Annotated in this window: 86 protein-coding genes, 2 tRNA genes and 1 pseudogene (1 of these 89 only partly in view); 41 read left to right on the plus strand and 48 right to left on the minus strand. The window is 63.2% G+C overall.

The genetic code is table 11. The annotated features are described in order from the left end of the window. A protein-coding gene (locus KBY73_RS08045; protein ID WP_254936560.1) for a hypothetical protein crosses the window boundary here: on the plus strand, positions 1-364 show its final stretch. Its footprint begins 476 nt before the window's first position; the window shows 364 of its 840 coding nt (coding positions 477-840); its start codon lies beyond the left edge, outside the window; the stop codon is at positions 362-364. Here the strand turns inward: KBY73_RS08045 and KBY73_RS08050 are convergent. Continuing rightward, a complete protein-coding gene (locus tag KBY73_RS08050) occupies positions 294-617 on the minus strand; it encodes a hypothetical protein (RefSeq protein WP_254936561.1) in 324 nt (107 codons plus the stop codon). The genes KBY73_RS08045 and KBY73_RS08050 overlap by 71 nt on opposite strands. Before the next feature lie 193 nt (positions 618-810). Here KBY73_RS08050 and xth point away from each other — a divergent pair, with 193 nt between their 5' ends. After that, positions 811-1,629: an exodeoxyribonuclease III gene (gene xth / locus KBY73_RS08055; protein ID WP_254936562.1), complete on the plus strand. Its 819-nt coding sequence runs from the start codon at positions 811-813 to the stop codon at positions 1,627-1,629. Positions 1,630-1,635: 6 nt separating this feature from the next. Here xth and KBY73_RS08060 read toward each other — a convergent pair whose 3' ends face one another. Beyond that, positions 1,636-3,117, minus strand: coding sequence for an FAD-linked oxidase C-terminal domain-containing protein (locus tag KBY73_RS08060; protein ID WP_254936563.1), 1,482 nt, complete (start codon positions 3,115-3,117; stop codon positions 1,636-1,638). Positions 3,118-3,294: 177 nt separating this feature from the next. Here KBY73_RS08060 and hemL point away from each other — a divergent pair, with 177 nt between their 5' ends. Genes hemL through KBY73_RS08090 form a run of 6 tightly spaced genes read left to right on the plus strand, consistent with a single transcriptional unit; the run spans position 3,295 to position 9,098 of the window. Then, on the plus strand, positions 3,295-4,533 hold the full coding sequence (gene hemL, locus KBY73_RS08065) for a glutamate-1-semialdehyde 2,1-aminomutase (protein WP_254936663.1): 1,239 nt from the start codon (positions 3,295-3,297) through the stop codon (positions 4,531-4,533). An 11-nt stretch (positions 4,534-4,544) separates the two neighbouring features. After that, entirely contained in the window at positions 4,545-5,756 is a 1,212-nt protein-coding gene (locus tag KBY73_RS08070) for an ABC transporter substrate-binding protein (RefSeq protein ID WP_254936564.1), read from the plus strand. 9 nt (positions 5,757-5,765) lie between these two features. Then, entirely contained in the window at positions 5,766-6,698 is a 933-nt protein-coding gene (locus KBY73_RS08075; RefSeq protein WP_254936565.1) for a branched-chain amino acid ABC transporter permease, read from the plus strand. 5 nt (positions 6,699-6,703) lie between these two features. After that, positions 6,704-7,612, plus strand: a complete 909-nt coding sequence (locus KBY73_RS08080; RefSeq protein WP_254936664.1) for a branched-chain amino acid ABC transporter permease — start codon at positions 6,704-6,706, stop codon at positions 7,610-7,612. Further along, positions 7,609-8,373, plus strand: a complete 765-nt coding sequence (locus KBY73_RS08085; protein ID WP_254936566.1) for an ABC transporter ATP-binding protein — start codon at positions 7,609-7,611, stop codon at positions 8,371-8,373. Before KBY73_RS08080 ends, KBY73_RS08085 begins: the two co-directional genes overlap by 4 nt. Next, on the plus strand, positions 8,370-9,098 hold the full coding sequence (locus KBY73_RS08090) for an ABC transporter ATP-binding protein (RefSeq protein WP_254936567.1): 729 nt from the start codon (positions 8,370-8,372) through the stop codon (positions 9,096-9,098). The genes KBY73_RS08085 and KBY73_RS08090 overlap by 4 nt, the downstream gene beginning before the upstream one ends. A 26-nt stretch (positions 9,099-9,124) precedes the next feature. Here the strand turns inward: KBY73_RS08090 and KBY73_RS08095 are convergent, their stop codons facing one another. Continuing rightward, on the minus strand, positions 9,125-9,379 hold the full coding sequence (locus KBY73_RS08095; RefSeq protein ID WP_254936568.1) for a Nif11-like leader peptide family natural product precursor: 255 nt from the start codon (positions 9,377-9,379) through the stop codon (positions 9,125-9,127). Between the two features lie 81 nt (positions 9,380-9,460). Between KBY73_RS08095 and KBY73_RS08100 the strand changes: the two genes are divergently transcribed. After that, complete coding sequence (locus KBY73_RS08100) at positions 9,461-10,831, plus strand: NAD(P)/FAD-dependent oxidoreductase (protein ID WP_254936569.1); 1,371 nt, start codon at positions 9,461-9,463, stop codon at positions 10,829-10,831. Here KBY73_RS08100 and KBY73_RS08105 read toward each other — a convergent pair. The 3 genes from KBY73_RS08105 to KBY73_RS08115 are packed head-to-tail and all read right to left on the minus strand — an operon-like array spanning position 10,764 to position 13,139. Continuing rightward, entirely contained in the window at positions 10,764-11,570 is an 807-nt protein-coding gene (locus tag KBY73_RS08105) for a potassium channel family protein (RefSeq protein WP_254936570.1), read from the minus strand. The two genes, KBY73_RS08100 and KBY73_RS08105, sit on opposite strands and share 68 nt — an antisense overlap. Beyond that, positions 11,567-12,280: a hypothetical protein gene (locus KBY73_RS08110; RefSeq protein WP_254936571.1), complete on the minus strand. Its 714-nt coding sequence runs from the start codon at positions 12,278-12,280 to the stop codon at positions 11,567-11,569. The genes KBY73_RS08105 and KBY73_RS08110 overlap by 4 nt, the downstream gene beginning before the upstream one ends. Before the next feature lie 25 nt (positions 12,281-12,305). After that, positions 12,306-13,139 carry an SDR family NAD(P)-dependent oxidoreductase gene (locus KBY73_RS08115; RefSeq protein ID WP_254936572.1) on the minus strand — a complete coding sequence of 278 codons (834 nt, stop codon included), beginning with the start codon at positions 13,137-13,139 and terminating at the stop codon, positions 12,306-12,308. A gap of 153 nt (positions 13,140-13,292) precedes the next feature. Between KBY73_RS08115 and KBY73_RS08120 the strand changes: the two genes are divergently transcribed. Genes KBY73_RS08120 through KBY73_RS08150 form a run of 7 tightly spaced genes read left to right on the plus strand, consistent with a single transcriptional unit; the run spans position 13,293 to position 17,327 of the window. Further along, positions 13,293-13,694 carry a Rid family detoxifying hydrolase gene (locus tag KBY73_RS08120; RefSeq protein ID WP_254936573.1) on the plus strand — a complete coding sequence of 134 codons (402 nt, stop codon included), beginning with the start codon at positions 13,293-13,295 and terminating at the stop codon, positions 13,692-13,694. Positions 13,695-13,718: 24 nt separating this feature from the next. Next, positions 13,719-14,174 (plus strand): cupin domain-containing protein, encoded by a 456-nt coding sequence (locus KBY73_RS08125; RefSeq protein WP_254936574.1) that lies wholly within the window; start codon positions 13,719-13,721, stop codon positions 14,172-14,174. Further along, a complete protein-coding gene (locus KBY73_RS08130) occupies positions 14,171-15,088 on the plus strand; it encodes an SMP-30/gluconolactonase/LRE family protein (protein WP_254936575.1) in 918 nt (305 codons plus the stop codon). Before KBY73_RS08125 ends, KBY73_RS08130 begins: the two co-directional genes overlap by 4 nt. Before the next feature lie 14 nt (positions 15,089-15,102). Continuing rightward, entirely contained in the window at positions 15,103-15,360 is a 258-nt protein-coding gene (locus tag KBY73_RS08135) for a Nif11-like leader peptide family RiPP precursor (RefSeq protein ID WP_254936576.1), read from the plus strand. Next, entirely contained in the window at positions 15,360-15,779 is a 420-nt protein-coding gene (locus KBY73_RS08140; protein WP_254936577.1) for a heme-binding protein, read from the plus strand. Before KBY73_RS08135 ends, KBY73_RS08140 begins: the two co-directional genes overlap by 1 nt. Positions 15,780-15,801: 22 nt before the next feature. Beyond that, positions 15,802-16,785 carry a VOC family protein gene (locus KBY73_RS08145; protein ID WP_254936578.1) on the plus strand — a complete coding sequence of 328 codons (984 nt, stop codon included), beginning with the start codon at positions 15,802-15,804 and terminating at the stop codon, positions 16,783-16,785. 44 nt (positions 16,786-16,829) lie between these two features. Next, the gene (locus KBY73_RS08150) at positions 16,830-17,327 is read left to right on the plus strand and encodes a DoxX family protein (RefSeq protein WP_254936579.1); all 498 of its coding nucleotides are present in this window, start codon (positions 16,830-16,832) and stop codon (positions 17,325-17,327) included. An 8-nt stretch (positions 17,328-17,335) separates the two neighbouring features. Here the strand turns inward: KBY73_RS08150 and KBY73_RS08155 are convergent, their stop codons facing one another. The 8 genes from KBY73_RS08155 to KBY73_RS08190 all read right to left on the minus strand — a co-directional run bounded on the left by KBY73_RS08155 (position 17,336) and on the right by KBY73_RS08190 (position 27,555). Then, positions 17,336-18,919, minus strand: a complete 1,584-nt coding sequence (locus KBY73_RS08155) for a GMC family oxidoreductase (RefSeq protein WP_254936665.1) — start codon at positions 18,917-18,919, stop codon at positions 17,336-17,338. Positions 18,920-19,024: 105 nt separating this feature from the next. Further along, positions 19,025-21,712 carry an MGH1-like glycoside hydrolase domain-containing protein gene (locus KBY73_RS08160; protein ID WP_254936580.1) on the minus strand — a complete coding sequence of 896 codons (2,688 nt, stop codon included), beginning with the start codon at positions 21,710-21,712 and terminating at the stop codon, positions 19,025-19,027. Beyond that, positions 21,709-23,226: a GMC oxidoreductase gene (locus KBY73_RS08165; protein ID WP_254936581.1), complete on the minus strand. Its 1,518-nt coding sequence runs from the start codon at positions 23,224-23,226 to the stop codon at positions 21,709-21,711. Before KBY73_RS08165 ends, KBY73_RS08160 begins: the two co-directional genes overlap by 4 nt. A gap of 10 nt (positions 23,227-23,236) precedes the next feature. After that, positions 23,237-23,815 (minus strand): heme-copper oxidase subunit III, encoded by a 579-nt coding sequence (locus KBY73_RS08170; RefSeq protein WP_254936582.1) that lies wholly within the window; start codon positions 23,813-23,815, stop codon positions 23,237-23,239. Further along, positions 23,812-25,488, minus strand: coding sequence for a cbb3-type cytochrome c oxidase subunit I (locus KBY73_RS08175; RefSeq protein ID WP_254936583.1), 1,677 nt, complete (start codon positions 25,486-25,488; stop codon positions 23,812-23,814). Before KBY73_RS08175 ends, KBY73_RS08170 begins: the two co-directional genes overlap by 4 nt. Positions 25,489-25,493: 5 nt before the next feature. Next, positions 25,494-26,441, minus strand: coding sequence for a cytochrome c oxidase subunit II (locus KBY73_RS08180; RefSeq protein ID WP_254936584.1), 948 nt, complete (start codon positions 26,439-26,441; stop codon positions 25,494-25,496). Continuing rightward, entirely contained in the window at positions 26,438-27,058 is a 621-nt protein-coding gene (locus KBY73_RS08185; protein WP_254936585.1) for a DUF2231 domain-containing protein, read from the minus strand. The genes KBY73_RS08180 and KBY73_RS08185 overlap by 4 nt, the downstream gene beginning before the upstream one ends. Next, entirely contained in the window at positions 27,058-27,555 is a 498-nt protein-coding gene (locus KBY73_RS08190) for a DUF2231 domain-containing protein (RefSeq protein WP_254936666.1), read from the minus strand. Before KBY73_RS08190 ends, KBY73_RS08185 begins: the two co-directional genes overlap by 1 nt. A gap of 155 nt (positions 27,556-27,710) precedes the next feature. Here KBY73_RS08190 and KBY73_RS08195 point away from each other — a divergent pair, with 155 nt between their 5' ends. Then, entirely contained in the window at positions 27,711-28,229 is a 519-nt protein-coding gene (locus KBY73_RS08195) for an HdeD family acid-resistance protein (RefSeq protein ID WP_254936586.1), read from the plus strand. On the opposite strand, the gene ggt is transcribed toward KBY73_RS08195, so the two are convergent. From ggt to KBY73_RS08210, 3 genes are read right to left on the minus strand one after another with little or no spacing between them, the layout of a single operon-like run. Further along, positions 28,198-29,985: a gamma-glutamyltransferase gene (gene ggt / locus KBY73_RS08200; RefSeq protein ID WP_315858413.1), complete on the minus strand. Its 1,788-nt coding sequence runs from the start codon at positions 29,983-29,985 to the stop codon at positions 28,198-28,200. The two genes, KBY73_RS08195 and ggt, sit on opposite strands and share 32 nt — an antisense overlap. Positions 29,986-30,014: 29 nt before the next feature. Continuing rightward, positions 30,015-33,836 carry a hydantoinase B/oxoprolinase family protein gene (locus KBY73_RS08205; protein ID WP_254936588.1) on the minus strand — a complete coding sequence of 1,274 codons (3,822 nt, stop codon included), beginning with the start codon at positions 33,834-33,836 and terminating at the stop codon, positions 30,015-30,017. After that, entirely contained in the window at positions 33,820-34,311 is a 492-nt protein-coding gene (locus KBY73_RS08210; RefSeq protein WP_254936589.1) for a YajQ family cyclic di-GMP-binding protein, read from the minus strand. The genes KBY73_RS08205 and KBY73_RS08210 overlap by 17 nt, the downstream gene beginning before the upstream one ends. 85 nt (positions 34,312-34,396) lie before the next feature. Here KBY73_RS08210 and KBY73_RS08215 point away from each other — a divergent pair, with 85 nt between their 5' ends. Next, on the plus strand, positions 34,397-34,816 hold the full coding sequence (locus KBY73_RS08215; RefSeq protein WP_254936590.1) for an MAPEG family protein: 420 nt from the start codon (positions 34,397-34,399) through the stop codon (positions 34,814-34,816). A 10-nt stretch (positions 34,817-34,826) separates the two neighbouring features. Here KBY73_RS08215 and KBY73_RS08220 read toward each other — a convergent pair whose 3' ends face one another. The 3 genes from KBY73_RS08220 to ebsA are packed head-to-tail and all read right to left on the minus strand — an operon-like array spanning position 34,827 to position 36,887. After that, positions 34,827-35,339, minus strand: a complete 513-nt coding sequence (locus tag KBY73_RS08220; protein WP_254931240.1) for a DNA-protecting protein DprA — start codon at positions 35,337-35,339, stop codon at positions 34,827-34,829. A 36-nt stretch (positions 35,340-35,375) separates the two neighbouring features. Then, complete coding sequence (locus tag KBY73_RS08225) at positions 35,376-36,473, minus strand: phosphotransacetylase family protein (RefSeq protein WP_254936591.1); 1,098 nt, start codon at positions 36,471-36,473, stop codon at positions 35,376-35,378. A gap of 36 nt (positions 36,474-36,509) precedes the next feature. Continuing rightward, positions 36,510-36,887, minus strand: a complete 378-nt coding sequence (ebsA, locus tag KBY73_RS08230; protein WP_254936592.1) for a type IV pilus biogenesis protein EbsA — start codon at positions 36,885-36,887, stop codon at positions 36,510-36,512. 78 nt (positions 36,888-36,965) lie between these two features. On the opposite strand from ebsA, the gene KBY73_RS08235 reads away from it, so the two are divergent. Then, the gene (locus KBY73_RS08235; RefSeq protein ID WP_254936593.1) at positions 36,966-37,706 is read left to right on the plus strand and encodes an NAD-dependent epimerase/dehydratase family protein; all 741 of its coding nucleotides are present in this window, start codon (positions 36,966-36,968) and stop codon (positions 37,704-37,706) included. On the opposite strand, the gene map is transcribed toward KBY73_RS08235, so the two are convergent. Next, positions 37,703-38,560, minus strand: a complete 858-nt coding sequence (map, locus tag KBY73_RS08240; RefSeq protein WP_254936594.1) for a type I methionyl aminopeptidase — start codon at positions 38,558-38,560, stop codon at positions 37,703-37,705. The genes KBY73_RS08235 and map overlap by 4 nt on opposite strands. 149 nt (positions 38,561-38,709) lie before the next feature. Here map and rplS point away from each other — a divergent pair, with 149 nt between their 5' ends. The 4 genes from rplS (at position 38,710) to gltX (ending at position 41,321) form a co-directional block, all read left to right on the plus strand. Beyond that, entirely contained in the window at positions 38,710-39,192 is a 483-nt protein-coding gene (gene rplS, locus KBY73_RS08245; protein ID WP_254936595.1) for a 50S ribosomal protein L19, read from the plus strand. A 92-nt stretch (positions 39,193-39,284) separates the two neighbouring features. Then, positions 39,285-39,357 (plus strand) — tRNA-Trp (locus tag KBY73_RS08250). Positions 39,358-39,709: 352 nt separating this feature from the next. Continuing rightward, positions 39,710-39,783 (plus strand) — tRNA-Asp (locus KBY73_RS08255). An 83-nt stretch (positions 39,784-39,866) separates the two neighbouring features. Next, on the plus strand, positions 39,867-41,321 hold the full coding sequence (gene gltX, locus KBY73_RS08260; protein ID WP_254936596.1) for a glutamate--tRNA ligase: 1,455 nt from the start codon (positions 39,867-39,869) through the stop codon (positions 41,319-41,321). On the opposite strand, the gene KBY73_RS08265 is transcribed toward gltX, so the two are convergent. The 3 genes from KBY73_RS08265 to KBY73_RS08275 are packed head-to-tail and all read right to left on the minus strand — an operon-like array spanning position 41,253 to position 43,323. Then, positions 41,253-42,503, minus strand: a complete 1,251-nt coding sequence (locus KBY73_RS08265; RefSeq protein WP_254936597.1) for a cation:proton antiporter — start codon at positions 42,501-42,503, stop codon at positions 41,253-41,255. The genes gltX and KBY73_RS08265 overlap by 69 nt on opposite strands. Further along, a complete protein-coding gene (locus tag KBY73_RS08270; protein ID WP_254936598.1) occupies positions 42,500-42,742 on the minus strand; it encodes a hypothetical protein in 243 nt (80 codons plus the stop codon). The genes KBY73_RS08265 and KBY73_RS08270 overlap by 4 nt, the downstream gene beginning before the upstream one ends. Continuing rightward, positions 42,700-43,323, minus strand: coding sequence for a DUF1643 domain-containing protein (locus KBY73_RS08275; protein WP_254936599.1), 624 nt, complete (start codon positions 43,321-43,323; stop codon positions 42,700-42,702). Before KBY73_RS08275 ends, KBY73_RS08270 begins: the two co-directional genes overlap by 43 nt. On the opposite strand from KBY73_RS08275, the gene KBY73_RS08280 reads away from it, so the two are divergent. From KBY73_RS08280 to polA, 3 genes are read left to right on the plus strand one after another with little or no spacing between them, the layout of a single operon-like run. Then, positions 43,317-43,655, plus strand: coding sequence for a nucleotidyltransferase domain-containing protein (locus KBY73_RS08280; protein WP_254936600.1), 339 nt, complete (start codon positions 43,317-43,319; stop codon positions 43,653-43,655). The two genes, KBY73_RS08275 and KBY73_RS08280, sit on opposite strands and share 7 nt — an antisense overlap. Then, the gene (locus KBY73_RS08285) at positions 43,652-44,044 is read left to right on the plus strand and encodes a HEPN domain-containing protein (RefSeq protein ID WP_254936601.1); all 393 of its coding nucleotides are present in this window, start codon (positions 43,652-43,654) and stop codon (positions 44,042-44,044) included. The genes KBY73_RS08280 and KBY73_RS08285 overlap by 4 nt, the downstream gene beginning before the upstream one ends. A 50-nt stretch (positions 44,045-44,094) precedes the next feature. After that, complete coding sequence (gene polA, locus KBY73_RS08290; protein ID WP_254936602.1) at positions 44,095-47,103, plus strand: DNA polymerase I; 3,009 nt, start codon at positions 44,095-44,097, stop codon at positions 47,101-47,103. Positions 47,104-47,123: 20 nt separating this feature from the next. Here the strand turns inward: polA and KBY73_RS08295 are convergent, their stop codons facing one another. The 3 genes from KBY73_RS08295 to KBY73_RS08305 form a co-directional block, all read right to left on the minus strand. After that, the gene (locus KBY73_RS08295; RefSeq protein WP_254936603.1) at positions 47,124-48,053 is read right to left on the minus strand and encodes a sulfotransferase; all 930 of its coding nucleotides are present in this window, start codon (positions 48,051-48,053) and stop codon (positions 47,124-47,126) included. Further along, positions 48,031-50,925 (minus strand): glycosyltransferase, encoded by a 2,895-nt coding sequence (locus KBY73_RS08300; RefSeq protein ID WP_254936604.1) that lies wholly within the window; start codon positions 50,923-50,925, stop codon positions 48,031-48,033. Before KBY73_RS08300 ends, KBY73_RS08295 begins: the two co-directional genes overlap by 23 nt. Before the next feature lie 92 nt (positions 50,926-51,017). Continuing rightward, entirely contained in the window at positions 51,018-51,854 is an 837-nt protein-coding gene (locus KBY73_RS08305) for a class I SAM-dependent methyltransferase (protein ID WP_254936605.1), read from the minus strand. 161 nt (positions 51,855-52,015) lie between these two features. Here KBY73_RS08305 and KBY73_RS08310 point away from each other — a divergent pair, with 161 nt between their 5' ends. Further along, the gene (locus tag KBY73_RS08310) at positions 52,016-53,056 is read left to right on the plus strand and encodes a hypothetical protein (protein WP_254936606.1); all 1,041 of its coding nucleotides are present in this window, start codon (positions 52,016-52,018) and stop codon (positions 53,054-53,056) included. Between the two features lie 85 nt (positions 53,057-53,141). On the opposite strand, the gene KBY73_RS08315 is transcribed toward KBY73_RS08310, so the two are convergent. Next, positions 53,142-54,257, minus strand: coding sequence for a hypothetical protein (locus tag KBY73_RS08315; RefSeq protein ID WP_254936607.1), 1,116 nt, complete (start codon positions 54,255-54,257; stop codon positions 53,142-53,144). Positions 54,258-54,332: 75 nt separating this feature from the next. Beyond that, positions 54,333-54,749, minus strand: a complete 417-nt coding sequence (locus KBY73_RS08320; RefSeq protein ID WP_254936608.1) for a hypothetical protein — start codon at positions 54,747-54,749, stop codon at positions 54,333-54,335. A gap of 193 nt (positions 54,750-54,942) precedes the next feature. Between KBY73_RS08320 and KBY73_RS08325 the strand changes: the two genes are divergently transcribed. Together KBY73_RS08325 and KBY73_RS08330 are read left to right on the plus strand one after the other, a co-directional pair. Further along, entirely contained in the window at positions 54,943-56,271 is a 1,329-nt protein-coding gene (locus KBY73_RS08325) for a glycosyltransferase family 9 protein (protein ID WP_254936609.1), read from the plus strand. Positions 56,272-56,291: 20 nt separating this feature from the next. Further along, the gene (locus KBY73_RS08330; protein WP_254936610.1) at positions 56,292-57,386 is read left to right on the plus strand and encodes a hypothetical protein; all 1,095 of its coding nucleotides are present in this window, start codon (positions 56,292-56,294) and stop codon (positions 57,384-57,386) included. 42 nt (positions 57,387-57,428) lie between these two features. Here the strand turns inward: KBY73_RS08330 and KBY73_RS08335 are convergent, their stop codons facing one another. From KBY73_RS08335 to KBY73_RS08355, 5 genes are read right to left on the minus strand one after another with little or no spacing between them, the layout of a single operon-like run. After that, positions 57,429-57,695: a hypothetical protein gene (locus KBY73_RS08335; protein ID WP_254936611.1), complete on the minus strand. Its 267-nt coding sequence runs from the start codon at positions 57,693-57,695 to the stop codon at positions 57,429-57,431. Further along, positions 57,695-59,254 carry an HlyD family efflux transporter periplasmic adaptor subunit gene (locus KBY73_RS08340; protein WP_254936612.1) on the minus strand — a complete coding sequence of 520 codons (1,560 nt, stop codon included), beginning with the start codon at positions 59,252-59,254 and terminating at the stop codon, positions 57,695-57,697. The genes KBY73_RS08335 and KBY73_RS08340 overlap by 1 nt, the downstream gene beginning before the upstream one ends. 2 nt (positions 59,255-59,256) lie before the next feature. Then, positions 59,257-62,352 (minus strand): peptidase domain-containing ABC transporter, encoded by a 3,096-nt coding sequence (locus KBY73_RS08345; RefSeq protein ID WP_254936613.1) that lies wholly within the window; start codon positions 62,350-62,352, stop codon positions 59,257-59,259. Between the two features lie 29 nt (positions 62,353-62,381). Beyond that, on the minus strand, positions 62,382-63,179 hold the full coding sequence (locus tag KBY73_RS15055) for a peptidylprolyl isomerase (protein ID WP_254936614.1): 798 nt from the start codon (positions 63,177-63,179) through the stop codon (positions 62,382-62,384). Continuing rightward, a complete protein-coding gene (locus KBY73_RS08355) occupies positions 63,176-66,013 on the minus strand; it encodes a glycosyltransferase (RefSeq protein ID WP_254936615.1) in 2,838 nt (945 codons plus the stop codon). The genes KBY73_RS15055 and KBY73_RS08355 overlap by 4 nt, the downstream gene beginning before the upstream one ends. Positions 66,014-66,113: 100 nt before the next feature. Between KBY73_RS08355 and KBY73_RS08360 the strand changes: the two genes are divergently transcribed. Further along, positions 66,114-68,102 (plus strand): hypothetical protein, encoded by a 1,989-nt coding sequence (locus KBY73_RS08360; RefSeq protein WP_254936616.1) that lies wholly within the window; start codon positions 66,114-66,116, stop codon positions 68,100-68,102. A 69-nt stretch (positions 68,103-68,171) separates the two neighbouring features. Continuing rightward, positions 68,172-69,620 (plus strand): cysteine--tRNA ligase, encoded by a 1,449-nt coding sequence (gene cysS, locus KBY73_RS08365; RefSeq protein WP_254936617.1) that lies wholly within the window; start codon positions 68,172-68,174, stop codon positions 69,618-69,620. Positions 69,621-69,648: 28 nt separating this feature from the next. Here the strand turns inward: cysS and KBY73_RS08370 are convergent, their stop codons facing one another. Beyond that, positions 69,649-69,873 (minus strand): hypothetical protein, encoded by a 225-nt coding sequence (locus KBY73_RS08370; RefSeq protein WP_106633117.1) that lies wholly within the window; start codon positions 69,871-69,873, stop codon positions 69,649-69,651. Between the two features lie 19 nt (positions 69,874-69,892). Continuing rightward, positions 69,893-70,573, minus strand: a complete 681-nt coding sequence (locus tag KBY73_RS08375) for an RluA family pseudouridine synthase (RefSeq protein ID WP_254936618.1) — start codon at positions 70,571-70,573, stop codon at positions 69,893-69,895. Positions 70,574-70,617: 44 nt separating this feature from the next. Between KBY73_RS08375 and KBY73_RS08380 the strand changes: the two genes are divergently transcribed. From KBY73_RS08380 to KBY73_RS08390, 3 genes are read left to right on the plus strand one after another with little or no spacing between them, the layout of a single operon-like run. Continuing rightward, entirely contained in the window at positions 70,618-71,868 is a 1,251-nt protein-coding gene (locus KBY73_RS08380; RefSeq protein WP_254936619.1) for a 1-deoxy-D-xylulose-5-phosphate reductoisomerase, read from the plus strand. Further along, a complete protein-coding gene (locus tag KBY73_RS08385) occupies positions 71,865-72,212 on the plus strand; it encodes a ferredoxin (protein WP_254936620.1) in 348 nt (115 codons plus the stop codon). Before KBY73_RS08380 ends, KBY73_RS08385 begins: the two co-directional genes overlap by 4 nt. 56 nt (positions 72,213-72,268) lie before the next feature. Continuing rightward, on the plus strand, positions 72,269-73,387 hold the full coding sequence (locus KBY73_RS08390) for a glycosyltransferase 61 family protein (protein ID WP_254936621.1): 1,119 nt from the start codon (positions 72,269-72,271) through the stop codon (positions 73,385-73,387). Here KBY73_RS08390 and KBY73_RS08395 read toward each other — a convergent pair. The 5 genes from KBY73_RS08395 to KBY73_RS08415 all read right to left on the minus strand — a co-directional run bounded on the left by KBY73_RS08395 (position 73,367) and on the right by KBY73_RS08415 (position 77,558). Next, positions 73,367-74,239 (minus strand): YheT family hydrolase, encoded by an 873-nt coding sequence (locus KBY73_RS08395; protein WP_254936622.1) that lies wholly within the window; start codon positions 74,237-74,239, stop codon positions 73,367-73,369. The genes KBY73_RS08390 and KBY73_RS08395 overlap by 21 nt on opposite strands. 161 nt (positions 74,240-74,400) lie before the next feature. Beyond that, entirely contained in the window at positions 74,401-75,828 is a 1,428-nt protein-coding gene (locus KBY73_RS08400; protein WP_254936623.1) for an NAD(P)(+) transhydrogenase (Re/Si-specific) subunit beta, read from the minus strand. Further along, the gene (locus KBY73_RS08405) at positions 75,828-76,133 is read right to left on the minus strand and encodes an NAD(P) transhydrogenase subunit alpha (RefSeq protein WP_106633123.1); all 306 of its coding nucleotides are present in this window, start codon (positions 76,131-76,133) and stop codon (positions 75,828-75,830) included. Before KBY73_RS08405 ends, KBY73_RS08400 begins: the two co-directional genes overlap by 1 nt. Then, positions 76,133-77,266 (minus strand): NAD(P) transhydrogenase subunit alpha, encoded by a 1,134-nt coding sequence (locus KBY73_RS08410; RefSeq protein WP_254936624.1) that lies wholly within the window; start codon positions 77,264-77,266, stop codon positions 76,133-76,135. The genes KBY73_RS08405 and KBY73_RS08410 overlap by 1 nt, the downstream gene beginning before the upstream one ends. Before the next feature lie 103 nt (positions 77,267-77,369). Then, on the minus strand, positions 77,370-77,558 hold the full coding sequence (locus tag KBY73_RS08415; RefSeq protein WP_254936625.1) for a hypothetical protein: 189 nt from the start codon (positions 77,556-77,558) through the stop codon (positions 77,370-77,372). A gap of 127 nt (positions 77,559-77,685) precedes the next feature. On the opposite strand from KBY73_RS08415, the gene KBY73_RS08420 reads away from it, so the two are divergent. From KBY73_RS08420 to trxB, 3 genes are all read left to right on the plus strand, one after another. Next, positions 77,686-79,143, plus strand: coding sequence for a DEAD/DEAH box helicase (locus KBY73_RS08420; protein WP_254936626.1), 1,458 nt, complete (start codon positions 77,686-77,688; stop codon positions 79,141-79,143). A 124-nt stretch (positions 79,144-79,267) separates the two neighbouring features. Then, the gene (locus KBY73_RS08425) at positions 79,268-79,492 is read left to right on the plus strand and encodes a hypothetical protein (protein ID WP_254936627.1); all 225 of its coding nucleotides are present in this window, start codon (positions 79,268-79,270) and stop codon (positions 79,490-79,492) included. A gap of 143 nt (positions 79,493-79,635) precedes the next feature. Continuing rightward, complete coding sequence (gene trxB, locus KBY73_RS08430; protein WP_254936628.1) at positions 79,636-81,015, plus strand: thioredoxin-disulfide reductase; 1,380 nt, start codon at positions 79,636-79,638, stop codon at positions 81,013-81,015. Between the two features lie 39 nt (positions 81,016-81,054). On the opposite strand, the gene infA is transcribed toward trxB, so the two are convergent. Next, the gene (gene infA / locus KBY73_RS08435) at positions 81,055-81,321 is read right to left on the minus strand and encodes a translation initiation factor IF-1 (protein ID WP_094560946.1); all 267 of its coding nucleotides are present in this window, start codon (positions 81,319-81,321) and stop codon (positions 81,055-81,057) included. Between the two features lie 197 nt (positions 81,322-81,518). On the opposite strand from infA, the gene KBY73_RS08440 reads away from it, so the two are divergent. Beyond that, positions 81,519-82,202, plus strand: coding sequence for a pseudouridine synthase (locus KBY73_RS08440; RefSeq protein WP_254936667.1), 684 nt, complete (start codon positions 81,519-81,521; stop codon positions 82,200-82,202). A gap of 6 nt (positions 82,203-82,208) precedes the next feature. Here KBY73_RS08440 and KBY73_RS08445 read toward each other — a convergent pair whose 3' ends face one another. The 4 genes from KBY73_RS08445 to KBY73_RS08460 form a co-directional block, all read right to left on the minus strand. Continuing rightward, complete coding sequence (locus KBY73_RS08445) at positions 82,209-82,424, minus strand: hypothetical protein (protein WP_254936629.1); 216 nt, start codon at positions 82,422-82,424, stop codon at positions 82,209-82,211. A gap of 66 nt (positions 82,425-82,490) precedes the next feature. Further along, entirely contained in the window at positions 82,491-83,453 is a 963-nt protein-coding gene (locus KBY73_RS08450; protein WP_254936630.1) for an NAD(P)H-binding protein, read from the minus strand. Between the two features lie 82 nt (positions 83,454-83,535). After that, positions 83,536-83,637, minus strand: coding sequence for a cytochrome b6-f complex subunit PetM (gene petM / locus KBY73_RS08455; protein WP_106633132.1), 102 nt, complete (start codon positions 83,635-83,637; stop codon positions 83,536-83,538). A 23-nt stretch (positions 83,638-83,660) separates the two neighbouring features. After that, positions 83,661-84,767 (minus strand): N2,N2-dimethylguanosine tRNA methyltransferase, encoded by a 1,107-nt coding sequence (locus KBY73_RS08460; RefSeq protein WP_254936631.1) that lies wholly within the window; start codon positions 84,765-84,767, stop codon positions 83,661-83,663. A gap of 58 nt (positions 84,768-84,825) precedes the next feature. On the opposite strand from KBY73_RS08460, the gene KBY73_RS08465 reads away from it, so the two are divergent. Together KBY73_RS08465 and ilvN are read left to right on the plus strand one after the other, a co-directional pair. Next, entirely contained in the window at positions 84,826-85,800 is a 975-nt protein-coding gene (locus KBY73_RS08465) for an alpha/beta fold hydrolase (protein WP_254936632.1), read from the plus strand. 36 nt (positions 85,801-85,836) lie between these two features. After that, the gene (ilvN, locus tag KBY73_RS08470) at positions 85,837-86,367 is read left to right on the plus strand and encodes an acetolactate synthase small subunit (RefSeq protein WP_254936633.1); all 531 of its coding nucleotides are present in this window, start codon (positions 85,837-85,839) and stop codon (positions 86,365-86,367) included. Here ilvN and KBY73_RS08475 read toward each other — a convergent pair. Both KBY73_RS08475 and KBY73_RS08480 read right to left on the minus strand, forming a co-directional pair. Further along, positions 86,364-87,077, minus strand: a complete 714-nt coding sequence (locus KBY73_RS08475; RefSeq protein WP_254936634.1) for a peptidylprolyl isomerase — start codon at positions 87,075-87,077, stop codon at positions 86,364-86,366. The two genes, ilvN and KBY73_RS08475, sit on opposite strands and share 4 nt — an antisense overlap. Positions 87,078-87,121: 44 nt before the next feature. Continuing rightward, a complete protein-coding gene (locus KBY73_RS08480; RefSeq protein WP_254936635.1) occupies positions 87,122-87,673 on the minus strand; it encodes a photosystem I assembly protein Ycf4 in 552 nt (183 codons plus the stop codon). 229 nt (positions 87,674-87,902) lie between these two features. Here KBY73_RS08480 and KBY73_RS08485 point away from each other — a divergent pair. Then, a pseudogene (locus KBY73_RS08485) lies at positions 87,903-88,062 on the plus strand (photosystem II D2 protein (photosystem q(a) protein)); the annotation flags it as partial.

An 88,062-nucleotide genomic window follows, 5' to 3' on the forward strand; every position in this document is an offset into this window, starting at 1 on the left:
GCTGCAAAGGGCTAGCAAACCCCAGCTGAAGCCGGAGGCCCTGCCGATCGGCCTGCTGCTTGCCAACCTGCTGCAGAAGCGAAATCAGCCGGGCCAGGCCGAGTCCCTGCTGCTCAAATTGGCCGCAGAATTCCCCACCGACCAACGCCCCCTGCTGGCACGGGCGATGCTGCAGCAGGAGCGCGGCGACATCAAAGGAGCCCAGGAGTCGCTGGCTCTAGCCCGCGCCCGTAAACCTGGCCCAAGCGACCCGCGCCTGGATCAGGTGGCCGCCGCCTGGGGTTTGGCGCCGCTCAGGGACCCTTCACCGTTGCCGCCGGGGAAGCCGACGCCGGCGCTGCAGGCGGAGAGTGGAAATCCCTGAGGGCCGCGTCCACCGCATCGCCAGGGGGAGTGGCGTCGTCCATGGAAGTGGCTTTGCGCAGCTTGTTCATCAAGTCGATCGGATTGGCGGAATCGAGCACCGTTCCACCTCGATTGGTTCCGGTGCCGTAATCGAGCTCCCGCTCCTGCTGGGGGCTGCTGATCGTTTGGCCGTAGCCCTTCTCCTGGGCCCGGGCCACTCCAACTCCAGCTACCGGAGCAACTCCAACTACAGAAGCAACCCCAGCGGCCAAAGCAAGCGTTGCGCCGAGGCATCTCAGGGAATTGCATCCAAGGGGATTCGATCCCAGTGCCTTGGCAGAGCATGGGCGCGGAAGTGGCGAACTATCAGCGGCCATTGGTTATGAACTCGGATGCTCTCCAAGTCCCATCCTAGGTGCGTTCCCCAGGGTGGGTTTCGGCCGCCTCCCTGCTGACCCCCTACCTATGAAAGTCGCCACCTGGAACGTCAACTCGGTGCGCACCCGCCTCGAGCAGGTGCTCGCCTGGCTGCAACAGGAACGCCCAGAGGTGCTGTGCCTGCAGGAAACCAAGGTGACCGATGAACTGTTTCCGCGTGAAGCCTTTGAGGCCTTGGGCTATGAGGTGGCCATCAGCGGCCAGAAGGCCTACAACGGCGTCGCCATCCTCAGCCTGCTGCCCCTCGAGGACGTGCAGATCGGCTTTGAGGCCCTACTACCCTCCGAGCAAGAAGCCGCCGATCTCAGCGAGCAGAAACGGGTGATCAGCGCCCTGATCGACGGCATCCGGGTGCTGAATCTCTACGTACCCAACGGCAGCTCGCTCAAGAGCGAAAAGTACGCCTACAAACTTGCGTGGTTGGCCTGCCTGCGGCGCTACCTGGAGGAGCAAGAGCGCCAGGGAGATCCCCTCTGCATGGTGGGCGACTTCAACATCGGCCCCGAGGCCCGCGACATCCACGATCCGGAACGACTCAGCGGCGGCATCATGGCCAGCGCAGCGGAGCGCTCAGGCCTGCAGCAGCTCCTGGGCGAGCGGCTCACAGACGTGTTTCGGGTGTTCGAGCCAGAGGCCGGGCACTGGAGCTGGTGGGACTACCGCACCGACGCCTGGGACCGGGACCGGGGCTGGCGTATCGACCACATCTACCTCTGCGAACAACTGCTCGCCTGCGCCACCAGCTGCGTGATCCACAAGGCCACCCGCGGCAATGAGCAGCCCAGCGACCACGCCCCGGTGGTGGTGAATCTGGTGTGGCCGCCTGAAGCCGACGACTGGAACTAAGCCCGGTTAAAACACCACCGCGTCATCGGGCAGCGCCTGGCCCTGGGACTGCAGCACCGCCACCCTGCGGGCAGATTCGCCGCAACTACTTGGGGTGGGGAAGATCTTGCCGGGATTAGCAAGATTCAGCGGATCGAAGGCCCGGCGCACCAGCTGCATCGTGGCCAGGTCCTCGGGGCTGTACATCCAGTCGAGGTAGCAGCGCTTATCGCTACCCACGCCGTGCTCGCCACTGATGCTGCCCCCCTCATCCACACACAGCCGCAAAATATCTGCGCCCAGGGCCTTCACCCGCTCCTCGATGCCGGGCTCCTGGGCCGAATAAAGGATCAGGGGGTGCAGATTGCCGTCGCCGGCATGAAAAACATTGGCCACCGGCAAGCCGTAGCTGGCGCTGAGCTGCTCAATCGCCGCAAGCACCCGCGGCAGGGCACTGCGGGGCACTACGCCGTCCTGGAGGTAGTAGCTGGGAAAGCGGCGACCCAAGGCTGATACGGCCGATTTGCGCCCTTTCCAGAGCAGGGCGCGCTCCTGAGCGTCGGTGGCCTGGCGCACGGTGCGGGCACCCGCCTGGGAGCAGAGCTGGGTGGCGAGCTGCACCGCCGCGGCGACCTCCCCCTCCTGACCATCCAGCTCGATCAACAGCAGCGCCGCCGCATCGCGGGGGTATTCATCAACGCCGAAGTAGTCGTTCACCGCCTCGATCGTGAGGCGATCCATCATTTCCATGCCAGCAGGCAGCAAGCCGGCCGCAGTCACCTGACGCACCGCCTCGCCGGCCGCTTCCATGCTGGTGAAGTCAGCCAGCAGCACGGCCACGCTCTGGGGCGCCCGTAGCAGCCTCAGGGTGATCGCCGTAGCGATACCCAAAGTGCCCTCACTGCCTATAAATGCGCCCCGCAGATCGAGTTCGGGAGTTTCGTCGAGCTCGCTGCCAAGGCGGGTAACGCTGCCATCTGGCAGCACCACCTCCAGGCCCAGCACGTGGTTGCTGGTCACGCCGTACTTGAGGCAGTGCACGCCACCGGAATTTTCGGCCACGTTGCCGCCGATGCTGCAGGCCACCTGGCTGGAAGGGTCTGGGGCGTAATAAAAGCCGTCGCCGGCCACCGCCCGCGTCACCCAGCTGTTGATCACACCGGGCTGCACCGTGATGCGCTGGTTTTCCAGATCTATGGCCAGCACCTGGCGCATGCGGCTGGTGGCGATCACCAGGGACTCGATCTCGGCTAAGGCGCCGCCGGAGAGGCCCGTGCCACTACCCCGGGCCACAAACGGCACCCCCTGCTGGTGGCAGAGCTTTACCGCGGCAGCCACCTGGGCCGTCGTCTCAGGCAGCACCACCAGGGGCGGCTGGTGCCGGCTCAGGGTGAGGCCATCGCAGTCGTAGGCCAGCAGCTCCTGGCGCGCCGACACCACGGCGCGGGGTGGCAGGAACTGACGTAACTGCCGCTCTATCTCTGGCCAATTGATGCCCAGATGACCCATCGCAAGAGACCCAATTTACCGAGCAAGCACTACGGGCAGGTTTTGGGTCAGGATGGTTAACGGTTTTGTCCCTCTGCGGGTTCCGCTTTGACCTCGGCTGCCACCTCCGCTCCGGCCTCGGGTTCTGCCCTCAACACCAGCCGCTCCCAGGAGCTCTTCAATGCTGCCCAGAGCTTGATGCCAGGGGGCGTCAGCTCACCGGTGCGGGCGTTTAAGTCGGTCGGTGGCCAGCCGATCGTCTTCGATCGGGTCAAGGGCTCCTACGCCTGGGACGTAGATGGCAACCGTTACATCGACTACATCGGCAGCTGGGGGCCGGCCATCTGCGGCCATGCCCACCCCGAGGTGATCGCAGCCCTGCACGAGGCCCTCGACAAGGGCACCAGCTTCGGCGCCCCCTGCGCCCTGGAGAACACCCTCGCCGAGATGGTGATCGCCGCGGTGCCATCCGTGGAGATGGTGCGCTTCGTCAACAGCGGAACCGAGGCCTGCATGTCGGTGCTGCGCCTGATGCGCGCCTTCACCGGCCGCGAAAAGATCATCAAGTTCGAGGGCTGCTATCACGGCCACGCCGACATGTTTTTGGTGAAGGCCGGCTCCGGGGTGGCCACCCTGGGGCTGCCCGATTCTCCGGGCGTGCCCCGCAGCACCGCCGCCAGCACCCTCACCGCCCCCTACAACGACCTGGAAGCCGTCAAGCAGCTCTTCGCCGAGAACCCAGGTGAAATTGCCGGCGTGATTCTTGAGCCTGTGGTTGGCAATGCGGGCTTCATCACCCCCGAGCCAGGCTTCCTCGAGGGCATCCGCGAGCTCACCAAGGAGAACGGCGCCCTGCTCGTATTCGACGAGGTGATGACCGGCTTCCGCATCAGCTACGGCGGCGCCCAGGCCAAATTCGGCGTCACCCCCGACCTCACCACCATGGGCAAGGTGATTGGTGGCGGCCTGCCCGTGGGGGCCTACGGCGGCCGAACCGACATCATGGCGATGGTGGCTCCAGCCGGTCCCATGTATCAAGCCGGTACCCTCAGCGGCAATCCCCTGGCGATGACTGCCGGCATCAAGACCCTGCAGCTGCTCCAGCAGCCCGGCACCTACGAGCGGCTAGAGGTGATCACCAAGCGGTTGGTCGCCGGCATCCTTGATGCTGCCGGCAGCGCCGGTCTACCAATCTGCGGCGGCTCGATCAGCGCCATGTTTGGCTTCTTCCTCTGCGATGGCCCGGTGCGCAACTTCGAGGATGCCAAGGCGGCTGACACGGTTCGCTTCGGCAAACTGCATCGCGCCATGCTTGAGCGCGGCGTTTATCTGGCCCCAAGCGCCTTCGAGGCGGGCTTCACCTCCCTGGCCCACTCAGACGCGGACATCGACGCCACTATCGCCGCCTTCCGCGAGTGCTTCGCAGCGGTGGCCTGAGCCCAGCCCCCATGAAGCGTCGTCTTGCCTCCAGCCTGGCCGCCCTGATCTCTGCTGCAGCGGCACTCAGCGCCTGCCAGGGCTCAGACGATCAAGGTCCGGTGAATCTCAGCAAGGGCGTTCCCGTTGGGGCCGTTTTGGCCCTCACCGGCAATGCCAACGTTTACGGCCAGGACCAAAAAATCGGCATCGAGCTCGCCCTGGCAGCCCTCAATGGCGCCGGCGGAGTTAATGGCAAACCGCTCGCCCTGAGCATCGAAGACGGGGGCAGCGCCGAGCCCAGTGCCAACGCTGCCTTCACCTTGCAGATCAACCGGGGCATGCTTGCCCTGATCGGCCCCACCCTCTCCCAGCAAGCCTTTTCGGCAGATCCAATCGCCCAGCGTCGGGGCGTGCCCGTGGTGGCTCCATCTAATACCGCCACCGGCATTCCGGAGATCGGTCATTTCATTAGCCGGGTATCAGCCCAGAGCTCGGTGATCGCGCCGCTCTCGATTGCCAAGGCCCTGCAACTCAACCCCAGCATCCGCCGGGCAGCGGTGTTTTACGCCCAAGACGACGCGTACAGCACCGCCGAGACGGTGATCTTCCAGCAGGCCCTCACAGCCAAAGGTCTCAAGCCAGTCACGGTGCAACGCACCCAGCTCAACGACCAGGACTTCCAGAGCCAGATCACCGCCGCTCTCAATCAGAAGCCAGATCTGGTGGTGCTGTCACTGCAGGCCATGGATGGCGGCAACCTGATCCGCCAGTTGCGAGAGCTCGGCTACCGCGGCGCGATCGTGGTGGGCAATGGCATGAACACGCCAAACATCTACCCGATCTGCCAGAAGTATTGCGACGGCATCTTGATCGCCCAGGCCTACAGCCCGGAGCTGGCCACGCCCGCCAACCAGCGTTTTACTGCCGCCTTCGCTGCAGCCCAGGCCCGCAATCCCAAGGTCAGCCCGATCCCACCCCAGCTCACCGCCCAGGCCTACACCGCCATGCAGGTGATCGGCGAAGCGCTCGCTCGCCTCGATCGCAGCCAACCGCTCAAGAGCCTCAGCGTCAGCCAGGCGCGCCGGGCCTTGATGGATGAAATCCTCGGCGGCACCTACCAAACACCCCTTGGTGAAATCCGCTTCACCCCCGAGGGCGAGGTGATCCAGAAAAACTTCTTCGTCGCCCAGGTGCGCATGAATGCTGGGGGCAAAAGCGGTCGCTTTAGCCTGCTGCCCTAGGGGAGCGGCATGGAAGGCCTGCTGCAACTGCTGTTCAACGGGCTCTCGGTAGGAGCTGTTTACGCCCTGTTTGCCCTTGGCTACACCTTGGTGTTTTCAGTGCTGGGGGTGATCAACTTCGCCCACGGGGCGATCTTCACCCTGGGTGCTTACTTCACCTATCTGCTGATTGGTGGCGCGGTGGGTGCCAATGGTTTGTTGGCCGGCCTGCAGCTCCCCTTTGCCCTGCCCTTCTGGCTGGCCCTACCAGTGGCGGGCATGGCCGCCGCCGCCGTGGCCTTGGTGGTGGAGCGCATCGCCTTTAGCCCCCTGCGCGATCGAGGCTCCGATCCCCTGCTGGCCCTGATCACCAGCCTGGGGGCCGGGGTGATTTTGGTGAACCTGATCCAGCTGCTGGTGGGAGCCGAGAGCTATTCGATTCCGGTGGGCACCCTTGGCTCCCTGCCGGCGGCGCTGAGCATCGCCGGTGCCAAGGTGCGCACCGTGCAGGTGATCCTGCTGGCCATCGCCGGCCTGCTGCTGGCAGCCCTTTCGATCTGGATAGACGGCAGCCGCAGCGGCAAGGCGCTGCAGGCCGTTTCCGAAGACCCGGTGACCGCCCAGCTGCTTGGCATCAACAGCGGCCGCATGATCCAGATCGCCTTCGGCATCAGCGGCTTCCTGGCCGGTGTGGCCGGCGGCCTGGTGGGGTTGAGCGTCAGCATCGCCGGGCCTTACTTCGGCATTGGCTACGGGCTCAAGGGGCTGGGGGTGCTGGTGCTAGGCGGGCTCGGCAGCGTGCCTGGCGCCGTGCTGGGCGGCTTGATCATCGGCCTGGCCGAGGCCTGCGTGCCGGCCGAGCTATCGGGCTACAAAGATGCGGTCTCCTTTGGCTTCCTGTTCCTGGTGCTGTTGATCAGGCCCCAGGGTCTGCTGGGCCGCCCCCAGCCCAACAAGGTGTGATCAGCATGGATGCCGGCCTGCTCGAGCAAATGCTGCTGGGGGCCCTGCTGGGCCTATCGGTGTACCTGCCCCTGCGCTGCGGCCAGCTCTCCCTGGCCACCCCGGGCTTCTTCGCCATTGGCGGCACTGTGGCAGCCCTGCTCTCTACCCGGGTGCCCGCCCTAGCCGGCAGCGGCAGCACCTACCCGATCACTTCAGTTTTGCTGGAGATGGCGCTAGCAGCCCTGCTCACCGGCGTGCTGGCCCTGGGCCTGGGCCGGGTGGTGCTGCAGCTGCGGGGCATCTACTTAGCCATCGCCACGATCGCCCTGGTCGAGATCCTGCGGGTTGTCACCCTCAACCTGGAGTTCACCGGCGGAGCCCTGGGCATCTTCGGCATCCCCCAGCCCTTTGATAGCGCCGCTGGCTACGCCGCCTTCACCCTGGCGCTGCTGGCGCTGATCTGCTGGCTATGCGACCGGCTCGAAAAGACCAGGCCTGGCCGGGCCATGGCCGCCATCCGCGACGACGAACTGGCCGCCGCCAGCCAGGGCATCAACACCGCCGACAGCAAGCTGCTTGCCTTTGTGCTGAGCGCCCTGGTTGCGGGGATCACCGGCGTTGTGGCAGCCCACTTCCTCAACTCCTGGAACGCCAAACTGGGCAACTTCGACGCCAGCATCACCACCCTGGCGTTCGTGGTGTTCGGCGGCTCGCGCACCTGGCTGGGGCCGGTGTTTGGTGGCCTGCTGCTCACCGCCCTACCAGAACTGCTGCGTCCGGTCGGCGACCTGCGCTTGATTGTCTTTGGCGCTGTGATTCTGGTCGGTCCCCTGTTCTTTCCCCAAGGAGTGATCACCCCTGAGCTGTTTAAGACACTCAAGCGAATAATGCGGCGCCCACCCACCCCAGCAGCGCAGGGGGAAAGGCCATGAGCCTGCTTCAGGTTGAGAATGTGGGGGTGCGCTTCGGTGGCCTGCAGGCCTTGCAGGGTGTCGATTTAGAGGTGCAGCAGGGCGAGATTTTTGGCCTACTGGGCCCCAATGGTGCCGGCAAGACCACCCTGTTCAACGTGATCTCTGGCCTCACCCCCGCCAGCAGCGGCAGCGTGAGCTGGCGGGGGGCAAGCCTTGCTGGCCTCAGCAACCACCGCATTGCCCGTCTCGGCATCGCGCGCACCTTCCAAAATCTGCGCTTGTTCAGCAGCATGAGCTGCCTGGAAAATGTGCTCGTGGGCCTGCATCAGCACGGCCGTCAGCCGCCCCTAGCGGCCCTGCTGCAAACCCAGTCCTTTCGCCGCCGCGAAGCCCAGCTGCATCAACAGGCTCTAAAGCTGCTTGCCTTATTCCAGCTCGAAGCTGCTGCCCACCAAAACGCGGCCAGCCTTTCCTACGGAGACCGGCGCCGCCTGGAGATGGCCCGGGCCCTGGCCAGCCGTCCCCAGCTGCTACTGCTCGATGAGCCGGCCGCTGGCATGAACCCCGCAGAAAAAGATGAGCTGCGGGAGCTGATCCGGCGCATCCGGGACCAGTTCAAGCTGACGGTGCTGATCATTGAGCACCATGTGCCCTTGATGTTGGGCCTGTGCGACCGGCTGGCAGTGCTCAACTTCGGCCAACGCATCGCCCTGGGCAGCCCCGAGCAGGTGCGGCGCGATCCGGCCGTGATCGAGGCCTATCTGGGCGGTGGCGCATGAACGGCCCCCAAGCGCCCCTGCTGGAGCTTCGCAACCTGGTGGTGCGCTACGGCAGCATCACGGCCCTGCATGGCATCAATTTGACGGTGCAAGCCGGCGAGCTGGTGACCCTGCTGGGAGCCAATGGCGCCGGTAAAAGCACCACCCTGCGGGCTATCTCCGGCCTGATTCACCCCGCCGGCGGCGAGATCCTCTGGCATGGCGGCTTGATCAATCGCCTGCGCACCGAGCGCACCGTGAAGCTGGAGATCAGCCACTGCCCGGAAGGTCGCCGGGTGCTCAGCCGCCAGTCGGTAGCCGACAACCTGGCCCTAGGCGCCTGGTTGCGCCGGGACAAAGCCGCAATCGCCAGAGATCTGGAGCGCTGCTACGCCCTATTTCCCCGCCTGGCCGAGCGCCGCAATCAGCTGGCCGGCTCCCTTTCCGGCGGCGAGCAGCAGATGCTGGCCATCAGCCGCTCCCTGATGGCCAGGCCCACCCTGTTGATGCTGGATGAGCCGAGTCTGGGATTAGCGCCCCGGCTCGTAGCCGAGGTGATGGCCGCCCTGGCCCAGCTGCACCGAGATGGGCTCACCATTTTGCTCGTAGAGCAAAACGCCCAGGCAGCCCTGACCATTGCCGATCGGGGCCTGGTTTTGGAGGCGGGCAGCATCAGCGCCGGCGGCAGCGCCGAACAACTCCTGGCCGACGACAGCCTCCAGGCTTCCTATCTAGGGGCGAACTGAGCAGGGGCGAACTCAGCAGCTGCAGCTCAGTCGTTCTCGGTAGCTCCAAAGCAATGCATTAGGGCATCGCCCCAGCTGTTGATTGCCGCTAGCTCGTGGTCCTTGGCGCTGCCCAAGGCCTTGGCGTGCTCACGCAGCAGCACTGTCTTATCGATGGCATGTCCATGCTCCGCCGCCATGGCCACGATGTCGTCTACCCCGGCAGCGGCATGCAGCTTGTCGCGGAGGGCGGCATCACCAGCAACGCGGGCCACAAAGGCCTGGATAGACGCAACAGACATGACCGACTCAGCAACCAGAGCCACTACTAGCAGGCCAAACCATGGCGGGCTCGATACGTTGAGGCGAGTGTTAAGGCAGCAATGGCCCGCGAACGCTTCTTCCTTGAGCTAGATCCACCAGATAGCAGTCTCAAAAGCCTGCCCCACGTGGTGGTGGTTGGCGGGGGCTTCGCCGGACTCAAGGCCTGCCATGCCCTGATTGGCAAGCCGGTGCGCGTCACCCTGATCGATAAACGCAACTTCAGCCTGTTCCAACCCCTGCTTTATCAGGTAGCGACAGGGCTGGTTGCGGAGGGCGATGTGGCCTCACCGCTGCGTCAGCTGGTGGGGCAGGCCCCCAATGTGCAGGTGCTGCTGGGTGAAGTGGGGGAAATTGACACCGCGGCTCGGCAGATCGTGTTTAACGAGCGCCGCTACGGCTATGACCACCTAATCCTGGCGGCGGGCTCCGGCAGCAGTTACTTCGGCCACGACGAATGGCGCGAAGCGGCGCCACCGATGAAGATTCTCGAGCACGCCGATGAGATCCGCCGGCGCGTGCTGCTGGCCCTGGAAGAAGCAGAACAGACCCCCGATCCGGCGCGGCGGGCCTTTCTGCAGTCAGCGGTGGTGGTGGGGGGCGGCCCCTCGGGCTGCGAACTCTCCGGCTCCCTGATGGAGCTGATGGCCCATGCCCTCGGCCGCGACTTCAAACAACTCGATCCAAAGCAATGCAAGGTGACCCTGGTCGATCCTGGCGATCGAGTGCTGCGAGCCATGGACCCCAGCCTCTCGGCCGCCGCCGGCAGCTATCTGCAGTCCGCAGGGGTAGAGCTACTGCTAGGTGGACGGGTTCAGACAATTGAAGCGGAGAAAGTGGTTGTTAACACCAGCGAAGGTACCCGCACCCTGGAAGCCGCCACCATCTGCTGGACCGCCGGCGTGAAGGCCTCCCATCTGGGCCAGGTGCTGGCCGATGCCAGCGGTTGCAGCGTCGACCGGGGCGGACGGGTGGTGGTGGAGCCCGACTTCTCGATTCCAGGCCATCCAGAGATCCGCGTCATCGGCGACCTCTGCTCCTACAGCCACACCAGCGATGGCAAACCCCTGGCGGGCATGGCCGGGCCCGCAGTGCAAATGGGCGGCTGGGTGGCGGCCGACATAGTGGCCAAAATTGAAGGCCGCGCCCACAAAGCCTTCCAGTTCACCGATTTCGGCACCATGGCGGTGCTTGGTCCGCTGCACGCCGTCGCCGACCTGCGCGGCCTCAAGGTAAGCGGCCTGCCGGGCTGGATCCTCTGGGGCCTTGCCCACTTGATGTTCATGCCCGCCATTGAAAATCGGCTGACTCTGCTCATCAAGTGGTTGTGGGCGATTGCCACTCGCCAGCGGGCCTCGATGCTGATCACCGGTCGCCCAAATCAGCACCTGAATGTGGAGGTGGGCCTGGAGAAGCCGCTGAGCGCTCCTTGACCTGCTGCTCTGCCTGCAGGGTGTAACGACTGATCAGCAAGCCCATCACGATGGCTAGATACAGCGGCCCAGAGATGCTCAAGGCCACACTGGCCATCTGGGAAGGTGGCAGGGCGGGGATTATGTCGCCGTAGCCCACGGTGGTGAGACTGACGAAGGCGAAGTAGTGGATACGGGTGAAATCAAGGTCCCAGATCCGCAGTGCCACTGAATCAGTTCCCATGCCAGCCAGCAGCAGTTCCCGTCCTCCATCGGCCTGGTTGATGAAGCTGCCGGGAGCCAGGGTCTCCAGGGCTCCGAACAGCAAACCACCGCTGATTCCCAGTAGTAGATACCCAGCCACCGCTCCGCCGAGCACGGCCATGCGGATCTGGGTTTCCTGAGCCAGGCAGATCAGGAGTCGCTTCAGGCTCCAAAAAATAAAGGCCGTTGTGGCCAGGAGAACGGCAAACCCCATAAAGGCGAAATCGCGGGGACTGCTCATCCAGAGCAGCTGGAACAGCAGGGTCAGCACGCCAAGCCTGCGGTAGACGCTGTCAAACCAGCGGCTTCGGCTCTGATGGGCACCAATTGGCCCGCCAAGCTCAACCGACAGCAGAACCATCAAAGCGACCGTACCGAGGGCCCCGATCCGATGAATCGGGAACGGCACCGCCATGGAGGCGACCACACCAGTAGCAACCAAAAAGAGGTGCCGGTAGAAGCGGTGTCGATAAAAAAGCAGATGTCGATTGATCATGTGCGCCAGCGAAAACGGCCAAGAATCAAGGCGATCAGAATGGCCACATAGAGCTGGCCCACCACGGTGATCACCGTGGTCACCACCTGGCCGCCCACATGGCTGGTTTGGAGCACCGTGGTGCCGATGGTGGTGAGCATGGTGAAGGAGGCGGCCATCAGCGCAGGCGCCACCGACACATTGGGCAGCGCCGCCGTGGATCCCACTGCCGGCAGGGCCGTCAGGTCGAAGGCGGAGGGATCAAGCACCCAGAGGGCGGTGAGCAGCAACCCACCTGCCATACCAACCAGCAGGTAGCCAGAAGCGGCACCCATCACCACCGAGACGGTGACAAAGGGCTCCCGGGTGAGGGTCTTCACCTTGCGGAGCACAGCAAGCGACAGAAAGACCAGCCAGACGATCACATGGGGAATGGTGAGCGCCCGCCCCACCGCTGGCCAGAGGCTGAGTGCCAGGTGCCAGATCAATTCAAGAGCGATCGCCAACCCGCCCAGGCCATAAATCAGCGGGCGAGTTTTGCGGAGGGGCGAATAGCGGCTGACGAACAACATCAACACCAACGCCAGCAGGATCAGCAGAACCGCCAACAGCCAGATCTGGGTCTGGGCCACCGGCAGCAGCAACAGCAGGGCCACTTCAGTGGCCAATGTCAGCCAATAACCGCGGTGGCGCCCGCGCAGACGAATGATCTCCTCCGAGGTGATGCGCATGGCAGCACTCGCAGCCCCGAAGTGCCTAGAGCCCGGGGCTGCTCTGCATGATGCCGCCGTCAGCAAAAATAGTTGTGGCCGTGATGTAGCTAGCGGCATCGCTGGCCAGGAAGCCCACCACCCTGGCAATCTCCTCGGGTTGGGCCATGCGGCCCAGGGGAATGGCGGCGTTGAGCTTGGCCAGCAACTCCGGGTTGTTCATGGTGGAGTCGTTGATCGGTGTAGCCACGGCGCCTGGGCCCACATTCACCATCGTGATGCCATGGGAGGCCAGCTCCAGTCCAGCGGTGCGGGTGAGCATGCGCACCCCTCCCTTGGCGCAGCAGTAGGGAGTGTTCTCAGGCATCGGCCAGTCCTCATGCACCGAGGAGATGTTGATGATCCGGCCACCGCCACCCTGGGCGATCATCTGTTTAGCGGCATACTGACAGGCAAAGAATACACCCCGCAAATTTACATCTAACACCTTGTCAAAATCATCGGGGGTGGTGTTGAGGATTGAGGTGCGAGTCTCAACACCTGCATTGTTCACCATCACATCGAGGCGACCATATTTGTCCACAGCAGCCTGCACCAGACGCTGCAGATCATCGAGATTCGACACATCGGCATGAACACCGTAGCTGCTGCCGCCATAGCTACCAATCTCCCGCTCCAGCTCTTCGGTAGCCTCAGGGTGAGAGCGATAGTCGATCACCACCTTGGCTCCAAGTTCAGCCAAGTTTTCAACAATCGCCTTACCGATACCACTGTTACCACCAGTAACAATTGCCACCTTGCCCTGCAGAAAGCTGGACAGGGCTTTTCCGGCGAGGGGATTGGTGCTGGGCGCTGAAACGGATGGGGAACTTGTGGTCATGGGGACGGGAAGAAAGCCAACTGGGAGCAGGGTAAGCAGATGGGGCCAATCTCGCTGCGATCTGCAACACCCCGTGCCCACTGGTATTGGCTGGGCTGGGGGATGACAAGGGCGCCAACATCATTAGGTTGAGGAAAATTTCAACCATTGGCCATGCCCCAGCTGGTGAGACGGGCGATTCACAGCGATCGATTCCCCACCCCCGTGGCCTCCTACAGCCAGGGCTTCCAGGCTGGGAACATGTTGTTCATCACCGGTCAGCTGCCGGTGGATCCGACCACTAGCGAGAAGGTCGGAGATGGCGACATCACCCTGGAGGCCAGGCAGGTGATGGAAAACATGATGGCAGTGTTGGAGGAGGCGGGGTTCAGCGCCAAAGATGTGGTGAGCGCCGTGGTCTATCTCACCGACATCAACAGCCTCGATACCGTCGATGCCGTGTGGCAGGAATACTTCACTGATCCCCAGTCCTACCCGTCGCGCGCGGTGGTGGAAGTCTCCGCCTTGGTGCTTGGCATCCAGCTGGAGATCTCCGCTATCGCGATTAAAGATTGAGCCACCACCGTGGGAGCAAAAGCCATGACTGACACCAATAGCCCCGCCGTCCTCCCTTATTGGCACCTCTGGACCGACGACGGGGGAGTTAGCCGCCAGACGCTCTGCAGCATGGCCCCCTGGACCCTGGGAGTGTTGGGTCCAAACGACTCCCCCCAGTGGAATCTGGACCTATTCAAGGATGGAAATTCCTTCCTTACCCAACTGCCGGTGGGTTGGACAGCGGACTGGCACGAAAACCACATTCCCAAATGGATCTACGTGCTGCGCGGCAGCTGGTCGGTGGAGAGCATGGATGGCCAGAAACAGATCTTCGGCCCTGGTGAGTTTTCCTTTGGCGGCGATCAGCAGTGCCTAGCAACTGCTTCAGGAGCCAAGGGCCATCTCTCTGCCCAGGTAGGAGCAGAGCCCTGCCTGCAGCTGATCATCCAGCGCAACGACGAACTCTGGCGCGGCGTGCGGCCGGGGTTCTTCTCGTGAACCAGCCCTCCGAGTGCACGGTCAGCTTCGACCGTCGCTTTGACGAGCTGGTGTTGTTCAATGCCGAGCTGGAATTACTGGCCGAGGGATTCCGCTGGGTGGAAGGTCCGGTGTGGTTTGGCGACCACAACTGCCTGCTGTTCAACGACATCCCCAACAACCGCACGATGCGCTGGAGTCCCGAGCACGGGGTGAGCGTGTTCCGTGAACCCTCCGATTACGGCAACGGCCAAACCCGTGATCGCCAGGGCCGCCTGATCACCTGCCACCACGCCAGTCGCTGCCTCACCCGCCTCGAGCCCGATGGCACGGTCACCACCCTGGCCACCGAGGCCCATGGCAAGCGTCTCAACGCCCCCAACGACGTTGTGGTGAAGAGCGACGGTTCGATCTGGTTCAGCGATCCCCTCTACGGGCTACTAAACGACTACGAGGGCGGCCGGCAGCAGTCTGAGCAACCCGTGGCGCTCTACCGCCTCGACCCAAAAACCGGGGCGGTGGAGACAATGGCCAGCGACTTCGACGGTCCCAACGGCCTGGCCTTCTCGCCGGATGAGCGCAAGCTTTACGTGGCTGAATCGGGCGCCCCTGGTGTAGCGGACCCCCGCCAATACATCCGGGTGTTCGACGTGGCTGCCGACGGCCACAGCCTCTCAGGTGGGGAGATCTTCCACAAGGTCACTCCAGGCTGGGCCGACGGCTTCCGGGTCGACGAGCAGGGCAACCTCTGGTGCGGTGCCGCCGATGGCGTGCACTGCGTCGCCGCCGATGGCACCCTACTGGGCAAGGTGTTGGTGCCCCAGCGAGTTTCCAACCTCTGCTTCGGCGATCGGCACCACAGCCGCCTATTTCTCTGTGCCTCCAAGGCGATCTACGCCCTGTTCACCAACACCCGCGGCGCCCAGGCGCCCTGATTGCCGTCTCCACCATGGCCCGCGACCAACTCGAAGCCTTTCTGAAAACCGTCAAGGGGGATCCAGGCCTGCTCGATCGCTTCAGCTCTTGCCCCAACCTCAACGCCATCGCTGAGCTGGGGGCGACCATGGGCTACGGCTTCAGCGGCGTGGAGCTGGTCCAGCACCAGGCCGAAGCCACCCTGAAACTCTCGGACGCCGACCTGGAGGCCGCCGCTGCCGGCGTTGAACTCCAAGGACACCTTTGGCTAGCGAAAATCATCTGGAGCTGATGCGCCACCAACCCCACCTAGAGCTTGCCGACTGCCGCTCGATTGCGGCGGCCAGCCACCTAGCGGCCGACCAGCACCAGGCGCGCGTGTCGATCGCCGTCGTCGACGCTGGCGGCCACCTGCTGTTGCTCGAGCGCCGCGATGGATCCAGCCCAGCCAGCGCCGAGGCTGCCATCGCCAAGGCCCGCATGGCGGCCCTCAACGGCAAGCCCACCGCGGCCCTGGAGGCCAGCATCAACGGAGAGCGGCCGGCGCTGCTGCAACTGGCAGGGCTATTCGGACAACCAGCGGCCGCCATGGCCGGTGGCCTGCCGCTGCTGCAGGAGGACAGCTGCCTGGGGGCGATCGGCGTGTCTGGCATGACACCCGAGATCGACAGCAGCATCGCCGCAGCTGGTGTCAAGGGCCTGGGCTCCTAACGATCGACAGCTCCTGCGCCCCATGGCTCACCAAGCTCCCCAAATCAGCAGCATCGGCTTCACCACAGCCAACGCTGAAACGACTGCCGATTTCTTCGTAACCACTCTGGGCTTCAGGCGGGGCGAAAGCCTGCTGGTGGAAGCCGGCCCCTACGCCCAATTGGTGGGCCTGCCCGGCTCCCGGCTGAAGCTGGTGCGACTGCACCTAGGCGACGAAACCCTGGAGCTCACCGAGGTGCTGAGCCTGGGCGAGGGCCTGCGGCCTGGGCGTCCGATCCCGGCCGATTCCCGCAGCTGCGACCTCTGGTTTCAACACATCTGCATCGTGGTGAACGATCTGAACGCCGCCAGCGCTCCGGCGCGCCAGGCGATTGCTAACGGCTCCCTTGTGGGGGTGTCCACCGCCCCCCAGACCCTGCCGGCATGGAACAGCGCCGCCGCCGGCATCCAGGCCTTTAAGTTCCGCGATCCGGAGGGCCACAACCTGGAGCTGCTGCAGTTTCCCCCCGATAAGGGAGAGGCCCGCTGGCATGCAGCCGCGCCGGCCAGTGCCCCCTTCCTGGGGATCGACCACAGCGCCATCTCCGTGGCCGATACCACGCCCAGCTGCCGCTTTTACGACGGGCTGCTGGGGTTGAAGCTGGGGGGCGATGGGGTCAACAGCGGTCCTACCCAGGATGGGCTCGATGGCCTCCAAGACACCCGGGTGCGCATCACCGGCCACCGCTGCCCTACAGGCGCCGGCGTGGAATGCCTCAACTACCAGCCCCCCAACAGCGGCAGAGCAAGGCCCGCGGATCAGGGGGCCCAGGATCTGGCCCACTGGCAAATCCGGCTGCGGGTTGCCGATCTGGATCGCATCGCCACAGCCGCGCAGACCTACGGCGGCCAACCGCTCCATGGCGGCGTGATCGAGCTGGGTGTCCAGGCGCCTCTAGTGGGCAGTGAGCGGGCGCTGCAACTGGCCGACCCCGATGGCTACCAACTGCAACTGGTGCAGGATTAAACAGATCCGGGTACCTTGAGCGCACCAAATACAGCCCAGACCAGATGGACATCACCGTGGTGGAGCTGCTCGTGCCGGCGGCACCCTCCACCCTGGCCCAGGCATCCCTCCTGGTGATGCGGGTGTTCCTGGGGATCTGCTTCATCCGCCACGGCTGGCCCAAGCTGCGCAATCTCAAAACCTGGGCCACGGCGATGCAAACGCCCGAATGGCTCTGCTTTCTGTCGGCCTTCTCGATGTGGGGCGCCGGTATCGCTCTGATCCCGGGGCTGCTCACCCCCCTGGCGGCCCTGGCGATCCTGGTGTCGATGGCCTACGCGGTGGTTGTGGAGCTGAAGGCGGGCTTTCCCTTCATCGGCCCCGATCCCTACCAGATTCCGCCCGGTGATTACGCCGGCCCGATGGGCGTGGGGGACCCCCCCAGCTGGGAGAAGGCCGCCATGTATGTGGTGATGTGTGCGGTGCTGGCCAGCTGCGGAGGCGGCCTGTTCTCCCTCGACAACCTGCTGATCGCCGATCTACTCAAAACGCTGCTCAGTTGAGCCTGGGTTCACTTACCCAGACGCTCGCGCAGATGATCGCCAACCCGCAGGGCATTGGCGATTGCCGTAAGGGAAGGATTCACCGCGCCGATAGTCGGCATGAAGCTGGTATCGACTACGTAAAGGTTGTCGAGGTCGTGGGCCTTGCAGTTGAGGTCGAGCACCGAGGTGGCCGGATCGTCGCCGAAGCGACAGGTGCCGGCCTGGTGCGCCACGGCGGCAATACCCATCGCGTTCTTGACATAAATCTGGCGCTCCACCAAATGCTTCTTGAGATAGAGCTGGTCCAGCATCCCGGTGAGCCGGCCGTAGAGCCGCTGGGCGGCGGTTGGGTTGTTGGGCGTGTAGTCCAGATGAATCTGGCCCTCGCCATCGATGGTCACCCGGTTGTTGGGGTCGGGCAGATCTTCTGAAGAGATCCAGAAATCAATCGCGTGCTCAGCGATTTTGTCCATAGACCAACCGGGCATCAAGAAGGTTTCGAGCGGCGCATAGCCCTTCATGATCGTGCCGTTGGTCTTACCCGTCATCTGGATGTTGCCCATCGGATAATCAAAATCGGCATCCCCCAGATACCAATCGTTGATCGAAAGCGTCTTCTGGAACACGGTGGTGTTGGGCTCGTGGGCCAGGGCCACCATCGCCTTGCTGTTGTGGAACATGTAGTTGCGGCCCACCTGATCGGAGCTGTTGGCCAGCCCACGCGGGTGCTTGTCATTGGCAGACATCAACAGCAACCTGGCGCTGTTTGCAGCCCCACAGCTCACCACCACCACATCACCGCGCACGGTCATGGGCTCACCATCGCGCTCCAACTTCACCGCTTGCACAGTCCGCCCGGAAGCATCCGTAAGCAACTGCAGAACGTGGGCTCTAGTCAGCAGTGACACATTCGGAGCAGCCAGGGCCGGCCGCATGCCGAGCACGTCCGCATCGGATTTGGCATGCACCAGACAAGGAAAGCCATCGCAGCAATTGCACCTGCGGCAACGGCTAAAGGCCATGTTGGCCTCATCCAGCATCACCCCGGTAGGGGCATGGAAGGGATGCAATCCGGCCAATCGCAAATCATCTACTAGCTTCTGAATTCGCGGCTCATGGGCCACCGGTGGATGGGGATAGGGGCCACTGCAAGGCGGCTCGGTAGGGTCTTCCCCTCGCTGACCGTGCACATGAAATAGCTCTTCTGCCCTCTGGTAGTAGGGCTCGAAATCGCTGTAGCGCAGGGGCCAGGCTGGCGAGATGCCATCAAAGTGCTGCAGCTGCTCAAAATCCTGCTGGCGCAGGCGAAAGTGAGCTGCTCCATACATCTTCGTTGCCCCACCAACGAAGTAGTGGCTACCAGGCTGAAAAGGTTTGCCGTGCTTGTCGTGCCAGATGTCTTTGGAGATGTAACGCCCCTTCTGGAACACTTCCGCGGCATCCCAGTTCTGGGGTTCCTGAGGCAGCCAGTCGCCTCTCTCCAGCACCAGAATGTTCAAGCCACTGGAACCCAGGTGACGCGCCAGGGTGCCACCACCGGCGCCACTACCGATAATCACCACATCGAAGTGAGCCCCATCTGCCACATTTAGCTGGGCAGCAGCGGGCATGGGCGAAATTGCCAGGGAAGGACCAGGAAGCTCGGTGCGATTAGAAGGATGGGCCATGGCTGAATAGAGTGAGCAGTCGAGAAAAGAAGCAGGCAGTCCCTTGCGTTAACCAGAGGGATAACGATTCAGTTGGTTGATCATTTTGGCAACCATGGCACTCCAGCCGGTCTGGTGCGATGCGCCAACACCTCGGCCATTATCGCCATGAAAATATTCGTTGAACAGGAGCAAATCGCGCCAGTGGGGGTCGCTCTGGAAAAGCTCTACATCACCATTGAAGGCACGGCGTCCAGATCCATCCCGCCTAAAGATCCCAACTAGCCGCTTCTCAAGCTGCAGGGACACCTCCCAGAGATTTAACCAGTTGCCCGAGCGGGAGGGAAACTCGACCTTGAAGCTATCGCCGTAGTAATGGGCAAACTTCTGCAGCGACTCAATTAGCAAGAAATTAATCGGCATCCACACCGGGCCCCGCCAGTTGGAGTTACCCCCGAACATCGCCACCGGGCTATCGGCGGGGCTGTAGGCCAGGGTCTGACTGTCAGCACCCTCAGTGAAGGTATAAGGATGATCGCCATAGACCTTAGAGAGAGAACGAATGCCATAAGGCGAGAGAAACTCCTCTTCGTCGAACAGCCGCTCACAGATCCGACGCAACCGATCTTCAGGCACCAGAGTATACAGAATACGATCATTATGCCACTGGCCAAGGTGATGCTCTAGCCAGGTAGATGTGGTGCGCTCGTGCACAAACCAAGCCATACTATTGAGCACATCAAGCACTGGGAGGCGCTCGACTGTTTCACGATCAAAACTGGCCACCGCTAGCAGGGGAACTAGGCCAGAAAGGGATCGAGTGCGCAGGAAATCGGTAGTGCCATCAGGCCGCTTGATCACGTCGTAATAGAAGCCGTCGTCATCGTCCCAATTAAGGAATCCCCGATCTGATGGTGCATTCAAGGTGAGGGCAAGCTGGGTAAAATCATAAACAAAGCGCTCACAGGTATCGGCATACTCTGGCTCCTCACAGCTCAGTTCCACTGAAATGTTCAGCAGGTTGAGGCTCAGCGATGCCATCCAGGCCGTGCCATCACACTGCTCGATGCGGCTGCCATCTTCGAGAGGAAAGCGGCGATCAAATACCGCAATATTGTCTAGACCAAGGAAACCACCCTCAAACACATTGTCGCCGGAGCGATCGTTGCGGTTAGCCCACCAGCCGTATTCGAGTAGAAGTTTGCGCAGGGCAGACCTTAGGAAAGGCTGATCTGCCTTGCCGCTGTATTTGTGATCGATCTGATAGATGCGCATGGCAGCCCAGGCACCGATCGGCGGATTGGGATCAGATAGAGCCCATTCGTAGGCAGGGGTCTGGGCACTAGGGGCAGTGAAGTGGGGGCTGCGCAGCAACATGGCCTGCTGCTTGGCCATCTCCGGATCCACGATGGCAAACGCAACCGCATGGAACATCAAGTCCCACTGGCAAAAATAGGGGTACTCCCAGGCATCCGGCATCGAGATGATGTTGTGGGCGTGCAGCCGCTGCCACTGGGCCGTCTCGGTATGCCAGCGGTTTGCTGGTGGTGCTGGCTGGGTAGGGTCCCCCTCAAGCCAGCGCAACACACTCCAGCCGTAATACTTCTTGCACCAAAGCAAACCGGCCAAAGCCGAGGTGTGGATCAGGCGATCCTCCCCATTGATCCCGGGCAGGACAGCCTCAAAGAAGCGATGGCACTCCTGTTCTCGAGCGCTAAAGAGCGCATCAAATGAGTCGCCAAATTCAGGCTCCTGCGAGAGCAAAGTATCAGCCTGCGGCCTCTGCCGCAGGCGAAGCTCAACGCACCACTCCTCATCCGGGGCGAGGGTGCGCTGCACCAGCCGTGCTGCCTTAGTGCCGGTATGGGCAGGATTGATAGCGCCTATCTCCCCGTCTATCAGATAACGGTGAAATCCATCCTTCTGAAATTGAGTGGAATTAGGCTGGCCGTAAAGATGCTGGTGGTTGGTTTCATTATCGGTAAACAACCACTCGCCCTGCTCGCGGCAGAGCAGCTCATAGACACCGAGGTTGGCCAAGTCGGAGGTGACAACACGATCATCCTCAAGAGTCATCGGTTGCCGATACTCATCGGGATAGCCCCAACCCCAGGTATTGCGCATCCACAGAGTGGGTAATAGGGCAAGCGGTGCTGGATCCGGCCCACGGTTGGTGACCCGAATGCGGATCAGCAGATCAGTAGCTGCAGCCTTGGCGTATTCAACAACAACATCGAAGTAGCGGCTGTCATTAAAGATGCCCGTATCGACCAGCTCGTATTCGGGCTCGCTGCGGCTGCGCCGCCCGTTCTCATCCACCAGGTGCTGATATGGAAATTCAGCCTGCGGATACTTGTAGAGCCCCCGCATGAAGCTATGGGTGGGGGTGTTGGCGAGGTGGAAGTAGTAATCCTTGAGATCTTCACCGTGGTTGCCTTCAGGATTACCCAGGCCGAATGGCCGCTCCTTGAGGACCGGATCCACACCATTCCACATCGCCAGGGAGAAGCAGAGCCGGCACTCTTCGTCGCAGATCCCCAATAAACCGTCTTCGCCCCAGCGATAGACGCGGGACCTGGCCTGATCGTGAGGAAAGGAGCGCCAGGCATCGCCATCGCCGGAATAATCCTCGCGGACGGTGCCCCATTGACGATCGGGGAGGTAGCTGCCCCAGAGGCTCCAGGGCTGCATACCCTTATCGCGCTCGCTGATCCGCTCGACTTCTGGGTCGCTGGTCAAAGCGGGAGTTGTGGTCATCGCAGTGCTGCCCCCAAACCATCGGCAATGCGCAGGGCATTGGCGATCACGGTGAGACCAAAGCCCATGGCCGGGCAGGCAGGGAAAGTACTGGCATCAACGATGGTGAGATTGGCCACCTCATGGCTACGGCCATCGAGATCCACCACCGACGTGGCCGGATTGACTCCCATGCGGCAGGTGCCGCAGCTGTAGCCCATGGCCGATAGGGGCGCCTCACCGCGGGGATGGGTGGGGGCTTCCCTCACCACATGGCAATCCGGATCAGCCTCCACCGCCTTAAGGGTGTCGATCCAGCGATACACGAGGCGATCATGGGCCTCGCGGTTGTTGGCCTGATAGGTGACCTGAATGCGATCACCCAGCAGGCTGATGCGGTTGTGGGGGTCGGGCAGCACAGGACTCATCGCCCACCAGCTGATCGAACGGGAGGCCAGCTGCTCAAGGCCGAAGTTGGGCAGCAGCTTGGTCACCAGGGACAGCACCGGCGGCGACTCGGCAAACAGGGCATCCTGCAAAACACCGCCACCGTTCTGGATCGAACCCAGGGGGAAGGAGACATTCTTGTCGCCCCAGAGGTAGTCGTTAATGCCGTAGCTACGCCCATATCGGCCACTGTTGGCCTCAGTGGCCAACTGCAGAATCGAAGTGAGCTGGAGCTTCATCAGGTTGCGGCCCACCTGGTCGGAGCCGTTTGCTAAGCCACGCGGATGGCGGTCGGTCGCTGAACGCAGCAGGATCGCGGCGCTGTTGATGGCGCCTGCCGCTAGCACCACCTGATGACCAAAAAACAGCCAGCTCTGGCCATCCAGCCGCGCTTCCACACCCCGAACCTCCGTTCCGCTGGGGTTGACGTGCAGACGTTGCACCTCAGCTCCGGTGCGCACCACCACCGTGGCGGATGCCCGGGCCGGGTCCACCCCAAACAACTCCGCATCACCACTGGGATCGGCGCTGGACTGGGACCAGCTCAGCGGCAGGGAATAGGGATTCAGCCCCTGGCGAACCAAGGCCAGCCGCAACTCCTCAAAGAACGGCTCCACGGGCTTGGGGGCCATGGCGTAGTCGGCGCCCGCTCGCGGTTCGGTGGGATCCACGCCCCGCTGACCATGCACCCGATATAGGGCCTCAGCTTGGTCGTACCAGGGTTCGAAATCTCCGTAGCTAAGGCCCCAGGCTGGAGCCTGCCCCCCCTGTAAGTGCAGGCCAGCGAACTCCTGCTCCCTCAGCCGCTCGAGCACCCCACCCCAGATCTTGGTGTTGCCGCCTAGGGCGTAGATCATCTGAGGAGAAAAGGGATCCCCGTCGGTGCCAAACCATTGCTCCTTGGGGTGGTAGCGATCCTTGCGGAACAAATCCACATCGGCGACGTTCTGATCAGCAAGGGGCATCTGTTCCCCCCGCTCCAGCACCAGCACTGCCAATCCTGATGAGGCAAGCGAATTGGCGAGGGTGCCGCCGGCAGCCCCACTGCCAATGACAATTACGTCGTAATGGTTGTCGTCGATGATCATGGATGGTTCCTCAGCTGCGCTGCCAGACGTAAAGGAGAACGAAGAGGATGATCCAAATCACATCCACAAAATGCCAGAACAGGGAGGTGGCCTGAACGCCCTGCTCTCCACCCGCATAGTTCTGGGGGATGAAAGATTTCACCAGCATCAATCCCATCAAAAACACCCCCGTGGCCACATGCAAGCCGTGGAAGCCGGTAAGTAGATAAAAGGTGCCGCCGAATACGCCACTGGTGAAGCCAAACTGCAGACCACCCCACTCAACGGCTTGGCCGTAGAGGAAATAGGCGCCAAGGGCCATGGTGAGTAACCAGAAGGCCCGAAAGCCCACCAGATTCCCCTTGCTCATGCAGCGCTCTGCCAGCCAGATCGTGCCCGAACTAGAAATCAATACCACCGTGTTGAGCAGGGGCGTGCGCCACTCGAGGCCTTCTACACCGGGGGGCAGCCAATTGAGCGCAGCGGTTTTCAGTAGTGCAAAACCACTAAAGAATGCCAAAAAGATGACACTCTCAGAACAGAGAAAGATGATGAAGCCAGTGAGGTTGTGCTTCGGGTGCTCAGTGTTCAAATGAGGTGTAGCAGTCATGCCCTGGCCTCCTCAAGGGTGAGCTGATTTTCAATCTCTGCCTGGTGCTCAACCAGTGGCTCTCCAGTGCCGTAACCATAGGGGCGTGAAATCACGGTCGGCACGTGCTCACCAAAGTTGTCTTCAGGTGGCGGGGATGGCAACAACCACTCAAGACCAATGGCATTCCAGGGGTTATGGGGGGCTTTCGGGCCCCGCACCCAGGCACTCACCATGTTGAGGAGGAAGGGAATAATCGACACTCCCAGCAGGAAGGCACCCAGGCTGGCCAGCACATTCCAGAAGGCAAATTCCGGGTCGTAGCTAGAAACCCGCCGGGGCATACCCATCAAACCGAGGGGGTGCATGGGCAGAAAATTGAGGTTGGCACCGATGAAGGTGAGCAGGAAATGGAGCTTGCCAAGGCCCTCGTAGGGCATGCGGCCAATAAATTTGGGAAACCAGTGATAGATAGCTGCAAAGATTCCCATCACCGCTGCTCCATAGATCACGTAGTGGAAGTGGCCTACCACGAAATAGGTGTTCGACACGTGAATATCGACCGGCACCGTGGCAAGCATGATCCCGGTGATGCCGGCAAATACAAAGTTGAACAGACCACCCAGGCAAAAAAGCATCGGGGTGGTGAGTCGCAGTTTGCCGCGCCAAATGGTGCCCAGCCAGGCAAACACCTTCACCCCCGTGGGCACAGCAATCAGCATGGTGGAAAACATAAAGAAGTTGCGCATCCACTGCGCCACCCCACTGGGAAACATGTGGTGCACCCACACAACTAAACCCAGTGCCACGATGATGAAGGAGGCCAGGCAGACGTAGACATAGCCAAACAGTGGCTTGCGTGAATAGACAGGAAACAGCTCGGAGAAGATGCCAAACACCGGCAGAATGATCACATACACGGCCGGGTGAGAATAAAACCAGAAAAAGTGCTGATAAAGCACTGGGTCGCCACCTCCCTCTGGCTGATAAAAGCTGGTGCCAAAGCTGAGGTCCATCAGCAACATCACCGCCCCACCAGTAAGGGCCGGCAGGCCGATCAACTGCAGACTTTGGGCTGCAAGAGCCGTCCAGCAATACACGGGCATCCTGAAAAAGCCCATGCCAGGAGCGCGCATCCGCAGAATCGTGGTCACGAAATTGATCGCTCCCATGATCGAGGACACCCCCGAAAGGGCCACGGCTGTGATCCACAGGCCTTGGCCATTAATAAAGTGGCCCAGCGGGTTCTGGGTGCTAACCGGTGGATAGGACCACCAGCCGGAATAGGCCGGCCCACCAGGAACGAAAAAGCTGCCGATCAACAGGGCGCCGAAAATAGGCACCAGCCAGAAGGCCACCGCATTTAGCCGCGGAAAGGCCATATCTGGAGCGCCGATCATCGTGGGGATCAGCAGGTTGTTGAGGCCATTCAGCACCGGAAAGATGAACAGGAACAGCATGATTGTTCCGTGCATCGTGTAGATGCCGTTGTACACCGTGCGATCCACCAGATCAGCCGGGGGTGTAATCAGCTCTCCTCGAATTATCATGGCCAGCAGGCCACCGATCAGAAAGAAGAAAAAGGCCGTAACGATGTACTGAATGCCAATCACCTTGGCATCTGTATTGAAGCCGAAGTAACGGCTCCAGGAGGTGTTTTCGGGAGGACTGGGCGGGAAGGTAGCGGAGGTCATCGGGCTCAGGCGTCGTGCGGCAGGGAGTTGGATCCGGGAACGTTCACCTGGGGCGGTGGGGCTGGTGGCACGGTGGCCCAGCCTGGGTTTTTGAGCTGTTTGCGCTCGCCGTATTCGATTACTGCATCACTTAAACCAGGCTGCAACGGCTGGCTAGCGGCGTTCTTCAGCCAAGCCTGGTAAGCCTCGGGGCTCTCGACCACCACATCGGCCTGGTTGGCGGCAAACCAGGTGCCACTGAACTGGGAATCGCGCAGGCGGTAGCGCCCCTGCCGCGTTGGCGTGAGATTGAAGTTGATCGCCCGGCCAGGGATTACGTCCTGCTTGAGGCGGAAAGCTGGAATGTAAAAGCCATGAATTACGTCGTCTGACACCAAACGGAAGCTGACGGGCTGATCAACCGGCAGATGCAGCTCGGTGGTGGAAACATTGACGCTTGGATAGCTAAATTCCCAAGACCACTGGCGGGCAATCACCTCCACCTGCTCGGCCGGCAAGCGATCGGCGGCGTAGCCCCCCTGGTCTTCCACCGGATTAGCCAAATGGATGTGCTCCATCGGCCCAAGAACTCCGAGTTTGGTGTTGACGCGCATGGCGTAAACCGCGATAGCCATCACCAGCAGTAAGGGAATGACCGTCCAGATCACCTCGAGCCGGGTATTTCCCTCAATCGGCTCCGCATCGCTCTCGTCGTATTTCTCGGCGCGGTGCTTAATCAGCACCCAAGCCATCACCGACACCACCCCCCCAAACACAAACGTACCGATGCCCGTTTCAAAGCTGAACAGCCCATCCACCAGTGGTGCTGCGGTCGAGGCCTGCACAGGCAACCAGCGATATGCCTGCTGGGCCATCCACCAGCTCAAGGCCACCAACAGCCCAATCCAAGCCAGCAAGCCGGCCAAGCCGGCGCTGCTGATTGGTGGGCGGGAGCGGTCAGAGGAGTTACTCACGGCAGGGCCTCGGTGAGATCAGCGCCAGCGGCAAGAAGTTGGTCGGCGGTGATGTGAACACCGAATTCAGCTGCAAGCTCGGCGCCGAGGGTGCCGTGCAGCCCGATCACAAGAAATAACCCCAGGCCCACCAGCAGGTAGAGCCACTGCACCTGACGCCCCATGTCACGGCGCCAGACAAAGCGCTGATAGCCGCGCCACACCGTCATGGCGACGATCACCAGCAGGATCACAACCCCACCGACGCCATGCACAAGCATCGTCTCCATGCTCTGCAGTCCGATGCTGCTGGTGACTCCGGGCAGGGGCACTGCCAGCAGCATTTCGTAGAAGCCGGCAGCCACCGTGAAGAAGGTAACGATGGAGCAGGCCAGCAGGTTGTACCAACCCACATCGTGGAAGCCCCCGCGGGTTACGGGCAGGGCTAGAAAGCGAAACACCCGCTTCTCCACCGGATATAGGGCGCCGGCAATATCGAAGGCGATGGCAATAACGAACAGACCGATCGTGAAATGCACCAGGTTTGGATGAATTGGCAGGGCATAGGGAAGCCCGTTGGGCCCAAGATCAGCTGCCAACTGCTCAATCGGTGAGCCCGCCGGAATGAAGGCAGCCATCACACCAGCCCTGAGCGCATGGCTTGCACCACCGGCACTGTGTGCAGGCCGTACACCCAGATCAACTGATTACCAAGGGTGACCTGCAAAACGATCAGGGCACTGAGCAGCCCACCAGCGCCAAGAAATGCCAATGGCAACTGCTGGGGGTCCTTACTGCGTATTACATAACGCCAGCCCGACATCAGCGACAACACCCCAGCCAACGACCAACCGATCGTGCTGTGCAGATTGAGAATGTCGCGGGAGGCGCCATAGGGATTGGCCAACCCCGCTTCAATCTGGCCAAACATAATTGCCACAAAGATAGCGGCTGTGGCAAAAAGAAGATTCCAAAAGCTGACCTCAAACAGAGCTGGCCGGCGAGTTACAACTCCGATGAGATCAAATACAAAGGTAATCAGCCCCATGGCGATCACAAAGTGCACAACGATCGGATGGATGGTGTCCATCCAAGGGAGGTTGTGGTCGTTGAGCGGCGGTAGCAGCTCAAGCATGGTGCCCATACCAATCACGATTGATCTCCACGCTGGAGAGAGCCATCCAGCAACGCCTAAAGCTGTGATGCTTTGCTACATAGCAATGAGCATTTCCTGACAGCCAGCCCTTGTTGCGCGGCGATTAAAGTTGCTGACTAACTGCTTTTATATCGGTGACAGTTCCCGCTTCTCCCGCCCTGCGCTGGGTCACCGCAGCCCTGCTGTTTGCTGCTGCCGGGCTGTCAGTGGTGCTGCCATTTGTCTCGGCCACCTTGCTCACCATCGCCGTTGGGGCCGTATCGGTGATTGCCGGAGTGTCCCAAATACTGCGTCTCACTGGCGAAGCCGATATCAAAGGAAAAATCTTCCGCCTGTTCTCAGGCCTGCTTTATCTGGGCGGCGGCATATGGGTGCTGGCATTCCCAGTTGCCAGTGAGGTGAGCTTGACGCTGTTTGTCGGCTTTCTGCTTGCTTTTGAGGGCGTAATGGAGCTAGCCGCCGCGGCCACCGGCCAGGGAGCGGCCCGCGGCTTAGTGCTGATTGACGGCATAGTCACCGCCGTACTCGGCGGCATGCTGATTGCCGAGTGGCCCTCCGACAGCATCTGGGCCATCGGCATGTTGTTTGGCATTGGCATGGCGTTTTCCGCCATCAACCTGCTCACGGCCCCACCAAGCCAGCCGGCCAGTTGAGCGGCAGCTCGCCAATGGCCGCCGCATCGAGGCGGCGGGGATCAGCCACCCCCAAGCTGCCGCCCTCCGGCAACACCTCAACGCTGTTTGCCGATCCCATAGCGGCCGTAACAACTACTCGGTGGCCTTTCGCCTCCAGTAACCCCACGGTGTCAGGGCTGAGTCCCTGCTCCACGCTGATCTGATCGGGCCAGAGCTGGGAGTGGATGCGGGGGCTGGCCACGGCTGAGGCCAAGTTCAAGCCGTGCACCAGGCGGTTGAGCAGCACTTGCAACACCGTTGTGATGATGCGGCTGCCGCCAGGGCTGCCGGTAGCCAGCCAGGGCCTGCCATCGGGGCGAAACACCAAGGTGGGCGTCATCGAGCTCAGGGGTCGCTTGCCCGGGGCGATGGCGTTAGCGCTGCCCTGCACTAGGCCGTAGGCATTGGCCACGCCGGGCTTGGCGGTGAAGTCGTCCATCTCGTTGTTGAGCAGGAAACCGGCACCAGGAACGCTGATGCCACTGCCGTAGGCGAAGTTGAGGGTGGTGGTGAGGGCCACCAGCCCGCCCTGAGGGTCGGCCACTGAAAGGTGGGTGGTGTTGGTGCCGCCACCCTGGAAGCCCTGGTCCGCTAGCTCGCTAGCGGGGCGATGGCGCTGAAGCTGAATCTGGGCCCTCAACCGCTGCGCATGGGCCGCACTAAGCAAGCGCTCCAACGGCATCGCCACCTGGTCGGGATCGCCTAGCCAGTGGTTGCGATCGCGATAGGCGAGGTTCATCGCCTCCACCATCCGGTGCAGGCTGGCGGCACTGTTGAGACCCAGCTCGGCCAGGGGCATGGGCTCGAGCACCTGGAGCAACTGCACCAGGGTGACCCCACCACCACTGGGGGGCGGCATGGTGAGCACGGGATGGTTGCGGAATCTCACCTGCAGGGGGCGCACCAGCTGGGCCCGGTAGCCCTTGAGGTCGGCATGGCGAATCAGACCGCCCCGTTGGCGCATCAAGGTCACCAATGCGTCAGCGATCGGACCCTCGTAGAAGCCCGGCTCGCCCTGGGCGGCGATGCGCCGCAGGCTGGCGGCAAGCAGGGGCTGGCGCCACAGCTGGGCAGGTCGCAGGGGGCGCTTGAGAAACAGCTGGCTGGAGGTGGGGTCTGACTGCAGCAGGGATGTGGCCTGGCGCAGGGAATCGGCCAGTTCCTTGCCCACAGGAAAACCGCGGCTGGCAAGGCGGATCGCCGGCGCCATCACCGCGGCCCGAGAGAGCCGGCCATAGCAGCGCTGGCTCAGCAACAGACCGGCTGGGCTGCCAGGCACGGCCACACTCAACAGGCTGCGGGTGGCCCGCTCACGATCCACCTCGCCTTCGGGGCCGAGGAACATCTCAGCGGTGGCTGCTAGGGGCGCCGTCTCGCGAAAGTTCACGGCCACCGCCGTGCCGCGGCCAAGGCGCAGCTCCGGGGGGGTGGGGCAGCCCCGGCCCGCAGCCGGTGATGGCCCGGGTAGCCACAGCAACAAAAAACCACCGCCGCCCAGGTTGCCCGCCTGGGGCAGGGTGACCGCCAGGGCAAAGGCCGTGGCCACCGCCGCATCCACCGCATTGCCGCCGCTGGCCAGGATCTCAGCGCCTGCTTGGGATGCCCAGCGCTCCTGGCTGGCCACCATGCCGGCGGCAGACCACTGGGGGTGGAAGCGCTGGCTGCGCTCCTGCAGCACCTCTGCCTGGGCTGGCGAAGCCAGCACCGCCACCAGCGCTAGCCTCGACCATTTCAACCGATTCGGCCACTTAACGACAACAGCGCTCATGGCCTGCTGGGGGCGCCGTAGCCGCCACCGCCGGGGGTCTCAATGCGCAGGGCTTCACCGGGCTGGAGCTCCAGCTCGCAGCAGCCGTCGAGCTGCCGGCTCGAGCCATCAACACCGATCCAGGTGTTGCGGCCGCAGGCGCCCGGCAGCCCGCCGGCCAACCCCGCGGGAGCCACCCGCCGCGCACCAGAGATCAAGGCAACGGTCATCGGGGCCAAAAAACGTAACTGCCGCACCGCCCCATCGCCGCCACGAAACCGCCCATCCCCGCCCGATCCGGCCCGGATCCCAAAGCGCTCCAGCCGCACCGGAAAGCGCGTTTCCAAAATTTCCGGGTCGGTGATACGGGAGTTGGTCATGTGGCTCTGCACAGCGGCCGCCCCGTCAAAGCCGGCACCACCGGGGCGGATGCCAGCACCGCTGCCTCCACCGATCGTTTCGTAGTACTGGCATTGGCCATTGCCAAAGCTGAGGTTGTTCATCGTGCCCTGGGCGGCGGCTTGCACCCCCAGCGCCGCAAACAGAGCGTTGGCTACCGCTTGGGAGATTTCCACATTGCCGGCAACCACCGCCGCCGGTGGATTGGGATGCAGCAGGGAGCCCGGAGGCACGATCAGCTCGATCGGCTCAAAGCAACCGGCATTGAGGGGGATCTGTTCACCCACCAAGCAGCGAAACACGTAGAGCACCACCGCCTTGGTTACGGCTAAAGGGGCGTTGAGATTGCCGCTGTGCTGGGGCGAGGTGCCGCTGAAATCAACCTGAACCCGGCGAGCCTCAGCGTCGATGCGAACAGCTACCTGGATGAAGGCGCCGTGGTCGAGCTCCACCCGGGCGGACCCGTCGCTTAGGTGCGCAAGCGCCCGACCAACCGCCTCTGCAGCGTGGGCCTGCCCGTGGGCCATGTAGGCCCGCACCTCTTCGAGGCCATGGCGCTCAATCAAGCGCCCCAGCTCCTGAACACCCAGCCGATTAGCCGCCGCCTGGGCCTGCAGATCGGCAAGCAACTGGTCGGGGTTGCGCACTGGATGGCTACCTGCGGCTAGTCGCTGCCGCCACAGCGACTCATCAAAGTTGCCATTTCTCAAAAAGGGCACGTTGTCGAGTAGCAGGCCCTCATCGTCGATGCTGCGACTGAAGGCCGGCATCGAGCCAGGGGTGATGCCGCCCACATCGGCGTGGTGGCCGCGGCAGGCCACAAAAAACAAAGGGGCCCCAGCCTGGGAGTCGCCCAAGCCAGGGACAAAAACCGGCGTAATGGCGGTGATGTCTGGAAGGTGGGTGCCACCGTTGTAGGGATTGTTTGACAGCACCACATCGCCAGAAGCCAATGGGGCGCGCTCGCCCCGGGCGATGGCCGCAAGCAGGCTGACCACGCTGTCGCCCATCGAACCAAGGTGCACCGGGATATGGGGGGCATTGGCTACCAGCTGACCCGCAGCATCGAAGAGGGCGCAGGAGAAATCGAGCCGCTCGCGGATGTTCACCGAGCGGGCGCTCTGCTGCAGCCGCCCACCCATCTGTTCGGCGATGGCCGCAAAGCGGTGGTTGTAGAGCTCAAGCAGGGTGGGATCGGGCCCCTGCTCCACATGTTGAACAGCCTGGTCACCAGCCTGGCCAACCCCGCTGCTGGCCGCCGCCGCGCCTTCCCGCTCCAACAGCAGGGCTCCATCGGCTAGCACCAGGGCTTGCCAGCCGGGCTCCAGCACGGTGGTGGTGGTCGCATCGACAACCAGGGCTGGACCCGCGAGCCGTTGCTGGGGCTGCAGCTGGGAGCGCTGCCACAGCGGCACCGGCTGCCAGCCAGCCGCCTCGCCCAGCCACAGGGGAGTGGTTGGGGCAAGCGGGGCTGCAGCAACAGCTCCAGTCTCCGCCTGCCCTCCAGCCACCGCCTGGCCTCCAGCAACAGCCTGCCCTCCAACCACCGCCGGGGGAGCCAGCTCCACCAGCAGGCGCTCCACGATCCAATCTTCGCCCACCGGGCGATAGCCGAAGCGCTGCAGATGGGCGGCGCTAAAAGCACGCTGCAGGTCTTCCACCCCTTGCTCGTCTGGCAACCACGCCACCTCCAGACCCCGCTCACTGCCGGCGGCCCGCAGCTCCAGCTGCACCCCAATCCGGCCTGTTGCCCCCTCGGCCAAATCCCCCAGCCGGCGCAGGTCGGCGAGCCCCTGCTGCTCCAGCTCGGCGCAGCGCTGACGCAGCTGGGGCAGGTTGTCGGAGCGCAGCGGCAACCGCGGCGAGCACTCCAGCAGCAGCCTCTGCTCGGCCATGCCGAGGCCATAGGCGGAAAGCACCCCCGCCAAGGGGTGGAGCAACACCCGCGTCACAGCCAGCACCTCGGCCAGGCGGCAGGCATGCTGACCGCCAGCCCCGCCGTAGCTCACCAACAGGGCCTGGCGCAGGTCGTGGCCGCGTTGGATCGAGATGCGGCGCAGGGCTTCTGCCATCGTTTCAATGGCGATCTGCAGGGCCCCTGCCGCCAGCCGCTCCGGACTAATCCCAGGTGCCACCGAGGCCATCTCAAGCGCCAGCTCCGCAAACCCTCGCCGCACCGCTTCCCCATCAGCGGCTTGGTCGCCCTTGGGGCCAAACACCGCTGGCAGGGCGGCAAGCGGCAGACGGCCGAGCAGCACGTTGGCATCGGTGATGGTGAGCGGCCCGCCGCGGCGGTAAGCCGCCGGACCGGGATCAGCTCCTGCAGAAACGGGCCCAACCTGCAGCCGCCTGCCGTCAAAGCGCAACACCGACCCGCCGCCAGCAGCCACGGTGTGAATCGGCAACATCGGAGCTTGCAATTCCAACCCAGCGATCTCGGTGGCAGGGCTGCGCTCCCAGGCCAGATCACCGCCAGCGTTTGAGAGGCAGCGGTCATCGAAATGGAACACATCGGTGGAGGTGCCACCCATGTCGAAACCAACAATCGGCTGAGGCGGCAGCCCAGCGGCAGCAAGGGCCCTCCTGCCCACGGCCACGGCGCCCACCATGCCTCCGGCCGGCCCCGAGAGGATCGTGTCTTTGGCCAGCAGCAGCTCAGGCGCTGCCAGAGCCCCACTGGATCGCATCACCCGCAGCCGGGTTGCTGGTCCCAAGGCCAGCTGCACCTGGCGCAGGTAGCGGCCCAGCACCGGCGCCACCGCCGCCTCCACCAGGGCGGTCTGGCCGCGGGGCACCAGCCGGGGCTGGCTACTGAGCCGGTGGGAGAGCACCACGGCCTCGAAGCCCAGGGGTGCGAGCCACTGCTCCAGCTGCAGCTCCTGGCTGGAATTGCGGGTGCTGTGCAGCAGGGCCACCGCGCAACTGCTGTAGCCGTCGGCCTGCGCTTGCAGCAGCTGCTGCTGCAAATCCTCTCGCCACTGGAGCGGTGCAAGCTCGAACCCCTGCGCATCCAGCCGCCCCTCCACCTCCAGGACCCGCACCCGCAGGGGATTGGGACGCTGAATGGCCAGGGCAAAGAGGTCGGGGCGGTGCAGGTCGCCGATGCTGAGCAGGTCGGCAAAGCCGCGGTTGATGAGCAGCACCACCCCGGCGCCGCGCTGCTCGAGCAAGGCATTGGTGGCAACGGTGGTGCCGAGCCTCACCTCCCGTACCAATCCCAGCGGCAGTTGGTGGCCAGGGTCCAGGCCCAGCACGGCACCGATCGCCCGCACGGCCGGGTCGCCCGGGCACTCCGGCTGCACAGACAGCACCTTGCGCACCACCAGCTCGCCGACGGGGTTGCAGCCCACCACGTCTGTGAAGGTGCCACCCCGATCAATCCAGAACCGCCAGCCAGGGGCGGAGCAGACCGGCTGCACCGGCTCAGCGGTAGTTTTCAAACTGCAAAGGCACTTCCACGTCCTGGGCCTTGAGCAGGTTGATCGCCTGCTGCAGGTCGTCTTTGTTTTTGCCGGTGATCCGCAGGCTCTCGCCCTGGATCGAAACGGTCACCTTCTTGAGCTCGTCGCGCACGGTTTTGCTGAGCTGCTTGGCCAGCTCAGAGCTCAACCCTTTGCGCAGTTTCACCACCTGCTTGACCCGGTTGCCCCCCACGGGCTCTGGGCTCTGAAAGTCAAAAATCTTCAGCGAGAGGTTGCGCTTGGTTGCCTTCTGGCGCAACACGTCCTCCACGGCCTGGAGGGTCATGTCGCTGGCGGTGGTGATGGTGAGGCTCGTCTCCTCCATCTCGATTTCGGTGTTGGAATCCTTGAGGTCGTAGCGGGTGCCCACGTCGCGGCGCACCTGATCGATGGTGTTGACGAGCTCCTGGCGATCGAAATCGCTCACCACATCGAAGGAATAGGTGTCGGCCATGGGGCGCAGTTTGGAGGTCGGAAGCGTTCACGGATCGTAGGGGCGGCCTGTCAGCCTGACCAAGCACCGATTGCGCCTGCAGTTCATGACCTCCACCCTCGCCCCTTTCGTCTGGTCATTGCTGCTGGCAGCTGGCGTGGTGGTGTTCAGCACCGTGCCCCTGGGCGCCGCCCGATCCCAAGCCAATTTCCAGATGGCCGACCTGGCCGCCCCCAGGGCAATGTTTGATCGCCTGCCGGCCTGGGGGAAACGGGCAGCTTGGGCGCATCAAAACTGCTTTGAAGCCTTCACCCTGCACGCGCCAGCTGCCCTGCTGTGCCTGGTGGCTGGTGTCAGCAGCCCGGTAGCGATCGCCGCGGCCTGGATCCATCCCCTGTTGCGCCTGGCCTACATCGGCATGTATGTGGGCAACGTGCCAGCGCTGCGCGGCCTGTGCTGGGCTGGCGCCCTCACCTGCAGCGGCTTGCTCTACGTCGAAGGCCTAAAAGCGCTGCTGGGCAGCTAAGCGAACAGATTTAATCGAAGAACATCACGCTCACAACCTTGCCCATGTCCTCCGCGACCCGGCAGCTGGCTAGCAAGGTTTCGCTGTCGTGGAAGGCGTAACAAATCAGCTGATCGCAACGACTGATGATGTCTTGGTTGCAGAGGCTGCTTGCCATCGGCAGGGGCAGCTCATCGTGTTCTGGCTTCTCCACCAGATGCAGCACTCGCTCCAATTGATCGCGAGACTCTCCGGGCTGGCGATCAAGGCTCTGGGGCAAAAGCACGGTGAGCCTGGCCGGATCAATCTCCAGCACGCTGCGAATAACCGCCGCGTTAACGCCCTGAGAACCGGAAGTGATCAGATTGTGTCCCTCCTGGGCCAGGGAGCGCGCCACTAATTCGACCAGATGGATCGAAACCACGGGAACGTGGCGGCTGCCCAAAATTGCAATCCGACGCTTGCTGCGGTCCTGGAGCATCGCCAGTTCCTGGGCCAGGGTGTCGATACGATCAATCGACGGAAGATCAAGGGACCGGGACACCAGTAGCCACCTGCCAGTCCTTTGAAACTAGCAGCGTTATTTCATTAACGCGGGCAACTGCAACCGAGCAAACAGGCGCTCGAAATTGCAATGCTCTTCCACCAGCCGGAAGGCAAAGCTTGCCTTCACCACCTCGTGCAGACGCACATGACCAAAGGCCTGCTCAATCACTTCCACTGTAGTGAGGGTGTCGTGCTCCACCTTGAGCAGGGGCACTTCAAGCTCCTCGGCCCGGTTGAGCAGCTGGGGCAGGGGGTCTCCAGCGCCCGTGAGAATCAGGCACTGGGTTGAGGCCTCCAGGGCTGCCAGCTGAATATCGGTGCGATCAGCGCCAGTCACCACAGCCATGTTGCGGCGGCGCCGGAAAAACTCCATTGCCGAGTTGACGTTCATGGCGCCAATCGAGAGGGTTTCCACCAGGAGATCGAGCCGTTCCGGGCAGCACAGCACCTGGGCACCGAGCCGGAGGGCCAGCTCCTCCACCGTGACACTGCGCAGCAGCGGGCTTTGGGGCATGACGCCATGCACCGGCAAACCAAGGCGCTCTAAGGCAGGGACAACCTCAGCGCAAAGCTGGGCCACAAGCCCCGGCTTAACGGCATTGAGCACCACCCCCGCCAGATGCTCACCCAACTCGGCCTGAGCCGCCAGGAGCGGGTCGATGCTGCAGCTATCGATCCAGGGATGCACCAGCAACACCGATGCCTCCAAGCCCCGGGCTAGCTGGGCCAGGCTGAGACCGTAAAGCAGTCCCTCATGCAAGCTGCCGGCGGCTTCCAGCAGGGTTAGCCCGTCGCTGGCGGCGGCCAGCTGCTGACGCAGCTGCTCAAAGCCCGAGCCGGGATCCAAGTCACCCTGCAGCAGCCGCCGCTCTGCCGTGAGCGGATCGAGCACGTGCAGCGAGGGAATCAGATTGGCTTCCGGAAGCCCCAGGGTGGCGCCGATGAAACGCACATCGGCATCCAGCAGAGGCGCCTGGCTAGCAGCATCCGCCGGGCTATCGAGGCTGGTGGCTAGGGGCTTGCCAAAACGCACCGGCACCCCTTGGCGAGCCAGTTGGCGGGCCAGACCAAGCACCACCGCCGATTTACCACTGAAGGATTCGCAGGAGCCGATCAGCAAGGTGGGGGCCATAGGTCAACCTCGCTGGGGGATGTCTTGAAGCGAAATTTAGGCGGCGCTGCCCACTGCTTCGGTAGCAAGGGGCGGCTGACCCAGCAGCAGCCATTGCCAAAAACTCGCCGGCAACTGCTCCCCTTCCCGATCCATGAACCACTGCACCAGCTGGTAACAGGGCAACTCAAAGCTGTATTGCACCTCTGGTAAATCAGGAAAAATCAAATCGCAGTGGAGAACTTCCTGGGGTGCTGTTTCACCACTCCAGCTCAGCCGCAACATGTGGCTACGCCCCCCCTGCAGCAGGCGCTTACCGGTCCAATCGCCCGCCAGCAGTATCGCCAAGGCACCCTCCAAAGACATGAGCCGCCCTAGCCCACCGCAGTAGGGAGCAAATAGGGGCACTAAGGGGGCAACAGACTCAGGGATCATGCCAGTGGGCATTAAGGCGGCGTTGCCGTCAACAATTCCAACCATGCTGACGCGTCAGGATCAGTTTATGCCAGCCAGATGACCAATTTTGATGGATGCCGGATCGCGGTTACCGGTGCGAGCGGCAGCCTGGGCCGGGCCCTGCTCCAGGAGCTAGCCCAGCAGGGCGCCTCGCTGGTAGCCCTCACCAGCAGTAGCGAACCCCTGCTGCTGGTGGATCCTGCTGGCACAGCGATTCCCCTAGAGCAGGTCTGCTGGCAATGCGGCCAGGAGCAGGAGCTGCGTGGGCTACTGGAGCGGGTAGACATCCTGGTGCTGAACCACGGCATCAACCAGCTACAGCTCCGCAGCCGCTCAGCCACGGCGCTTGCCCTGGAGGTGAATGCCCTGAGCAGCTGGCGACTGATGGAGCTGTTTGCCGAGGTGGTGCAACAAAGCCCCCGCCCAGAGCGGCCCAAGCCTGAGGTGTGGATCAACACCTCGGAGGCGGAGATCCAGCCCGCCCTCAGCCCTCTCTACGAATTGAGCAAACGGCTATTAGGCAGTTTGGTAAGCCTGCGTGCCCTGGATCTCGCTGGTGCCAACGGCCCCCTGCGCATCCGCCGGCTGGTGCTGGGGCCCTTCCGCTCCAGCCTCAACCCAATCGGGGTGATGGGGCCGGGATTTGTGGCCAATCAGGTAGTTGCCCAGGCCCGGTTAGGGCTCAGCCTGATCATCGTGACCCCAAACCCCCTCACCTACGTGTTGATGCCGCTAAGCACCCTGGCGCGTTGGGGCTACTTCAAGCTGCTGACGCGGCCGAGCCCAGGCCAGTCCTAAAAATCGCGGTCGGTGAGGATTTCGCAACCGTCACTTGTTACGGCGATGGTGTGCTCCCACTGGGCCGACCAGCTGCCATCAACGGTCACCACGGTCCAGCGATCCTTGAGGGTGCGGCAGGCCTTGCTGCCGGCATTGAGGATCGGCTCCACCGCCAGGGTCATGCCCGGGCGCAGTTTCATGTTGGGCAGATCTCGGGTGCGGAAGTTGAACACCGAGGGCTCCTCGTGCAGATTGCGGCCGACGCCATGGCCCGTGTAATCCTCCACCACCGCAAAACCATGGGCCTCGACGTGGTCTTGGACGGCGCCGGCGATGTCGAGCAGGGTGTTGCCCGCCTTGATCTGGCGCAGCCCTTGCATCAGCGATTCCTGGGCCACCCGGCAGAGGGTTTGGGCCTCCTCGGTGGCGCCTCCGCCTACACAAAGGCTGACGCAGCTGTCGCCGTGATAACCGTCGAAGTAGGCACCTGTGTCGATCTTCACCAGATCGCCGGCCTGAATAACCCTTTTGCTGTTCGGAATGCCGTGGACCACTTCGTTGTTGATTGAGGCACAGATGCTGGCCGGGAAACCGTGATACCCCTTGAAGCTGGGGGTAGCACCCATCTCGCGGATGCGCTTCTCGGCATGGCGATCGAGGTCGCCGGTGGTCATGCCGGGAGCCGCCAGCTCCAGAATTTCGCGCAGCACCGTGGCCACAATCCGGCTGGCCTTGCGCATGGTGTCGATCTCGCGGGCCGACTTGATTTCAACGCCGCGCCGTCCCTTCTGAATGCGTGGACCGGTTTCAACGGTGGGGGAGGCAACCGCCGCGCCCTTGGTGCTGGCCAGTAGGTCGGCAAACAGATTCATGCAGTGACCCACCGGCAGCTATCCGGCAGCGATGTAGGGCAGAACTGAAAGCTACCAATGGGACTGCACCGCTGTGGCAAAGGCGGAATAGCAATCGGGGCACCTCGAGCCGGTACACTGCATCTTTGGCTAGGCGTAGCGGAGCTGAGATGGCAACGGAGTCGACAGAAAATCAAGCGGTTGATCAGGTGGCTGACGCCACCGTGAGCACTGCAGCTCCTGCGGCCACCGCGGTGCAAGAAAAACCGGCCGCCACGAAGGCCAAAACCGGCAAACTCAGCGCCCAAGAGCTGATCCGGGCCTTTGAGGCAGAGCAATTGAAAGACGAGCTGCCCGACATTTACGTCGGCGATACCGTCAAGGTGGGTGTGCGCATCCGCGAAGGCAACAAGGAGCGTGTGCAGCCCTATGAGGGCGTGGTGATCGCTAAGCGCCATGGCGGCCTCAACGAGACCATCACGGTGCGCCGGATCTTCCAGGGCATTGGCGTGGAGCGGGTCTTCATGCTTCACAGTCCTCAAGTTGCCTCCGTGCATGTGGAGCGCCGCGGTAAGGTGCGTCGGGCGAAGCTCTTTTACTTGCGCGACCGGGTGGGTAAAGCCACGCGCGTCAAGCAACGCTTCGACCGCTGAGGTTGCCAACGCAACTTCAGCCTGCCGTCTTGGGATTCCTCTAGACAGCTGGCTGATTAGCCGCGGCCTCCTATTTACGGGGCATCGGCCATGCGCCGTTAGTTCAGTTGGTAGAACGCAGGTCTCCAAAACCTGATGTCGGGGGTTCAAGTCCTCCACGGCGCGTTCGATGCCCCAATTTGCAGTTTGCTGGTTTGAGCATGGAGTTGGATTTACAACCCGGGGATGTGGTCAAGGTGCTCGAATCAGCCGCTTTGGGCTGGGTTCGAGCTCGGGTGATCCGGGTGAAATCCGGTGGCAGGGTGGTTGTGCAGAGCGACCAAGGTCGTGAATTCACAGCCCGAGGCAATCAGGTTCGTTTGATTGAGCCAGCAGGGTTTAGGCCCTGAGATTCATGCGGCTTTAATGCCGGTCCGCAATGCCGGTCTGCCCTAAACCAATTGGTTGACGAGCGGACCGGCCATCACGGATACTTCCAGAGTCGCCACGGCGACACAGTTAGCTCAAAAAGCTGCTTGGGACTGTAGTTCAACCGGTTAGAGCACCGCCCTGTCACGGCGGAAGTTGCGGGTTCGAATCCCGTCAGTCCCGTTCCATTTCAATTAGGAGTTGTCCCTGTGGATGCTGCGCAGTCCGTAGCAGGGCAACCCTCTTCAGAAACGACCCAGTCGGGTATGTCCCTGTCAGATCGGCCGGTGCGGGTTCGTCTTGCTCCGAGCCCAACGGGCACGCTGCACATAGGCACCGCTCGCACTGCAGTTTTTAACTGGCTTTACGCCCGCCGCCTGGGCGGGCAGTTTTTGCTGCGGATTGAGGACACCGACAAAGAGCGCAGCAAGCCCGAATACACCACCAACATCCTCGAAGGGCTGCAGTGGCTGGGGCTGCAATGGGACGGCGAACCCGTGATTCAGAGCGCTCGCATCAGCGAGCACCGGGCCGCCATCGAGCAACTGCTTGCATCCGGCCACGCCTACCGCTGCTACGCCAGCGAGGCGGAACTTACCGCCATGCGGGAGCAGCAGGCTGCCAGCAAGCAGGCCCCCCGCTACGACAACCGCCACCGCGACCTAAACGCCGAGCAGCAACAGGCCTTCATCGCCGAGGGGCGCCAAGCCACCATCCGCTTCCGCATCGACGACGAGGCCACGATCAAGTGGAGCGACCTGGTGCGGGGGGAAATGCGCTGGACCGGCGCCGATCTAGGTGGCGACATGGTGATCGCCCGCCGCGCCGCCGCCGACCAGATCGGCGACCCCCTCTACAACCTGGTGGTGGTGGTGGACGATGCCGCCATGGCGATCAGCCATGTGATCCGCGGTGAAGACCACATCGCCAACACGGCCAAACAGCTGCTGCTTTATCAGGCCCTTGGCGCCGAGCCACCGGTGTTTGCCCACACCCCCCTGATCCTCAACCAGGAGGGCAAGAAGCTCTCCAAACGCGACGGCGTCACCTCGGTGAGCGACTTTCGGCAGATGGGCTACACCGCTGAAGCCCTGGCCAACTACATGACCCTGCTGGGCTGGTCGCCGCCGGAGGGGATGGGCGAGCGCTTCAGCCTGGCTGAGGCCGCGGCAGCGTTTTCCTTCGAGCGGGTCAACCGCGCCGGCGCTCGCTTCGACTGGGACAAGCTCAACTGGCTAAACGGCCAGGTGCTGCACGAGCTGGGCCCCGAGGCCCTGCGGCAGGAGCTGCTGCCCCTCTGGACCGCCGCGGGCTGGCCGGCTGATTCCAGCGGCATCAGCGCAGATCCCGCCTGGCAGCTACAGCTATGCGAGCTGCTCGGCCCCTCCCTGACCTTGTTGGCCGACGGTGTCGACCAGGCCCGGCCGTTCTTCACAACCCCAGCCCTCAACGAAGCTGCCAGCGCCCAGCTCGAACTCGAGGGTGCGCGCCCAGCCCTGGCAGCCCTACTGGAGCAGTTGCCGCCAGGCGCCCTGGAGCCAGATCAGGCCCAGGCGCTGCTTGGCGAGGCCGCAACTGCCGCCGGCGTCAAGAAGGGCGTGATCATGAAGAGCCTGCGTGCAGCGCTGCTCGGCAGCCTCCAGGGCCCAGACCTACTGGCCACCTGGCTGCTGCTGCACCGATGCGGCGACGACCGCTCCCGCATCGCCCGCTGCCTCTGAGAGGCCAAGCCAGCGGGCCAGGGGTCCGGCGCTTAGGCCCTGCAACCCCACGGTGAGCAGGATCGTCAGAAACACCAACCCCTGCAGACGGCCGGCCCCCACCACTCCAGCCTGCTCAAGGCGAATCGCAAAGAGACTGGCCACTGCCGCGGTAACGATGCCGCGGGGCGCCAGCCAACTCATCAGGGCCCGCTGGGGCAGGCTGAAGGCGAGGCCCCAGGTGGCCAGGCCGATGGCCACTGGGCGCACCAGCAGCATCAAACTCAGCACGCAGGCCACCCCACCCCAGCCCAAGGGGCTGAGTTCGGCCCAGCTCACATCTGCGGCCAGCAGGGGAAAAAGCATCGTGATCGCCAGCTGGGCCAACTGACGAATCAACTCATCGAGCTCGGCGGCATCGGTATCGGGCCGGCGACCCACCACCACCCCGGCAGCCACGGCGGCGGGCAGCCCCGATTCGGGCAGCAGCAACTCACAGCCGCTGAACATTAAAAACAAGGTGCCCAAGGTGAGCTGGAGCCGCAGGGCCCCGGCCGGCTGGGCGGGGATACGGCACAGGGCTTCGGCCAGCAGCCAGCCGCAGAGCGCACCGATCGCCACACCGCCACCGAGCCGTTGCAGTAGCCCCAGGGCCAGCTCCCGCCAGCCATGGAGGTCGCCCAGGGCCAGCTCCAAAAGCAGTAGCGCCAGCACGGCACCAATCGGCTCCAAGATCAGGCCCTCCCCCTCCAACACCTCACCCAGAGGCGGAGCCAGGCGGATCTGCCGCACCAGCGGGGTTACCACGGTGGGGCCAGTGGCCAGCACGATGGCGCTGAACACCGCCGCCAGCGACCAATTCAGTCCCGCCAACCAGTGGGCGGCCAGCAGGCCAGCGGCGAGGCCGAGCACCAGGCGCACCAACACGATGCGCAGCACCGCCTGCTTGGTGGCATCACCTGGCAGGCGCAGATTGATGCCACCGTCGAACAGCACCAGGCTCACCAGCAGCCCCACCACAGTGCCCAGGCCGGCGCCCAGGTCGAGGGGTTCTACAAGGCCAAAGCCGGAGCGGCCGATCACCAGGCCGGCGCTGAGCAACAGCACCACCCCAGGCAAGCCGGTGAGCCAGGCCAGGGCCTGAGCAGTGGCCCCGGCAAAAACCGTGACCCCCCAAAGCAGGCCCAGCCGCTCAGGCGTCATTCATCGAGGGCGTTGAACTTGGGCTCCACGTGGATGCCAATCACGCCGTTGGGTCGCACCACCAGATACTCGCCCTCCATGTCGCCGATCGGCACATTCACGAAGGCGTCTGGGGCGGAGGCGGTGAGAACCCCGCCATACCACTGCTGAAACGCCTCCAGGGTGGGGAAATGGACGGTTTCGGTCTGGCCGCCGCTCATATGCAGGTGAACGGCGTAGCGGCGGGGGATGCGGGACATGGGGGCGCGCCAGGCAGCGAAACGGACGTGCCCACAGGATGCCCCAGGGTCTGTTGGTTGTGCCAGGTGAGTGGCTGCAGCGCAACATCACTGGCCACATAGAGGGGATGGCGGGGCTGGCCGGCGGCGGTGAGGCCCAGGGCCCAGAGACCAGGCCCCTGCAACAAGGCCAGCACCTCCTGATCGCGCCCCCGGCAGGCCCCCTGGTTGCCCCAGCCCAGCCAGAGGGTGGCCTCAGGCTGGGCCGCCAGCCGGTGCTGCAGCCAGAAATCAGCCTCCAAGCCCACCGGATCGGCGGCGCGGCGCAGCACCGCCGGCGACGGGCTGACGCGGGCAAACAGGTTGAGCACCTCGAGGCTGCCGAAGCCCCAGCGCTGGGCAAAGCCCACCAACCGCCGCAGGGTGGGATCGTCGCGCTGGCCATCGGCCCGAGAGGGATTGAGGCCGATGAAGATCAGCCTTGGCGCCGCCGGCTGCCACAGCCGCTCCAGCCACCAGCGGTAACGGCCGCAGGAGCTGAAGGCGGCGCTGCCGCTGACGATGGCCTCCTGCAACATCCCCGTAGCATGAAACGATGCCAAGCCTGGCCGCTATTCGCGAACAGCGCCTAAGTGCCCGCCTAACGGTGTTGCGCGCAGGCGCCGCAGTTGTTGCTGCCAACCATCCCGGCGGCGAAGTGTGGCTGTTCGGCTCGCTGGCTCGCGGTGACTGGGACGCCTATTCCGACGTAGACCTGCTGGCCATCGCCCCCACCCAGGTGGCCGCAGATGCCTTGGCCGATGCGCTGCTGGACGCCCGCCTAGGTGACGACGTGCTGGCCCTAAGCCAGGAGCGCTGGCAGCAGCTGAAAGGGGGCGACGATCCCTACTGGCGGGCCATCGGCCGCGACGCCCTGCGCCTGGATCAGCCGTGACTCCCAGGGTTGAGGCCTGGATCCGCCAGGCCCAAAACGATCTGGAGGCAGCGCGCTTCACGGCCGGCCAGGGGTTCCATGCCCAGGCCTGCTACCTGGCGGGTCAGGCCGCCGAAAAGGCGCTCAAGGCCCTGGTTCTGGCAACCGGGATCACTCCGCCATACAGCCACTCCCTCGAAAAACTGGTGGAACTGTTGCAACAGCAGGGCCTGGATCTCCCAGACCTGGCTGAGCTGCATCTCAAGGCGCTCACGCGCATGAACAGTGCCAGCCGCTACCCCCAAGGCGATGAGGCCCCGGCTGATCTCTTCGATGCCAATGACAGCAGCACTGCCCTGGGCACTGCGGAGGCCGTGGTGCGAATCGCGATGACCCGACTGCAAGCCTGAGCTCTGGCAGGCTGGCCCCCACGCCCGCGCCGCTCCGGCCCCCCGCACCTGTGGCCCCCAGCACCAAGCCCCTGCTGCTGCTGATCGACGGCCACTCCCTGGCCTTCCGCAGCTTTTATGCCTTCTCCAAGGGGGGCGACGGCGGCCTGAGCACCAAGGCCGGGGTGCCCACCAGCGTCACCTACGGCTTCCTCAAGGCCCTGCTCGACAACTGCAAGGGGCTCAAGCCCAATGGCCTGGTGGTGGCCTTCGACACGGCCGAACCCACCTTCCGCCACGAGGCGGACGAGGCCTACAAGGCCCACCGGGATGAGGCGCCGGAGCACTTTTTCGCCGACCTGGCCAACCTGCAGCAGATCCTGGCCGAGAGCCTCGACATCCCCCTGGCGATGGCGCCTGGCTTCGAGGCCGACGACGTGCTCGGCACCCTGGCCAACCGGGCCGCCAACGCCGGCTGGCGGGTGCGGATCCTCTCGGGCGACCGCGACCTGTTCCAGTTGGTCGACGACGAGCGCGACATCGCCGTGCTCTACATGGGCGGCGGCCCCTACGCCAAAAACAGCGGCCCCAGCGAGATCCGCCGCGAGGGCGTGATCGCCAAGCTCGGCGTCACCCCGGAGGAGGTGGTGGATCTCAAGGCCCTCACCGGCGACAGCTCCGACAACATCCCCGGCGTCAAGGGCGTGGGCCCCAAAACCGCCATCAACCTGCTGGCCGCCTACGACCATGTGGACGGCATCTACGCGGCCCTCGAAGCGCTCGAGCAGGCGGGGCCCAAGGCCAAGGATCCCAAGGGCGTGCTCAAGGGCGCCCTGGTGGACAAGCTGCGCGCCGACCGTGAAAACGCCTACCGGTCGCGCATGCTGGCCGAGATCCTGATCGACATCCCCCTGCCCAGCGAGCCTCGGCTGGAGCTGGGGGCAGTCAAGGCCGACGCCCTGGCCGGCAGCTTGGAGGAGCTGGAGCTGTACAGCCTGGTGAAACAGGTGCCCCAGTTCGCCCAGCTGTTCTCGGCCGTGCCGCCGCAGCCCAGGGAGGCAGCCAGCCCCGCGGGCGGCAAGGCCGTCACAGCCACCGAAAAGGCGCCAACGGCTGGTGAAACAGCGCATGCAACAAACGGTCCAACAGCTGCCGATCAGCCGGACAGCCAGAAGCTGCCCCAGCTCAAGCCCCAGCTGATCACCAGCCCCGAGGCCCTCGCCGCCCTGCTGACCCACCTCAACAGCTGCAGCGATCCCGGCCGCCCCGTGGCCCTAGACACCGAAACCACCAGCCTCAATCCCTTCCAGGCCGAGTTGGTGGGGGTGGGGGTGGCCTGGGGCGATGGCCTGGCGGAGCTGGCCTACATCCCGATCGGCCACCACCCGCCCGCGGCGGCCGACCTGCTCAGCGCCCCCCCAGACGCGCCGAGCCAACTGCCCCTCGCTGCGGTGCTCACCGCCCTGGCCCCCTGGCTGGCCAGCGCCTCCCACCCCAAGGCCCTGCAGAACGCCAAGTACGACCGGCTGATCCTGCTGCGCCATGGCCTGCCCCTGGATGGGGTGGTGATGGACACGATGCTGGCCGATTACCTGCGCGATGCCGGCGACAAACACGGCCTCGACGCCATGGCCGAGCGCCACTTCGGCTTCAGCCCCACCAGCTACAGCGAGCTGGTGCCCAAGGGAGCCAATTTCGCGTCCGTGGGGATCGCCGAGGCGGCGCTGTATTGCGGCATGGATGTGCACCTCACCTGGCGCCTGGCCCAGCTGCTGCGCCGCGAGCTAACGGCCATGGGCGATGCCCTGCCCGAGCTGCTCGACCAGCTGGAGCTACCCCTGGAGCCGGTGCTAGCCCTGATGGAGGCCACCGGCATCCGCATCGACACCGCCTACCTCGGTGAGCTCAGCGCCGAGCTCAAAATCACCCTGGATCGCCTCGAGGGCGAGGCCAAGGCCTCCGCCGGGGTGGACTTCAACCTCGCCTCCCCCAAACAACTGGGCGAGCTGCTGTTCGACACCCTCGGGCTGGATCGCAAGAAATCGCGCAAGACCAAAACCGGCTGGAGCACCGACGCGGCCGTGCTGGAGAAGCTGGAGGCCGATCACCCAGTGGTGCCCCTGGTGCTGGAGCACCGCACCCTCAGCAAGCTCAAGAGCACCTACGTGGATGCCCTGCCGGCCCTAATGGAGCCGGAAACCGGCCGGGTGCACACCGATTTCAACCAGGCCGTCACCGCCACCGGGCGCCTGAGCAGCAGCAACCCCAACCTGCAGAACATCCCAATCCGCACCGAGTTTTCGCGGCGGATCCGCAAGGCCTTCCTGCCCCAAGAGGGCTGGAGCCTGATCAGCGCCGACTACTCCCAAATTGAGCTGCGCATCCTGGCCCACCTCAGCGGCGAGGAGGTGCTGGTGGAGGCCTACCGGACCGGCGACGACGTGCACGCCCTCACCGCCCGGCTGCTGCTGGAGAAGGACACCGTGACGCCGGATGAACGTCGCTTGGGCAAGACGATCAACTTCGGCGTGATTTACGGCATGGGCGCCCAGCGCTTCGCCCGGGAAACGGGCGTGAGCCAGGCCGACGCCAAAGAGTTTCTGAGCAAATACAAGCAGCGCTACCCGAAGGTGTTCGCCTTCCTGGAGCTGCAGGAGCGGCTGGCCCTGAGCCGGGGCTACGTGGAGACGATCCTGGGCCGGCGCCGCCCCTTCCACTTCGACCCCAATGGCCTGGGCCGGCTGCGGGGCAAGGATCCCCTGGAGATCGACTTAGAGGTAGCCCGCCGCGGCGGCATGGAGGCCCAGCAGCTCAGGGCTGCCGCCAATGCGCCGATCCAGGGCTCCAGCGCCGACATCATCAAGCTGGCCATGGTGCAGCTGCACCGGGAGCTACAGGCCTCCGCCCTGCCGGCCCGGTTACTATTGCAGGTGCACGACGAACTGGTGCTCGAGGCGTCCCCCGAGGCGCTTGATCAGGTGCTCACCCTCACCCGCGACACCATGGAGCGAGCCGTGGCCCTCTCGGTGCCCCTGGTGGTGGAAACGGGCGTGGGGCCTAACTGGATGGACGCGAAGTAGGCATTCCGAACAGCCCAGGCTCAGCCAGCCGCGACTGGAGGCTGGATCGGGTAACAGATTCGTTCTTCGCCCATCTGCAGGAGCTCAACGTAGCCGGTGAAATCGGCCTGAAGCACGATGGCTCGCATCTGCTCCGGCGACAGGCGCCGAGCTGCCCTTTCCGGATTGACACTGGGCAGACTGCCGTGAGCTCTGGTATAAACACCCTGAAGGGATTCCATGTCAATGCAGTCATCGGCGCTAGCAAGCCCAATCGACTCATAGACGCCCTTACACACAGTCACGAAAGCATTGAATTCGGAAAATCCGGAGGAGGCAGCGTCATAATCAAACACCAAAACCCTATGATCCTTAGCAATCTGGCGTACGCGACTTATATAGGTATTCCAGTCACGAACCCCATCCTGAATAGAATATGACCAAGGATCGTTGGTGCTCTGCAACCTGGCCAGATAGGACAAGCAGACATCAAACACATTACGCAGAGTGGCGACAAAAGTCACATCAATACCCTTGACCTGATCAAAAAACGCCTGATGCTCGTAGAGCTTAGGCAACTTATCCCCATAACGGAGAATCGACTGAGCCTGCAGCCGATTGAGCAGATCCGAATTGACCAGCTGATGCTCACATTTAAGGGCCTCAAAATCGCCAACACAGGCAGGTTGATAGCTGGCAAGATTGAGTTGCTTGGTCGAGTTGAGAATGCCATGGCGTTCAATCAATACCAACGCCTGGCGATGAGCATTAATCAGCTCGGCTAGCAGCGTGGTGCCAGAGCGAGGGCAACCAAAGATGAACAGGTTTGCGTTGGGGATAGGGAAGGAAGAGCTCATGATGGAGGTTGATGGAGGAGGTGAGAAGAGAACGCTGCGCTTACCACGATCAAGCCGTGAATCCCAGCTCGCGGCAACTAATTCAGAAACATTAACTTGAAGCATAGCCACCATCAACAATATCTTTAATATTATGAGAAAATGCGACAGGATCACAGTCCTGGTTGAAGGCTCGAATCATGTGGCGGCGAATCGCGCTGAGGCGGGATGGATCAGAAAACGCCAACCTCACCCCATCAGCGAATTCAGCAGGAGTGTCAGCGAGTAGCAAAGCTTCCTGCCCAGCCCAGCCAATCTGCTCGGCGATTAGGGAAGTGGTCAAAGTAGGAATACCAAACGATGAAGCCAGATGCACCTTATGGGGGATACCTGCGGCATAGCGCGTTGGGGCTACAAACAGGCGAGCGCGTGAAAAGAGTTGGGTCAGATCATCCACAAGTCCTTTGTAAACTACAAACGGGAAAACCGCTTGCATCTCCTTGATCAGCTCAAGCGTGGCATCGCATTTGATATTGCCAGCAATGACAAAATGGTTTAGGCCTTCGGGCAGCTGACCAAGGGCAGGAAGCAGATCGTTGTACAACCACTCCAGGGAATCGTGATTGGGCGAGAATTGATCGTAAATAGCCCCGAGGAAAACCAGCGAGTCTCTCGGCGTGCAGTCGAAATCATGCTCGTCACCAAATCCTGGAAAGCAGTGCCCGACCAGCTGACACTGCTTACCTGGGAAAGTGCTGGCAATTACCTCGAGCTCCATCTCACTCACGCAGGTGATGCAGTCAGCCATCTCAAAACGAGACAGCTCCTCCCTGGCGAGTGCAACCAAGTTCAGCCCATCAAGGCTGCGGAGGTGCTCACCACTATCCTGTAAAACTGTGAACGTATAATGACGGATCGAGAACAGCGACTCTGCATCAAAGATGATTTTGGCCCCGATGGAAATACCAATCTCACTGAGCTCGCTTGCAATGGCCTTGAAGAGCTGCTGATTGTGCTCGCGGCTTACAAAAATATAATCATAGAAAGCGTGCCTCTCACGAATAATTCGCTTGAGATAGTCGAGGTCATCCTCAATACACTCCACGCCCACGGGAAGCGATAACGCATTAACGCGAGAGCGCTCAAAGTCAGTGGCATAAACCGTAAGGAAACCGCAGAAATTCATCAACTGGCAAACAATGTCGCTGGAGCGACTGAAGCCAGAGCCTGAATGACGCTCCGGAATCTGATCATCGATGAACAGAACCTTGGGCCCTGGCTTGAGATGACCATGCAGAACACTATCAATGCTATTGGCGGAGAAGAGACCTGCGGGAAGATGGGTGGATAACCTCTCAGCATGGACTTGGCAGAAGAGCTTCTGATTAGTTGCCATTTGCCTAATCGCCCACTCATTGCCACTGGAGCTACCGAACTCATAGTGGTGAATAGTGACCAATGGGCAATACAAGATGGGGATACCTTGCGCCGCCGCACGAAAGCACAAATCCGTTTCTTCGTAGTATGCAGGGGCATAACTCATATCAAAACAACCAAGTCGCCTGATCAGCCCCGTTGTCGAGGCAAAGAAAGCCCCAGAGATGTAATCAACGGTGCGCTCAAAGTTATAGAGGTGAAAGCCTGGATCCCGGCGTCGCCCAAGGCCAGAGCAGGATCCATCTGAAAACACGATCGATCCCGCATCCTGGATGTAGCCATCGGCATGCAAAACCTTTCCTCCAACAATAGCCTGATCTTGATAACGACTTAGACAGGCCAAAGCCTCATCAAGCGTGTCTTCACATAGCAGTGCATCATTATTGAGAAAGCAGAGGTATTCGGTCTGAACAAGCTCCAAGGCCTGATTACAAGCCAATAGGAAGTGAGAATTCTGCTTGTTGTTAATTACAGTCACGTTGCCCTCAAGCCTGGCCAGCAGTCCTGGGGTCTGATCTGACGAGTTGTTGTCAACAATGATGAGATGCAGGTCCTTACGAGCTGAGGCAGCGATGCTCTTAAGGCATGCCAGGGTGTAGGCAGCTTTGTTGTAGACAATCACGACGATGGTCGTACTTGCCTTCTCGGAACCGCCGATGCAAAGGACGTGAGGCGACTCCATAAAGTCGCGCAACATTTTACTAAGGCGACGGGTGTTGTGAGCTTTATGACGTAGATAGAATTCCTCACTGACCGTGTCCAGCGCAAGTGGACTCTTCCTATACAGCCGGCCTTCATTTTTACCGTACGCGACATAATGCTGCGAAAGAATAAATTGCGCCTCGCTGATTGTCGTGTTCTTGTCAGTGAGCAGGCATTGCAGGTCCGGATTGCCATCGATGTACTCTTTCCAATCGAAATCAGCAGGTAGTTGTCCAGCTAGCCTTGCCAGCCCCCTTTCGATTCCCTGGCGGCCGGCAATGCGCCCTTCGCTGAATCCGAATTGCTCAAAGTGTTCGAATAGCTGATCGGCAGAGAGCTGGTTGAGCTCTGGGTTTAAGCGCCGATAGATGCTGGGCTCAAAGAAACCTGTAAGCCAGTTACTGGCATGAGCCTCCGCTTCCTGCGAAAGCGGTGGTTGTGTCGTCAACGCCTTTTGGAAGTGTTGGTAGGCACTGAAGCCATCATCGAGGCTTCTGAGCTCAGCTAACTTGTAATGACACCAACTGATCTCGTGCTGCTGCAGCGATATCTCCAGGGTTTGCAGGGCGGACTGCTGTTCACCACAGGCCACTTCTAGGCAACCCTTGTGGTACAGAAACCAGGCCTGCTGATCGGATCCAAACCTGAAATCGCAGCGTTCAACAATCTGCACCAACTGCTGCGCCAAGGACAGACTTCCCTGCTCGATCGCTAGTTCGATCTCCTTGAGAATCTTGGTAAGGGCTTGATCCGACAATGGAGTGGCCGGTGCCACCGGCTCCGCCACCGCCCGATTGGGCTCAAGCAGTCGGGCGGGATCCTTGAGAACCAGGATCATCTGCTCTGTCGTGAGCTTGGGGGAAGACATCGGTGGGAACCGGACGGGCGGAGCGTTTAAAAGTCATGGCTTCGATCCGACCGGTGGGCCGGGGCAGACCAGGAAGCACGTGCAACATCGGTCTAGCGCTGGGCGACAATCACCAGCACGCCTGGGAGATCGGAACCCAGCACGCCATGCTTCCAGCTGGCAATGTGATGAATGGCCACATCGCTGAATCCGGCCTTCCGCAGCTGATCCAGCACATCCCAGCCGGGGACCCTATAAACCAGAGATCCGCTCTCCGGCCGGATGGGGTCGCCATGAAATTCCGCCTCGCCGTTCGGAATTAGCGCATCTGTTTGGGGGTCGTGGCTGGCCTTGATGATCGAGCCCAGCTGCCCAAATGCCAGGGGGCAAGTTGCCAGGAGGCGCCCACCGGGCCGCAACACCCGAGCGATCTGGAGAAAAGCCCCATCCAGATCACGCACATGCTCAAACAATTCGTTGCACAACACCAGATCGAAGCTGTTATCCGCAAAGGTGAGGGCACTCAGATCCTGGTGCTGAATCTCGCTGAAGGAACGCTCGGCAGCATCTAGATATTCACTGCACTGCAGGCGATCCGAGCCCAGGTGAAGGGACAGCCACTGGGCGAAGCCAGAAAGAGCCTCCACCAGGTACACCTGGCTATGCCCGAGACTCTCCAGATATCCATAAAAATGCTCGAGCAGCCAAAGCACAGCTCTGTTGCGACTGAGCAGACCATCTGCGATCAATGATTCGCGGTAGTTCGGGCCCTGGATCGCAATGGCATCGGGCGCTATGTGACGATCGGTGAAGGGCTCCAGAAACCCAACCTGTCGCGTCATGGCAACACATTCATCTAGCAGGGCTGCCTGACGCAGCAGGCCCTCCAATTCAGGCTGGAAGTCGGCAAAACTGCCGTAGCGGCGGTGCAGGTCATGCAGAGCGAGCACGGCCTGGCTGAGCCTCGGCAATGGATGATCGAGTGACTGAGCCAAGGGGCGCTTGGCGGGTTTATTGGACTGTAGGGACGGTGCAGGAGCACCGCATCCCCGACCATGCATCATCTATCGATCAGATTAAAGTTGTGCTCTAAGAATCGGCCTGGCCTGGCTTGGCAACAGCGATACTGCATATCGGCCTCGAAAAAACTGGCACTTCGTCGCTGCAGGAGTTTCTTCAGCTCAATCGAGAGCAGCTGTTACTGCGTGAGGGAATCTGGATCCCTGATTTTCTAGGCAGAGGCTCGCAATGGCCTCTTGCCGTCATCGCCTACGCCGATGCACGCTCCGACGATCTCACCGCTCCCCTCGGCAATGCTCAAACGCGACTGTGCCGCATTGAAGAGCTACGCCAACAGATCATTGCCAGTGTCCAGAAGAACCCAGCCCGAGTCCACTGCTTTTCATCCGAACACCTCTCCTCACGACTCACCAGCGTGGAAGAGATCACCCGGCTGCGCGACTTCCTAAGCCCTCTGTTCGACGACATCACGATTCTTCTTTATCTGCGGGAGCCGATCCGCCTAGCCATCAGTCGCCAGAGCACATACGTGAAGATGGGGCTCGGTCCATTTCAGTTGCCAACCCCCCAGCAGCTCGCGGAAGGGTTCAATTTCCGAACCATCATCGAACTCTGGCAGTCAGTTTTTGCCGGCTGTCTTCAGGTCAGGCTGTTCGATCCATCCCAACCATCATTCGATCTGATCAACGACTTCTGTGATGCGGTGGGCATTGCGGATTCCGACCGCTATCTCCGACCTGAGCGTGTCAATGAATCGCTCGACTGGACCGTGATGCGCTTGCTATCCCGGATCAACCAGGTCGCCCATGAACGGTGGGGTGAGCCGCTGCCATGGACCTATCTGCAGCGACTGGTGTCGTTGCTCGAGCAAATGTCCAATGCCCCTGGCCGCGTACGCAGCAGCTACGTGGCCCCGGCGGATGCCGTGGTGGCGTACCACGCCTACTTCGCTGAGCAGGAGCAGTGGCTACTCGCAGGTTTCTTCCCTGGTCAACGATCGCTCTGGCACAGCCCCTACCGACCACCGGAGACGGAGGAGGCCCTAGCTGCCCCAGCCCAAATTCTGACCATCAGCGACGCCGAGGAGATGCTGTGCCGGGTGATCGTGGAGCTGCCTGCCCTGCAGGCCTAATTCCTGATCGCCTGGCACCCATCGAGGCACGATGGTGCCTCCAAAAACTGTTCAGTTGCAAAGACTGTTCAGATGCGACGACTGTTCAGGTCCAACGGCCGAACCAGCGATGGCGCCATTCACCGCTGCGGAGCAGGGCACGGCCGGAGCCCCGCCCGCGATGGAGATACCAGAGGCGATTGAGGGGAAAGCTACGCCGGTTCTGGGCGGCCAAGGTCGGGTCCCGGCGCAGGGTGGCGCTCTCCTGTGGGTTGCAGGCCAGCATCGGCGCATGGGCAAAACTGCCGTCCAGTCGATCCACCGCCGGGCAGGCCAGCAGGCGATCCCGGTAGTCGAGGTCCTCGCAGTAGGCCGGATAGAAGCGTTCGTCAAACAGACCCACCGCATCCCAGGCCAGGGCTGTGAGCAGAAAGGCGGAGAAAGCCCGCTCGCCAGGCAGCAGGGGCATAAATTGGGGGCGATCGGTGTCCATCCGCTCCAAGGCCATCGCCAGCACTCCCGGGGCCAACCGCACATCGTGATTGGCTATCAGGGCCAGCGACGCCTCCGGAAAGCTCCGCAGAATCAGGTTCCAGGCCCCCGCCACGCCGAGGTTGCCAAAGGGGCGCGCCACACGCACCCGGCCCACCCTGGGGTGGCCTTCCTCCTCAAGCCGTACCAAGACCCGCCTCAGGGCAACGGCTTCCTCGTCATTGCGATCGCCGCTCTGATCGACGATGGCCAGGGTCTGCACGGGAAGGTCCAGGCTGGCCAGCAACGCCAGCAGATGCTCCACGCCATTTAGGAGCGGCACTCCCAGCAGGGGCAGGCAACCCTGCGGCGGGGGTGCCGGCTTCAGCTGATCGAGGGTTTGCCAGAACAGCTCAGGCAGCTGCGGATCGCTGCAGCGCTCACTCACATCCGCCAGACAGGCCCAGAGCTGCGGCGCCGCCAGCTGATCGGGATCGGGAGGATCGGGCAGGTGCAGCGGCAGTCCATCACGCCATTGCAGCAGCCACTGCAGCACTGCCAGCCGCGCCCGCTGCACCTCCCCCAGCTCCAGCAGCAAGTCGATCGCTCGGGCCCGCTGCTCATCGGAGCCGTGCAACAGCCAATCGCTATCAGCAAGCTGCCCTCCGTAACGAGCTCCGAGACCTCGCCAGCTGGCCACTGCCGACTCAAGAGCCTGGAGAGAATTCAGCGAGCTGGGATCTTGCTGCATGGCCATGCCGACGTGCACTCATAAAAAATGCCCGGCCGAAGCCGGGCATGAAAAGGGAAGAACAACGAAGATCGTTCAGCCCTTGCCCTTGCTGGATTTGAAGATCTGATCCAGGGTTCCATTCGAGCTGGGCGTGAGATCGGGGAGACCTGAAACGGGGTTCAGGAAATCGGCCGGTGCTGTCACCACGGTGCTTCTAGTGGGCGATCCGATCAAGTCGGGCTTACCTGCAGTGGCAGGCTTCTGACCAAGAACAATGGCATCAGCAGGCCCTGAAACTTCAGGAACACCGGTTATGGCATCTATTTGGAGGCTTCCGGTCGACCCAATTTCCAGCCGATTTAGCTGGCCTTGAGGGTAGCCAATAGTCTTGTGGAGGTCTTCGGTGCGCTGGGGCATCGAAGAGGTTTCGTAGACATTTTTGCCGTTGGGCTTTGAATCGCTCAGAAAGTCATAAAGACTCTGGCCTTCGGGCAGGGTTGAGGATGGCATGGCGGTTCGCGTTCAGAGGATACGTGGCCGTCAGGCTGCGAGACCTGGCGGTTGCCTCAGATGTGGTGCAGGACTCCTTCAACCTACAGCAAACTTGCTTGAACCATCGGGACCATGCGCGTCCATTCTCAAAACCGCTCCCAAGCTGTCCGCCTGATCCGGTGGCACACGTCTCAGAGGTCAATCCGTGGCCATGGCTGAGATCTCCTCGATCAATCCCCAGGGTCCTGACTTGGCCCTTCTGGAGCTGGCGGCGCTGCATCAGCAGCAGGGACGTTGGCTCGAGGCTGCTGCGATCTACGGCTCCCTGGCTCAGCAGAATCCCCAGGATCACCGGCTGCTGGCCAACCAGGGCAATGCCCTCTGGCTCGCCGACCTGCCCGAAGCGGGAGCCCAGTCCTATCGCCAGGCTCTGGCACTTCAGCCCGACAGCAGCGTCAGCCTGCGGGGTCTGGCGAGCTGCCTGCGGGACCTAAACCTCTGGCAGGAAGCCCTGCGGACCAGGGAACGGGCTGCGGCCCTGATCAACTACGGCAGCAACGAAGAGGCCATGAACCGCTGGTCCCGCAGTCAGTTGCTGGTGGGTGCCCAGCAATGGCGTGAGGCCTTCGATGCCATGGCCTGCCGCCATCACCCTCCGGGCAGCCCACCGCTGGATCTACTGCAGCCGCGGCTTGAGATCGAAACTGAACAAGGATATGGCGACACCTTCCAGTTCCTGCGCTTCCTCGTCGCGGTGGTGCAGCAGCGCGACGCCGCCGGTCAACTGGAGCCCGTGGATCTGTGGGTGGAGCCGAATCTGGTGGAGCTGCTGCAGGAGGGCCTGGCCTGGCTGCCATGCCCACCCCGCCTGCTTGCGGTGGGCGATGGTCCATCACCAAACATTCAGCCCAATCACCAGACGGTTGCCACCCCTGGATTGGGGCGTCCGACCCTGCTCGATCTCCCCCACCATCTGGCCATCGACACCGTCAGCCCGCAAGGCGCCTACCTGCACAACCCCCTCTGGCCGGAGCGTCAGCGCCGAGGCGAGCCGCCGCTGGTTGGGATTTGCTGGGCTGCGGGACGGAAGCTCGACGACCCGTTCACAACCCGGGAGTACGGCAAGCGCACCCTGCCACCTGTCGTGCTCTGGCGCCTGCTGGAGGGCCTGCGGCAGCGGGGTGCCTCGGTCGTGAGCCTTCAGGTCGGTGCCGACGCACACACTGCCGAGGCGCTCGGCTTTCCGTTCTCGGCCCCACCTGAACCCATTGAGAGCTTCCTTGGCTCAGCCCGAATGCTGAACCAGATCGATTTGCTGGTAAGCGTAGACACGGCCCTAGCCCATCTCGCTGGAGCGATGAACAGACCTGCTTGGATCCTGCTGCCCTGGAGCGCCGATCCCCGCTGGCTGGAGGCCGGCTCCAGCTGCCCTTGGTACGGCAGTCTTCGCCTGTTCCGGCAACCCCGCAGCGGCGACTGGCACGGGGCCATCGATGCCCTGCTCAATGCCTGGGACGCTGATCCAGTCCATGATTGTTGAGATAACAGGATCCCTTGGTCATGGGTCGATTACGGCGTCTGCTAGGTCTCGGCTGGCTGGAATCCAGCAAGCAGGAGAGGCCACCGGCCCTCTCGCTGGATCCCGACTCACGGCCCAGCGCCGAGCCGAGTCCCCTTGAGCTGACCCCCTGGTCAGCCACCCAGCTGATCCATATCTTTCAGCAGCTCAGCCAGCAGCCAGACCGCGCCAGCCTTGAGGGGGCCCGGGCCTCGCGAGAGTGTCTCTCCCGCTTCTGGCTGGCCGCGCCGGTGGATCAGCTGGAAAGCCTCTACGGCGGACCGATCGGCCAGGCCCACCGACTGCTGCTGGCCAGCATCCTGCCGGCCCTGCCGCTCACACCCCAGGAAGAAGGCTGGAAGGCCAGCCTCACCCACTACCTACTCGACTCCTTCGAGCGGCCCGAAAGTCCGAACGTGTTGCTGGCCCTGCTGCCTTACTACGACCGGGCCTGTCTGCGGGTCGCCGATGCCAAGCAGCAGATACCCGGATGGCTGCTGGGTGATTACGCCGAGCGCTGCGAGCCAGCCTTAGCCGACCAGCTGCGCCAACGCAGCAACCGACCGGCCCTGCCTGGCCAGATGCCGGCAACACCGACGCCATCGATTGCGAGCAGCGACGCCCCACCCCTGCCGGATCTTGCCCCGCTGCAGGGGGATGACTGCATGGCCCTGATCACCGATGCCGGCTTCCTCGGTCGGGTGGGAGGACTGATAAACGTCTACGCCATTGATCCCGGCGACGCCGAGGTGAAGCGCGAACTGGCAGCTGAGCGCCGCCAGGTGGCCCAGATCTGGCTTGATGTGGAGACAAACCAGGTGGAGGCCCTCTACCGCACCCCCTTCGGCCAGCTCACGGCCAACCTGATCGCCTCAGGATTCGCCCGAGAACCGATCAGCAGTGAGGAGGAAGCCGTGCGCCTGCAGCTGGGAGCCGTACTCGGCAGCCTGGAGCATCCCCGCAGCCTCAATGCCTTGATGGCTGCCGTGCTCTACTTCCCAGCCGGCCGCGTCAGCTTCAGCGGCAGCGCCGAGGCAAAGCTGCCGAGTTGGGTGCTCACCGAACTGGAGCTTTGGCGCAGCCGCTCGCCGGTCTGAATGGCCAAGTGAGCACGGAAAACGCAGTGCTCGCTTCGTTTTCTAGCGGTTGAAGTCCTGCCAGAGCAGCCAGTAAGCCAAGCCGCCCAGGGCCGGTGCCAGCACCAGGGGCAGTGCTGCCAGCACCATCAGGGTCAGGGAAGAAGTCCATAACCCGACTGCCCCAGCCACCCCCAGATCCACCAGGGCCAGCAGGGCAAGGAGGGTGCGAGGTCGCTTAATCCAGCTCCAGAGGCGCACCAGCAGCAGCGATCGCTGCTGCTGGTGCCGCAGATCCTCCGGCAGGAACCCCCGGCCTCCAGGCTCCATCAACGCAGCCGCTCCAGTTCACGGCGCTTGTCCGAGAACATCCCGGTGAGGATGGCAATGAAGGGCCGCTGGCGCAGCTGAATGTCGGCCGTCAGGCTCATGCCGGCTTTGAGCGGGATGAGCCGGCGGCCAGCCTGAAGCGTCTGGCGCTGCAGCCTCAGGATCGTGGGGTAGTAGAGGCCAGTGGCCTCGGCGCCAAGGGCAGACCTCATCTCATCGGGAGTGAGCGCGTCGGAGCCGATGCGCAGCACCGTGGCCTCAAGGTGGCCGTAATCGGCAGCGGGGAAGGTATCGAGCGAAAGATCGGCCGACTGTCCGGGTTCTAGGAAACCGATCACCTTGCTGGGCACGAAGACCTTCGCCTCAAGCGCGTCCCCGGGCACCAGCTTCAGCATCGGCGTGGCGGCATCCACCACGCTGCCGCGGGAGACATCGAGGTCGAAAACCACACCGGAGCTGCCAGCCTTGATCTGGCCATACTGCAGCTGGAGGTTCGCCTGACGGATCTCGTCGTCGAGCTGGCTGATCTGGCGCAGATTTGCCTCGATGCGGCCCCGCAGGTCGGCGCCTGGAACAGCCTGAGAGCTAGCCAGTTGGGCTCTTAGACCGGCGAGTTGGCGCTCCTCCTCGGCGATCCTGCTGCGCAGCTGCTCAGCGGCATCAAGAAACTGCAGCAGCTGCACCTCACTGGCGGCGCCACTGCGCACCAGATCCTTGTAGCGGCCAGCGATGTCAGCTGAAACGGTGTAGGAGCGGCGCAGGCCACGCAGCCGCTCCTCGCTTTGACGCAACTCCTGCAGGGCCACCTCACGCCGGCTGGTGAGTTCAGTGGCCTGACTACGCAGCTGTTCCCGCTGATTGGCCGTTAGGCCGGAGGCGAGTCGATCGCCCAGGGCGGAGGCATAGATCTGGTTTTCGCTCTCCAGGCGACCGCGCACCGCCGTCGCGGCTGCCAGCTTGCTGCGGGCCTCACGCAGGTCGTAGCGAAGCAGTTCCTGTCCTGCCGCCACCCTGTCACCCTCCCTGACCAGAACGGCCTCCACCACACCTGACACCGGTGCCTGCACCTCCTTGACGCGGCTGCCGGGCTGAAGCTTGCCCTGCACGGCGATGGTCTCGCCCAGGGGGGCCAGAAAGGCCCACAGCACCACCGCACCTGTGCTGCAGACGATCGTCCAAACCAGCACCCGCGAAGAGCGCTTCTGCGGACGCAGCAGCACGGGTTGGTTGAACTGCCAGTCACCCCCGACGGGGCCCTGGTTTTTGTGCGCCTGCAGGGCCAGAAGGCTCGAAGGCAGGAAAGGATTTTGGTACTCCTCGCCGCCTGAAACCGAGCCCGCGGCCGGCAGCGACGGGGGGGGCGGCAGGGCGGAGGGCTCGCCGGAATTGCCGATCAGATCGACACGCACACGCACTAGATCCTGATCAACGACCGAGGCCGAGGGGGATGGGGAGGCGGACCGTCCGCCCCTCCCCCGCATCCAGGCCAGGGTGCGTTCAAACAACTCAACCAGAAAGGAATCCGCGGTGTTGTCGGAGCTGGAGGACTGTTTCGCCATGGTCAGACCGCCGCCTCCTGCACCTGGCTCTGATACAGCGCGTAGTACCACCCTTGACGGCGCATCAGCTCCCGATGGCTGCCGGCCTCCATCACAGCGCCCCGGTCCATCAGCACGATCAGATCGGCCGGTTGCACCGTGGTCAGGCGGTGGGTGATGAAGAACACCGTACGGCCGCGGAACGCCTCGAGCAGATTCAGGCAGACCTGGCGCTCGGTACGGGCGTCGAGGGCACTGGTGGCCTCATCGAGGATCAGCAGGCGTGGGTTCTGCAGCACAGCCCGGGCCAGGGCCAGGCGCTGGCGCTGGCCACCGGAGAGCCCCGCACCCCGCTCTCCGACATCGGAGTTGTATCCCTTGGGCAACTCCATGATGAAATCGTGCGCACAGGCCATGCGAGCCGCGGCGATCATCTCGTCGGCGCCGGCATCGGGCTTCACCAGCAGCAGGTTGTCGCGAATCGTGCCGTCGAAGAGCACACTGTCCTGCGGCACCACGCCGATCTGGCGGCGCAGCGAGTACAGCTCGAGCTTGGCAATGTCGAGCCCATCGATCAGCACCCTGCCCTTCGAGGGGCCATAGAAGCGGGGCAACAACTTGAGCAGCGTGCTCTTGCCGCTGCCCGAGCCCCCCACCAGGCCCACGAACGATCCGACGGGCACCTCCAGATTCACCCCCTCAAGAATCGGTGGCTGATCGGCGCCATAACTGAACTCAATGCCCTCGAATCGCACATCTCCGCGCAGGGGAGGCATCGGAATGTTCAGAGCCTCCCGCTCGCTCTGTTCAGTGGGCCGATCCACCACATCCGCCACCAACTGGATCGAGGCGGACGACTGCTCGAACTGCTGCCAGGTCTGTACCAAACGCACCAATGGCGCCGTGATGTAGCCACTGAGGATGCGGAAGGCGATGAAGCCACCAAAGCTGAGCTCGTTCTTCATGATCAGGTAGACCCCCACACCAGCAACGACGATGCCGTTGAGGCTGTTAATGAATTCAGCGACGTTGGTCAGCGCCTCACGGGTGATTTTCAGCTTGAAATCTTCACCGATGAAACTGGCGTACCGGTTCTGGAATTCCCAGCGGGTCTTCAGCTCAGCGTTCTGGGATTTGAGCGTCTGAATCCCGGTTATCGACTCATTCAGATAGGAAAATGTACGTACCGACTCCCCCAGCGATCGTTTGATCTGGCGGCGCACCAGCGGATTGCTGATCACCGCCAGAGCGAGCATCAAGGGCAAGGTCGCTAGCGAAACCAGGGTCAGCGGCAGGCTGATCATCAGCAGCACCGCCAAATAGATGAAACTGAAGCCAAAATCCACAAAGGTCGTGATGCTCTGTCCGACCAGGAATTCGCGCAAACGATCCAACTGGTTGAAGTAGAACATCACCTGGCCGACTGGCCGGCTGTCAAAGAACGACTGGGGCAACCTGACCAGGCGGTCAAGAATGATGCTTTTGGTGGCCTGATCAATCCGGTTAGCCACATCTGTGAAGATGTAGCTGCGCAATGTCTTGAACACGCCGGTCACAATCGCCGCGATCAGCATCAGTAGGGCCAGGGTGATCAGCGCCCCGAGGCTGTTCTGACGCACCACTTGGTCGATCATCACCTGCAGGCCGAGCGGTGCCACTAGCTGCAGCAGGTTGACCATGCAGGAAAGGGCCAGCACATCGATCAGCGCGCGCCGATGCTCCCGAAGGAACGGTGCATACCAGCTCCAGCCGAAACGCTCCTCTTTGGCATCGGGCTTGCGCTGGAGGAGCAGCAGCTGAACCAGGCCAGCCTGGCCGTCCTGCAACTGGGCCGCCGGCACGAGCACGGGACCCAGTTCCGGCTCCAGGAGCCGCAGCCGGCCATCGGCCTCGACCCCATCCAGCAAGGCGAAGTGGCCCTGGCGGTACAGCACCGCCGGAGTGATGGCACGCCCCAATCGATCGTAAGGAAGCTCCGTCAGCACGACTCGCAGGCCGAGGCTGTCGAGGATCTGCCCCAGATTCACCAGATGGAGCTGGCTCTGACGCTCCAGCACCGCCTGGATCTGATCGCGCAGGGCATCGCGATTCAAAGGCAGGCCGAAGTAGCGGGCCAGCGCCACCACCAGCGCCATGGGCACATCCCTGGGACCGCTGGCGCGCGGCAATCGCAGCTCCCCCGGCCCTGGAGCCCTTGCCGCAGGCTCTTGGGGCGACATTGCATACGCCCCCTCCGATAGCCCGCTCGCAGCAGGCCCGGTCATCCCATCCCCGGTATCCACGATCACGGCATGGGATTCGACCGTGGCATGGGCCATCGCTTCGTACTGTTCCGGGAGCTCCAGCTCCGGTTGGCCAATCACCAGTGAGGGTGAGTCCCCAACCGCAGCCCCCAGCTGATCGAGATCGGGAGGCAAACCAATCACCCTCAGCCAGGCGCTGCCGGAGGGTGGGGAGGGCGCCGCCTGGCTCGAAGACCAGGGCTGCGCCAGGCTGCCACCCCTACTCACGTACCAGCGCAGATCGGGGGACAGATCGGTCGGTTGCCCTGCCCCAGGCAGCAGACTCCGCACCCGCGCGCATTCGCGGATCGCTGGCCAGGATTGAAGCGCAGGCAGCCAGTGGGGCTCTTGGCGATGCAGGGCATCCAGCAGCCTGTACAGCTCCGCTGCCGGCAAGGCGATCCCGAACCACTGCCGCATGGTCTCGTGGGTATCGAGCAGGTTGCGGAACGCGGTCGCGGGCAGCAGCAACAGTTCCACCTCGGAGGAAGCCCGCAACTCTTCACAGGGTTCGTCGCGCACCAGGCCGCACCAGCCGGCAAGCGCGCCTGGCTGGAGCTGGTCGATCGTGCGCAGCTCCTCACTGATGGGATCGCTGGCCAGCGAGCGCAGCGTGCCCGAGCGCAGCAGCAGCAGTCCCTCCGGCATCACATCAGCACGGAGCACCATCTGCCCCAGCCGATAGCGCCTGAATTCCAGCAGTGGCTCCAGGGCCGCAGCAGTCTCGGGGGGCAATCGGTCGAAGGGCCGGAAGCCGCGCAGCAGCAGTCCGGGTTCCAGGCCAGCGTCATGGACAGGGTTCTGGGCTGGTTCAACCGAATCGGGAGCCGAGGTCATGAATAGGTCATGAAAACGTCATGGAGAGGTCAGGCGGGGGATGGGGGTTGCGGCACTGGCGGCAGCTCCGCTCCCTCCAACAAGCGATCGACCCTCTCTTTGACCCAAAGGTCGAAGAGCTCTATCACCATCCTGCTGACCATGGACGGATCCAGCTGCACAGGTAACCGCTGTTCCAGCCGAATCAGCAGCCAGGAGTCCGCCAGCTGGAACGGCGGCCAGATCTGCCCAGGGGTGCCGACGCGTAGCCGTCTGACCAATTCAGGGTGACCAGCACTAACCGCCACCGGTCCGATCAGGCCCTTGGTGGCCTTCTCGGAACCTTCTGAAAAAGCTTCCACCAAGGCCGCGAAATCGGCGCCATCGTCGCGGAGGCGGAAATGGAGCTCCTGGGCCAGATCGGCATCACTAACCCGCAGCAGCGAGTAAGTGACACGATCCAGATCGGACTTGCGTTCCAGAAAGCGGATCTCCGCCTCACCACTGAAGCGCCACTCGCGCCAGCGACGCAACTTCGCCTGCAGGGTGACGCAAGCGCGCAGATCGTCAAAGCTCCAGCCGCGGCTCTCCAGCCAGGCCACCAGTGCCTCCTCACCCTCCACGCCCTCCGGCTCGAGGGCAGCCCGGATCAGGGGGTGTTCCTCCTCTGCGGTCAACGGCACCGTGGCCGCCACGCTCTCGTGTACCACGGCCTCCGCAAGCAGCCGGGCTAGTCCATGGCGTTGCAGCAGTCTGTTGGTGTGCTCAACGGTGAGCAGGGGCCGTCCGGCCGCCAACGCAATCCTGGCCTCGAGCGGCACGCCGCTGAGCTGCTCAGGTTCGATCACGACCTCCCCTCCAGCACAGGCAGGTTCAGCTGTCGAAAGGCGGCTGCCATCCGCGCCAGACCGCGGGAACGGCTGTAGCGGCTACGGGCATGGGCCAGTCCCGCAGTGCTGATCGCCTGCCAGAGGTCGTCGTCCTCGAGCAACCGTCCCACCTGACGCAGCCAGTCCTCCGGCGCGTCCGCCAGCAGGAATTCGACCCCATCGCGCAGGCCGGTGGCCTCAGCCGCCATCGGGCTGAGCACCTGCGGCACGCCCCGGGCCAGCGCCCCCACCACCTTGCCTTTCAGGCCGGCTCCAGCCCGCAAGGGTGCGATGCAGATCCGGTGGCGGTCATACACCGTGGCCGTATCCGCCACCCAGCCCTCCACTACCACCCCAGGCTCGGCAGCCCAGGCCTGACGTTGCTCCTCGCTCATTCCGCTGCCATAGAGATGGAGACGAAGCCAGGAGTGATGCCGGAGCAGCAGCGGCCAAACCTTGGCGAGAAAAAACGCTACGGCATCCCGATTGGGGGGATGGCCATAGCTCCCCAGAAAGGCCAGGCCGCTCCGCCCTTGCAGCGGCGCAGCCTGCTCGATGGTCTCCACCACCCATGGAGCCAGGGCGGTGGCCGCCTGGCCGCGACTCTCTGCCTCGATCACGCTCTGCTCCACCTCGCTGTAAGTAAGCGTCAGATCGACAGCGGCGATCACATCGAGTTCCTGGCGACGGGTCTCCTCGACCCCCTCCAGGGCGAGCTGCAGCGCTTCTCCCTGAAGCGCCTCCGCCCGCAGCTGGCGGATCTCTCGCAAATAGTGGAGATCGGCATTGCAGAACAACAGGCGGGCCCGGGGCGCGCTCTGGCGAATCACCTCCAGCTGGTCGCGCACGGTGGTGTATCGCGTCAGATAAATCAGGTCGAATTCACCGCCACGCTCCCGCAGAAACTGCTCCACGGCGAGATAGAAGGGCGCGTGGATCGACTCGATTCCCCGTCGCTGCAGCTCCTCGCTGTAGCCCCCCAGCCAGACCAGGTTCGCCGGCAGAAACGTCACCTTCCAGCCCAGCCTCTGAACCAGGTCCATCTCCACGAGCGCGGCATGACTGCCGGCGTCGCGATCGGGGCGCGGCGGCGCGTGATCGATAAACAGGGCACGGCCGACGATGCCGCGATCCTTAATTAGTTCCGCTTCTGGATGGCTGGGGTCCCCCGAGGGCAAAAAGGCCGTCGCCCATTTGCTCCGAAACACCGGGGCATGCTGGTGCTGGAAGCGCTTGATGCCGTGCTCGGCCTCCGCATCGGTGCCACAGCTGAGCCCCTCGTGATGAATCACCCGTGCCAGCGGGGCGTAACGCACCGTGAAGCCCGCCTCGCGCACCTTGAAGGCCAGATCGGTGTCTTCGTAGTAGGCCGGGCAAAACTCAGGGCTGAAACCGCCGATACGATCCCAGAGCTCACGGCGAATGGCCAGAGCGGCACCGCTGATGTAATCGACCTGACGGGCGTAGGCGACTTTCGGCTCGTAGGGGTTACCGCCGCGGCCGTAATTCCAGGGATCACCATTACCCCAGATGATGCCGCCAGCCTCCTGCAACCGTCCATCGGGGTAGACCAGCTGGGCACCACTTAGGCCCGTGTCAGGCCAGCGATCGAAGGGATCAAGCAGCTCCTCCAACCAGCGTGCGCACGGCTCAGTGTCGTTGTTGAGCAGCACGACGAACGTGCCCCGAGCGGCGGCGACTCCGCTGTGGCAGGCCTGATTGAAGCCGCGGCCAACCTCATGCCGCACGAACCGCAGACCTTGCACCTCCTGGGCGAGCACAGCGGCACTGTCCTCCGGACAGCCGTCGTCGACCAAAATCACCTCGAACGCCACGGTGGTGGGGGCGTAGCAGAGCGCCGCCAGGCAGCGTCGGGTCACCGGCAGACGCCCATGCACCGGCACCACAACCGAGACCAGCGGTGTCTCGCAGGTGGGCAAGGGCAACGGCGGAGCGAAGCAGGGCAGATCCAGAGGGCCGTACAGAAGTCGCTGCAGACGCGGTAAGTCCGCAGACAGAGGCCGCAGGCCGGCATCCGCCAGCTCCAGGGCGATCGCCAGACAGCGGTGCCGCTCCCTCCCCATCGGCTCGAAGCCATAGGGCAGTGGCGGCTGACCGTGCTCCAGCAGCGCCGCCCAGGGCAGCAACAGAAAGGGGGTGTACTCCAACCGCTCAGCCAGTGGTTCACCGCCCGCTAAGCGGAGCTGCAGGTGGTGAAGCCGGCCATCGCAGGCCGCGCCGGGCAAGAGGTGATGGATGCCCCCTTCCTCTGTCGCCGACAGCACCTCGAGCAGGCTGCCGTCCATCCACAACTCCACCGTCGCAGCAGCCGGAGCCCAGCCATGGATCCAGGATCCTTCCATGGGGTGCAGGCCGTAGGGCCCACGCGGGCCCCGGTGGCAGAGGCCGAGAAACTGCTGGTAGCGATCCGGATCGAGCCGCAGCGGACTGCCGGGCAGCTCCTGCAGTTGTTGCTCGTGCCGCAAAAGGGCCCGCACCACCGTGCCCGTGCTCCGCTCCGGTGGCATCAGCACCAGTGGGCCGCGCAGTTCAAATCCGCAAAGCGGTAGGCCATCTACCGCCTGAAGATCCAGGCGCATCTGATCCGCCGAAACCAGCGCCAGGCGTTGCGCGGAGCCCGGAACCAGCAGGTCCTCAAGCCACAGCTCCACTTCCATGGCTCGGCCATGGGCAGTGAGGGGCAGGTTGAACGCCCATCCCTGCAGCTGTCCATCGGGGCCGAAGCCATCGAAGCGCCCAGCCCAGTCACCTCTGATGCAGGCCTGAATGTGGGGGGGGAAGGTCTCGCTCACGGGGACTTCAGGACGCCATGTCCCGGGGCTTTCCAGGCTAGGGACCCTGCAAAGGCGCGAGAATCTCTCAAGACTGAACAAGGTGAACCGCTGGATGCGGATGGGGAACCCACGGCTGCAGAACTTTGTCTGGGAAAGCCCTGAGGAACGGCTCTGGCGGGAAGGGAAGGTTGCGGCCCTGTGCCTCGAGAAACTGCGTGAGGCGCGTGAGCAGGGTCAATGGAGCGAGGCTCTAGATCAGGCCACGGCCCTGATCGGCGCCGTCTCAGACCTTGCCCAGCTGGACCCCTCGGGCGCCGAGGCCTTCTGGAAGGAGACCGGCGCGGCTATCGCCGGCCTCACCGACGCCCTGCATCCACTGCTGGTCATCAACAGCGACACCCCCCTAGCCGAACCGAAGCGATCCGATCTCTGCTGGCAGCTCTGCACGCTGCTCGATCGATTGCTCAGCACGCCGGCCCAGCTGCCGCCAAGGCTGGCGGGCATGCACACCCACCTGTTGGTCTACGGCGGGATCTACTGGCGCAAGCGCCATAAGGCCAGTGGCGAGGGAATCGAGCGTGCGAACCATCTGTTCGGCCGTGCCGCCCATCGCCTCGATCCCGTCCCCCCCTGGTTGGTCCAGGCCTGCGAGGAGCTGGGCGTAAACCCGATAGCCGATCCCGGCCCCGAACCGGCCGTGCCGCCGCCGGAGGAGCCACTACCCGCTGATCTGCCCGCTGAGGTAGGCGCAGGCGAACCGAAGCGCGAACCCAAACCGGCCGCGGCGGCCTGCGCACCCAGCAGGCTGTGGCCGCCGAGCCAGCTAGCTGTGGAGGTTGAGCAGTGGTTGCTAGACGCAGACCCCAACCGGCCGGTACGCATCGGGCTGGCCTGCGTCCCCGGCGCCGCGATGCTCTGCCGGGAAGGCCCCCGGCTGGACCTCAACATCGCCGCACTCTTGGACGATCCCTCGGGCGTCGCACCCGACCCCTGGCTCACGGCCATGCGCGATCCCGTGCAGCGGGCGCAGGCTGGGGGCTGGCTGCAGCAACTGGAGCTGCGGGAACCGTTCTCGAGCCTCTATGAATCCCTTTGCCACCACTGGCGGCTGGGAGGAACGCTGCCGCTTCGGCAGCTCCAGCGGCTGCCCGCGGTGCTGGATGCCTGGCATCGTCTGCTGGGGCCAGGGCAGCTGCACGCCCGCCGGCAACCCAGCAGCCTGCTGAGTAACGCAGGCTGCGGCGGCGAGCCGGCAACCGGTCTGCAGGTGCGGCTCGATCCACTCGAGCTGGCCGTTCTCAGCGACTGCGATCCCAGCCGGCATCAGTCGCTCGATGAGGCCCGCTGTGCGATCGACTCGCTCCTGGCCCAGCTGCGCCGCAACCACCACAACAGCAACTTCTGGGGTGCAGCGGCTCCAGAGGCGCGCGAGCTGGAGCCCAATCCGCTCGAATCCCTGCGGCTGTTCCATCGTGATGCCGGGTTCTACGCCTCTACTGCCGCCGGTCCAGCCTGCCTGGAGCGCTGGCGTGAGGGCGCCCTGGCCAGCCTGCAGCGTGCCCATCTCTGGGCAGACGAACAGACTTTCAGCGCTCCGCCCCTGCTGCAGCTCATCCAGCTGCTGACGGAGCGCTCCGGCTACCTGCCGGTCCTCCAGCAGCGTCCGGCACTGCTGGAGCTACTGGAGCGCCTGGGAGGCCGCGAGGTGGTCTACGTAGGCTGGGACTGGGAGCCGGTGTTGGAGCAACACCGCAGCGGCCGCGCTTTCCGCCTGTTCAATGACCACAGCGTCGATCCCTACGGCCTGAGGGCCGTGGCCATGCCGGACAGTCGTCACCCGCGGCGGCCCCACACTGGTTTCTGCGACAGCCTCGAGCGGCTGGTCTCGGCCGTTGAGCGAGAGCATGCGGCCCGGCCCATCGATTTGCTGTTGGTAGATGGAGGGGCCTATCGCCTGCCGCTGCTGGATCTTGTCCAGAGGCGTCACAGCATTGCGGCAGTGGCCCCGGGTGCAGAGCTGGTGCAATTGTTCGGCCTCGATCGAGCCAACCTGGCGCGCTGGCGTCAGGAAAACCGCAACCCGGAGGCCTGGCGAGGCCTGTTCTGAGGCCGACTAGAAACTGATATTCCTTCCGTGGGGCCTGTGGCACGATCGCCCCAGCACCGTCCAGGCTCCGTGACCCTGCGTCTCACCAACACCCTCACCCGCCGCGTTGAGCCGTTTGAGCCGCTGGTGCCCGGCCAGGTGAGCATCTACTGCTGCGGCGTAACGGTCTACGACCTCTGCCACCTGGGCCATGCCCGCAGCTACATCGCCTGGGATGTGCTGCGCCGCTACCTGATCTGGTGCGGCAACCAGGTCACCTTCGTGCAGAACTACACGGACATCGACGACAAGATCCTGGGTCGCGCCGCTGAGGAGGGCAGCTCGATGCAGGCGGTGAGCGAGCGCAACATCGAGGCCTTCGTGACCGACATGGCCCGGCTAAACATCCTGCCGCCGGATCGCATGCCGCGGGCCACCCAAAGCCTGGACGCCATTCGCAGCCTGATCACCGAGCTGGAAGCCAAGGGAGCCGCCTACAGCGCCGATGGCGATGTCTATTTCGCCGTGATGAAGCATGCCGGCTACGGCAAGTTGAGTGGCCGCGACCTGGCAGAGCAGCAGGACAATGCCGCCGGCCGGGTGGCGACTGCAGAGGAGGCCCGCAAGCAACACCCCTTCGACTTCGCCCTCTGGAAGGGCAGTAAACCGGGCGAACCCAGCTGGGAGTCGCCCTGGGGCCCGGGCCGGCCCGGCTGGCACATCGAGTGCTCGGCGATGGTGCGCGAGGAGCTTGGCGACACGATCGACATACACCTAGGTGGCGCCGACCTGATCTTTCCCCACCACGAAAACGAAATTGCCCAGTCGGAAGCCGCCACCGGCCACGAGCTAGCCCGCTATTGGCTGCACAACGGCATGGTCAATGTGGGCGGCCAGAAGATGTCCAAATCCCTGGGCAACTTCACCACCATCCGCGCCCTGCTCGATTCCGGCATCACGCCGATGACATTGCGCCTGTTCACCCTCCAGGCCCATTATCGCAAGCCGCTCGACTTCAGCGCCGAAGCCCTCGAGGCCGCCGCCACCGGCTGGAAGGGCCTCAACGCGGCCCTGGGCCTGGCAAGCACACTGACGCTTGGCTCCGACCCTGCCTGCCCCCCGGCTCTTGCCGCATATCGCCAGCGCTTCGCCGCCGCCATGGACGACGACCTCAACACCGCCGCCGCCCTGGCGGTGCTGTTCGAGCTGGCCAAGCCCCTGCGCGCCCTCGCCAATCGGCTGGAGCGCGGTGATACCAGCGCGGCCGCTGAGGCCCGGGCGCCAGAGCTGGTGGATCAGGGGCAGCTGCTGCTGGAGCTGGCCGGAGTGCTCGGCCTCCAGAGCGAAACCGAGGCCAAAACCAGCAGCACCAGCTCCGGCCCCAGCGACGCCGAGATCCAAGTCCAAATCGCACAGCGTCAGGCCGCAAAGGCCTCCCGCGACTTCGCCACGGCCGACGGCATCCGCGATGGCCTGAGGGCCCAGGGCATCGAGCTGATCGACAGGCCTGGCGGCAGCACCGAATGGCTGCGGGGCTGAGTATCCCTCTAGAGGGCAAGCTCCCACTTCAGTCCTCGCTTGGCTCGGGTGCCTGCCGGCCTTGCATCATCCGCTCGATCTTGCGAATCCGCTCCAGGGTGGTGGTCCACACCTCTTTTTGAAAGCCCGGCTCACAGCCATCCACTAGGGCCTGCAGATCCTCCTGCCGCTCGAAGGCATCCCAGAGCTGGCGCTCCAGCTTGGCCCGGTCGATGAAGTTCCAGCGCTGCAGCCACACGGGCAGTGCCGCCATGGGAAGAGTTCAACTGGGCTCAGTTAAGGGGATCCACCCCCACATGCCCATCTGCAAAGCAACGGCTGCGCAGGTGCAGCGGCTTGCCCGTGGCCGGATGCAGCAGCTGCAGTCCGGCGGCATGGAGCTGCAGCCGCGGCGCCGGGATGGGGTCGCCGTAGAGGGTGTCGCCGTAGAGGGGGTCGCCCAGCACCGGATGGCCCAGGGCCGCCAGGTGCACCCGCAACTGGTGAGAGCGGCCGGTGCGAGGTTGCAGCAACAGCAAACTCGAGCCCTCGAAGCGCCGCAGCACTCGCCAGCGGGTGAAAGCCGACTTGCCACCGCACTCCAGCGGCACCACCCCATAGCGGGGCGGCCGAGTGGCGATCCGGGCTAGCGGCTGGTCGATAATCCCGCCCTGATCCGCAGGCAGCCCCTGCACCATGGCCAGGTAGGTCTTGCGCACCCGCCGCTCGGCAAAAGCGGCACTTAAGGACCGATGGGTGGTGGCATCTCTGGCCAGCAGGATCAGCCCCGAGGTATCGCGATCGAGGCGGTGCACCAGCCTTACCTCCGGCCAGCGCTCCTGGGCCCTACTGATCAGGGAATCGGCCAGCTCGGGCCCAAGCCCCGGCTGGCTAAGCAGGCCCGAGGGCTTCACCAGGGCCAGCAGCCAGGGATCGGCATAGAGCACACAACAGCCGGGATCACTGCGGGGCATCCTGCAGGGTCAATGGGAGACTTGCTACCACCTGATTTGCCGCCGTGAAAGCCCTCTCCGTGCTCGGCTCCACCGGCTCGATCGGCACCCAAACCCTCGAACTGGTCGAGGAGTTCCCGGACCGCTTCCGGGTGGTGGCCCTCACGGCCGGCAACAACCTCGATCTATTGGTGAGCCAGATCCAGCGCCATGCACCGGAGGTGGTGGCCCTGGCCAATGCCGAGCGCGTCAGCGAGCTGGGCGAGCGGCTGCAGGCCCTGGAGCCCGCCGCCAGGCCCGCCCGGATGCCTGAGCTGCTGGGGGGCTCTGAGGGCCTCTGCGCCGCCGCCGCCTGGTCCACGGCCGACCTGGTGGTGACCGGGATCGTGGGCTGCGCTGGCCTACTGCCCACCCTGGCCGCCATCCGCGCCGGCAAGGATCTGGCCCTGGCCAATAAGGAAACCCTGATCGCCGCTGGGCCCGTGGTGCTGCCGGAGCTGGAGAAAAGCGGCTCGCGCCTACTGCCGGCTGATTCCGAGCACTCGGCGATCTTCCAGTGCCTGCAGGGCACTCCCTACGCCGAGACGGCCCGCCTCTCCACCGGCAGCCCCACCCCGGGCCTGCGCCGCATCCAGCTCACCGCCAGCGGCGGCGCCTTCCGCGACTGGCCGGCGGCAGACCTCCACAAGGCCACCGTGGCCGATGCCACCAGCCATCCCAACTGGAGCATGGGCCGCAAAATCACCGTGGATTCGGCCTCCTTAATGAACAAGGGCCTGGAGGTGATCGAGGCCCACTACCTGTTTGGTCTCGACTACGACCACATCGAGATCGTCATCCACCCCCAATCGATCATCCATTCGATGGTGGAGCTGGCCGATTCCTCGGTGCTGGCCCAGCTCGGCTGGCCTGATATGAAGTTGCCCATTCTTTATTGCCTCAGCTGGCCCGAGCGCCTGAGCACCCCCTGGCGCCGGCTCGATCTCACCGAGGTTGGGCAGCTCAGCTTCCGCGCCCCCGACCCGGCCAAATACCCCTGCATGCAGCTGGCCTACGCGGCAGGCCGCGCCGGCGGCACGATGCCAGCGGTAATGAACGCGGCCAACGAACAGGCTGTGGCCCTCTTCCTTGAGGAAAGGGTCCACTTCCTCGATATCCCGACATTGATCGACGGGGTGTGTGATCGCCACCAAGTCGACCTCATGGCCAATCCCTCCCTAGACGACGTGCTGGCCGTAGACGCTTGGGCCCGTCAGGCGGTGCAGGAGGCTGCAGCCCGGCTCAAAGCCAAGGCGCCAGCTGCGCTGCCGGCGTGATCTCGCACCACCTACTGCTCTGCGCCACTCCCAGCAAAGCGCTCTGCTGCCCCGATCCCGCCATAGGCGCCGCCAGCTGGGACGCGCTAAAGCGCCTGGTGCGCGAGCTGGGCCTGGAGGATCCGGCCCGGCCCGAGGGGATCGTGCTGCGCACCAAGGCCGACTGCCTGCGACTCTGCGCCGGGGGGCCGATCCTGCTGATCTGGCCGGAAGGCACCGTTTACGGCGGCGTCGGCCCGGAGCGGATCGAGCTAATCCTGCGGGAACACGTGATCGGCGGCCAACCCATCCATCCTTGGATAGTAAGACAGTATGAGCGGCTAGATCGACTATCAGCGGGATAATTCGCTCTCACTTGACGTGCCACAATCGCAGAAACCATGAAGGAAAGAGCGGCCCAATGATGCTGCAACCATTAGTGGACATCCAGGCAGATCATCTCTCACTCTTTGGCCAATCCAGGGTGATCAGGCCAGAACCCTTGGTGATAGAAGAGAATACAACAGTTCTACCTCGAGTAACAATTCGTGGCCAAAATAATTGGGCACTTGGCCACAGCCAAGGCATTTTTGATGCCAACGGTGACCATATCGAAGCTCTCAACGACATACGCGAGGAGAGGCGCATGTTTTATCCCGCTGCCAGACTCGAACATGCAGCTGGACTCAACGAAAACAATTGCAAAAAAATAAAATTCATGCTTTATGGCGGCACTCTTTACGAGCACTTCGGAGACATGCTCGTTGACACCAATCGCGCTTATCAGCTAATGCGCCTATTTCGCCATAGCAGTGAGCCCATCTGGTTTCACTACGCCGTCTCCCGCGGCGTTCTCAGATCCATCGAAACCGTACGAGTCAACTACCTGAAGGAATGGCTTGAATGCCTTGGCCTTGCCGATCGATTTCGCCTCATCCGGCGACCCATGCGCCCCAAGCAACTGGTTTCCTGCCCACAGATCTATCGCGACCTGCGCTTCATCAGCACCGACTATCCTTCAGCAGCAAGGGCCGCGCTAGATCCAAAGCTCAAACGCCGGATCAGAAACGTTAAGCGCCAGGGGAAAAGAATCGCATACCTCTCTCGACACAAACTCAGCAATGGCACAACAAAGTTCCTTCAAGAATCAGAAGTTGTTGAAAGAATTAAGCAAATTCCAGAGGTTGACATAATTTGTCCCGAAGAGCTTAGCTTTGAGGCAAAGCTCTCACTCTGGAGAAGCCACGTCTACATCGTAGGTTTTCCTCAAGGCTGCATGATGCTCAAGCCATTCGTCCCGCATCAAGATCCCAGCGAGATCGCCCAACAGATTTTCCTATTAGCCGGTCGAAAAAGCTTCCCAAGCACGTGGCTAAACATAGAAAAAGCTTGCCATTTCAACGACCTCTATCTAGATTGCCATGGGACAGACGAAATCACTCTAAATGGTCAATCATGCGATCAATTCACCCGCACCAATAGCATTAATGTCGACACAATCGTAGGCGCCCTTAGAGACTTAGCCGCATCGCTGCAATAGCCACTCCACTACTCGGCTATCAGCCCAGCTACTGGAAGGATTGAGCTGACTATCGGCCACAGCGTGAAAACCATTGTGACCTCCCTGCTGAGGCAGACAAAATTCGGCATCCAGTGGTAATTGGGCAGATGCCAATCCCAAGGCCGAATCTGCCGGCACCCAGGGATCATCAAGGGCCTGCACAAAAAAAGCAGGCGGCAAAGGCGCCCCGTTTAGCATTGCCTGCAGCGGCGACGCATCACGGTAATAACAATCCACATTCTTGTAGCCCCAACGAGGCGCCGTGATGACTGCATCGAAATCTCTTATCGTGCGAATCTTATCAACATTAGCCCAAACAATACTCGTGTTCATTAATTCCTGAGCTTGGCAATCTGATCTGAATTGAGGGTCTGCCTTTGTCTGGTTTATCAATGAGCGCATTATGTGACGCTGGTAGAAGGAATTGCGGGGCCTAGAAATCTGATGCGAGCAGGAGTCAAGATCCAAGGGACTACTCACGCAGGCAAGGGCATCGAGACCATCCGGCCGCTCCAGCAGGGCATTGAGCAGAACTGTGCCTCCTAGGGAAAGTCCCACCCCAAACAGGGGCAGGGCCCTTGCACGTTCCCTGGCTGCTACCAGCACAGGCAAAATGTCGCGATTACAGGCAGCCGCATAGGTACCAGAAGCAAGCTTTCGGCCCGCGCCGGCCCCGCGCAGATTTAATCGCCAAACCCCAAAGCCCCAGTGCAAAAACAAGCCGGCAAGTCGACGCACACCCGGACGCTCGCTGCTGCCAGCAAGTCCATGCACCAGAAGGACCCAGGCAACGGGATGGTGCCGCTTTGGTAGATCCTGACTAACAAGCAAAGAGGCTCCATCAGGTAAGCGGATCCGAAGATCTTCTCTAGGAATGGCACCTAATTGCTGAGGCAGCCTGGGCGGCCTCAGGGTGTCTCGCAGTGTCTGGAGATCGGGGCCGATCCAGGGCCAGCGTTGCTTAAAAACAGATGGTGTAAGAGCTGGCTGCTTCAGGCGGCCACCTTCTTACCCACACCCATGCTGCGCAGCTCGGTGAGCAGGCCGTTGAGCACGGCCTTGGCATCACCAAAAACCATGGCGGTCTGGGGCAGCTCAAAGAGGGCGTTTTTAATGCCCGCATAGCCGGCGCCAAGACTGCGCTTGACTACAAAAACCTGGCGGGCTTGATCCACCTCAAGCACAGGCATGCCATACAAAGGGCTGGTGGAATCGGACTTGGCGTCAGGGTTAACCACGTCGTTGGCTCCCAGCACAATCACCACATCGGTGCGTGGGAACTCAGGGTTGACCGTGTCCATCTCCAGGAGTTGCTCGTAGGGCACATCGGCCTCTGCCAGCAGCACATTCATGTGACCAGGCATACGCCCAGCCACCGGGTGGATCGCATATGTCACCTCGACGCCGTGGTTTTCCAGCAACTTGGAGAGTTCGCGCAGGGCGTGCTGAGCCTGGGCCACTGCCAGGCCATAGCCGGGCACAAACACAACGCGCTCAGCGGCCTCCAGAGCAAGAGCGCATTCCTCAGCGCTGCAGCTGGTGATGCGGGTGTAGCCGGCCTCATCGCCGCCACCGCCCACCGGTGCCGCCCCACCAAGGGCGCCTCCAAACAGCACGCTCACCAAGGAGCGATTCATGGCGGTGCACATCACCTGGGTGAGGATCAGGCCCGCTGCACCGACCATGGCGCCGGCCACAATTAGAAGTTGGCTGCCAACGACAAAACCAGCGGCAGCTGCGGCCACGCCAGAATAGGAGTTGAGCAGCGAAATCACCACAGGCATATCGGCACCGCCAATCGGCAGGGTGACGCCGATACCAAGCAGGGAAGAAGCCACCACCAGCAGCCAAAGAGGGGCTCCCGCCATATCGCCAGGCAAGGCAATCGCACCAACCAGGCAGGCCACCGCCAAGGCGATGTTGACGGCATGCCGAAGGGAGCTCTGAGTCCAGCTTGGGGTATCAATCCAGCCCTGCAACTTGCCCATCGCCACGATCGAGCCGCTGAAGGTGATCGCGCCAACGAACACCGAAATCACGATCGAGATCTGCTCCACAAGGCCGGAGGAGCCCTCCCCGGGGCTAAACAAAGCCACCCCAAGAGCCACCAGTAACGACGCCATACCGCCGCAGCCGTTGAAAAGGGCCACGGTTTCAGGCATGGCAGTCATCGGCACCCGCTGGGCCGTAATCAGGCCGAGCACGCCGCCCAGGCCAGTACCGATAGCTACCCAAAGCCAGGCTTGGGGGGAGAGGGGTTGCTGAATTAGCAGGCCGAGCACGGCCAGGCCCATGGCCAGGGCCGCCAGACCATTGGCGGAGCGAGCGGTGCTCACTTTGGAAAGGCCCTTGATACCGAGGGCCAGCAACAGCACGGCACCCAGATCGATCAGGGCGGGCAAAAGATCAAGTCCAGCCATCAGCGGGTCCCTCCGGTGCGGGGTGATTTGCGCGAAAACATGGCGAGCATGCGGTCGGTGACCAGGAAGCCGCCAACGACGTTGAACAGGGCAAAGCCCAGGGAAAGCGAGCCGAGCACCAGCAGGGGCAACTGGTCATTGGCCTGGGCGATCAGGGTGAGCGAAGCCAGCACGGTGATGCCGCTGATCGCATTGGCACCACTCATCAGCGGGGTGTGCAGGGTGGGAGGCACCTTGCCGATCAATTCGAGTCCCAACAGGCTGCCCAGCAGGAGCACCCAGAGGGCTTGGGTCAAGGCACTCATCAGTTAGCTCCGGAAACGAGGTCAGGAAAACGGCAGGAACCGTCGTGAGTGAACAGGCAGCCGGCCACGATCGGGTCCTCCTGATCGAGCTGGAAACCCTCATCGCCCAGCACGTGCTCCACTAGGGCCGCCAGGTTGCGGGCGTAGAGGGCGCTGGCGTGGTTGGCAACGGAGCTGGGCAGGCCATCGCCACCAATCAGCCGCACGCCGTGGCGCTCCACGGTTTGACCGCAGACCGTGCCGGCGCAATTGCCGCCCTGGGCCACGGCCAAATCCACAACTACTGAGCCGGGGCGCATGCCCGCCAGCATCTCGTCGGAGATCAGCAGGGGCGCTCGCCGGCCCGGCACCTGGGCGGTGCAGATCACCATGTCGGCCAGGGCCAGCTGATCGGCCAATTGCTGGCGCTGGGCAGCCAGGAAGGCTTCGCTAGCCGCCTTGGCGTAGCCGCCGGCTTCGGCGGGGCGCTCCTCCTGCTCGGGTGGAGAAAGGAACCTCCCCCCCAGCGATTCGACCTGCTCCTTCGCCGCAGGCCGCACATCACTCACGTAAACCACCGCGCCAAGACGCCGGGCCGTTGCCAAAGCCTGCAGCCCAGCCACCCCTGCGCCCAGGATCAGGGCCCGCGCCGGCTGAATTGTGCCCGCTGCTGTCATCAACATCGGCACGTAGCGATCTAGGGCTGCAGACGCCAGCAGCACCGCCTTGTAACCGGCGATGTTGGCCTGAGACGAAAGCACATCCATGCTCTGGGCCCGGCTGATCCGGGGCAGCAGCTCCAAGGCCAAGGCCGACACCCGCCGGGCCTGAAGCTGCTCCACTAGGGAGTTGGCGCCATAAGGGGCGAGCAGACCCGCCAGCAGGGCTCCAGGCCGCAGCTGATCCAGCACCTCGGCAGCTGGTGGATTGACGCAAAGCACCGCATCGACGCCAGCGCCGAGCTCGGGGCCTGGGGCAACAAGGCGGGCCCCAGCCGCTTCAAATTCATGGTCGGCATAGCCAGCCGCCAAGCCAGCGCTTTGCTCAACCTGCAGCGTCAGCCCTCGGGCCAGCAGCCGGCGAACGGTTTCAGGAGTTGCAGCAACGCGACACTCCCCCGGGGTGCGTTCCCGCAGGATCAGTACTTCAGCCAAGAGGGTTCCCGGAGGCCATCTGTCTATTAGGGGGTGTCTCCCCTCGCCTGAGCAACACAACTGCGGCAAATGTGCGCAGTTGCCCATCCAAGCCAGGTGGAGCTCAAAACAGGGGAAGCAACTCCTGCTCCACGCAGCTGGCTTGCGGCAGGGCGCCCTGGTGACGCAGCTGGCGCGCCCGCAGGATCATCGGATCGATGTCGCATTCAAGGGCCCAGCAGCGCTTTAGATGCCAAAGCTGCAAGGCGGGCGCCCAGGCCCAGGCATCCGGATCGGAGCAGAAGTTCGCCATAGGGAAAACAGCAGGGGACCCGGGGGTTGAACTGAAACTAGGCACGCTGCGCCATAAGCCCATAGGCCAGATCACCCATTTGCTGCCGGCCTACTGACGCCTGGGCACCCCTGGCCACAATGGCGTGATGGGATTTCCTTCCTTCGACCTGGGCATCCCGCCGCCCACAACAACCGCAGTGCGGCCCAGGCAGTGGCAGAGCCGCCTGATCCAGCTGCTGCGGGCCCGCCTGCTCAACCACCAGCCTGGCGGCCATGACGTGCTGATCCATGCAGGACCGGGTGCGGGCAAAACCTTGGGCGCCCTGCTCAGCTTCATCGCCCTGCAGCGGGAGGGGAGGCTCGATCGCTTTTTGATCTTCTGCCACCGGAGCTCAATCGCCCATCAGTGGCTGGGAGCTGCGGAGCGCCTCAATCTGCGCCTGCTGGAGTGGGACCCGGGGCAGGGGCTATTAGCCCTCGAAGCAAATTCAAACTGGGATGGCCTGCTACTCAGCTATCAGTGCACGGCCCGGCACCGCCTTGCGCTCGAGGCAGCCCTACCCCGCATAGCCCTGGGGAAATGGCTGGCCATTGCCGATGAAGTGCACCACTTGGGCTTGGATCCGGATGAACCAGAGACAGCAGCCTGGGGTTTCGCCTTCAGCCAGCTCACCGCTCCAGCCAAGCTGCGACTCGGCCTCACCGGCACCCCTTTCCGCGCCGACAACCTGGCCTTCTGCGCCGCCCGACGGGTAAAAGTGCGCGAGGGGGATCAGGTGATCGAACGCATCGCCCCCGATTTGAGCGTGGAACCCCGCCAGCTGATCTTGGCCGGAGATGTGCGCCCCCTGGAATTTCGCTTCCAGGACGGCTGGGTCGAACACGGCAGGCCCCAGGCCTCCGCCGACACCGAAACCTCGCCCCTTTCAGCTGAAGCGCGGGAGAGCTGGCGAGCCCGCAACTTGCGCCGTGCCATCCAACTCGGAGATGCCAGCAGCATCGCCCTGCGGCTACTGCTCAAGGCCCGTCAAAGGCTGGAGCGGGTGCGGGCCCACCACCCCGAGGCGGGCGGGCTGGTGATCGCCCGCGACATCGCCCACGCCAGGCGCATCACCGGGCTGCTGGAGGAGGAGGGCGACCGGGTGCACCTGGTCCATTCCCAGGACCCCGAGGCCAGCGCCCGCCTGGCCGCCTTCCAGGCCGGCGAGGCGGACTGGCTAGTAAGCATTGATATGTGCGCCGAGGGCTTTGATGCCCCAAGACTGCGGGTAGTTGCTTACCTCACCACGGTGGTGACTCGCAGCCGCTTTGTACAGGCCATCACCAGGGCTGTGCGCATGGATGGCCAACGCGCCGCCCTGGAGACCGTGCCGCGGCAGCCGTCCTATGTGTTCGCGCCAGCCGACCCATTGCTGATGAGCTACGCCCGCAGCTGGTCCCTCAGCGAGCCCTACCTGATCAAGCCGAAGCAAGTAGCTAGAGAGCCGGACTCACTCGGCAGTGGCCAGGGAGGTTCCATACCCCTACAAGCTGTAGAAGCAAGAATCGGTGCGGTGATCAGCGTGGGGCCGGAGCTACCTAGTTTTCTGCAGCGAACGGCCTGAAAACTGCTTTGGCGATACAAGGTTTAAGCGCAAATATGCGACGTTGTGTCAACCAATACCTCCGCAGGGCCCATAGCCCGGCAGCGTGGTCTGATCCAAGGGAGAGGGGAGCATGGATGCCGCAGTGAATCGCCGCCTAACCGTTGCTGTCAGCTGGGCTTTGGCCCGCCGCGCCACCCTCGACGCCCTCGAACATTTCGAAGAAAGCTTTGCGGTCACGGAGGAATTCCGAGAATGGCTGCTCTGCCTGGAAGAGCACCCGGAACTCCTTGCAGCAAGCGTGTTGATGGTGCCAAACGACCTGGGGCAGGGAATCCGGCCCGCCAGTGACGGCATCCTGGAAATATGAGCCGATTTGAGATGCAAATCCGCAGCAGATTGCACTCAATTCTAAAGCAAATCTAAAGACATTTACGCCCGGCGCGCCGGGCCCTCCCTGCAAGCTGCTGCGCTGATCTCCTAGGCTCAACTCATAGTCGATCCGCTTAAGCAATGACGGTTTCGGGGCTTTCAGTCGAAAACCTGGTGATCGTGGGATCAGGGCCCGCTGGCTACACCGCCGCCATTTACGCCGCCCGGGCCAATCTCAGCCCTGTACTGATCACGGGCTTCCAGGACGGTGGCATCCCTGGCGGTCAACTGATGACCACCACCCACGTTGAGAACTTCCCCGGCTTTCCCGACGGGATCATGGGGCCGGAGCTGATGGACAAAATGAAGGCCCAGGCAGTCCGCTGGGGCACCCGTCTGATTGAGGCCGATGCCACCGCGATCGACCTGTCCCAGCGGCCCTACCGCATCACTGCCGAAGGCCAAAGTATTGAAACCCAGGCCGTGATCCTGGCCACCGGCGCCAGTGCCAACCGGCTAGGCCTGCCTAATGAGGAGCGCTTCTGGAGCCAGGGCATCAGCGCCTGTGCGATCTGCGACGGCGCCACTCCCCAGTTCCGTCAAGCCGAACTGGCCGTGGTGGGTGGGGGCGATTCCGCCTGTGAGGAGGCTGTTTATCTGACCAAATACGGCAGCCACGTGCACCTGATCGTGCGCGGCGACAAGCTGCGGGCCAGTGGCGCCATGGCCGATCGGGTGCTCGCCAACCCCGCCATCACCGTGCATTGGAACCGCCAAGTGGCCGATGCCAGCGGTGGCGACTGGCTCGAAGCGATCACCCTGAGGGATCCCAGCAGCGGCACCAGCGAGGAGCTGCCGGTGAAGGGCCTCTTCTACGCCATTGGCCACACCCCCAACACCCGCCTGGTGCGAGGCCAATTGGAGGTTGATAGCCACGGTTACCTGGCTACTCAGGCTGGCCGCCCCGAAACCAGCGCCGCAGGGGTCTACGCCGCTGGCGACGTGGCCGATGCGGAATGGCGTCAGGGCATCACCGCAGCTGGTAGTGGTTGCCAGGCTGCCCTGGCAGCTGAGCGCTGGCTTACCCATCACGACCTGGCCGTCACGGTGAGCCATGAACCCGTAGAACCAGCCCCCGTCGGCGAACCGGTGCGCACTGCCACCAGCGACGCCGACAACTATGACGCTGACGCCCTTTGGCAGAAGGGAGGATTTGCCCTGCGCAAGCTGTATCACGACAGCAGCAAGCCCCTGCTGGTCGTCTACACCTCACCGACCTGCGGTCCCTGCCACGTGCTTAAGCCCCAACTCAAGCGCGTGCTCGATGAGCTTGGCGGTGCTGCCCAAGGAGTGGAGATCGACATCGAGGCCGAGCAAGAGATTGCCAGCCAAGCCGGTGTTACCGGCACCCCGACCGTGCAGCTGTTCCACAACAAGGAGCTCAAGCAGTCCTTTAAGGGCGTCAAGCAGCGCAGCGAATTCAAAGTCGCGATTGAAGCCCTGCTAGGCGTTGCCGAATGAAGCTGGCGCTCAACGCCGCCGTCGCACCGAGAGGTGCGCTCAACGCCTCCTAGGCCCACCTGGGCGGTTACCGCCGGGACGGGGACCGGCAGCCGCATTGCGCTCCCGGTAGGTGATGCGGCCGCGGGTGAGGTCGTAGGGGCTGATCTCAACCAGTACCTTGTCACCCGCCAGCAGCTTGATCCTGAATTTAGTCAGCTTGCCTGCCGCCCGGCAGAGACATTGGTGACCAGCCGGCTGTTCCAGGGTCACTAGGTAAAACCCGTTTCCCTGTTCTTTTTCAATCACACCGGAGGTCTCGATCATGCGGGGGCGCTGTCTTGAGGTTCAATCGTTCCAAATAGCTTAATTGCCGCCCGACAGGCGATAGGGTCTGGCTCACTCGTGCCGTTTTGGCTTCACCATGGTTTTGCCGCCAATTTCGTTGGATCTGGGGCTACTGCTGATCTCCATCGGTGTGGTGAACCTCTGGAAAGCCCGTCAAGCCAGCTGAACCCAGGCCGCTGACCACCCTTCTTTTCCACAAGCCCTACGGGGTACTAAGCCAGTTCACGCCAGAAGCCGGCTGTGACTGGGCTTGTTTGGCGGAGTTCATCTCGATTCCGCAGGTTTACGCCGCCGGCAGGCTCGATGCCGATAGCGAGGGATTGCTGCTGCTGACCAGCAATGGACGCCTGCAGCAACGCCTCACCGACCCCCGCTTTGGCCACTGGCGCCGCTACTGGGTGCAGGTTGAAGGAGAGGCAGCTGCCCACCCTGAGGCTTTGGAGCGACTACGCAGCGGCCTTTTAATTCAGGGCCAGCGCACTTTGCCGGCTAGGGCTGAGGCGATCAGCGATCCATGCCTGCCAGAGCGCAGCCCGCCGATCCGTCGGCGGGCCGCCATTCCCACCAGCTGGCTGCAACTGGAGCTGCAGGAAGGCCGCAACCGTCAGGTGCGTCGCATGACGGCCGCCGTAAATCTGCCCACCCTGAGACTGCTGAGGGTCGCCATCGACCTCATGGACGGAACCGCCCCGCTCGAGCTCAATGGCCTGGCAGCGGGGCAATGGCGTGAGGTGAACGGAGCCGAAAGCCAGCGACTCGAGCAACTGCTTAAGCCATCGCGGGCCATGGAAAAAATCTCACCTGGGCGGGGCGGCCGGGCCGGCGGCGGGAAATCAGGGCGGGGCGCTGGGGGTGGATAGGGCGGCTTAGCCGAGCACGTCCTTGAGCTCCCGCACGCTCTGCAACTGGCCGTAGTAGTAATTGGCACGAGCCCGCCGGTCAGCATCATCGAGGCCATCGAAAGCATCGAAACCCAGGGTTTGCCATAGCTCGTGGCCGCAGGCCCGATTGAGCTCTTCGGTGGCCTCAGCCTCAAGGTTGGCCAAACGGCGCTGCAAATTTTTGATCTGGGCAACCGACATTCACTCTCCCAAGCAACGAATCAATAGTACAGCTGAACTTATAGCCGCCGCAGTGGGTGCCAGGGCTTAAAAGGGCAGCTTCTTCTTGGCTTCCTTGTCGAGGTCAGTCTCCATCTCGCGCAGGCGGCGCAGGATCGTGTCGTAGTACTCCTTGAGATAGCCCTCCAGGCCGGTGGTTTCAGCCGGGTCTAGCCCGAAGGCCTCGTAGCTGGCGTCCATTGGTGCATCGAGAGCTGAGCCCCCACCGGTGACCGCTTCAAAAGCCAGCCGCTCGGCCACGTTGAGGCTGGCCTCAAAGAAGCCGGTCACAGAGCGCATCAAGCCCAGCAAGGCAGGCGGCACCCGAAAAGTGCGGGCTTCCTTACCCGTGAACCGCTCACAGAGCTGGGTGATTTCGCTGGTGGTCCAGGCCCGGGGACCCACCACTGGAAAAGCTTGGCGAATGGTTTGGTCTCGCTCCAAAGCCGCTACGGCAAAGCGGGCCATGTCCTGGGTGTTCATGTAGGCGATTGGGGTGGGCGAGCCACTCACCCAAACCGTCTGGCTTTCCAGCACGGGAATCGCAAACTGACTGATTACCCCCTGCATGAAGGCAACGCCGCGCAAAATTGTGTAGTCAAAATCCGAGGCCATCAACCAGTCTTCGGCGCATGCCTTGATGTCCATCAAGGGCACGTCGCGGTGCTGATGCGCATCTAACAGGGATACAAACACCAGACGCTTCAGCGAAGCGGCCTGGCAGGCGGCGAATAAATTCTGGTTGCCTTTCCAGTCGATGTCGTAGGCGCTGGCGGAATCTGTAGCGCGGGCTGTGGCCGCGTCTATTACTGCGTCCTGACCTTCCAGGGCATAGGCAAGGCTTTCAGGCTCAAGCAGGTCGCCGCGGGTGAGCTCACAGCCCCATTCCTGCAGAAAAGCTGCCTTGCGCGGAGAGCGCACCATGCAGCGCACCTGATGGCCTGCATCGAGGGCACGACGGGCTACTTGCCGGCCCAGGGTGCCCGTTCCGCCAACCACCAAAACCTGCATTAGCAACCTTCAAGCGGGCCCGAGCCTAGGTGTCCGACGGGTCGAGCCGGGAGCAGAGGGGGATCTAACTGGCCTTTGGGGCTCAGTCGTTGTCGGCCAGCTTCAAAAGCAGGGCACCGCCGGCAAGACCAACGGGGATCAGTATCCAAAACAAAGCTGCGGTACCGAAAATTTCAGCAGCCATGGCGAAATGAGTGGAAGTCCATCCTATTTAGCAGTGCCAGTGGCCATTCCAACCAACTGAGCGGCGGTCTGCAGGATCTCGGCCCAGGTTGCATCGCTGCGCAGCTGACCCGGCATCACCCCACTGACCTGGGCCGACCACCCCCCCTCCCGCAGGGCCGCCACCAGGCTGAGCAGCGGTGGCGCCCCCCACTTAAGGCGGCGCGCGATTTCGGCCATCGGCCAGCAGCGGGCCGGAAGTCCCCTATCCGCAAGCAGACGGGCAAGCAGGCGAGCCCCCTCCGCACTGAGGCTTGCCCCTGGATCAACCTCAGCGAAGATCTGCATTTCAGCCAGCAGCTCAGGCTCCTGCAACGGGCCGATCCACAGAGGGCCGCTGATCGCCAGCGGCGCAATCTCGCCGGCAGGGCAATGGCAGGGGAGCCACTGACGCAAGCGAATCAATGGCTGCACCTGCTGATCGCCGCAGCCATGGCAGTGGGCCAGCATGCCGAGGTAATGCTCCTCCCCTGGCTCGCTGAGGCGGCGCAGGCGCACCGCGCTGCGAAAAGTGCGCCCTTCACTGAAACTAAATAGGGGCTCGATGCCCCGGCCCAAGGCCCAGGCCGCTCGAGCCACGCTGCCAAGTTGCAGGCGCAGGGCCAGCTCCCAGCTGGCGGGATGGGCCCGGGCCGCCGCCCCCAGCAGCCGAATCGCAGCCGGGCGGTCGTGGCCGGTGGGGGAGCGGCCATCGGTGCTGGCTAGGTAAAGCACACCCCCGAAGGAGACAGCCTCCAGAGCTAGGGGCAGCAGGGCCGTGGGGCAGCCAAAGCCATCCAGGTCTAGGAGCTCGAAACGCTCCTGGCGCTGCAGGCAATCCGCCAGCAGATGCTGGGCAGTAAGGGCGCTGCAACGCAAACCCGCCAGAGATGCCAGGTTTTCACGCAGCAAAGGCAGCCGATCCGGATCAGCGTCGTTAGCCCACACCGCCTCGGCTCCAGCCTCCAGGCCGTAGCGCAAGGCCCGGATGCCGCAGCCGGCCATGGCATCGAGCACCCGCAAGGGGCCGCGGGCCGCCAGCGTGCGGGCGAGCAGCACCCCCAGATCCCGAGAAGGACGCGACTCCGGCCTAAAAAAGCCGGCGCCGGGCAACAGGCGAGCCCGTCCTTCGCAATAGTGAGCGTCGGTGTGCTGGCTCAGGAGATCAACCGTGGCTGCAACAGTCCAGCCTGCACCTCCACCCGCGGCGGACGGCAGCTCGGGGGCGGAGTGGGGCATCCACGCCGATTGGCTCTGGCGAGGCGAGCGCTGCCACTGGCGGGTGCTGGGGGAAGAAAATGCCCCGGCCCTGCTGCTTGTGCATGGCTTCGCCGCCGGCAGCGGCCACTGGCGCCACAACGCTGCGGTGCTGGCTGCAGCCGGCTGGCGGGTGTATGGCATTGATTTAATCGGCTTCGGCGCCTCAAGCCAGCCGTCCCTGCGACTGGACAACCGCCTCTGGGCCAGGCAGCTGCAGGACTTTCTCGAGCAGGTGGTGCAGGGGCCAGCCGTGCTGGTAGGCCATTCCCTCGGCGGTCTGGTGGCCCTCAGCTGCGCGGTGTTTTTTCCCCAGCTGGTGCGAGCCGTCGTGGCAGCCCCCCTACCCGACCCAACCTTGCTGCTGGCGGACAGCAGCAGCCCACCCCGCCGCCGGCCCTGGCAACGCCGGCTGCAGCGCTGGCTCGTGACCCTGCTCTGCCGGCTGCTGCCTCTGGAGCTACTGGTGCCCCTGATTGCCCACTCGCCCCTGCTGGATCTAGGCATCCAGTCGGCCTACAGCAAAGCTGTGATCGGCGACAGGGACCTACACCGGCTGATTGCCAGGCCAGCCCGGCGGCCTGGAGCGGTGCGGGCCCTGCGGGCGATGAGCATCGCCATGGCCCTACGTCCCTACGGAGCCACCGCCCCAGCCCTGCTACGGAGGCTGGGCCGTCCCCTGCTGTTGATCTGGGGGCAGCGCGACCGACTGGTGCCCGTTCAGGTAGCCCAGCAGGTGCGGCGGCTGCGGCCCGAGCTACCCCTAACGGTGCTGCCTGGCAGTGGTCACTGTCCCCATGACGAACATGCCGACGCCTTTAATGCCGCCTTACTTCAATGGCTTGATCAATTGCCAGCCGCCGAGACCCTTTCTGGGCCTGGGCGGTAACTTGGAATGCAGCCACCGCCGCGGGTCCCTCAGGAGATGAAACACACCCTTTCGGTGTTGGTGGAAGACGAATCCGGCGCCCTCAGCCGCATCTCCGGCCTATTCGCCCGCCGCGGCTTCAACATTGAAAGCCTGGCGGTGGGTCCCGCTGAAAAAGCTGGCGTTTCCAGGCTCACCATGGTGGTCGCAGGTGACGATCACACCCTCGAGCAGATGACAAAGCAGCTCGACAAGCTGGTCAACGTGCTGGGGGTGATTGATCTATCCCACATACCTGCCGTCGAGAGGGAGCTGATGCTGCTGAAGGTGTCGGCTCCTGCCGAAACCCGCAGCGCCATCCTGGATCTGGTTCAGGTGTTTCGGGCCAATGTGGTCGACGTTGCCGATGACGCCTTGACGCTTGAGGTGGTGGGCGATCCAGGCAAGCTCGTCGCCCTCGAACAAGTGATGGAGGGCTACGGCATCCTTGAAATCGCCCGCACCGGCAAGGTGGCATTGGAGCGGGCTTCGGGCGTCAACACGGCTTTCCTGAAGGTCACCGCATCCAGCAAGCGGGTACCCGCTTAAGGCTTGCCCTGCACCAATGTCCCGCCCGAAACCAGCGTGGCCTTAACGATCTTGTCGCCCTGGCGGATCTGGTCGACCACCTCCATGCCCTTGCTCACCCTGCCGAAAACGGCATAGCGGCCATCCAGTTCTGGTAAAGCCTGAAGGGCTACATAGAACTGGGCGCTGGCGGAGTTGGGATCGGCGGAACGGGCCATGGCAACGGCTCCGCGTTGGTGAGCCAAAGCCAGTTGGCGGGTCGCCCCTGGGGCTGTTACAGGCTCGCCATAGCGAGGCTCTGGCTCGTCGCTGCGCTTAATCTCCAGGGGAATCAGCCGGGGTATCCCCGTGGCTGGATCCACAAAACTGCCCAGGCCGTGCTGACTGGCTGGCACCTTTGGATCGGCGCTGGTGGGGTCGCCGCCCTGCACCACAAAGGGCACCGGCTCGCGTACAACTCGATGAAAAGCGGTGCCGTTGTAGACGCCACGCTTAACGAGATCAACGAAATTTCCCGCCGTCAATGGTGCAGCAGTGCCATCTAGCTGCAGCTGCACCTCACCCTTGCTGGTCTGCAAGGCGACGATGGCCGTACCGCTGAGGCAGGGGGTGCTGGCGGTGCTGCAACCCACAGGGCTACTGCCACCATCAGCCGCACAGGCGACCAGGGATAGGGGAGCTAGCAACAACAAACCGCCCAGGAGAAAGCGACTCCACCAGTTGCCAGTCATCAAATGGCCATTACGCAAATTGCCAGTACCCAAATTGGTAGTCATCAAACTCCCTCCAAGGGCACGCCCAAAAAGCGGGCAAGCTGGGCGCCAGACAACTCCAGATCGGCCAGGGGCATGGGCTCTCCAACCCTGGTCAAGGGCATATCCCGCCTGCCCTGCACCTTGAGGGCCAGGCGACGTCGGGGATTAAGGCCATCTCGCACCTCCACCTTCACAGCCTGAATCTCCCGCAAAGGGATATCCACCGTGATCGCCTGGCGAAAGCCGCGGCGACTAATAGTGGCTGTACCAGCAACTCGATCAAAGCGGTTGCTACCGGCGCCAACGTCAATGCCGATCACAACCCAGAGGTAGGCACACAGCGCCATGGCGGCCAGCCCGTAGAGCCCCATCACCAATCCCTGGGGCAGCCAAGCCAGCTCGGCGGGGTGGCCGATCGGCAGCAGGTCGGTGCCGAGATAGCTGGAGACACTGGTGAGCAGGAAGCCGATCCCGCCAGTGGTCACCACCAGGGCAACCAACACATTGGAAAGGCGCCTTGAGCCCAGCACCGGCAGCTCAAGCAAGGGGGCAGGAGCCTGGGGGGAGGCCATGACCTGGAACAAGCAATGGCGCCATCCTGACGGGTCGTCGGGGGAGCTGGGCGGATCGAGACCTAGCGCTCAGAAATGAAGCAAATGACAGTCAGAAAACCGTTACGAAAGCCCAGCGAAAGGAGGCCATGTCAGCCCGTTTCAACCAGTCTCGCGATCCGCTTCAGCGTTGTTACGATCGTCCGGTAATTCCACAGCCTCCGCGGGTTTTCCGCACCGGTTCATCATCATGACGATCGCTGTAGGGCGCGCGCCAGCAGCACGGGGATGGTTCGACATCCTCGATGACTGGCTCAAGCGCGACCGCTTCGTTTTTGTGGGGTGGTCTGGTCTGCTCCTGTTCCCCACGGCCTATTTGGCTCTGGGTGGCTGGCTCACCGGCACCACCT

The organism is Cyanobium sp. Tous-M-B4 (genome assembly GCF_024345395.1).
Taxonomy (GTDB): domain Bacteria; phylum Cyanobacteriota; class Cyanobacteriia; order PCC-6307; family Cyanobiaceae; genus Cyanobium_A.

What these genes read in the sequence shown, in the direction of transcription:
- KBY73_RS08360 (WP_254936616.1), top strand. Translation starts at nt 66,114, where the DNA reads ATGGGGAACCCACGGCTGCAGAACTTTGTCTGGGAAAGCCCTGAGGAA.
- KBY73_RS08120 (WP_254936573.1), top strand. Translation starts at nt 13,293, where the DNA reads ATGCCCCAGCTGGTGAGACGGGCGATTCACAGCGATCGATTCCCCACC.
- KBY73_RS08400 (WP_254936623.1), bottom strand. Translation starts at nt 75,828, where the DNA reads ATGGCTGGACTTGATCTTTTGCCCGCCCTGATCGATCTGGGTGCCGTG.
- KBY73_RS08080 (WP_254936664.1), top strand. Translation starts at nt 6,704, where the DNA reads ATGGATGCCGGCCTGCTCGAGCAAATGCTGCTGGGGGCCCTGCTGGGC.
- KBY73_RS08345 (WP_254936613.1), bottom strand. Translation starts at nt 62,352, where the DNA reads ATGACCTCGGCTCCCGATTCGGTTGAACCAGCCCAGAACCCTGTCCAT.
- KBY73_RS08225 (WP_254936591.1), bottom strand. Translation starts at nt 36,473, where the DNA reads ATGGCCCCCACCTTGCTGATCGGCTCCTGCGAATCCTTCAGTGGTAAA.
- KBY73_RS08340 (WP_254936612.1), bottom strand. Translation starts at nt 59,254, where the DNA reads ATGGCGAAACAGTCCTCCAGCTCCGACAACACCGCGGATTCCTTTCTG.
- KBY73_RS08265 (WP_254936597.1), bottom strand. Translation starts at nt 42,503, where the DNA reads ATGACGCCTGAGCGGCTGGGCCTGCTTTGGGGGGTCACGGTTTTTGCC.
- KBY73_RS08235 (WP_254936593.1), top strand. Translation starts at nt 36,966, where the DNA reads ATGACCAATTTTGATGGATGCCGGATCGCGGTTACCGGTGCGAGCGGC.
- KBY73_RS08100 (WP_254936569.1), top strand. Translation starts at nt 9,461, where the DNA reads ATGGCCCGCGAACGCTTCTTCCTTGAGCTAGATCCACCAGATAGCAGT.
- xth (WP_254936562.1), top strand. Translation starts at nt 811, where the DNA reads ATGAAAGTCGCCACCTGGAACGTCAACTCGGTGCGCACCCGCCTCGAG.
- KBY73_RS08450 (WP_254936630.1), bottom strand. Translation starts at nt 83,453, where the DNA reads ATGCAGGTTTTGGTGGTTGGCGGAACGGGCACCCTGGGCCGGCAAGTA.
- KBY73_RS08185 (WP_254936585.1), bottom strand. Translation starts at nt 27,058, where the DNA reads ATGGCTGCCTTCATTCCGGCGGGCTCACCGATTGAGCAGTTGGCAGCT.
- KBY73_RS08125 (WP_254936574.1), top strand. Translation starts at nt 13,719, where the DNA reads ATGACTGACACCAATAGCCCCGCCGTCCTCCCTTATTGGCACCTCTGG.
- map (WP_254936594.1), bottom strand. Translation starts at nt 38,560, where the DNA reads ATGAATCTGTTTGCCGACCTACTGGCCAGCACCAAGGGCGCGGCGGTT.
- KBY73_RS08190 (WP_254936666.1), bottom strand. Translation starts at nt 27,555, where the DNA reads ATGCTTGAGCTGCTACCGCCGCTCAACGACCACAACCTCCCTTGGATG.
- infA (WP_094560946.1), bottom strand. Translation starts at nt 81,321, where the DNA reads ATGATCGAGACCTCCGGTGTGATTGAAAAAGAACAGGGAAACGGGTTT.
- KBY73_RS08115 (WP_254936572.1), bottom strand. Translation starts at nt 13,139, where the DNA reads ATGACCACAAGTTCCCCATCCGTTTCAGCGCCCAGCACCAATCCCCTC.
- KBY73_RS08070 (WP_254936564.1), top strand. Translation starts at nt 4,545, where the DNA reads ATGAAGCGTCGTCTTGCCTCCAGCCTGGCCGCCCTGATCTCTGCTGCA.
- petM (WP_106633132.1), bottom strand. Translation starts at nt 83,637, where the DNA reads ATGGCTGCTGAAATTTTCGGTACCGCAGCTTTGTTTTGGATACTGATC.
- KBY73_RS08315 (WP_254936607.1), bottom strand. Translation starts at nt 54,257, where the DNA reads ATGCAGCAAGATCCCAGCTCGCTGAATTCTCTCCAGGCTCTTGAGTCG.
- KBY73_RS08105 (WP_254936570.1), bottom strand. Translation starts at nt 11,570, where the DNA reads ATGATCAATCGACATCTGCTTTTTTATCGACACCGCTTCTACCGGCAC.
- KBY73_RS08480 (WP_254936635.1), bottom strand. Translation starts at nt 87,673, where the DNA reads ATGGCCTCCCCCCAGGCTCCTGCCCCCTTGCTTGAGCTGCCGGTGCTG.
- KBY73_RS08270 (WP_254936598.1), bottom strand. Translation starts at nt 42,742, where the DNA reads ATGTCCCGCATCCCCCGCCGCTACGCCGTTCACCTGCATATGAGCGGC.
- KBY73_RS08175 (WP_254936583.1), bottom strand. Translation starts at nt 25,488, where the DNA reads ATGACCTCCGCTACCTTCCCGCCCAGTCCTCCCGAAAACACCTCCTGG.
- KBY73_RS08295 (WP_254936603.1), bottom strand. Translation starts at nt 48,053, where the DNA reads ATGGTGGCTATGCTTCAAGTTAATGTTTCTGAATTAGTTGCCGCGAGC.
- KBY73_RS08095 (WP_254936568.1), bottom strand. Translation starts at nt 9,379, where the DNA reads ATGTCTGTTGCGTCTATCCAGGCCTTTGTGGCCCGCGTTGCTGGTGAT.
- hemL (WP_254936663.1), top strand. Translation starts at nt 3,295, where the DNA reads ATGCCAGGGGGCGTCAGCTCACCGGTGCGGGCGTTTAAGTCGGTCGGT.
- KBY73_RS08445 (WP_254936629.1), bottom strand. Translation starts at nt 82,424, where the DNA reads ATGTCGGTTGCCCAGATCAAAAATTTGCAGCGCCGTTTGGCCAACCTT.
- KBY73_RS08280 (WP_254936600.1), top strand. Translation starts at nt 43,317, where the DNA reads ATGCCAAGCCTGGCCGCTATTCGCGAACAGCGCCTAAGTGCCCGCCTA.
- KBY73_RS08415 (WP_254936625.1), bottom strand. Translation starts at nt 77,558, where the DNA reads ATGGCGAACTTCTGCTCCGATCCGGATGCCTGGGCCTGGGCGCCCGCC.
- KBY73_RS08170 (WP_254936582.1), bottom strand. Translation starts at nt 23,815, where the DNA reads ATGACTGCTACACCTCATTTGAACACTGAGCACCCGAAGCACAACCTC.
- KBY73_RS08210 (WP_254936589.1), bottom strand. Translation starts at nt 34,311, where the DNA reads ATGGCCGACACCTATTCCTTCGATGTGGTGAGCGATTTCGATCGCCAG.
- KBY73_RS08090 (WP_254936567.1), top strand. Translation starts at nt 8,370, where the DNA reads ATGAACGGCCCCCAAGCGCCCCTGCTGGAGCTTCGCAACCTGGTGGTG.
- KBY73_RS08335 (WP_254936611.1), bottom strand. Translation starts at nt 57,695, where the DNA reads ATGGAGCCTGGAGGCCGGGGGTTCCTGCCGGAGGATCTGCGGCACCAG.
- KBY73_RS08475 (WP_254936634.1), bottom strand. Translation starts at nt 87,077, where the DNA reads ATGACTGGCAACTGGTGGAGTCGCTTTCTCCTGGGCGGTTTGTTGTTG.
- KBY73_RS08135 (WP_254936576.1), top strand. Translation starts at nt 15,103, where the DNA reads ATGGCCCGCGACCAACTCGAAGCCTTTCTGAAAACCGTCAAGGGGGAT.
- KBY73_RS08370 (WP_106633117.1), bottom strand. Translation starts at nt 69,873, where the DNA reads ATGGCGGCACTGCCCGTGTGGCTGCAGCGCTGGAACTTCATCGACCGG.
- KBY73_RS08085 (WP_254936566.1), top strand. Translation starts at nt 7,609, where the DNA reads ATGAGCCTGCTTCAGGTTGAGAATGTGGGGGTGCGCTTCGGTGGCCTG.
- KBY73_RS08110 (WP_254936571.1), bottom strand. Translation starts at nt 12,280, where the DNA reads ATGCGCATCACCTCGGAGGAGATCATTCGTCTGCGCGGGCGCCACCGC.
- KBY73_RS08320 (WP_254936608.1), bottom strand. Translation starts at nt 54,749, where the DNA reads ATGCCATCCTCAACCCTGCCCGAAGGCCAGAGTCTTTATGACTTTCTG.
- KBY73_RS08150 (WP_254936579.1), top strand. Translation starts at nt 16,830, where the DNA reads ATGGACATCACCGTGGTGGAGCTGCTCGTGCCGGCGGCACCCTCCACC.
- KBY73_RS08300 (WP_254936604.1), bottom strand. Translation starts at nt 50,925, where the DNA reads ATGTCTTCCCCCAAGCTCACGACAGAGCAGATGATCCTGGTTCTCAAG.
- KBY73_RS08165 (WP_254936581.1), bottom strand. Translation starts at nt 23,226, where the DNA reads ATGATCATCGACGACAACCATTACGACGTAATTGTCATTGGCAGTGGG.
- KBY73_RS08390 (WP_254936621.1), top strand. Translation starts at nt 72,269, where the DNA reads ATGATGCTGCAACCATTAGTGGACATCCAGGCAGATCATCTCTCACTC.
- KBY73_RS08160 (WP_254936580.1), bottom strand. Translation starts at nt 21,712, where the DNA reads ATGACCACAACTCCCGCTTTGACCAGCGACCCAGAAGTCGAGCGGATC.
- KBY73_RS08155 (WP_254936665.1), bottom strand. Translation starts at nt 18,919, where the DNA reads ATGCCCGCTGCTGCCCAGCTAAATGTGGCAGATGGGGCTCACTTCGAT.
- KBY73_RS08140 (WP_254936577.1), top strand. Translation starts at nt 15,360, where the DNA reads ATGCGCCACCAACCCCACCTAGAGCTTGCCGACTGCCGCTCGATTGCG.
- KBY73_RS08075 (WP_254936565.1), top strand. Translation starts at nt 5,766, where the DNA reads ATGGAAGGCCTGCTGCAACTGCTGTTCAACGGGCTCTCGGTAGGAGCT.
- KBY73_RS08145 (WP_254936578.1), top strand. Translation starts at nt 15,802, where the DNA reads ATGGCTCACCAAGCTCCCCAAATCAGCAGCATCGGCTTCACCACAGCC.
- trxB (WP_254936628.1), top strand. Translation starts at nt 79,636, where the DNA reads ATGACGGTTTCGGGGCTTTCAGTCGAAAACCTGGTGATCGTGGGATCA.
- ilvN (WP_254936633.1), top strand. Translation starts at nt 85,837, where the DNA reads ATGAAACACACCCTTTCGGTGTTGGTGGAAGACGAATCCGGCGCCCTC.
- KBY73_RS08215 (WP_254936590.1), top strand. Translation starts at nt 34,397, where the DNA reads ATGACCTCCACCCTCGCCCCTTTCGTCTGGTCATTGCTGCTGGCAGCT.
- KBY73_RS08325 (WP_254936609.1), top strand. Translation starts at nt 54,943, where the DNA reads ATGGCTGAGATCTCCTCGATCAATCCCCAGGGTCCTGACTTGGCCCTT.
- KBY73_RS08420 (WP_254936626.1), top strand. Translation starts at nt 77,686, where the DNA reads ATGGGATTTCCTTCCTTCGACCTGGGCATCCCGCCGCCCACAACAACC.
- KBY73_RS08375 (WP_254936618.1), bottom strand. Translation starts at nt 70,573, where the DNA reads ATGCCCCGCAGTGATCCCGGCTGTTGTGTGCTCTATGCCGATCCCTGG.
- KBY73_RS08405 (WP_106633123.1), bottom strand. Translation starts at nt 76,133, where the DNA reads ATGAGTGCCTTGACCCAAGCCCTCTGGGTGCTCCTGCTGGGCAGCCTG.
- ebsA (WP_254936592.1), bottom strand. Translation starts at nt 36,887, where the DNA reads ATGATCCCTGAGTCTGTTGCCCCCTTAGTGCCCCTATTTGCTCCCTAC.
- gltX (WP_254936596.1), top strand. Translation starts at nt 39,867, where the DNA reads ATGTCCCTGTCAGATCGGCCGGTGCGGGTTCGTCTTGCTCCGAGCCCA.
- KBY73_RS08330 (WP_254936610.1), top strand. Translation starts at nt 56,292, where the DNA reads ATGGGTCGATTACGGCGTCTGCTAGGTCTCGGCTGGCTGGAATCCAGC.
- KBY73_RS08060 (WP_254936563.1), bottom strand. Translation starts at nt 3,117, where the DNA reads ATGGGTCATCTGGGCATCAATTGGCCAGAGATAGAGCGGCAGTTACGT.
- rplS (WP_254936595.1), top strand. Translation starts at nt 38,710, where the DNA reads ATGGCAACGGAGTCGACAGAAAATCAAGCGGTTGATCAGGTGGCTGAC.